We start from the raw sequence: 115,343 nt of genomic DNA on the forward strand, positions 1-115,343 counted from the left end.
CGCCGGGTTGGTTGGGATGGCTTTATCCTGTCGTCGGATGTGGTCGCCGGGCTTTATCGTGAAGAACGGCTGGACGCAACGCCCGGCAGCAAGAAAGCCCTGATCCAGGCGCAGCAGGCCTTTAATGACTGGCATCAGGAAACCGGCTTGCCCTACAGCCATTTGTCCCGGATTCTGTCCTATTCGGTGGGGGACTGATTTTGAGGCAAGGATTGCGTGTTTTCGTTCTGCTTTTGATCACCTCAGCCTGTCCCCTCGCTCAAGCCAACCCATTACTTGAGATGGTGAAAACGGTGGAGCAGCGCCTGGACGCCCGAATGGGAGTCGCCCTCTACGATGCGGCCAGCGGGAAAACCTGGGATTACCACGGTGACGACCGTTTTCCCATGACCAGCACGTTCAAAACCCTGGCCTGCGCGGCGTTGCTCGCAAAGGCGGATAGCGGAGCTGAGGATCTTGACCAGCGAGTCACGTTCGGCAAAGAGGCGCTGGTCACCTACTCTCCGGTGACAGAGACTCACACCGGAGAGCCTGGCATGACCCTGGAGGAGCTCTGTGAGGCGACCATGTCCACCAGTGACAATACGGCGGCCAACCTTGTTTTAAATGCGCTCGGTGGGCCCGGGAGCGTTACCGGGTTTGTTCGCGACCTGGGAGATGCCATTACCCGGCTGGACCGAACGGAAACCACCCTGAACGAGGCCACGCCGGGCGACCCGCGAGATACCACCACGCCCAATGCAATGGTGCACAACCTCCGCAAGCTCGTGCTGGGCAATGCCCTGGCGGCTGATTCCAGATACAAGCTGATCTCCTGGCTCAGGGGCAACCGGGTAAGTGATAACTTACTCCGGGCTGCAATCCCACAGGAATGGACAATCGGAGACCGCTCCGGGGCTGGTGGCCATGGCTCCCGTTCGATTGCTGCTGTTTTGTGGCCTCCTGATCGCCAGCCCCTGGTGATCGCTATCTACATAACAGAAACCGATGCCTCGTTCGACGAGCGCAACCAGGCTATCGCTGACATCGGGAAAGTGGTTGTAACGTGGCTTCTTTGCCAAAGCGCTGTGGCAGTGGCAGGATAATCGCTTTCTCAGGCTGTACCGGAAGGCACTATGAACCCGACCATTGAACTTCTCAAGTCACACCGCTCTATCCGCAAGTTCCAGGATCGCAGGATTCCCCGCGAGCTGTTTGAGGAACTGATCCGTGCCGGTCAGAGTGCAGCCACGTCCAGCCATGTGCAGGCCTATTCCATCATTCATGTGATCAACCCGAAGAACCGCGAGGCCCTGGCAGAGCTGAGCGGTGGCCAGCGTTATGTAGCGGAGTGTTCGGATTTCCTGGTGTTCTGCGCCGACATGAAGCGGGCCACGGATGCCGCTGCGCGGGCCGGTGCCGAGGTGGTTCGCGGTATGACCGAGCAACTGCTGGTGGCCAGCATCGATACCGCGCTGGTTGCCCAGAACGTGGCTATGGCGGCGGAATCCGAAGGGTTGGGCCTGTGTTACATCGGCGGCATCCGCAACAATCCGGCCGATGTGAGCGAATTGCTGCGCCTGCCGGACCATGTCTACCCGGTGTTTGGCATGTGCCTGGGCTATCCGGACCAGACCCCGGAGATCAAGCCGCGCCTGCCGCTGGCATCCGTCCTCAAGGAGGACTACTACCAGGACGAGCGCGACGCGGAACTGGTGGCGGAGTTCGACGCCACCATGCACACCTATTACCACGTGCGCACCGGGGGTAATAAAGACACCAACTGGTCAGAACAGCTCAAGCCGCTGTTCACCTCCAAACTACGCCCCCACATGCGGGACTTCCTGCGCGGCAGGGGCTTCGAGATGAAATAGCGGCAGTCGCCGGGTAATTAACCCGGCGACCCAACCAATGACCGATAGACATCCACCATCGCCAGGGTCACGGCTGTGCGGCTACGCACGGCTGCATCCCGTGTGGCGGTGAACTCCTGTTCCGCCGTCAGTACCTCAAAGTAGCCAATGAAGCCTTCTTCATAGCGGGCCCGGGCCAGTTCCACGGCTTTCTCGGCATTGTTCATAGCCTGTTCAAGCCGCTCTTCCCGCTGTTGCGCGCGCTGGTAGCGCACCAGCCGTGTTTCCGCTTCCTCCAGGGCTTCCAGTACGGTTTGCTGGTAGCTGGCAAGGGCCGCACGGCTGTCGGCCCCTGCGGCTTCGATACGTGCCTTGACCTTGCCGTGGTCCAGAAAAGTCCAGTCGATACCCAGGGCAACACGCCGGGTTTCCGCAGGGCCGGTGAACAGGTCACTGGTGTCGGCGGCAACCGAGCCCAACAGCCCACTCAGTGTAAAGCGTGGAAACAGGTCGGCGGTGGCCACGCCAATGCGCGCAGTGGCGGCCGCCAAACGGCGCTCAGCTGCAGCTATGTCCGGCCGACGGCGCAGTACCTCACCGGGGCTGTCCACGGGAATCACTGGCAGGGCCTCCGGTAGTGCACCCCTGGGTGACAGAGTGTCTACCAGCGCCATTGGCGGCTGGCCAGTCAGTACGGCTATGCGGTGCATCGCGGCCCGGATAGCCGCCTGCAAGGTCGGCAGTTCAGCACGAGTCCTTTCTAACTGGGCACGGGCACGCACTTGGTCAAACTCGGTGCCGCGCCCGGCCTGTACGCGGGCTTCAACAATATCCAGGGACTGCTGCTGCAGTGCCACGCTCTGCCGGGCTACCTGAAACTGCTGCTGCAGCCCACGCAGCTCAAAGTAGCTGCTGGCCAGTTGCCCCGCCAGGGCCACCTGCACGGCACCCAGTTCTGCGCCAGCGGCTTCCAGTTCCGCCCTCTGCGCCTCGGTCGCACGCCGCAGTCGCCCGAACAGGTCCAGTTCCCAGCTGGCGGCCAGGCCGGCCTGATAACGCTGCACCCGCTCCGGCCCCGCCCCAGGGGGCGATTGCTCAATGTCCGCCAGGTACTGCTCGGCGGCGGAGGCATTGGCGGTCAGGCTGGGCCATTGATCCCGCTCGGCCCCGTAAAGCAGTGCTGCCGCGCGCTCGTAGCGGGCCACGGCTTCCTCCAGGGTGTGGTTGGCCACCAGCGTCTGGTCAATCAGTTGCTCCAGCAAGGGGTCGTCAAACCCCTGCCAGAAACGTTGTTGGCCGCTATCACCCGCAACCATCTTTCGCCCTTCGGAGAAGGCGTCCGGTTCCGGTGTCGTCGGGGCCTGGTAATCCGGCCCCACGGCACAACCAGCCAGCAGCACCAGGGCCCCGGTCATCGTGATTACTTTAAGCATGACTACCTCCCGGAAGCGCATCTTCATTCTGGTCGTCTTCGCACGTCAGCGTGGATTCGTGATGGCTCTTCAGGCGATGGCTACCAGAGAGCTTACGCAGGGCCACATAGAACACCGGCGTGAGGAACAGGCCAAACAGGGTGACGCCGATCATGCCGGCAAACACCGCGGTGCCCAGGGCCTCGCGAACCTCGGCGCCCGCGCCGGTAGCTAGCACCAGGGGAACAACCGCTGCGGTGAAGGTGATGGAAGTCATGATGATGGGCCGCAGCCGCAACCGGCAGGCTTCCAGCGCCGCCTCCACAATGCTCCGCCCCTGCAGTTCCAGCTCGCGGGCAAATTCCACGATCAGGATGGCGTTCTTACAGGCCAGGCCAATCAACACCACCAGGCCCACCTGGACGAAGATGTTGTTGTCCCCTTCGCCAAACCACACGCCGATCAGAGCCGAAAGCATGCACATGGGCACGATGAGGATGACCGCCAGCGGCAGCGTCCAGCTCTCATACAACGCCGCCAGCACCAGGAACACCAGCAGGATAGCCAGCGGAAACACCACCAGTGCGGCGTTACCCTGGGTGGCCTGCTGGTAACTCAGGTCGGTCCACTCGAAGTCCATGCCGGCGGGTAGTACTTCGTTCGCCAGAGCCGTCAGGGTATCCATGGCCTGGGCTGAAGACAGCACCCGTGGGTCCGCCTCCCCGGCGATGTCAGCAGCGGGGTAGCCGTTGTAGCGCAATACCGGGTCCGGACCGAAACTCTGGCTTATGTCCACCATGGAGCCGATGGGCACCATCTCACCCTGATCATTGCGGGTACGCAGGCGGGCAATGTCCTCCACGCTATCGCGGTAAGGGGCATCAGCCTGTGCAATCACCTGCCAGGTACGGCCAAAGCGGTTGAAGTCATTGACGTAGGTGGAACCCAGATAGGTCTGCAGGGTATCGAACACCTCCGTCAGCGGCACACCCTGGGCCTTGGCCTTGAGCCGGTCTACTTCCGCATCCAGCTGTGGCACGTTGGCCTGGTAGCTGCTGATGGGGTACCCCATGCCTGGTGTCTGGGCGATGGCGCCCTGGAACTGGTTTACCGCGTCCTGCAGGGCACCGTAGCCCAGATTGCCCCGGTCTTCGATGAACAACTGATAGCCGGAACCATTGCCCAGCCCCAGAATCGGGGGCGGCATGAAGGAAAACGCGAAACCTTCCTTCAGCCCGGCGATTTGCTGGCTAATGCGGGCGTTGATCTCCGCCGCGCTCAGGCTGCGTTCATCAAACGGCTTGAGTGGGAAGAACACCACACCGGTATTGGAGGTGTTGGTGAATTGCAGCGCGTTCAACCCGGGGAAGGCCACGGCGTTGGCCACACCCTCGGTTTCCATGGCGATATCGGTCACCTTCTGCAGCAACTGGTCGGTGCGCTCCAGGGAGGCCCCTTCCGGCAGTTTCACGCCAGCTATCAGGTACAACTTGTCCTGAATGGGGATGAAGCCCGGCGGCACCGTCTTGAACATAAAGCCAGTGCCTGCCAGCAACAACGCATAGACCACAAAGACCGCGCCACGCCGGCGCAGGGAACGGGATACCCCACTTTGGTATTTCTCCGCGCTGGCGTTGAAAAAGCGGTTGAACGGCCGGAACAGCCAACCGAACAGAAAATCGATGATCCTCTGCAGGCGGTCCTTGGGGGCACCATGAGGCTTGAGCAGCATAGCCGCCAACGCCGGTGACAGGGTCAGCGAGTTGATGGTGGAAATCACCGTGGAAATGGCGATGGTCACCGCGAACTGCCGGTAGAACTGACCGGTCACCCCGGACAGGAAGGCCATGGGAATAAACACCGCGCACAGCACCAGGCCGATGGCGATGATAGGGCCAGAGACTTCCTTCATGGCCTGGTGGGCCGCCGCCAGCGGGCTTCGACCTTCCTCGATGTTACGCTCGACGTTTTCCACCACCACAATGGCGTCGTCCACCACGATACCGATGGCCAACACCAACCCGAAGAGCGTCAGCGTGTTGATGGAGAAGCCCAGCAGGTAAAGCGCGCCGAAAGTGCCGATAACCGACACCGGTACCGCCAGCAAGGGGATGATGGATGCCCGCCAGGTCTGCAGGAACAGGGTAACCACCAATACTACCAGCAACACCGCTTCCAGCAGGGTGGCGACAACCGCTTTGATGGAGTCGCTGACAAAGATGGTTGTGTCGTATACCGCTTCATACGCCACATCTTCCGGGAAACGGGTGGCCATCTCGTCCATGGTTGCGATCACTTCATCACGAATGTTCAGGGCGTTGGCTCCCGGGGCCTGGAAGACACCGATCGCTACAGCGTCCTTGCCATCAAGCTGGGACCGCAGGGTGTAATTGCCAGCCCCCATCTCCAGCCGGGCCACGTCTTCCAGCCGCAGGATCTCGCCGTTGTCGCCGCGCTTGAGTACGATGTCGCCGAACTCTTCGACGGTCTCGAGCCTGCCCTGGGCGTTGATCAGGGTCAGGAAGTCGCTGTCCGGTACTGGCTCCGCGCCGATCTGGCCGGCGGAAACCTGCACGTTCTGTTCACGCATGGCACCGACCACGTCGCTGGCGGTCAGGCCGCGGGCGGCAATTCGCTCCGGGTCCAGCCAGGCGCGCATGGCGTAATCACCACCACCGAATATCTGTGCGTCCCCTACCCCCTGGATGCGTGCCAGCCGGTCACGCACGTGCAGCCGGGCGTAGTTGCGCAGGTACAGGGTGTCATAGGTGCCGTTTGGCGAGGTCAGGTGGACCACCATCAGGAAGGTAGGTGACTGTTTTTGGGTGGTCACGCCCTGGCGCCGAACCTCCTCCGGCAGCCGGGCCAGCGCCTGGCTGACGCGGTTCTGCACCCGCACGGTGGCCTGCTCGGCGTCGGTGCCGGGCCGGAACGTGACGGTCATCTGCAGTACGCCATCCGAGCCGGCCACAGACTTGAAGTACATCATGTCCTCAACACCGCTGATGGCTTCCTCCAGCGGTGTGGCCACGGTTTCCGCGATTTCCTTGGGGTTGGCACCGGGATAGACCGTACGCACCACCACCGACGGCGGCACCACTTCCGGGTACTCGCTGACGGGCAGGTTGGGGATGGAAATCAACCCAATGGCAAAAATGATGATGGACAGCACCGCCGCGAATATCGGCCGGTCCACAAAGAAACGGGAGACATTCATTGCGACATCTCCCGGGCTACGGCTACCGCGCCCTCACCCTGAGCGGACTCCCTCATGGCGACCAGTTTCGGATTGACTTCCATGCCTGCACCAAACACCTTCTGCACACCACTGATGATCACCAGGTCACCGCTGTTGAGGCCCTCGCGGATCACCAGCAGGTCGTCCACCTGGCGTCCGGTGGTTACCTGCCGGGGGGCAACCAGGTTGTTTTCATCCACCACGTAGACATAACGCCGGTCCTGGTCGGTCAGTACCGCCTTGCGGTTCACCAGCAGCGCACTGTCCAGCTCGGCCACGGGCATTTCCACACGAGCAAACTGGCCGGGTTTGATTACGCCATCAGGGTTGTCGAGCACCGCACGATACTGCAGGGTGCCGGTTCCGGTGTTCAGGTGGTTGTCGATGAAATCCAGCTCGCCCTGGTACTGGCGGCCATCATCGCCGCCCAGCGAGATGCGCACGGTTGGCGGCTGGCCACTGGCAAGCAATTGCTGGCTGCTGAACGCGGATTTTTCATCGGCTTCGAAATAGACGTGTACCGGGTCCACCGATACCACGGTGGTCAGCAGGCTCTGGTCCGCATTGGCCAGATTGCCACGGGTCACCATCGCACGCCCGGCGCGGCCGCTGACCGGTGCGGTTACCTGGGTGTACTGCAGGTCCAGCTCGGCGGTATCCAGTGCCGCCTGGGCAGCTTGCACGCGGGCCCTGGCACTCATTAACGCGGCGTTACGCTGGTCGTATTCCTCGCGGGAAATAGCCCGGCTGTCCAACAGGGTCTTCGCCCGGCCGGCTTCGCTCCGGGCCAACTCCAACTGGCTATTGGCCAGCGCCAGTTCAGCACGGGCCGCCTGTTCGCGGGCCTTGTAGGGGCGGGGGTCTATCTGGAACAACAGGTCCCCGGCTTGCACCAGCTCGCCTTCCTCAAACGCCACCTTGTCGATGTAGCCACTGACGCGGGGCCGCAAATCCACCGTTTCCGGTGACGCTACCCGTCCGGTAAAGGACTCCCACAGGGTGACCGGCTCCACAATCACTTCCGCGACATCCACTTCCGGCGGGGGAGGCATAACCATTGCCTCGTCGCTCTGCGCCTCGCATCCACTCAGTAACACCGTCAGCGCAATGGCCAGACCCAGTATCCGGCCGGATCCACTGAAATTTTTTGCTGTCAGACTTTCCATGGTTTTCGCTCCAGTATCAGGGTCGCCTTGTGAGCGCTCCCGTTTGCCAAGTAATCGGTTGGATCGCTTGTTAAGTCGGTTGGGTTCACACGAATTCGACATGCAGCCTATTTCCTCAAGTTAACTTGAGGTCAATAAACCGGAATCGAGGTATTGGTTATGGATGAAATAGCGTTGGTCTATCAGATCGGGTAATGTTTTCCCAACTGGCCAGCAAAGATAAAGAATGCAGGGATAAAGACGGTATCGGGTTACTGCGGGAAGCTTGCCTGATTCTGCCGACTCTCTTGAGCCGGGGCTATGCGGTTGCCGATTTCTGCGCGGTCATTGCCTGATCCTGCAGAACAAACATGAATATCCGTACGGTTCAGGGTGCGAAGGATTATACTGCCGCCAAAGGGAGACCCACCGATGACTGCCATCATTCCTGAGATTTCTGGAAATCTCACCCTCAACCTGCAGCAACAACTCGCCCGAGTGGTCGGTCAATGGACGACACAACAGGGTATTCAGGGTTCCGCCATTGACGGGGTGGAACTGATTCGTTGCGACGAGCCTTCCAGCTGTGGTTCAAGTGTCTATGAACCCTCGCTGTGTTTTGTGATCCAGGGCACCAAGACCATCCAACTGGGCGACCGCGAAATCACCTACCAGCCACTTTCCTATCTCGCCAGTTCGGTCCATCTGCCGGTGCTGGGGCGGATTACCAACGCTTCTGCTGAGCGGCCCTACCTGGCGGCAAAACTCAAGGTGGACCCACAGGAAGTGGCGGACCTGGTACTGGAACTGGGGGACAAGGCGCCACCACTGGACCCGCATGGCATCTGTCCGGAGCTGGAATGTGGCCTGTGCATGTCGTCCATGGATGAGCGTATGCAGAGCGCGCTTTACCGGCTGCTGAGCCTGCTGGACTCACCCGGGGACATCCCCATACTCGCGCCCCTGGCCCGCCGGGAAATCATCTACCGGACGCTGATCGGCGAGATGGGGTCACGAATGCGCAAGTTTGCCGCTGCCGATTCCCAGTCGCACCGGATTTCCACGGTCATCTCGGCCTTGAAGGACCACTACTCGGAACCGCTGCGAATCCGCGAGTTGGCGGAAGCGGCCAATATGAGCGAATCCACCCTGTACCACAGCTTCAAGCAAGTGACCCGGATGTCGCCACTGCAGTTCCAGAAAAAGCTGCGCCTGCATGAAGCCCGGCGGCTGATGCTGACCGAAGGGCTGGAGGCGGCCACCGCCAGCTACCGTGTGGGTTATGAAAGCCCCTCCCATTTCAGCCGCGAATACAGCCGCCTGTTCGGTGCACCGCCCAGGGCCGACGTGACGCTGCTGCGTGGTGAACGGAGAGCGCCCGAGCCGGTTTAATCACCCCGGCTCAGGCGTAGAACAGCAGGGGTACAAACGCCACCAACACCAGTGAAATGCCCATGGTTATCAGCGGCATTATGATACGCTCGTGGCGCTGGTAGAAGCTGCCTTCTTCCTGTTGCGCAGCCAGTACTTCCGCCTCTCCGACCACTTGCCGCGTCAACAGGTGGTTCAGGGCAACCGGTGGGCTCAGGTAGCCCAGCTCGAAAGCCACCAGGGTCACCATCCAGAAGTGAATCGGGTGTATACCGCTACTGTAGGCAATGGTCGCCACTGTGGCGGTCACCAGGATAACCGCGCCGAAGGCGTCCATAATCATCCCCAGGATGACCAGTATCACCACCATCAGCAGCATGGCGGACCAGGCACTGTCGAACGCCTGGGGGAAGGTCGCCATGATCTGGGAGCGCTCAATCACACCGCCGATACTGACGGACAGCCCCAGCAGCAATAGCAGCGCGCCAATTTCAGCGGTGGTGTCATTGGTGGCGGAACGCAGACTACGCTCCAGGCCCTGATGATTGACCTCACCACTGGCCCGACCCTTGCGGTTCTTCAGGCTGATGTGCTCATACAGCAGGATGGCCAGCATGATCACCGGCAGCAGCCGGGGGGCCGAGAACTCGTCCATTTTCACATCCAGCGCAAAGCGATACAGCAACACCACTGCTGTGATAACCAACACGTAGGGGATCAGGTGCTTCAACGCCGACATCATCGGCGGGAAGGCTGCGGATACCGGCGCCAGGTCGAACCTGCTCTGACGGTTAACAGTCAGGGCCACGACGGTAAACATGGTCGCTGTCAGCACGAATACCCAGATACCCCAGCCAAACAGCTCGTCAGTGGTGACTTCCCGGTTCAGGTAGGCGATGACCACCACCAGCAGGCAGGGCCGCAAGACCACACCCAGGGAACCAGACATGGCGGTTGCCGCCAGCGCAAGGTGGCGACGGGCACCAGCGGCGCGCAATTCACTGTAGATAACCGCACCGGCGGCTATAACGAAAATACCGGAAGCCCCGGTGTAGGCCGTGGGCACTGCAGCCACCAGCACCGCCACTACGGCCAGCAGTTCCGGCGGCATCCGCCAGGGCCTGAACACGTTGAACACCAGGGTCGCCAGGCGGGTCTGCTTCAGCATCATGCCCACCCACACATACAGGCCCACGTTGAGGAACATATCCGACAGTTCCATCATCTTGCCCAGGTAAATACCAATTCCCGAAGCATGGCCAATCAAGGCAAAGTAAGTGCCCGAAATCAGGCACATCACCGTGTAGAGGGGCACCGCCAGGAACGCCTTGTTCAAGTCCCCGCCCTCCCGCAGATCGTCCGGCACCCGCACCAACCGGTAGAGACTGGTGAGTGTGAGCGCCGCAAAGCCGATGATCCACAGGTTATGGAGCAACAGCTCCTCGGACGACATGGTGGTGTCGGAGCCGAAACTGGACTGGCGGAAAATCACGCTGGAGCCCAGCAACATGGCGTTGGCTACGGTCTGCAGGGTGTGGGAGACGGTGTAGTCCAGGCGGGTTTCCATGGCGCGCATGGCAATATGGTGGCGGGTCAGGGTAGCTGTCACCGCGCACAGCATGACCAGGATCACCAGGATGTAGCGCTGGGATTCAAGGCCAAAGGCAATCAGATCCGCCACGAACAGCTCCACCGTGCGGTAAGCTTTCACCCCCGGGGTAAGTTTGTCCTTGAGGTTTTCGTAACTCTGGTAGCTCTGGCGACAGTCGGCCACTGAGCGCTCGATGGCCAGGCGAACCTCGGCCGGGTCTTTCTCGGCTTCGCCCAGTAACGCCGCCATGGGGTTATCCGCGCCCTCTTTCGCCAACTCTTCCTGGACGGCGGCCTCGATATCCACGTTCGGGTCACAGGTTGGTTGTACCGGATCTGCCCTTAGCTTGTAGTAGCCACTCCACAGTTGCTCGCCCCCGCGCAGCATCTGATTATGGATATCACTGCTGGTGGAGAACAACACCACCGCCAGCAGGAGCAGGCAGGCCGGCAGAGAGGATAACCACTCCAGGCCACTACGGCGAAAACCACCCTGGGACATAACAGTTCACTCTGGGAATGTTGATTTACAGCAGATCGTCCAGATCCATGGTTTCTACCGCTTCCTTCTCGTCATCCCAGAAGGTTCCCAGTTGGCCCATGGGCGTTCGGTGCCCGGTATTTTCCATCCACAGACGATCGGAGATGGCCAGGATCATCTGGGTGGCCATGGCGTCGACAAACTTCCACTCCTCGTTGGCCGGCGTTTCCTCAATGGCTTGCGCATGGCTGCGTATCACTGAACGCAGGCGCTCCTCGTCGCCCTTGTTCTGGGCCGCGATGGCATGGAACACGTGGCTGATCCTTACGCCGGCGTCCTCACCCTGCTCGTCGGCAATCTCCAGGCGCTCGAAGGGGTCTTCGCCGTCCGGCAGGGCGCCGGGAATCATCGCCCATACGGTTGCGCGCAGCGCCATGGGTGCACCCCACCACTTATCGTTCTCCAGGCAACTGGTGGCGCGGGCGACCGTGGAGCCAATGTTCTTGGGAACGCCGATGGAGGAGGTGGACTGGATCTCGGCATTCAGCGCCTGCAGGCCAGACAGCAGGCCGGCCATGTAGATGAACTCACCCAGATCGTCGTCGAAGTCGGGGCACTCACTCTCATCGGGGTTGCCGTAGAAGGCATTGTGGTGCTTCCAGCCCTGGTGATAGCGCTTGGCGGCCAGTGACAACGCGCGTTTCTGACGGATCATGGCATCTTCCGCCTCTTCGGCATCCATGGCACGCAGGGCGCCCAGACCAGCCAGTTCGTGTTCACGAGCCTGCTCCTCGGCACAGCCACCGGCTGACAGGTAAAGCATCACCGCCAGTTGGTCTGGCTCACTGGTTACACGGCCGAAGGACATCAACAGGGGCGCGATAGCCTCGGCCATGGCACAACCCATGGCCAGGTCGTCACTTTCCAGCAGGTAAGGCACGGTGTGATTGCGGGAAAAGCCCTGCATTACATCACCGGTGGTTTTGTAGATCATGTTGTTGACGACACCACAGCCGCTCAACATCACGCTGGCGAACATCGCCGTCATCACACCACGGAGGATCTGACTGGCGGGTTTCTGAATACGCGTCATAACTTCGTACCTTCTGCTTTTCTGCGTTTTTGTTGTTTGGAGCTCTTGTTCAGAACCGGAGCGAAGCCGCACTCACAATTTGTTACGCTTTGTAACCGAAACGGCATTATCGCCGACAACTCCCTGTTTTTATGAGACCCGTCCCGCAAATGGCAACGGCGGGGCAAATGCATTCTGCTTACCGGTTTGCACATTGGCTCGCAAACCGCTATAGATTTGATCAGCCGACGGTGTCGCACCCGCCGGCCACTAACCAAAAACGACAACAAGGAGTACCCGATGCGCAAACCTGAACTTGCTGCCGCTGTTGCAGAAAAAACCGGACTGACCCGGGACAAGGCCGGTGAAGTCATCACCGCTGTCACCGACCAGATCTCTGCAGCCGCCGCCCGGGGTGAAGACACCACCCTGATCGGTTTCGGCACTTTCAACATCCGCAGCCGTGAAGCACGCGATGGCCGCAACCCCCAAACCGGTGCCACCATCCGGATACCCGCCAGCAAGACTGTCGGCTTCAAGGCAGGCAAGGCGCTGAAAGACTCAATCCGCTAAAGCAACAAACGGGGGCCGCCCCGGCCCCCTGATGCCATCGGCTCAGGAAGCGCACTCGGAACGGGAACCATCCACCCGGCAGCGGATCGCCTTCATCAGGCTGATCGCGCGTTCGTCGTACACCCCGTCCTCCAGCAGCGATAACCGCACCTTGCGCAACATTTTGTCGTACTCGGCCACGTCTTCCTGTGGCGGATGCATCCACACATCATCGGGAATACCGGCTTCTGCTTCGGCGATGATGTCGTAGGCCTCATCAATGCGCTTGATGGCCTGGTCACGCACCATTTGGCCGGCATCATCCGGGAAGCGGTCGCGGTGGATAATCACCTGGAAATTCATGTAGGCAAGCGCGTACTTGAACACACCTCCATTGGGAGTGACGCCCTTGTAGAGCTCCAGGGGGGAATAGGCAACTGCAGGGGCGTAGGCCAGGTCGACACTGCCGTTGTTGAATTTGCCAGCGAAGTTGGCGGAATTGGAGCCCACCACGGAAGCGCCCACGTGGCGCACCATGCGTACCGACGCGGTGTCGAAGTCCAGGGTGGCAATGCGCTTGCCCTGCAGTTCTTCCACTGAATCAATGGCCCGGTCCCGGGTATGGAGATACACCGCGCCGCCGGGGAACACGCCGGCCACTTCGTAGTCGCCGTCAATCAGGAACGGGCGCGCCTTCTCCTGGCTGAGGGTGTTGTACAGCAACCGCATTTCCTCTTCACCGGGCACGGCGCCCATGGCTTCCAGGGTACCGGTGAACTTGTTGAACTCGCGGGCACGGGTGCCGGTAAGCAGCACTGCGTCGCATTGGCCGGCTTTGAAGTCTTCGGCCGCGACCTTTTCGTCAGTGTAGGCGCGCAGGTCCAGCTTGATGCCTTCTTTGAGGGCTACCGGCCGGAACGTTTTGGTGATGGCGAACAATGGGCCGTTGGCTCCGACCGGGTCAAACACACAGAAGCTTCGCTCCATGATGTCCGATTCCGCCTGTACGAACGGCGACAACGCAAGACTGGCACACAGGGCAGCAACCGCAGTGGCCTTTCGCGGGAGGTTGAATGATTTCACGGGGATGACTCCTGAATTATTATTGTTGGGCGACGGCACATCCGTATGTGCGCAGGTCACCGCATTCCTTCGCCGAGGTTAGGCCGGCCCTGACAAGAATACGTTGGCACAGGTGCCTGCCTTCAAGGGCTCTGGAGCAAAAAGGTAAGGAACTGTGACGGGCTCGACAGAGGTTCCGCAACCTCTGCCACACTTTGCCGCCACGGAGACGATATGAAGGTTGGCGCTACAGGTTATTGCGGGGCCAGGCTTGTTGCCCGTCGCACAGGGTGAGGCGAATCACTCCCGGGAGGTCCTTACCTGGCAGGGGTATGTGACGCCCGACGGAACAGAGTGTGGTGTCGCCTGGTGTCCAGGTGGATTTTGGGTCGAACACACACAGGTCCGCAACCGCGCCTTCCCGAAGCTCGGCGGAACGACCAATCACGGCGGCCGGGCCACGGGTTAGCGCCTGTATCAGGCTTGCGATATCCAGCTCGCCACGCTCGACCAGAAGCAGCCCCATGGACAGGGTGCACTCAATGGTGGACAGGCCCGGTTCGGTGGCCGCCAGTGGTGCCTGCTTGGCAGCGGAGTCGTGGGGCTGGTGCTGGCTGGTTATGGCGTCGATTATGCCATCGCGCACCCCGGCCAGCAGGGCCTGGCGGTCCTTTTCCGACCGTAGCGGCGGCCTCACATGATAACGGCTGTCGAAACCGGACAGCGCGTCTTCGGTGAACATCAACTGGTGCATGGCCACATCGGCGGTCACCGCAATACCGCGCTTGCGGGCATCGGCCAGCATTTCCACGCTGCGGGCACAGGACAATTGGCCCAGGTGCAGGCGAACGCCGGTTTCTTCCGCCAGCAGCAGAATTTCCATCACTGCGGCGGTTTCCGCCACTTCCGGGATACCCAGAAGCCCCAGCCTGGAGGCCACCAGGCCATCGTGGGCATAACCGTCAGCTGCCAGGGCCTGGTTTTCAGGGCTGAACATCACGGTCAGGCCAAAGGTCTGGGCGTAGGCCATGCAGCGGCGTAATACCCTGGCATTCTTCACCGGGCGGGCACCGTTGCCCAGGGCAATACAGCCCGCACCGGCCAGGCCCGCCATATCACTGAGCAGGTCGCCCTCCAGGCCACGGGTGATGGCGCCCACGGGCAGTACCCGCACGGCCGCGCGATTTTCGGCCACATCCAGGATCAGGTTAGTGACCGCCCCGGAATCGTTCACCGGCGAGGTGTCCGGCGAAGCGCACAGGGTGGTGAATCCGCCATGGGCCGCGGCCAGGCTTTCCGAGGCAATATTGCCTTTCTGGCCGTTACCCGGCTCCCGCAGGTTGCAGCACAGGTCCACAAACCCTGGCGACAGGAGGCAGCCGGTAGCATCAAACTGGTTATCAGCGGACTGTTGCGCGGCAGTTTCACCAAGGGCGGCAATATGGCCGTCCCGGACCAGGATCGTGGTTTCCGTGTCGGTATGAGCCAGGCGGCCACCGGTAATTTTCAGACTGCTCATGCCTGGGCCCTCCCTTCCTGCCTGCGACTTCGCTCCGCCATCTGGCCACCCATGGCCATGGACATCACCGCCATGCGAATGGCAATGCCGTTGGTAACCTGGTTCAGGATCACCGACTGCGGCCCATCAGCCACCGCCGACTCTATTTCCACCCCACGGTTGATGGGGCCGGGGTGCATCACAATACATTCAGGATTGGCCAGGGCCAGCTTCTCCCGGTTCAGCCCGTAGAGCCGGTAGAATTCCCGTTCACTGGGCAGCAACGCCCCTTCCATACGTTCTTTCTGCAGCCGCAGCATGATCACCACGTCCAGATCTTTCATACCCCGTGCCATGTCATATTCCACGGTGCAACCCAGGCTTTCCACGTCCCTTGGCAAAAGGGTAGCGGGGGCAATCACGCGCACTTCGACGGCACCCAGTTCGTTCAGGGCCCGTATCTGGGAACGAGCTACCCGCGAGTGCAGCACATCCCCGACGATCGCCACCTTCAGGCCCTCGAAACGCCCCTTGTGCTGGCGAATGGTAAGCATATCCAACATGGCCTGGGTGGGATGAGCGTGGCGGCCGTCGCCGGCGTTGATAATGGCCACGCCCGGGGTCACGCTTTCGGCAATGAAGTGGGGCGCGCCGCTCTGGGAATGACGCACCACGAACATGTCGCTGGCCATGGCCTCAAGGTTCAGCAGGGTGTCAGACAGGGACTCGCCCTTGGAGGTGGCGGAAGTGTTGATGTCCAGGTTGAGCACGTCCGCCGACAGGCGCTTGGCCGCCAGTTCAAAGGTGCTGCGTGTGCGGGTGCTGGATTCGAAGAACAGGTTAACCACGGTCCGGCCCCGCAGTAACGGTACCTTCTTGATGCTGCGTTCGCCGACTTCAATAAAGGAATCCGCGGTGTCGAGAATTTCGGTCAGCAGCGCCCGGTTCAGACCGTCCAGGGTCAGGAAATGGCGTAGCTGGCCATCGGCGGTCAGCTGCAGGGATGTCGAGGAAGGGTCGTTTGCCGTCATGGGTCGCCTGTTGGTGTTATGCGTTCGCTGATTACTTGCCCGTTTCCTGAAGTTCTATGTGCAGCGGGTCTGGCCCGCGTAATTTCACGCGCTGGTGGGACTGCAGCGCCAGTACCCGGCCGGTGACATCCGGCTGCACCGGCAGTTCCCGCGCGCCCAGGTCCACCAGGGTGGCAAGAATGATACTCGCCGGCCGGCCATAATCGAAAATTTCGTTCATTGCCGCGCGGATGGTGCGGCCACTCATGATCACGTCATCGATCAGGATAATATCCCGGTCTTCGGTGCTGAAGGGCAGGCTGGAGGGTTTCACTTTCGGGTTCAGGCCGATACGGCTGAAATCGTCCCGATAAAACGAGATATCCAGCTCGCCCCAGGGTTCCTGCAGACCCAGGCGCTTGCTCATCACGTCTGCAAGCCAGACACCACCGGTGCGGATGCCAATCAGCGCCGGGGAAGTCACGCCCCGCTCTTCCAGTTTCTTCCGCAGGCCTGCCTCCAGGTCGTCCAGGAGCCGGTCCATATCAAGCAATGCAGTCATTTCAGTCCTCACATACAACAGCCTGAGCCCGGTCAGGCAGAACGGGATTCCTGCTGATGAAACCAGGTTTCCAGAATCAGTACGGCGGCGCGATCATCAACGCCATCGCGGCCAAAGTCACGGCTGCCACCGGCGGCCATTACGTCGCCTTTGGCCTCAAAACTGGTCAGCCGTTCATCCACCATCTCCACCTCTACGTGAAAGCGGCCGTGTAAACGTTTGCCAAATTTGCGAGCCCGGGCACACATGTCGTTCTCGGTGTCATCCATGTTCAGGGGCAAACCCACCAGCACCCGGTCGGGCTTCCATTCCTCCAGCAGGTGGCCGATCTGGCCCCAGTCCGGCACGCCATTCCGGGCCGGCAGCATGGCCAGCGGCTTGCCGGTACCCAGCAGTTCCTGGCCACTGGCAACACCGATTCGCCGGGTGCCGAAATCAAAGGCCATGACCCGGCGGTTCCCGGCCTCAGGCATGGCCAACAAACTCGCTGAGCTGGTTAAGATCGATGCCAATCAGATTCAGTACTGCCTTGTACCTGTCTTCCCAGGGGGTTCGAAACAGGATGTCGGCGCTGGCGGGGCAGGTCAGCCAGGCGTTACTCGCCAGTTCGTCCTCCAGTTGCCCTTCGCTCCAGCCGGCATAGCCCAGGCACACCAGGTAGTTCCCCGGTCCCTTGCCGGCACCTATGTCGGACAGTACATCCCGGGACGTGGTCAACAGGACGTCATCAGACACTTTCGCGGTATTCTGCCAACCCGCATCCGGGGAGTGCAGTACAAAGCCGCGTTCGGGCTGCACCGGGCCACCACCGTATACCGGCACGTCCAGCTCACCGCCCTCCATGTCCAGTTGCTCGAGTATTTCTCCCAGGTGGATATCCAGGGGATGGTTCACTGTCAGTCCCAGGGCACCGTCATCGGAGTGCTCGCACAGGTAAATCACTGCGCCCTGGAAACGCGGATCCTGCAAATAGGGAGACGCCACCAGAAACTGGTGTCGCAAGCTGTGTGGAGAGTACTTTGATGCTGTCATCCTGATGTCAGCCCCCGCCGTTCGAATACCCAGGTGCGAATAATTTCCAGTTCGTCAACGTTCTCGCGCATGTCGTCCGGGAAGGGCGCGAAGGGCGCCGCCATCCTCACGATGCGTATTGCGGCATCATCAAGCACGGTACTCCCGGATGATTCGAGTATAGCCAGTTCCTTGATTGTGCCATCCTTCTGCAGGGAAACCAGCATCCGCAAGGTGCCATAGATTCCCGCGCGCCTGGCTTCGGTCGGGTAGTTGATATTCCCCACGCGGGTTACCCTGCTGACCCAGTTCTGAACATACCAGGCGTTGGTCGATTTCAGGGTCGAGGCCGCGGTAACACGCATCACCCGGGGTTTCTTGGCGTATGCCCGACGCTGCTGGTCGAACCTTGCCTCCAGGCTGGCGATCTCCAGGCTGCGCTCCATCAGGCTTTTCTTTTCCTTCACCGGCAACGGCTCATTGGTTTCCGGTTCAGTGGCATCAGGCTTCGACGCCTGGCGTTCACTTTTAGCCTGTGTCTGCACCACCGGCTGCTCTTGCTGTTGCTTGGGTTCAACCCGCGATGGCGGTTCCGGCTGAACCTCGGCAATCTCCTGCTGGCTGATCTCCGAGGGCTGCGGTGAAGTCATTTCCACCGCTTTCTCTTCGGTGCCGCTCCCTTTCTGGCTGGTCTGGGCGAGAAAGTCCGCTTCTTCCGGATCGGTCTCGTCATCAAACTGGGAGAGCGTGATTTCCATGGTTTGAGCCGAGGAACGCGGGGGCTCCGGCGCGAATGTGATACCCAGCACAACGATGGCGTGGAGCGCCAGCGCCATGAAGAGTGTGAACGAAAACCGATCGAAATCGCTGACCTGAACTGCCATTCCTACTGTATACCTTCGGTTAGACCCAGTTGGGGACCATTATTTCAGACGGCGCTCAATGGCATCCATCAACTGGCTGGAAATATCGATTCCAAAAGCGGCATCAAGTTCCCGGATACAGGTGGGGCTGGTCACGTTGATTTCGGTGAGATAGTCACCAATCACGTCGATACCGACAAAAATGAGCCCCTTTTCCTTGATCACCGGCGCAACGCGATCACAGATCTCGCGGTCGCGTGCCGTCAGTTCACGGCCTTCACCCCTGCCTCCGGCGGCGAGGTTACCCCGATTTTCTCCCTGAGAGGGGATGCGTGCAAGCGCGTACGGAACCGGCTCGCCCTCGATCAGCAGGATACGCTTGTCGCCCTGCTTGATCTCGGGAATGTACTTCTGCGCCATGGCCTGATGGGTGCCATTGTTGGTCAGGGTTTCAATGATTACCCCTAGATTGTCGTCGTTTTCCTTGACCCGGAAGATAGAACGCCCGCCCATTCCGTCCACCGGTTTCATGATGACGTCGCCGTGCTCGGCGTAGAATTCCTTCAGCCGCTGGGCGGAACGGGTGACAATCAATGGCGGTGTGCAGTCCTCGAACTGGGCAGCGAACAGCTTTTCGTTACAGTCGCGCAGGGTCGACGCCGGGTTGACCACCAGGGCCCCCTGTTGTTCCGCGATTTCAAGTATGAATGTCGCCATCAGGAACTCGCGGTCCACCGGCGGGTCCTGGCGCATCAGTATAACGTCCAGATCCCCCAGCGCCCGGTCCTGCGCACCGCCGAAGCTGAACCAGTCTTGCGGGTCCATATGCACTGTCAGATCACGGGTTCGTGCCCTCGCCTGTCCGCCTTTCAGGTACAGGTCCGGCAGCTCCATGTACTCAATTTCCCAGCCCCGCTTCTGAGCAGCCAGCAGCATCGCCAGTGAACTGTCTTTTTTAAAATGGATCTTTTCGATGGGGTCCATCACAATTCCGAGTCGGACTGTCATATTGCCTCGTCAGGTAAAAGGTTGAAAACACGAACCGGTCTGCAGAGCGATGCCGGGAATAAGTGCTATGCTGTGATCACAGATGGTATTGTACCCGAGCCGCGAATGCATCCGGAGAAATCCCGTATCAATTACGTGACTTTCCGGGCAGAAGTACATTTGGTCACAAAGTTATACTTTTTATCCGGCCCCCAATACTCTATAAATGAGCGGGATTTATAGAACAACGTTAACGTTTGTGTTAAAAACCCCGGTTGAAAATAACGACAGTCGCAGAGCGCAAGGCAGTTGGACAATGGATGACAACTTCGAGAATCTGAAGATTATGGTGATCGACGACAGCAAGACCATTCGTCGCACCGCCGAGACCCTTCTTAAGAAAGTCGGTTGCGAAGTAATCACCGCAACGGATGGCTTTGACGCTCTGGCGAAAATTGCCGACTCCCAGCCCAATATCATTTTCGTCGATATCATGATGCCCCGGCTGGACGGCTATCAGACCTGCGCACTGATCAAGAACAATTCCTCTTTCAAAAAGACGCCGGTCATCATGCTCTCCAGCAAAGACGGACTGTTCGACAAGGCCAAAGGCCGGATCGTCGGATCAGACCAGTACCTGACCAAACCGTTCAGCAAGGACGAGCTTCTAAACACGATTCGCCAGTACGTTCCCCAGGCGGAACAATAAACCTGCTGAAGCAAAGAACTATAGAGGACACCATGGCCCGCATTCTGATTGTTGATGATTCTCCGACCGAGGTTAAGAAAATCTCGACCATTCTGGAAAAGCACAAGCACGAAGTGCTGACTGCCGACAACGGTGCCGATGGCGTTGCCAAGGCACGTGCCGAAACTCCGGATCTGGTCCTGATGGACGTGGTCATGCCGGGCCTGAATGGCTTCCAGGCAACCCGCCAACTGACCCGAGCCCCGGAAACCGCCTCCATCCCGGTTGTTATCGTGACTACCAAGGATCAGGAAACGGACCGCGTATGGGGCACCCGTCAGGGTGCAAAGGGTTATCTCGTGAAACCCGTTGTTGAAGATGACCTGATCAAAACAATCAATAGCCTGATTGCCTGATCCCCAACCGTGGAGTAAGCATGTCCGCCCAGGCCGCCCCCTTTGCCGTTCTGACGGATATCGCCCGACGCAGCCGCGCCATGGCTGCCGGTCTGCCGGAACAACAGGAAGCCGTCGAACTCTGGAATGGGATCGGCTTTGTTCTGGCGGGTGAGCGCTATGTGGCGCCGATGGGTGAAGTCACTGAAATCCTCCATGTCCCCCGCTATACCCATATACCGGGGGTTCATCAGTTCATGATGGGTGCCGCCAACGTACGGGGCCGCCTCCTGCCACTGGTTGACCTGGCCGGTTTTTTTGAAGTTCCCCGCTCTTCACGCAGCCCGCGCGAACGCCGGGTACTGGTTGTTGAACAGGGTGACGTGTTCAGCGGCCTGGTGGTGGACAGTGTGTCAGGCATGCAGTATTTCGCAGTGGACAGCTTCGTGGCATCGCCACAGGATGTGCCTGCAAGCGTTCAGCCGTTTGTGAATGGCGGTTACGAGCGTAACGAGGAAGTCTGGAAAGTGTTTTCCGCCGCCGAGTTGCTTGGCGACGAACGCTTCCTGGATGTAGCGCAATGGTAAGGGTGGTGACGTCGGCAGGAACACCTTCCCGCCTGCCCAACGCCCGCAGAAACAAACTTGCCAATATTATGAAGAGGCCGGGAGCCAGAAAATGAAGAATAGAGCCGGAAGACTCGGTATGGGACAGGGAGGCAACAAACTGGTTGCCGGCCTGATCGCCGCACTGATCGCATTGACCGTCCTGCTCGTTGCAGTGCTGTTCATTATCAACAGAGACAGCCAGAACGATCAGGAATACATCGCCCACTCTGCCGAGTTGCGGGTGCTGTCACAGGAAATCGCGAAAAACGCGACGGAAGCCGCTGGTGGCACCGCGTCAGCGTTCGACGCTCTGCGGCGCTCCCGGGACGAGTTCGAACGGCTCTGGGGCTACTTGGTTGATGGTAATCCGGAAACCGGCCTGCCGCCGAGTGAAATTGCCCAGGAAAGCAACGTACAGGAAACCTGGGAATCCGTTCGTGACAATGCCGACAGCATTCTGTCCACACAGGACGCGGTACTCGGCCTCCACGAAGTGGCCCGGACCCTGAACGAAACCATCCCGCAACTGCAGGTGGAATACGACGACATCGTTCAGATCCTGCTGGATAACAACGCTCCGGCGGAGCAGATCGCACTGGCACAGCGCCAGTCGCTGCTGGCGGAGCGGATTGTTCGCTCTGTCAACAACGTACTGTCCGGTGACGAAGACGCGGTTATTGCCGCCGACCGGTTCGGCCGTGACGCCAGCCTGTTCGGCCGGGTTCTCGACGGCCAGGTGAACGGCAATCCGGCCATGGGCATCTCCCAGGTCAACGATGAAGACGCAATCTACGGCCTGGAAGCCGTCGGTGAACTGTTCGAATTCGTCTCCCAGAACGTAGACGCCATCCTTGAAGCCTCTCCCGACCTCTTCAAGGTACGTACTGCAGCCAGTGATATCTTCCAGAACTCACAGGTTCTGCTGGACGAACTTTCGGTTCTTTCCGAGAAATTTACCGGCCAGGCCGGATCCCGCTTTGTAAGCCCCACCCTGGCATTCATCATACTGGCCGCCATGGTCGGTATCGTTGTGATGATCGGTGTGGTGCTCTACCGCGAAGCCCAGGAGCGTCTGGCGACGACCCAGGAGCAGAACGAACAGAACCAGAACGCAATCCTGCGACTGCTGGACGAACTGGCTGACCTGGCGGATGGTGACCTGACAACGGAGGCCACGGTCACCGAGGACTTTACCGGCGCCATCGCCGACTCCATCAACTACGCGATCGACCAGATGCGCGGATTGGTACAGGCGATTCGTGGTACGGCGGTACGGGTAGCGTCAGCTGCCCAGGAAACCCAGGCCACGGCCATGCACCTTGCCGACGCTTCCGAGCACCAGGCCCAGGAAATTGCCGGCGCCTCCGCGGCGGTTAACGAGATGGCGGTATCCATCGACCAGGTATCCTCGAACGCGGCTGAATCCTCTGCGGTTGCGGAGCGGTCGGTTGCGATCGCGAAGAAAGGCGCGGAAGTGGTACAGAACACCATCCGTGGCATGGACAACATCCGTGAACAGATCCAGGAAACGTCCAAGCGGATCAAGCGTCTGGGTGAGTCTTCCCAGGAAATCGGCGACATCGTATCGCTGATCAACGACATTGCTGACCAAACCAACATCCTGTCCCTGAACGCGGCAATCCAGGCCTCCATGGCCGGTGACGCAGGCCGGGGTTTCGCGGTGGTTGCGGACGAGGTTCAGCGCCTGGCGGAACGTTCCTCCGCGGCAACCAAGCAGATTGAAGCGCTGGTTAAGACGATCCAGTCCGACACCAACGAAGCGGTTATCTCCATGGAACACACCACCGCCGAGGTGGTCCGTGGTGCTCGTCTGGCCCAGGACGCGGGTATCGCGCTCGAGGAAATCGAGAACGTATCCATGTCTCTGGCGGAACTGATCCAGAACATCTCCAACGCCGCCCGTCAGCAGTCGTCGTCTGCGGCCCACATTTCCAACACCATGAACGTCATCCAGGAAATCACCTCGCAGACTTCCTCCGGTACCAACGCAACCGCGAAGTCTATCGGTAACCTGGCAGAAATGGCGTCTGAACTGCGGTCCTCCGTGGCAGGCTTCACGCTGCCCGAGGAAGAGTCGACCGATCAGGAAGAAGAGGAAGACAGCGACGTTCCGGTGGTGAGCTAATCATTGCTCCGAGGCTGCTGACAGTTTATGGCTGAAACACATAACCATCTGTCACCTGCCGAAGGCATCTGGTCACTGCGTCGACTTCCCGACATGGATGAGGCGCAGTTCAACCAGTGGCAGACACTGCTTGAGCACCGCACCGGCATTACCCTGTCTTCCGGCCGCAAGTCGTTTCTCGAAACCAACCTCGGGATCCGCATGCGGGAGATCGGTTGCAGCAGCTATCAGGCCTACTACGAGAAAATCGTATCGGGCCCGGACGCGGTGGTTGAATGGTCCACCCTGGTGGACCGGCTGACGGTTCAGGAAACCCGGTTCTTCCGGGATCCGGATGCCTTCCGGCTGGTGTCTGACTATGTGCTTACCCGGCCCCGCGAGACGCTGAAACGGCGCCCCCTGGAGGCCTGGAGTGTGGGTTGCTCAACCGGCGAGGAGCCCTACACGCTGGCCATGTTGCTGAACGAGTGCATGGAGGGATTGTCGCTGCAGCCGCTGTTTGGCGTCACCGGGTCCGACATCAGCAAACCGGCCATCGACAAGGGCCAGTCCGGCCTGTTCAGTGCCCGCAAGCTGATGGGAATGGACGACACCATGAAGGCCAGGTACTTCAGGCCGGCAGAGCGGAACAACGTTGAAATTGTAAAAAGCATCCGGGAGCGGGTGTGTTTCACAAGGCTGAATGTGCTGGACCTGAAACACGCTCCCATGCACGGAATGAACATTATCTTCTGCCAGAATCTGCTGATTTATTTCCGGCGCTGGCGCCGGCGGGAAATCGTAAAAAGGCTTGCAGAGCGGTTGGCGCCCGGGGGGTTGCTGGTCCTGGGCCAGGGAGAACTGACCGATTGGCAGCCCCCTGGCTTACAGAGGGTACCCTCGGAACATGTGCTGGCGTGGATCAAACGCCAGACTGACGAAGAATAACCGGAGTGGTTATGGGCAATCACCATGACAGCATCGCCCTGGACTGGGTTCGGGGCGAAATACAGGACACGCTGACCCAGGGTCAGCAAGCACTGGAAGCGTATGTCGAGAATCGTGACGACACCGCGCGCCTGCGCTTCTGCCTGAACTATCTCCACCAGGTTCACGGTACCCTGCAGATGGTTGAGCTTTACGGCGCAGCCCTGCTGACCGAGGAAATGGAGAAGCTCACCCAGGCCGTCCTGAACGAAACCGTCGCCAGTGTGGACGATGCGGTCGAAGTTCTGATGCAGGCCATTCTGCAGCTGCCTCAATACCTGGAGCATCTGGCCAGCAGCAAGGACGATTTCCCGATGGTGCTGCTGCCATTGCTGAACGATCTCCGGGCCGCGCGGGGCGAATCACTGCTGTCCGATACATCGCTGTTCAAGCCGGACCTGTCGCCCTCAAAGGCAACGGCCGCGCCCAACGTCTCTCAACGCCTGCAGGATCCGAAGGTTCTCGGACATATCCGCAAGCTGCGACAGATGTATCAGTTCGCCCTCGCCGGCGTGGTTCGCGAGGCCGATCTGGACGCCCATTTCGACTACATGCAGAAGGTCATCCAGCGGCTCATCCGTCTGTGCCAGAAAACACCCCGTGGTGAACTCTGGAAAGCCGCCGGTGCCTTTGTGGAGACCCTTCAGCAACACGCGAACCCGGTGAATGCTGCGGTAAAATCCCTGCTGCGGGAACTGGATGCCGAAATCCGTCGCCTGACCGACGAACACGTGGATATTCTGCAACAGGCAGTCCCTGAAGCACTGCTGAAGCACCTGCTCTACTACGTCGCCCGCGCACGGGAGCTGGATACCCCCCGCGTACAGGAACTGCGTGACAGTTACCGGCTCGAACAGGCCCTGCCCTCCGACGATGATGTCGACGCCGCCAAGAGCCGGGTCTCCGGCCCCGGCCGTGACGCCATCCACTCGGTGGTCAACGCCCTGAATGAAGAGCTTGCCAAGCTCAAGGACCAGTTGGACCTCTTTGTACGCTCCGAGCTGCGCCAAAACGACGAACTGGAAGAGCTGCTTCCGGGCCTGCGCCAGGTGGCCAATACCCTGGCGGTGCTGGGCCTGGGCATTCCCCGTAAGGTCATTACCGAACAGATCGAGTTGGTGGAGAAGCTCTCCGCCCAGTCTGATGCGGTAGACGATGGCACCCTGATGGACATCGCCGGTGCCCTGCTCTATGTCGAGGCCAGCCTTGCCGGGCTCGACAGCGACCGACAGTCAGAATCCCACCGCTCCGGTGACGACCAGCAGACGGTCAACCTTGGCTCCCACGAGCTGGGTGAAGCCAGCAGCGCCCTGCTGCGCGAGTCCCGCAATACCCTTGAGCAGGTGAAAACCGCCATCGTCAATTTCATCGCCTCCCAGTGGGAAACCGGTGAAATTGAACATGTGCCCGGCCTGTTACACAGCATCCGCGGCGGCCTCAGCCTGATCCCGCTGGACCGGGTGGCCGACATGCTCGATTCGGCCGAGCGCTACATCACCGATGTGTTACTGGGCGGCAAGCAGGTTCCTGACTGGAAACAGCTGGACACCCTGGCCGATGCCATCACCAGCATCGAGTACTACCTGGAGCGCCTGGCCGAGGGCATCAGTGACAACGACAGCGTGCTTGGCGTTGCCGAGGCCAGCCTCAACTCCCTTGGTTTCCCGGTTGGCCAAGAGCCTACCTGGCAACACCCGTCGGCCGACGAAGTACCGGTTATCGACGCCGAAGTGCCTGTTGAATCAGCGAAAGCCGATTCCAAGGGCTCTGACGAGGAATTACTGGATGACGAAATCCTCGGCATCTTTATCGAGGAAGCCGAAGAAGTCCTGGGAACCATCAACGAATTCTACCCGCGCCTGCGCCAGCATCATGACGACCGCGAAGCGTTGACTGAAGTGCGCCGTGCGTTCCACACCCTTAAAGGCAGTGGCCGGCTGGTGGGCGCCACCAGTATTGGCGAGCTGGCCTGGTCCGTGGAAAACCTGCTGAACCGGGTAATCGACCAGACCCTTCGGCCCACTGATGAGATGTTCAGCCTGATTGACGACGTCAACAGCCGGCTTCCGTCGCTGATCAATGACTTCCGCGACGGCCAGTCCGATGGTGAAGTCGCAGGGTTGATTGAACGTGCAGAAGCGCTTTCCACTACTCGCAAAACCGACAGCGATATCCTGCCAGCGGCTGAGAGTGCGGATGTGGATAGTGGCGAGAGTGAAGAAAGCGGTGAATCTGGTGACAGTCTCGACATGACTGAAGCAGAGGCGCCCGCCGCGGAGTCTACGGCCGAAGACGATCTCATCGACGACGAAATCCTCGAAATCTTTATTGAGGAAGCCGGTGAGGTTCTGGACACAATCCGCGAATACCTCCCCATGCTGCTGCGTCAGCACGATGATCGCACCGCCCTCTCGGAAGTCAGGCGCGCCTTCCATACCCTGAAAGGTAGCGGCCGTATGGTTGGTGCCCTGGTTGTCGGCGAGCTGGCCTGGTCGGTCGAGAATATGCTGAATCGCGTTATCGACGGCAGCATCTTCATGAACGATGACATTGCGGCCTTGCTCGACGATGTCACTGCTGCCCTGCCAGAACTGGTGGAAGATTTCGAGAATCGAAGGCAACCATCCCGTGACACCTCCGTGATGGAGGCGCGGGCCGTCGCCCTGGCGAATGGGGAAATTCCCGACACCAGCACCATGCCACCGTCCGAGCCCCAACTGCACGAAGTCGGCCAGGAAACCCTTGCCGAGTCAGCGGAGATGGAAGACGAAGAAGACGCCGTGGTTGATCCGGTACTGCTGGATATCTTTGAGAGCGAAACCGAAACCCACCTGCAAACCCTGCGGGACTTCCTGGATGCTGCGGGCGACAAGGCAAGTGTTGCCTACACTGACGACTTGTCACGCGCCCTACACACTCTCAAGGGCAGTGCACACACTGCGGGTATCGCACCCATTGCCGCCGTAATCACGCCCCTGGAACGCTTCGTCAAGGAAGCGCGGGGCCAGAACAAACGTGCCGATCGCGACGTTATCGCCCTGATCGGCGATGCCTGTCACTTCCTGACCCAGGGACTCGGCCAGATCCGGGAAAACCCCCAGGGGGACCTTCTGGGTACTGACGCGTTCCTGGCAAGGCTGGAACAGGTTAGCAATGCCACCCTGCGTGGTGATGGCAACCGTACCGACGAACCAAAAGACGACGCCCGTCCACAACTGGTGCAGTTGTTCCTGAACGAAGGTCTGGACATCCTTCTGGATGCAGACCGTATTCTCGACGAGTGGGCGGAAAGTCCCGAACAAACCTCTGCGCTGGACACACTGCGCAAGGAATTGCAGCTTCTCACCGACGGCGCCCAAGAAGCCGGGCTGGCTGACGTTGCCGAACTGTCTGGTGCCCTGAGGCAGGTTTACGAGCGTGCTTCAAACCCGGATTTCACACCCGATACGCCTTTCTTCGATACCATCCGTGCCGGCCATGAGCACCTGATTAACATGATGGATCAGGTTGCCGCCGGGCTCGCCACCGAAGCCAATGATGACCTGATTGCCAGCCTGGACGCATTGGCCCCCGGCCAATCGGCAGACGATGTTCCGGATGCCTTCGAGCAGGAATTCACCGGTGACCTGGAAGAGATTGACCGCAGCCTGGAGGAAGACGCAGAAGAAGCGTCGGATCAGAGTGACGAGCTGCCCCCTCTGGCGGAGACCGACGAGGACATGGATCAGGAACTCGCGGAAATTTTCCTTGAGGAAGCCCGTGACCTGATCGACAGCACCGCCGACGCCCTGCAGAGCTGGAGCGACAACACCGGCAACCTGGACCTGCTGCGCCTGTTGCAGCGGGACCTGCATACCCTCAAGGGGGGTGCACGCCTGGCGGATATAGAGGCGGTTGGTGACCTTTCCCACGAATTGGAAAACCTGTTCGAGGGCCTGACCGAGCAACGGCTTGCCGTTACCGGAGAACTCTCCGACCTCCTGTTCCGTTGCCATGACCGCCTGGCCGGCATGGTTGACGCCCTGGAACAGCAGGAACAACCGCGCCCGGCCCCGGACCTGATCAGCGAAATTCACGCTTACATGGACAGCGCTACAGGCTCCAGACCGGTAACGGACGTCAGCCAGCAGGACGCCGAGCCGGAAGAAGACGACGAGATCCCCCTGGCGGAGCTGAACGAGGACGATGATACCGACGAGCCTGAAACCGCTGAAAACCCCGAAGAGGAACGCGGCACCGATCTGTCCCATATGGACCCTGAGTTGGTCGGCATCTTCCTGGAAGAAGCCTACGACCTGATCAACTCCACCGGCAGCGCCCTGCATACCTGGAGCGAAGATACCTCCAACCGCGAAGTGGCGGCAGAGTTGCAGCGGGACGTGCATACCCTCAAAGGCGGTGCCCGCATGGCTGGCGTCGATGCCATTGGAGACCTGACCCATGTTCTGGAGGATCTGTTCGAGAAAGTGGCCGAAGGCCAGCTCAGTGCCAGCAACGAGATGAACGATCTGCTGTTCGCCTGTCACGACCGGTTGGCGCAAATGGTTGAACAGGTTGCCACCCAGAAGCCTTGCCCGCCGGCAACGGAACTGGTGGAGAAGGTTGAGGCCATTCTTTCCGGCAAGCCGCTGCCCTTCGCAGAACCCGAAGAGCCTGCAGAAGAGCCGGAAGCAACCTCGGAGACTTCCGACGAAACAGATGAACAGCCAGCATCCGTCACTGACGCTATTTCACAGGCATCCGAAGACGATCTGGTCGGTATCTTCCTCGACGAAGGGCTGGAGATTTACGAGGCTATTGGTGAATGCCTGGCCCAGTGGCGTGATGATCCGGAAGAGCTGGCGGGCGTAACCCAGCTTCAGCAGGAGCTGCACACCCTGAAGGGCGGCGCACGCCTGTCCGACGTTGACCCCATCGCCGACCTGGCTGAGGCCTGGTCCGAAGCGCTGGATCCGTTGATTGCCGGTTCCACCAACCAGTCAATCCTGCTGGAACTCAGCGAGAAAGCCCAGGGCACCCTGCGGGGCATGCTCACCAGCCTTGAAGACGGCAACAAGCCAGTCGCGGATCAGGTACTGGTTGAGGCATTCAAGGACGCCCATAAGGCTTCCGGTGACGAACTGGCCAAGCCTGCCGCTGAAGCCGGAGATTCCGCAAGCGGGGAGTCCGTTGATGCTGAGGTTCTGGAAATTTTCCTGGAAGAAGCCGGTGAGATTCTGGACCAGTTGGAACAATTACTGGACGACTGGAGCAAGGACCCGGCCAACCACCACTTCAACCAGGAAGCCCAGCGTGCCCTGCACACTCTCAAGGGCGGTGCGCGGTTGTCGCAGCTTTCCGAGCTTGGAGACAAGGCCCATGCCCTGGAAACACGGCTGATTGACCTGGGTGGCAACACCCCGGGCGACGACTCCTGGCAGGCCATCACCAGCGGCCATGATGCGATTGTGGCGCTCGTGGGTGATATCCGTAAACGGTTCGAAGACACTGGTACGGTTCCCCAACCCGTCAAACCGGAAGCGAAAGCACCGGAAGCTCCAGAGCCTGCAGCGGAGGCACCCGCCAAACCGGAAAAGCCGGTAGCGCCTGCTCCCAAGCCTAACAAGGTACCGTCCAAGACGCCTGCGAAAGCGGCCGCTGCCCAGCGTGCACCCCAGGAAACCATCCGGGTATCCGCGCCACTGCTGGACGAGATGGTCAACCTGGCCGGTGAAACCAGTATTACCCGTGGCCGCCTGGAGCAACAAACCAGCGACTTCAGCCACAACCTGGATGAAATGGCCGCCACCATCGAGCGTCTGCGGGAGCAGTTGCGCCGGATGGAAATCGAGACCGAGACTCAGATCCTGTTCCGCGCCGAGAAAGAACACGGCCCGGATTACGGCGACGACTTCGACCCGCTGGAAATGGACCGCTATTCCGCCATCCAGCAGCTCTCCCGGGCACTGACGGAATCCTCCTCTGACCTTGCGGACCTGCGGGAAACCCTGTCCGACCGGGTAAGGGATACCGAAACCCTGCTGGTACAGCAGTCGCGGATCAACACGGAACTCCAGGAAGGTCTGATGAAGACCCGGATGATTCCGTTTGCCTCCATGGTGCCCAGACTGCGCCGAATTGTTCGCCAGATCAGCGGCGAGCTCGACAAGAAGGTTGAGTTCGATGTCCGTAACCCCGAAGGGGAAATGGACCGCAACATTCTCGAACGCATGGTCGCACCGCTGGAGCACATGCTGCGTAACGCGCTGGACCATGGCATCGAAAAGCCTTCGGACCGCAAGAAGGCCGGCAAGCCGGAAACCGGTGAGGTGACCCTGTCACTGACTCGCGAAGGTGGTGATGTGGTGCTGCGAATGATCGACGATGGTGCAGGTATTCCCGCCCAGGTCATTCGCGACAAGGCCGTCCGCCAGGGCATGATGTCGGCCGACGAGGACCTGAGCGAGCGTGAAATCCTGCAGTTCATCCTGCAGCCGGGCTTCTCCACCGCCCAGCAGGTCACCCAGATTTCCGGCCGTGGCGTGGGCATGGACGTGGTTGCCAGCGAGATCAAACAGCTCGGCGGCAGCCTGGACATCGACTCCACCGTTGGCAAGGGCACGGTCTTTACCGTTCGCCTGCCGTTCACGGTATCCGTCAACCGGGCGCTGATGGTGTCCACCGGCGAGGACTTCTACGCCATCCCGCTGAACACCATCGAGGGTATCGTGCGGGTCAGCACCTACGAGCTTGAGGAATACTACAAGCCCGAGGCACCGATGTACGAATACGCCGGCCAGCAGTACCGCCTGCAGTACCTTGGCAGCCTGCTGAACAGTGACCACCATCCCAAGCTGCAGGGCCAGGCCCTGCCGCTGCCGGTCATCCTGGTGCGTGGTGCCGAACAACCCATGGCCCTGCAGGTGGACAGCCTGATGGGCAGCCGCGAAATTGTGGTCAAGTCACTTGGCCCGCAGTTCAGCACGGTACGGGGTGTATCCGGTGCCACCATCCTGGGTGATGGTAACGTGGTGGTGATCCTCGACCTGCCAGCGATGATCCGTTCCGATATCCTGTCCGAGCGCCAACGCATTGCCAGCCTCGAGAAGGCGAAAGAAGCATCACGGCGCGTGGAGCAGGCCACTGTGGTTATGGTGGTGGACGACTCGGTTACGGTACGCAAGGTGACCTCGCGCCTGCTGGAACGTAATGGCATGGAAGTGATCACCGCGAAGGATGGTCTGGATGCGGTCGCCCAGCTGCAGGACCACAAACCGGACATTATCCTGCTGGACATCGAGATGCCCCGTATGGACGGCTTCGAGGTCGCGAGCTTTGTGCGCCACGATGACAACCTGAGGGACACGCCGATCTGCATGATTACTTCCCGTACCGGTGAGAAACACCGCGAACGGGCGCTGGCCATCGGTGTTAACGAATACCTCGGCAAGCCTTTCCAGGAGACCGAGCTGCTTGACACCATCACGCGGCTGACCAGGAATCAGTGATGACCGGCCAGCCAGGACGGCCAGCGGTCGGTATTGTCTCTGACATCGTCCTGCAGCGTCATCGGCTGCAGGAAGCTACGTCCAGGTTCGGCCTGGACGTTTGCTTTTCAGGCGACCCCGATCGCCTGCAGGGTTACCCGGAATTTCCCGATGCCTGCCTGTGGCTGATTACCCTGGAAGACGAGGCCGACCATCCGGTCCTGTTTGATCACCTGCTTGAGAACACCGAAGCGCCAGTGCTTTTTGGCCTGGACCCTGCCCCGAAACCCGGCACCACCGAGTACTTTCGCTGGGAGCGCCGATTGCTCGACAAGCTGGAGCAATCACTGGGGCACATTGAAAAGCTGGATTCGGCGGCCGCCATTGAGGAACTGGCCAACGAGCAGCCAAGAACGTCGGCATCACCCAGACTGCCCCACTGGATCCCGCCGGCCTCGGCGGATCTGCCGGCTGAAGAAGTCTGGATTCTGGGCGCCTCGCTTGGCGGGCCGGCCGCAGTCAAAACCTTCCTGGACAATCTGCCCCCAGGATTGCCAGTGGGGTTTGTCTATGCCCAGCATATCGACAACAATTTTACCGACGTACTGACCCGGGTACTCGGTCGCCATGCCCACTACAAACTGAAGCGGGCCGAAACCGGGTATCGCGTGCACAATGGCGACGTGATACTGATGCCGGTCGAGCACGAATGGACCCTGGACGACAGTGGCGCACTCAAGGAAAGGGAAACACCCTGGCCAGGCCCCTACGGCCCGTCCATTGACCAGGTGTTGCTGAATATTGGGGACCATTACGGCTCCCGTTGCCATGCCATTATATTTTCCGGCATGGGCAACGACGGCGCCATTGCCGCGCCGCTGTTGAAAGCCTATGGTAGCCGCATATGGGTGCAGGAGAGCGGCAGCTGCGGTAACAGCTCAATGCCCGATTCCGTGGCAGCAACCGGGTGTTCCGTATATCGTGGCACACCGGAACAGCTCGCCAGCGAACTCGTCAAAACGATTGAAGAATCCTGCCTGCTCAAGGGCCGGCAAAAACGGGATTCCGCCTGAGGACCAAGTGATGAACGACAACAGCCAAACCCTGCCCTGCGTAATGATACCGATGAGCGGAAAGCAACTGCTGTTACCCAACGTTTCGATTGCGGAAGTGGTGGACTTCGCCAGTTCCGAGCCCGCCGCCAATACACCGGAATGGCTGGTTGGCGAGCTTGACTGGCGTGGACTGAACCTGCCGGTTATCTCCTACGATGCCGCCAACGGTGGCAAATTGACCGTGCCGGGTGGTAACCGCGGTCGGATCGTGATTCTGAACACCATTGGCGATCACCATAACTCGGTACCCTTTATGGCCCTGATCACACAGGGCATCCCCAGCCAGACCCGCCTGACCGAAGACCAGGTGAAGAAGATTGACGGCGAAACCGGTCCCGCCGACCTGATGGTGGTGGAAGTCGAGGGTGAAACTGCCATTATTCCGGACCTTGGTTACCTGGAATCCCTGGCGCTGGAAGCACTGCGCTAAGCCGTCAATTGATCCTGTCTTGCCATCACCAGTGGCACTGTTTTTTGCTAATGTTATAATGTTGCAAATTTCACAGGACAGTGCCCATGTCACCCAGCGCTCTTCCCTATCGGCCGCACAATCACGATGCTTGCGTCGCCCAGGCGCTGACGGAAGCCAGATCCATCTGTCAGCAGCACAACGCCCGCCTGACACCTACCCGTGAGCGGGTACTGGAGCTTATCTGGCAATCCCATAAACCGCTTGGCGCCTACGACATCCTGGCCGTGTTGGCGGAGGACGGCCACAACGCCGCGCCACCCACCGTCTACCGCGCCCTGGACTTCCTGCAGCAGTATGGGCTGGTGCACCGCATCGCCTCGCTGAATGCGTTTATCGGCTGTACCCACGCGGGGAAAAGCCACAGCGGTATGTTCCTGATCTGCCGCTCCTGCAGCAACGTGCTGGAACTGACAGCGCCCGGCGTTGCCAGTGCCGTCAACACCGCCGCCGCGGAAGAATCGTTCCGGCCAGATGATGTGACCATTGAGGTGTCCGGCTACTGCCCTGGCTGCACATCGGACACCCCCCATGACTGAAGCCCTGGTAGAACTCCACCGGTTAACCGTCAGTTTTGATAACCGGCCCGTGGTGGACCATGTGGACCTGCGGGTGCAGCGGGGGGATATCATCACCATTATCGGCCCGAATGGCGCCGGCAAAACCACGCTGATCAAGGCCGTGCTGGGCATCCAATCGGTTTCAGGCGGCTCCCTGACCATGGCCCCGGGGCTCACCATCGGTTACGTACCCCAGCACCTGACCCTGGAAACCACGCTGCCACTCAGCGTAAAGCGTTTCATGCTGCTCAGTGGCCGCTCGCCCCGGGAATGCCAGGAGGCGCTCGCCAAGACAGGCGTGGAGCACCTGATCAATGCCTCGGTCCATCGCCTATCCGGTGGTGAGAAGCAACGGCTGCTCCTGGCCCGGGCGCTGGCCCGCAAGCCGGACCTGCTGGTGCTGGACGAGCCGGCACAGGGGGTGGACATCAACGGCCAGGCCGCCCTCTATGACCTGATCCGGAGCCTGCGTGACGAGCTGAACTGCGGTGTGATCATGATTTCCCATGACCTGCACCTGGTCATGGCGGCCACCGACAAGGTTATCTGTCTGAACCAGCACGTATGCTGCAGCGGCTACCCGGCGGACATTTCCCACGATCCCGCGTTCATTGAAACCTTCGGCCGCCCGGTGGCGGAAAGCCTGGCGGTGTACCATCACCACCACAACCACAGCCACGACCTGCACGGGGATGTGGTCTCCGGCGAACACGACGATGCCCACGGGGAGTGCACCCATGCCCATCATTGATGCCGTGCTCGGAGATTTCTTCTGGCGCGCACTGATCGGCGGGCTTGGAGTAGCGCTTGTGGCGGGGCCACTGGGTTGCTTCGTGGTATGGCGGCGCATGGCCTATTTTGGCGACACTCTGGCTCACTCGGCGTTGCTCGGCATTGCCCTGAGCTTCCTGATCAGCGTTCCTCTCAACGTCGGGGTGATCGTGACCTGCGTGGTGCTGGCCATTGCATTGGTACTGTTTTCCCGCAGTAAGACCCTGGCCACCGATACCCTGCTGGGAATCCTTGCCCACAGCGCCCTCGCTATTGGCCTGGTCACACTCAGTTTCATGCCGGACATCCGGGTGGACCTGACGGGGCTGCTGTTTGGCGATCTCCTCGCCATGAGCCGCAACGACCTGCTGTGGATCTACGGCGGGGCCTTGCTGATCCTGGCGTTACTGGCCACCCTCTGGCGTGGCCTGCTAATGAGCACCATCCACGAGGAACTGGCGCGGGTTGAGGGCGTGCCTGTCGAACGCCTGCGGCTGGTATTGATGCTGATGTTCTCGATCGTGATCGCGGTGGCCATGAAGATTGTCGGGGTACTGCTGATTACCGCCCTGTTGATCATTCCCGCCGCCACCGCGCGGCGACTGGCCGGCAACCCGGAACATATGGTGGGGCTGGCCATCCTGTTTGGATTTATTGCCGTCAGCGGCGGCCTGACCCTGTCCTGGCACCTGGATACGCCAGCAGGCCCCTCGGTGGTGGTTACGGCATTTTCTGTATTCCTGCTGGTCTACGGTTCGGCTCGGCAGGTCCAGGCCTGAGAGTGGTGATTCAGGGGGCAAAGTTTCCCTGGGCCGGGGCAGTGGTCTAAAGTATAGGAGCAGGAAGTTTCCCATACTTTCGCCAACGGTTGCGGACTAACCTATGGAAAGCCCACGATTAACAGGGACAGGACACGTTCTGGCGCTGCCACACCTTTGGGCGCCACTGCTGGTATTCTTTGCCGGCCTGGTTGTTACCGGCCTGACAGCGCAGGCGCTCGAGGAGCAGTCCCGCTCCCTCACTGAACAGGTTTACCGCAAGCAGCACAACACGCTGGTCGCCCGGTTGCGTGGGTATGACGAGCTTCCGCCGCTGTACACCGACGGAGTTACTCCAACCAGGACCATCAATGACTCTGCCCCTGCTGAGCTGTGGCTGGCGACCGTGTTCAAGGGTACGGTACCCCGAATGCTCAATCTGCGGGTGGATACGCTGGAACGGCATACCAAAACCCCTTTATTTCAGGCTATACGCGCTAACAGCCCGGACCGGTCACAGTCACTGCGATCTGAGGTAACAATCAGCGAACACCGATGGCTGGTGACAACGCTGCCCGACACCGACTTCCTGAATCAACCTGCCCACCGGTCGTTTCGCTTTGTCTGGTTTGCGGGGCTGGTAGTGACCCTGCTGGCAACGGCCGTGGTGATATTCCTTTGCTTGCGGATCCGGCGTTGGCAGGGCCATTACCGTAACGCCGACAAGGTAACACGGGAATACGAGCAGCAACTGAATAACATGCAGGTCGAGAAGTCGATCCTGCGGCAGGCGCTGAACGACAGTGAACAACGCAGCCGGGACCTGGTGGCGCTGTCCGGCGCCACTATCTGTGAGCTGGATGAACAGGCCCGGACGGGATACATCTCACTCCAGGTGGCGGACCTGCTGCAGAAAGCACCGGCCGATCTGGCCGGAATGCCCTTCGAGCAGCTGGTAGACCCGGCCTGCCTCGACAATTTCCGCAGGACACTCGAGGCTGCGCGGCAGGAACGGCAGATACAGCGAATTGACCTGAAACTGCTGGACGCCGACGATCGCCAGGTTCCGGTCACCCTGCGGGTCCTGGCGCTGCGGGATACGCTACACGGTTTCAGCGGCTATCGGCTGAGCCTTCAGCCCGGCATTCAGGCGCCCTGATCCAGGGTTTTGTGGGTACCATCGCACAGGGGCGGGTTACCGGTGTGTTTGCAGCCACAAAACCACACCCATTCTTTCTTTTCGGCGGTGTATTTGACCGGTGTAAACCCTGTACCCTTGTGGGAACCGTCGCAGAATGGCTGGCTGTTGCTGCGGCCACAGGCGCACCAGAAGTAGTTCTTGCCGCCTTCCACCAGCACTGAGCATGGCGTGGTTCTGGGTGTTTTCGGTTTCTCATCAGTCATCGGGGAGCCCCTGCTTTATTTTTCTGAATTCCTTCGCAGTATAGTCAACGCGTTGTCTGCTGCCTCCCCCAAACCCACAGGCTGGAACCCAGTCAAAGGCAACACGAGTTTCAACTGTTCAGCGCTTCCCATCCAATGGCCGCAAAACGTCTTTAATGCGCCCCGAATCCACCAGTTCCATGAACTCGTCGCCCAGGCGGTCACTCTCGGCAATCGCCTTGCGCCACGCCTGCTCGCGGCCGGCATCGTCGCCGATGTAGCGCTCGAAGTCCTTGCGGTCCGGCAGCTTCCGATCCGGCAGGCTTTCCAGGTATTCCGGTGACGGCGACACCAGCAGCACATCCTGCAAGCGGGTGGCGTCACCCCGGCGCCAGGGCAGGGTCTTGTCGAACCAGCCGGGAACCACCTTGTCGGTGAAATGAGGGTACAGAATCACGCCGGGCTGCTCATAGGGAAGGTCCAGATGGTAATCCAACAGGCCGCCGTCGCGGTATAACCCATCAGGGGCGCCCGGGATATTGCGGACCCCGGACATCACCAGGGGAATGGACGCGGAGGCCAGCAGGGCGGGCATCAGGTTGTCGCGGCTCAGGGGCACTTCATGGCTTGGAAAATCCACCAGTTTGGCCAATGGTGCTTTTAGCCGGGCATCGTGGATGATCCCCCGTTCCATGTATCGTCCGAGGTGGCGGCGGCTGACCATGTTGGCGCTGATGGCGTTCATCAGGCCCAGGCTGAGGCGGCCTTTGGTCTCATGCTCCAGCATGCCGCGGCTGCGGACAACCACGATGTTCAGGCGGTACCAGGGGTGGTTGAGGATATGGTCTTCACAACCGGCCAGCAGCTCTTCCAGGAACAGCACGCTCTTGCGGCTGATTTCCGCCATACTGACTCCCTTGGCAAAGCGCTGGGAGGTGTACAGGTCCGCCAGCCGGGACAGTTGGGCCTTGGGATTGTCCGATGAGGCCACCGCGGCAAACCGCCAGCTGCCAATGGAAGAACCAATCAGCGAGCGTTCCTGGGCCACCCGGGGCAGGAAGTCGCCAAAGATGGCCTTGTCCAGGCCGGAAATACCCAGTGCTTTGGGGCCGCCGGCAGCCCCAGGAACGACATGCACATCACCCGCTGTAAAGGGTTGATCCCGCAGCCTTTCCAGGGCGCGACGGCCGGCACGGATGGTCAAGGCGGGAGGACGGGTATGTACGGCGGTCATGACGGCTCCTTGTTCTGGGCCCGCCAGTCTAGCGAACTGGGAGCCAGGCAGCCATAGTCCCGCTGGCGCCCATCACCAGACAGAAAACCAGCTTCCTTCCCCGGAAGGTCGTGCTAGACTTCGGGATAGACCGGATTGGAAGTACGGGCCCACCACAAACAGCGGGAGTATGCTGTGAATCCTCTTGCCACTACTAACAACCTGGCCACCAACCCCACACTTGCGGTACTTGGCTTCAAGCGCCAGATCGTTTACCACCTGCACTTCTGGGCGCTCGTTGCTGTGGCTCCCCTGGTGATGGTGCAGTGGCAACAGGGCAACATTCTGTTGGCTCTGCTTCTTATCCTGTTCTGCCTGAATGCGGTTGCCGTTATTGCATTCCTGCGGTTTCGCAGTATCTATTTCCTGCAGGGGCGGCTGTTCCCCATACTGGCGGTGATTTGCGCCGTCTATTCCACCGTGATTAATGGTCACGCGGGGCTCTACTGGTCCTACCCCGCAGCCGCTGCGGTGTTTTTCCTGCTACCTCTGCGGGAAGCCACTGTCAGCAATATCATATTTGTGGCCAGCATGTCTGTGGTGTCGTTTATCACGTTTCCGGAGGCAGATTTCTGGCGTATTACCTTTTCGCTGGGTCTGACCTGCCTGTTCGTTATGATTTTTGCCTGGCTGGTGGGCCGTTTGCAGGCGGAACTGACGCGCCTTGCCACCACGGACCCGTTGACCGGCTGCCTCAATCGCTCCCAACTGGCAGATATCCTTAACGGACAGATCCAGATGCGTGAGCGTTATGAAAGGGTTTCAAGCCTGATACTACTGGATCTGGATTACTTCAAGACGATCAACGACCGATGGGGGCACATGGCCGGTGATCGCGTGCTGCAGGAACTTTCACACCGCCTCAGCAAACGGTTGAGGGAAAGTGACCGCCTGTTCCGCATCGGCGGAGAGGAATTCATGCTGGTTCTGCCCGAGACCCGCCAGAAAGACGCCGACAAGGTGGCGAGAGAACTGCTGACGAGCATCAGTGCCCGCCCCTTCGTGGAAGGCATACAGATCACCGCCAGCGCCAGTGTGGCGGAAGTGGGCAAAGGTGAGACCTGGTCGGTCTGGCTGAATCGGGCGGACCAGGCGCTCTATGAAGCCAAGGCCAGGGGCCGCAACCAGGCGGTCAGCGCCGCAAGGCAACTGAACGAGGAGCCACCTGAAGACGCTGACGGCACAACTCTGGCCGCCGACCTGTAGCCATGGCTTATTCCGGTTGCTTGCAGAAGTCCCGCCAGGCCCGATAAACCTCACCCGCAGCCTCGAAATGGGGATAGTGGCCGACATTACGGAGACTGACCACATCGGCATTCGGAACAAGCTCCCGATAACGTCTGGCCATGGCTGAACCGGAAACCGGATCAGCAACTCCTGATATCAGTCTCATCGGTTGCCCGGCCTTCTGTAGCGCCCCCACCCAGCGGTTGCGGTGACAGCGACGCTCTTCCATGAAGTGGATCAGGTTGTGGAGAATGCCACGGCCGTTGTTGTAGGTCAGCAGGTGCCAGAAGTCATCCATATCCTTCTGCGAAGGCGGGTTCTCATGGCTGAACAGGCGACGGAAATTGCGTTCGAAGGTCCGCCGGGTAAGGCCGCGGCTGATCAGCCCCCCAAGAGGACTGCCCAACAGTTTCTGGATCAACAGCGGGCTGTGGACTTCCGGGAACAGAGCTCCATTGAGAAAGCCGACCCGGGTAATGGCGAACGGCAGCAGCCCTTCCTGATCACGTGCCAGCAGTTCCTGAGCCACACTGCAGCCGTAATCATGGGCAAAAAGGCTGACGTTTTTCAGGCCCAGGCCCGCGATCCACCCTTCAAACAGGTCGGCCTGATCTTCGATGCTGTAATCGTAAAGGGCCGGCTTATCAGAAAAGCCAAACCCCAGCATGTCCAGGGTGAACAGGGAGTGATGCTGAACCAGCATTGGCCACAGCCGGCTCCAATCCCAGCTTGCGGTTGGGAAGCCATGAAGCAGCACCAGGGGATCACCCTGGCCCGCCATCCTGCTGAAAATGGCGTGGCCGCCATAGGAGAACCACTTGCCTCCCTGTTGCCACCATTCCAGGGTCGCATTCCCTGCGCCGGGGAAGGCGGCACCCCGGACTCCCGGTATTACCTGTTCCATTGCGGTTTCCTGAAACCTGCCTGAAACTGAAACTCTAAATCAAACCAACCGCCCCTGCCAGATCTGGTCTGACAATTTGCGAACCAGAACATTCAGGGTGGTCTTTTCGCCTTCCTTAGTCGTAGATCTGGAGGACGCGAGCAAATTCCCTTAAGCTTTCGCCCCTGAACTGATTCTTAAACCGGAAGCAACCATGACCAACAAGCTTGACGACCTGGCCAGCCATTTTCAGCAGATCATCGCGGGCCTGGGCGAAAATCCTGACCGAGAGGGACTGCAGGACACACCCATACGGGCTGCCAAGGCCATGCAGTTCCTGACGCAGGGTTACAAACAAAGCCTGGACACACTGGTCAACGATGCGGTTTTCGAGTCCGCCATGGACGAAATGGTGGTGGTTCAGGACATCGAGCTTTACAGCATGTGCGAACACCACATGCTGCCGTTTATCGGGAAGTGCCATATTGCCTACCTGCCCCAGGGCAAGGTGCTTGGCCTGTCCAAGTTTGCCCGTATCGTCGACATGTATGCCCGTCGGTTACAGATTCAGGAAAACCTGACTCGCGAGATTGCCGAGGCTATTGAGACCGTGACCGGCGCCAAGGGTGTGGCCGTGGTTATCGAAGCCCAGCATATGTGCATGATGATGAGGGGCGTGGAGAAACAGAATTCCCGTATGAAAACCTCGATGATGCTGGGCCAGTTCCGAAAGTCACAAGCCACGCGGACTGAGTTCCTGACGCTGATTCGGGATCGCTGAATATCCGTTGGTGATCAGGAGGCCAGATGACTGCAGTAACCGGAAATCACCAGGCAACCGTGCGTATAAAGGATTTGCTGCTGCGCGCCTACATAGGTATCAAGGAAGAGGAGATCAATAACCAGCAGGATGTACTGATAAACGTGCGTCTTACCTACGATGCTACAGCAGCCATCAATGAAAACGATATCCGCACCGCCCTGAACTACCGCACAATTACCAAGCATATTATCAGCCACGTGGACGGAAACCGTTTTGCCCTTCTGGAACGGCTGACCCACGAAGTACTCAGCATCGTTATGGAGCACGAGGCGGTCAACTGGGCGACGGTGGAAATCGACAAGCCCCATGCGCTACGCTATGCAGAATCGGTGTCTGTCTGCCTTGAGGCGCACCGGGCCACCTGACAAGCCGGTATTTCATGTCCCGAAACAACCCTGATCAACTGCGCAAAATTCTCGAAACCGTCCGCACCATTGCGTTGGTTGGCGCCAGCGACAAGCCCAATCGCCCCAGCCACGAAGTAATGGCCTACCTGCAGGGGCGCGGCTACCGGATTATTCCGGTGAATCCGCGGCTTGCAGGCCAAACGGTGCTTGGTGAGACCGTATATGCCAATCTCGCGTCCATTCCCGGGCCGGTGGATATGGCCGACCTGTTTCTTGCCCCGAACCACACCGATGCGGTCATAGACGAGGCCATTGAGCAGGGAATACCGATTATCTGGATGCAGATCGGTGTTATCAACGAGGCCGGTGCACTGAGAGCGGAGGATGCAGGTGTGACCGTTGTGATGGACAAATGTCCCAAGCAGGAAATTCCCCGCCTTGGGGTGCCTCCGTTGCCACATCCTGTAAGCTGAGCCAAGCGGCCTTCAGTCCGGCTCTCCTCTCGCCTGTTCTGGAGACGGCAATTCTGCCATAATCGGGTCAGACAATCAGAAGACTGGCAGAGCCATGTGGTTCCGACGTAAAACCAGTACAGCCCCTCCGAAAAAACCAGCAGCCCGCTCCCAGGCAGGGTTGCTTGACCCCGATGCCCAAACCAGGGTAGAGCGCGTACGACTTCCGGTCGATCTGCTTACCACGGGTATGCGCATTGTGAAGCTGGACCGTCCGTGGACCGAAGTGCCGGTTCTGTTCCAGGGCTTCACCCTGGAAGATAACTACCAGGCCCGCACCCTGCGCCAGTATTGCGAGTGGGTGCTGGTCGAAGGCGATGAGCAGGTGCTGTCAGAAGCTCTGGCGAAGGTCGCCATCCACAAGAAACGCACAGCCACCCCGCTTCCTGAAACCCGCCCCCTTGCCGAAGAAATTCCCCGTGCCAGCCGGGTATGGGGTAAGACCCAGACCTTTGTGGAGCAGGTCACCCTTGCCATCGAGCAGGGCAATAACTTCAATCTTCAGGACGCCCGACCGGTGATCCGCGAATGCGTGGAAAGCATCAAGGCCAATGCCAGCGCGATGATCTGGATGAGTCGCATAAAGTCCCGCGACGCCTATACCGCCGAACACTGCCTGCGGGTGGCGATTTTCACGGTGGCTTTTGCACGCTTTCTGGGCTTGCCTGACGAAGACCTGGAAATTGCCGGTATGTGTGGGCTGCTTCACGATCTGGGCAAGCTGAAGGTTCCAGAAGAGATCCTTAATAAACCCGGCGCACTCAACCCGGCGGAATACGCGATCATGCAGGAGCACACCACCTTCGGCTATGAGCTACTGGGCTCGGACCCGAAGTTGGACCCGATCATTCGGGACGTGACCCGTCACCACCATGAGCGCGTGGATGGTCGTGGCTATCCACAACAGCTGGAAGAGTGGCAGATCAGTCGCTTTGCCCGGCTGGTGTCCATTGTTGACGCCTTTGATGCCATGACCAGCGACCGCTGTTACCGGGACGGCATACCAACCTCTGACGCCATCCGCGTGCTGTACCGTAATCGTGGCAGGCAGTTTGATGCCGACATGGTGGAGGCGTTTATTCGTATGGTGGGCATTTATCCACCAGGGACCCTGGTGGAGCTCAACAGTGGGGAAGTGGCGCTGATTGTAGCGGTACACCCGGGTAAAAAACTGAAACCCAGGATTGAGATACTGATGGACGCCAGTAAGAAACCGGTTGCGCCCCGGATTGTCGACCTGGCAAACCCGGCGGCCGGTGAAAAGCTGGAGATCGCTCATCCCCTGCCGGATGGGGCTTTCGGGATTTCATTAAAAGCCAGGGTTCAACAATTGGTAACAGGTCATCGCGTTTTTCCCTCATAATCGGGTGAATTCGGCCGATATGCTGTTCAGTAAATTCATCAACCGGAGCAATTTGTGGACAAACCTGCATCAGCACTAACCCTGTTTGTAAGGGGTCTGCTGAACCCAGCGTTTCCAGCACTGATTTTCCTGGTGTTCCTGGCTATTGCTCTGGGTCTGCAGTACGGCATTGAAAAGCAGGACAGTACTCAGATTCAGGCCAACCTGAACAACGAGGCCAGCTCCATGGCCAACCGCCTTGAGCGCGAGTTCATGGTTCACGCTGAAGCCATCAGCCGCATGGCAAATCGGTTTGAGGCTGCACCGGATACACCCCGGGAAGTCTGGGAACAGGATGCCCGCAACTATCTGTCCGATTTCGGTGTCTACCAGGCGATTGAGTGGGTTGACCGAAATTATGTGATTCGCTGGATGGTACCTTACGAGGGCAACGAAGATGCCATTGGCTACAACGTAGCCTTTTCCCCGGAACGGCTGGCCTCCCTGCAGGAGGCGCAGGCCACAGGACATCTCGATATTTCTGGCGTTATCGACCTGAAGCAGGGCGGCAGGGGCATGGTTATCTACGCCCCCATATTCAGTGGCGACGCCAACAACGGCTTCATTGCCGGTGTATTCCGGATGGAAACCCTGGCCAGGCACCTGCTCTCCAGCCGCACCCTGGAGTCCTTCCGTATCGAAATCAGGGACAGCGGCAAACCGGCCTATGAGCTCAACAGCTCCACCAATACCGATCCCGGCTTTTCCCGCACGCTGGACATCAACCTGCCAACCATCGACTGGACATTGACGGTAACCCCCTCCGTCTCCTGGGTTGAGGAACAACGCAGCAACTGGCCCTTTGTCACCTTCGTGATCATGCTCTTCATGGGACTATTGACCAGTCTCACCACCTTGCTGGTACAGCAGATTCTCAAACGAAACCGGGCACTGCTGAAAACCCGGCGAGAACTGGATGCGGAAATCAGCCAGCGTCAGGCTGTACAGCAAGACCTGGCGCGGCTTGAAACCACCGATACCCTGACCGGCCTGGCCAATCGCCGATTTTTCATGGAGGACCTGGCCCATACCCTGAGCATCGCGGACCGCCAGATGCGCCAGGCCGCCCTCGTAATGATCGACCTGGACCGCTTCCAGATGCTCAATGATTCCCTCGGTCATCAGTTCGGCGACGAACTGCTAATCAAGGTATCCGAGCGCCTGAACGCCCTCAGCGATGAAAGAGTCATGGTGGCCTATGCCGGTGGCGACGAGTTCATGGTCTGTCAGCAGCATGTGGACGACATCGACGATGTCATCAACCTTCTGGGCCAGATAAAACAGTGCTTTGACGAGCCCTTCCATGTCCAGAGCGAAGAACATGGCGTTACCGCTACCATGGGGGTGGCCGTTTATCCCCAGAGCGGCCTGGATGCCGACACCCTGTTGCGCAATGCCGATGTGGCGCTATACCGGGCCAAGGAGCAGGGCCGCAATACCTACCAGTTCTACACCGAGGGCATGCAGGAACGGGAAGTCATGCGCCTGGAACTGGACAAAGACCTGAACCATGCCCTGGCCAACGACGAGTTTGTGCTTTACTTCCAGCCCCAACTGGACCTCAACGACTCCTCCATCAATAGCGTGGAAGCCCTGATCCGCTGGCAGCACCCGCGCCGGGGCCTGTTGCCGCCGGTCGACTTCATCCCGCTGGCGGAGGAAAGTGGCCGGATCACCGATATTGGCCGCTGGGTGGTGATGGCTGCCTGCCGCCAGTTGGCGAAATGGCAGAATGGCCCTTACTCCAATCTGCGTATCGCAGTGAATCTGTCGGGCCGCGAACTGGATGACGAAAGCATTGTTGACCACATTCAGGAGGCGCTGGAAACCAATGGTGTTCCCGCAGACCGGCTGGAAGTGGAGCTGACCGAAGAGATCTTTATCCAGAACATCGAACACAACCTGAACCAGTTGACCAAGCTCCACAAGCTGGGGGTACATCTGGCTATCGATGACTTTGGCGTGGGCTATTCTTCGCTGGGTTATCTGCGGGATTTCCCGGTGGATCTGCTGAAAATCGACCGTTCTTTCATTACCGATGTTACCGAGCGCCACGACGATGCGGTTATTACCCGTGCGGTGATTAACCTGGCCCATAACCTGGGCATTCAGGTGGTGGCGGAGGGTGTGGAGACCCGTGAGCAACTGACCTTCCTCAAGAATCACCGCTGCGACCTGATTCAGGGTTACCTGATCAGCCGTCCGATTCCCGCTGCCGAGCTGGAGAAGGCCCTGAGTTCGGGTCTGCTGGATGTGGTGGATACACCAGTGGGCACCTGATTGAAATGAGCGCTTCGAATCACCACTATTCCGGTATCAGCTTTCAAGGTGCCGACTCATGAGTTCAAACTATCTGACTTCGGAGCAGAACGACCGCCTGCGGCGGTGGGAAACCTGGAATAAAGGTTATTTTATTTTTGCGTTTTTCTCACTGGTCGTAATCCTGGTTTTCAGCAGCCAGCTTGGCCTTTCCAGTGGTGACAGCTGGGGACCTCTGGGTATCATCATTGCGCTGTTGATCACTCCTATCATTATTCTTCAGTTACGTCTGGCTTGCCCCGCCTGTGGGCAAAAAATCGGCTGGCAAGCCAAACTGATGGCCCCGGACCAGTGCAAGGCCTGCGGCACCTTCCTTCGCTCTAAAAGCTCCTCTTCCTGAAAAAAACCTTTGACCTGTGAGTAGCTCACAGGTTTTAGTCTAATCATATGGTTCCAGTTGCACTCATGCTTGGGTGCCAACCGTGGCTGGGTGGAACCGTCTTCCGAAACACGCTGTAAATACATCCATGTACGCTTGGGCTCCGCCCCTCAACGCTTTTCGCTCCTGCGTCGCGTTGAGGGTCCAGGGCAGGCCATCCTTGGCCAGCCCGTGAAGAGCTAACACTCTTCACCCAAGGCTCCGCACAGTTTCGGAAGACGGTTCCACCCAGCCACTCGATCAAACTTATCGGTGGTGATCCTGCTTATGAAAGTCAAAGAACTAGCGATGGGCGCGGAGGTTAACCCGGATACGGTCCGCTTTTATACCCGGGAAGGGTTGCTGAAACCAACACGGAATCCGGATAACAACTACCAGCAATACGATGCTGAAGATCTACGCCGGCTGCGGTTTGCCCGCAAAGCACGTCAGCTGGGGTTCTCGCTACCGGAAATCCGGCAGATCCTTGAGCAGGCGGACGATCATCATTCGCCCTGCCCGATGGTTCGGGATGTGTTTCAGCAGCGTCTAACGGAGGTGGAGCGTGAGATTGCCGAGTTGCAGCAACTGCGCAAGCGTATGACCGCCGCCCTATCTGCCTGGCAGGCTATGCCGGACGGTTCGCCGGACGGACACACGATTTGCAGGTTGATTGAACATTGGGATGAAGCTGCACCAGACAAAGGTAAGAAGGAGTGATGCTCGATGAATGAGAAAACCACGTTACACCCGGCTTTGTCGATATCCGGCGCCTCATGCCAGGGTTGTGTGCGCAAGATTAGCAGTGCTCTTGAGCCACTAACCGGCAGTGCCGACCAGATTGAAGTCAACCTGGATGAGCAGACGGTTGCCCTGCCCGATGGCATCGATACCGAAGAGGCAGCCCGCGTCGTGACCGAAGTGGGTTACCCCGCATCCCCGCTGGAGAAGTCGGCCGATACAGGGTCAGAGCCGGAGGGTGACCATTGCCCCCCGGATAAACATCAGGACCCGGCGCAAACCGCTCAAGGGTCTGAACAGGAAGAAAGTAGGGGATATGCCAACGGTAATGACGACCAGATCCATCTGGCGGTCACCGGCGCTACCTGTTCATCCTGTGTGAGCACTATTGAGAAGGCTCTGATGTCTATCGACGGCATCACCGGTGCCCATATGAACCTGGCGGACAATACGGCCACGGCGACGGGGCATGCTGACCCACAGGCGCTTATCAAAGCGGTGGAGAGCGCCGGTTATGGTGCCAGTGTCATTGATGACCAGGACGCGGAAGATGACCGCAAGCAGGAGGAGGATCGTAAGCAGTACAAAACCCTGCTGGTAAAAATGGCTGTCAGCCTGAGCCTGGGTCTTGGCCTGATGATCTGGGGTATGGGCTTTGGTTCCATGATGGTCACCGGAGACAACCAACTCACCTGGCTTACCCTGGGCGTTATTACACTGGGCGTGATGACAGCGACTGGTGGCCACTTCTTCACCGGCGCGTGGAAAGCCTTCCGCCACCACAATGCCAACATGGATACCCTGATTGCCCTGGGTACGGGCACCGCCTGGGCGTATTCCATGGTGGTCGCCAGTATTCCCGATGCCCTGCCGGAAATGGCGCGGCACGTGTATTTTGAAGCTTCGGCGATGATTATCGGCCTGATCAACCTGGGCCAGGCGCTGGAGCTTCGCGCCAAGGGCAAAACTTCGGAAGCCGTGCGACGCCTGCTGGACCTGCGGGCGAAAACCGCCCGGGTGATCCGTGACGGCGAGGAGCAGGATCTGCCAGTGGAGCAGGTTCAGGTCGATGACCGTATTCGCGTACGCCCCGGGGAAAAGCTCCCGGTGGACGGGGAGATCATCGAAGGCAGCACCCGCATTGATGAGAGCATGCTCACCGGTGAGCCCATGCCCGTCAGCAAAGGTGAAGGCGATGAGGTATCCGCCGGCACGATCAACACCCATGGCTCGATTATTTACAAGGCCACCCGCGTGGGCAGCGAAACCGCCCTCGCCCAGATTATCCGCCTGGTCAAGAAAGCCCAGGGCTCCAAGCCCGCCATCGGGCGCCTGGCGGATAAGATTTCCTCGGTGTTCGTACCCACCGTAATGCTGATTGCGGTGGTGTCCGCCCTGGTGTGGTACAACGTTGGGCCGGAGCCTGCAGTGGTCCATATGATGGTGGCGGCCACCACGGTGCTGATCATTGCCTGCCCCTGTGCCCTGGGACTGGCCACCCCCATGTCGGTGATGGTGGGTGTCGGCAAGGCCGCGGAATACGGCGCCCTGATCCGCCAGGGTGATGCCCTGCAAACCGCCGGCAAGCTGGACCTGGTGATACTGGACAAGACCGGCACCATCACCGAGGGCCACCCGGCGGTCACCCGTCTTCATGCGCCGGACAACGACACGGGTAGATTGCTGGCGCTGGCCGCTGGCCTGGAACAGCACTCGGAACACCCCCTGGCCGAAGCCATTATGGCGAAAGCCAAAGAGGAAGAGGCTAGCCCGGAAAACATCACCGGTTTTGAGGCCCTTAACGGTAAAGGCGTGAAGGGGGAGTTGGATGGCCAACCCGTGCGCCTGGGCAATCGTCGCTGGCTGGAAAGCGAGGGTGTGGATCTGGCCGGGCTACAGAAAGAAGCGGATGCGATCACGTCCGAAGCCGGAACCCCGCTGTTCCTGGCATTGGGTGAAAAAGCCATGGGTGTCATTGGCGTGGCCGATGCCGTCAAACAGGATTCGGAAGCCGCCATCCGACGCCTGCACGATGCTGGCATACGGGTGATGATGGTCACCGGCGACGTGGACGCCACCGCCAAAGCCATCGCCCAGAAAACCGGCATCGACGATTACCGCGCCGAGGTGTTGCCGGAAGACAAGGCCACTATCGTCAGCGAAATGCGTGGCAAGGGCTATACCGTGGCCATGGTGGGCGACGGCATCAACGATGCCCCTGCCCTGGCTGCAGCGGACGTCGGCTTTGCCATCGGCACCGGAACCGACGTGGCCATTGAGAGCGCCGGTATCACACTGATGCGCGGCTCGCTTCATGGTGTTGCCGATGCCATTGAGATCTCACGGGCCACGGTGCGGAATATCCACCAGAACCTGTTCGGCGCCTTTATCTATAACTCCCTGGGTATACCGGTGGCAGCCGGGCTGTTATACCCTCTATGGGGAATGCTGATGAGCCCGATACTGGCCGGCGCCGCCATGTCGCTGTCCTCGGTGACAGTGGTCACCAACGCCAACCGGCTGAGACTGTTCAAGACCCGCAATCACGAAGTCAGGGAGGGGAACCAATGAGCGCACTTATGGTCAATGCCGGAGGACTGATCCTGATGACCGCCATTGTCTGGTGGTTCTGGCTGTCACCCTCCACCGGCGGCGAATCCGGCAACGATCACACCCACCATCACTGAGGTAACATCATGAAAACACACATGCTGGCCCTTGGCCTTGTCACCACCCTTGGCTTGAACGGCCAGTTGCAGGCCGATGACGGACTGGAAGACATTCATGTCTACAAGTCCCCGAACTGCGGCTGCTGCACTGATTGGGTGGACCACCTGAAAGACAACGGTTTCAAGGTGGAAGTCACTGAAACCAACGACCTGAATCCCATAAAGATTGATGCCGGCCTGACGCCCTCACTGGCCAGCTGCCATACCGCGTTTGTTGGTGACTATGTGATCGAAGGCCACGTGCCAGCCAACGATATCCATCGGCTGATCGCAGAAGCGCCGCAAGCGAAAGGCCTGGCGGTGCCTGGCATGCCGGTCGGCTCACCGGGTATGGAAATGGGTGACCGCAAGGATCACTACCAGGTGCTGATGTTCAACGAGAGCGGACAGGCCCGGGTCTTCGCCGAACACAACTAGTTTGTGTCTTGAACTCTGCACCTTGCCCCGCGACTATCCCGGCCAATGAACCGAGCCGGGAAATTAACCCCGCGTAACGGGTCTGACTCATACCGCCATAACCGGTATACTCCGCAGCAACATTCAAATTTTATCCAGCCAGGTTCTGTTCATGCTCAACGCCGACGCCCTCAGCCAGTTGCGCCAGCTGAAATCCGATATCGAAGACAAAAAGGTGGTGTTTCCCGGCACTGTCAAAGCCACCAACGGGCGTTTTGGCTTCGTGGTACTGGATGAAGGGCGGGATGTATTCCTGCCGCCGGAAGAAATGCAGAAAGTCCTGCCCGGCGACCGGGTCAACATCACCGAGCAGGAAGGTGACAAAGGCAAGACCCAGGGCGTGATCGACGAACTGTTGGAAACCAGCCTGGATACCTTCGTGGGGCGCTACCTGGTAAGGGGCAAGGGCCATTTTGTGGTACCGGAAACCCCCGGCATCAACCGCTGGATTTTCATTCCACCGAAAGAGCGCCAGAACGCCGAGCCCGATGACTACATCTACTGCCGCATTCACAAGCACCCCATCAAGGACGGCAAGGGTCAGGCAAAGATCCTGAAAGTTATTGGAAAGGCCGGCGAGACCGGCATCGAGCGCGCCTTCACCGTCGCCACCTTCGACCTGCCGGACACCTGGCCGGACGCGGTCCGGAAGCAAACCGAGGCACTGGACGAATCCGCCGTTGAAGCCAGGGGCGAGGGCCGTGAAGACCGCACCAGTCAGCCCTATGTCACCATCGACAGCCCCGGCACCCAGGACATGGACGACGCCCTGCTGGCCGAACCCAACGCCACCGGTTGGAAACTGTCTATTGCCATCGCCGACCCGACAGCGGTGATTGAACCGGGCAGCCCGGCCGAGCAGGAAGCCTTCCGCCGCGCCACCGCGATCTACTTTCCCGGCGAACCGCTACCCATGCTGCCGGACACCCTCAGTACCCGCCTGTGCTCATTGATGCCCGATGTGAAGCGCCTTGCCCTGGTGTGTGACCTGCAGGTGAACAACGATGGCAGCCTGGGCGAATACAGCTTTCATCAGGCGGTGATTCGCTCCCACGGCAAACTCAGCTACGAACTGGTCTCCAACCTGATCGAAGGGCGGGAGGACGACGATATCAAGGCACTGCCAGACAGTGTGTCCAACAGCCTCGACCAGCTCCACCAGGCCGCCATGTCCCTGCGCAAGTGGCGCGGTGAGCATGCACTGGTAAACGGCGACCGCCCGGAATTTCGCCTGCGCCTGGATGAAAACCGCCGGGTACGGTTGATCGAACCCTCTGTGCAAAATGAGGCCCACCGCCTGGTGGAAGAGTGCATGATTGCCGCTAACCGGTGCGCCGCGGACTTCCTGGGGCAACAGAACAGAGGCCTGTTCATACAGCACCCCGGTTTGCGGGGCGATCGTGCCGATAACATCCGTGCGCTGCTGGAAGGCTATGCTCCACAGCTCGCCGATTTGGACGCCACCAGCGCCGAAGGTTTTCGCGATCTGATGAAGCAGACCGAAGGGCTGGAGGCGGACGTACCGGTCAAGGCCATCCTCTCCCGCCAACTCGCCCGCGCGGAGCTGTCGTTTACCGCGGCGCCCCACCAGGGCATGGGGCTGACAGCCTACACCACTTTTACCTCACCGCTGCGCAAATTCAGCGACTTTCACGTGCACCGGCTCATCAAGTCGATCCTGTGGCAGGAGCCGCTGGCAGAGCTGACCGATGAGCAACTGGCCGAACTGCAACTGACCCAGTTCCGGGCCCGGCAGGCGGCCAATAGCCTCGAAAACTGGCTCAAGAGTGATTTTGCGAAGACTCTGGGCGAGGACAGGATGACTGGCGTGATCAGCCGTACAATTCCCGCAGGCTTCTTTGTCCGGCTCGACGCCAACGGGCTGGAAGGGTTTGTCAGTTGCAAGACGCTGGAAGGCAAGTTCAGCTTTGACCCGGTTACCCTGCGCCTGGTTCATAACAAGAACGGCCGTATCTTCCAGCTTGAACAGCCGGTGACGGTCACCTTTGCGGGTGTGGATGAGGAGCGCAAACAGATTCTCTTCAATCTGGTGGAAGACCAGGCTGCAGACAGCAAGCCTCAAAGCACGGACGATGCTTGAAAATCCGGCTCCGGACCACCATCGTAATCAAGAGAGGGGCACTTACTCGTTATGGGGGTGAATCCGGATGCCTATCAGCCCAACAGAATTCCTGAAGAAGTACGGCTTCGATGAGGAAGAAGAGGAGCGGGACCACAGCCTGCGCCACAATGCCATGGAGCACGCTAAGCACCTGAAGCGGCCCCATGCCGGTACGCCCCATGACTGGGAAGAGTGGGAGCGCTACAAGAAAGAGCACCCCGATGAGATCGAGGACGACGAGGACAACAGCTAGTCCTGTTCGAGCATCCTTGACAAGCGCTCGTCCTTCGCTCGCCACTGCTCCGCCAGCCAGTTCTTCACGTTCTTGCGGTGCTCGGCATCAGTCGCGTAATCCCGGCCCTTGAGGTGTTCGGGAATGGCGACGGTGTCGATTTCCATCTTCACTTCGCTAACCCTGCCACACATGAAATCCCAGAAGGTGGGCGCGCCGCCCGGATAGGCGATGGTCACGTCCACCAGGGTTTCGATGGCATCCCCCATGGCATCCAGTACGAACGCCACACCACCGGCCTTCGGGGTAAGCAGGTGGGTGTATTTTGACTTCTGCTTGTCGTGCTTGGCCTGGGTAAAGCGGGTGCCTTCGACGAAATTCATCACGCTTACCGGGGTGTAACGGAACTTTTCGCAGGCCTGGCGGGTGGCTTTCAGGTCTTCGCCGCGCTTTTCCGGGTGTTTGATCAGGTATTCACGGGTGTAGCGTTTCATGAACGGGAAATCCAGCCCCCACCAGGCCAGGCCGATGACCGGCACCCAGATCAGCTGTTGCTTGAGGAAGAACTTGAGAAACGGCGCCCTGTGGTTGAAGACCCGCTGCATGGCGAAGATGTCGACCCAGCTCTGGTGGTTGCTAAGCACCAGGTACCAGCTTTCCCGTTTGAGTTTTTCCTCGCCGTGCACGGTCCATTTGGTGCCGTGGGTGAGTTTCATCCAGCCGGTGTTGCAGGCGACCCAGGCTTCGGCGATCCAGATGATGACTTTGGTGCACAACACCCGGAAGCCGGTGTGGGGGATGATCAGTTTGAGGATGGCCGGGATGTAGAGGAGCAAACACCAGAACAGGGTGTTGAGTCCGAGCAGGATGGAGCTGAGTACGCCGGTGACCGGGGCTGGCAGGAAGCTGAGCATGGTTGTCCTGTTGTTGGTTTTTTGCGATGGGCGAATGATACCAATGGTTGGCACGTTTGGGCAGTGGGCTGAAGTGACCGGTTTGCCATTGGCGATGGACGTTCTTGCCATAGCCGCGCCCCGGCCTGGCCGGTAACCTTGGCCCCAGCCGGTTGTTTGTGGAGGTATGGTGAGAAGTGGACAGACCTTTGTCAGACACGCCGTGAACCCATCCCTGGGGGCTCGGCATTGCCATCCATGGCAATGCACGGTCTGCCAAAGGTCTGTCCACTTCTCCCCTCGGAACCATCCAGTTACCGCGCCCTAGCCACCACAACGTCATAAACAAAATATGATTCTTGGATAAACTCCGTACCAATGATGGACACTTCCATGCCCGATCCACTGCAGCACGCCTTCCGAAAAGCCTCCGGCCTGACCCGCCAGACGGCGCTATACGCCGGTAACGCCTTCGACCGGGTATTCCGGGCCGCCAGCCTGGTTCAGGCTGGGCAGACTCCGTTCGAGACGTTGCACACCGATGGCTTGGTAAGCCTGCGTTACTACCCGCCCTTGGCCGAGGACTTTATCGAGCTGGACGGCGAGATGATTGATGTAGAGCGTAAGCCCCACAAAACGCCGATTGTGATTGTACCGCCGCTAGCGGTGAACATGCTGATCTACGACCTGTTCCCCCAACGCAGCCTGGTGCGGTTCCTGCGGGCCAAGGGATTTGAGGTGTACCTGATCGACTGGGGCGTGCCCACACGGCAGCACAGTCACTACAATCTTCACACCTACGTGGCGGAATTGCTGCCTGCGTACCTGAACCGGGTAAGGGAACACAGCGGGGAGCAGGAGCTGTCGCTGCACGGCTGGAGTCTGGGGGGCATGTTCACGCTGTTCTATTCCGCCCTCAGCCGTGACCAGCACATCCGCAACGCCATCGTATTGGGCTCCCCCATCGACAGCCACGCATCCGGGCTGATGGGTTTGATGTACCAACGGGTCTCCGACGTTGCCGACTTCGTCCGCAAACGCACCGGCTTTCGCCTGCACGACGTCAAACCCCACTGGTTCCACACCCCGGGCTGGGCCAACACCATCGGCTTCAAACTCACCAACCCCATCGGCAGCGTGATGGGCTACTGGGAACTCATCGTCCGCCTGGGCGACCGCGAATTCGTCTCCAGCCACGCCACCACCTCCGCCTTCCTCGACCGCATGGTCGCCTACCCCGGCGGCATTGTTCAGGACGCAGTGGTGCGCCTGTGGATCGACAATGAACTGTCGAAAGGCCAGATCCAGATCGGCGAAGACGTGGCCAGACTGGAAAATGTAAACGCCAACTTACTTGCCATCGCCGGCGACAGCGACACCCTGGCAACTCCGGGTGCGGTCAAACGAATAGAAGACCATGTCAGTTCGAAGGACGTCACCTTCCGGGTCACGCCTGGCGGACACATGGGGATTCTAGCCGGCAGCAAAGCGCCGCAGGAAAGCTGGCTGGAAATGGCGGAATGGCTGGCAGAAAGATCGGATTGAGCTAAAGCTCTCTAACCCTCTAACTATCGGAGATCTGGCACGAAAGCCGGAAGCACGGCTCGGGAAGGGTTGTCCAAAACTGTGCGGAGCCATGGATGGCGGAGCCCAAGCGTCACATGGATGTGCCGCAAGGAGCGTGTTTTGGACAACCCTTCCCGAGCCGCGCCCCCACCAGGTTCAGAGGTCAGCCAAAATCGCGGGCAACTCAGAAAGACTACGAATCACTGCATTAGGCTCAATCCCCCAGTCCTCAAACACTTTCCCAGAGTCCCTCTGAACCCAAATGGCCATCAACCCCGCCGCCCGGGCCCCGATCACATCCCAGGCATTACTCGACACCAGACACAACGGCTTATTCATCGCCCCCGTCGCCCTTCGCGCATAGGCATACACCGCCGGGTCTGGCTTGAAACTCCTGATATCATCCACCGACACCAACCCCTCGAACAGATCCAGCAAATTGTTATGCCCCAACACCTTCTCCAACGCCGGATAGGTGCCATTGGAAAAAGCAAACATGCGATAGTCCCCTTTCAGGGATTGCAGCGCAGGCAACGAGTCATCAAAGGCAGGCAGGGAAAGATAGGCCCCCATCAGCTCATCCTCCCGCTCCTTGCTCAGGTCCAGCCCATGGCTGGCCATCGCGTACCTCAACGCCTGCCGGGTACAGACCCCGAAATCCTCATACATTCGCATCAGGCCCTTGCGAAAGGAAAACTCTAGCTGCTTCTCACGCCAATGCGCACTGACAGACTCCGCCTCTTCGCCCGCATCCGGGGCCAGCAGCTCGGCCATACCCATCGGGTCCACCAGGGTTCCGTATACATCGAACGCCAGGATCGGCTTCATCGGGTTCTCCTTTGTCATCCAGTCAGGTTTACTACATCGTAAACCATGCAGCATCACAATTTGAGCACTCACTCAAACCGTTGGATACAGGAAACCCATGCCCAAAGCTCTGTTCAGGATTTTCCCGGTAATGGCGCTGGCACTGATAGCCGCCTGCACAACATCTCCCGTTATGTATGAGCCTGCAACCACCCAGTTGATGCCGGGAGGTGCAGACGATTTCGGGCAATACCTGGCAGACACCCGCCAGCATCTGACAGAAAACCTGGTGGCCGTACCAGACTTCCCGCGACAACAACAAATTGAATGGAATATGCCTTTTCGGGTGATGCCCGCCGACCACTGCAAACGGGAGCAGACCCGTGGCATCTTGCTGGTGCACGGGCTCAGCGACTCGCCTTTCGTATTCCGGGACTTTGCCAGGGTACTCGCTGAACAGTGCATTGAGGTCCGCACGGTTCTCCTTCAAGGCCATGGCACCCGGCCCGGAGATATGGTGAGTGCCAGCGCCGACGTCTGGCGACAGCAGGTTCGCGAACATTTCAACGCCCTCGCCGATGATGTGGATATCCCTTTCATCGGAGGCTTTTCTCTCGGCGGAGCCCTTGCCACCGAGCGGGCCCTGTCGAAGAACACCCCCAGACCCGCTGGTTTGGTGGTGCTGGCCCCCGCCTGGGAGCTCAACGGTCTGAAGGACTATCTCTGGCTGGCCAGTGCCGCAAGGTTGTTCACGGATTTTGTGGAAGAGGAAGCAGAGCTTAACCCGGTAAAGTACGAGTCGTTCGCCACCAACTCGGCGGTCCAGCTTTCCACCGTGCTCGACAAAGTACAGGCCCTGCTGTCCCAATACCGGCAAATTGACCTACCGGTGCTAATCGCAGCTACCGAAGCGGACTCGGTGATTAACCTGGAGTTTCTGGTCAACGAGTTCCGCACCCGTTTCACCAACCCGGATAACCGCATGCTGGTATTCCGCGATCTGCGTGAGCCCTGGCCGGAGAATTGGCGAAACGATCGCATCGTCAGCTTCAACAGCTACCTGCCTGACGACAACATTCTGGAGTTTTCCCACCAGTCCCTGGCTATTGCCCCCAATAATGAACTCTACGGTATCGGCAATCCTTTAAACCGCTGCCTGGAGCCCAACCTCATCAGCCTGGACGACTGCCGCCAACTTGAGGAACAGAATCTGTGGTTCAGCGCCTGGCACGACACCGAAAGGCCGGTGCTCACCAGCCGGCTGACCTATAACCCCTGGTTCAAGGAGACGGTCCAGGCGTTGGTGGAGTTTGTACGGATGCAGGAAAAGCCCTGATGACTGGGGTACACTGCCATTCATGAAGCCCATTGATACATTCAACCTCGACATTCGCGCCCTCAGCACGTTCATTGCCGTGCTGGACGAGGGTAGCGTCTCGAGGGCGGCCTTGCGACTGGGTGTGAGTCAATCCGCGGTCAGCCACACCCTGGACCGCCTGCGCCAGGCCCTGGGCGACGCCCTGTTCGTCAAATCCGGTCGGGGCATCGTGCCTACCCGTTACGCGATGCAGGCTGGCCCGCACATTCGCCAGATACTGGACGACTTGCATTCCCTGTCTTCCGGCCCGCCGTTCACGCCGGCCACGGCCGAGTTCACCTTCACCATCGCCGCCAACGACTACCAGCGCGACCTGCTGTTGCCCGGCCTCCTGTCAGTGATCCGGCAGGAAGCACCCGGCATCCGTCTGCAGGTGATCCCCTCGGGCATCCCGACGGCCGATATGTTGCGCAAGGACCTGTGCGACCTGATTATTTCACCCCACGCGCCGGAAGCCACCGACATCATGCAGAGGGGCCTGATGGCGGATCAGATGGTGGTTTTCTATGATCCCGCGATCCGACAAGCCCCGGAATCCCTGGCGGATTACCTGAAGGCCGACCACATCGCCATCCTGTTCGGCACGGGTGAAAAAACAGCTTTCGAAGGCTCGTTATCCGCCCAGGGCCTGAGCCGCCGCACGGTTGTAACGGTTTCCAACTTCTCCGGCCTGCCAGGCTTCCTGCACGGCACCGATATGCTCGCCACAGCGCCCAAGCGCATGAGTGAGGACTTACTGAAAGCGTTTGCCTGGACCCCCCTGCCCTTTGACTACAAGCCCTTCACGCTGCTGATGCTGTGGCACAAGCGCAACCAGAACGACCCCGCCCACCGATGGATTCGCAATCACGTTAACGGCGTGGCGGCAGCGATGAATGACTTCAACACTTAACCTATCTGATTTATTCATACGTTGTATGAAATAGCCGGCCGTTATCCCAGGACTGTACAAGCGTAAACTCCCCAGATCAGATCAAGCGCTGGGTGTGAACCGGCCTTCTGAAACCGTGCGGAGCCATGGATGGCGGAGCCGAGCGTACAGGGACGTATTCACAGCGTGTTTCAGAAGGCCGGTTCACACCCAGTGCGATACTCCAAAGATCCCAGGATAAGTAATGCTCGCACTGACCAGTGTATGGACAACGATACTATTGGCAGCCGCTGTCGCCCTCGGGCCGCTGGCGATTGATATGTATCTGCCTGCATTGCCGGCCATGGGGGATGCACTCTCAGCCGATACTGGGCAAGTACAGCTTACGCTGAGCATTTACATGGCCGGGTTTGCCCTTGCCCAGTTGATCTGCGGCCCACTGGCAGACCGTTTTGGGCGTAAACCCATCATGATTGGCGGCTTCCTGCTGTTTGCAGTTGCCAGTGTGGTCTGTGCCCTTGCCACCAATATTGAAACACTGATCCTGTGCCGCTTCCTGCAAGCGCTGGGGGGGTCCGCCGGGCCAGTGCTGGGTCGGGCGGCAGTGCGGGATATCTATTCGCCAAGAGATGCCGCAAAAATCATGGCGATCCTCGCCAGCATCATGGCCCTGGCACCGGCTATTGCGCCCACCTTGGGCGGGTTTATGGTGGTCGGGTTAGGGTGGCCGTCGATTTTCCTTGCGCTGGGTGGTTACGCGCTGGTGATGGCGATTGTGGTGGCAGTCGGTATTCCCGAACCGATGCGCCCGGAAAACCGGCAATCGCTGCGCATTGCCAGCCTTTGGAAGAACTACCAGGCCATTGCCTCGGATATCAGTTTCCTGGGATACACCCTGACCAATTCGCTCACTTTCGCCGGCCTGTTCGCGTTCCTGTCCGGATCGTCGTTTGTGCTGATCGATTTCCTCGGAGTCGCGCCCCAGCACTTTGGCCTGTTCTTCGCCTGCATTGTGGCCGGTTATATCGTCGGTAACCTGACCGCTATCCGCCTTGGTAGCCGGTTGGTGCCAGACCAGATTCTGGTCCGGGGCCTGGTTGTTTCCGTTGCCGGTGGTGGGCTGATGGCTGCGCTGGCGGCCGCCCAGGCCTACAGCGTCTGGGCCGTGATCCTGCCCCAGACTCTGTTCATGATAGGCGTGGGCATGGTTCTGCCCCAGACCATGGCCGGCGCCCTGGCCAACTTCCCCCGCATGGCCGGTTCCGCCTCAGCACTGTTTGGCTTCACCCAGATGGTGGTCGCGGCAACCGTGGGCGCGCTGGTGGGATATTTCCACGACGGCACCTCCCTGGTGATGGCCGCTGTCATCGCTACCTGCGCCATAGCAGCCCTGGCCAGCTACCTGCTGCTGGTCCAGCGCCACCCGGCTCCGGGATTTGAGCCAGCCTGAAACGGACTTAACTCGACTCCCGGATGAAAAAGCATCCAAAATGAGCTACACAGAGTAAGTTGTTAAACACAAACCCATTGAGTCAGTATCAGGGAGTTCCAAATGAGCAACGTAACACTCGGCGGCAACCCGATTACCGTCAGCGGCACCTTACCGCAACCGGGTGACACCGCCCCCGACTTCACCCTCACCACCCAGGGCCTGGAAGACGTCACCCTCGACAACTGGGCTGGCAAGCGCAAAGTCCTGAACATCGTTCCCAGTGTAGACACCCCAACCTGCGCCACATCGACCCGCAAATTCAACGAAAAAGCCAGCGGGGTGGACAACACCGTAGTGCTCATAATCTCGGCTGACCTGCCCCCGGCCGCCGCACGTTTCTGCGGCGCCGAAGGCCTGGAAAATGTCCTCACCCTTTCCACCTTCCGCAATTACAGCTTCCAGCAGGATTACGGCGTTGCCATCCAGGATGGGCCCCTTGCCGGGCTTTGTTCCCGTGCGGTGGTGGTTCTAGACGAGAACAACAAGGTTTTGCACAGCGAGTTGGTGGGTGAAATCAAGGAAGAGCCGAATTACGAGGCGGCATTGGCGGTTCTTTGAGTATGTTGTCGGATTACGGCTTCGCCTAATCCGACCTACGGGGAGATAACTGCTGAGTTGCAGTGCGCCGGGCGGGCGGCGTTTCACAGACTGTCTTCGGCCATGGATGGCCGAAGTCAAGCGCACAGGGATGTGCTCGTAGCGTGTCTGGGAAACGCCGCCCGCCCGGCGCACCCACTCCCAAGACCGCAAACCTGCTAACATCGCCCTCCAAGCAAAACACCAGGAACCGAAGCCCCCAACGTGACCAACGCCGACCCTAGAACCAGCCTGCCGCGCCAGTTGTTTACCATGACCTGGCCCATGCTCTTCGGCATATTCTCACTGATGACCTTCCAATTGGTCGACAGCGCCTTCATTGGCCAGCTTGGCCGTGACCCGCTGGCAGCATTGGGCTTCACGCTACCCATGCAACAGCTCATCATCGGCCTGCAGGTTGGCCTTGGTATTGCCACCACCGCCATCATCTCCAGAACACTGGGCGCCGGCGACCAACTCCGGGCCGAACGCCTGGGCGGCCTTGTGGTCACCGTAGGTGCCGTTCTGGTACTCATCCTGTGCCTTGGGCTCTGGCTGTTGCAGACCCAAATCATGGATATGCTGGGTGCCGAACAGAGCCTGCTCCCCTTGATCCGCAGCTACTGGATACCCTGGCTACTCTCCGCCTGGACCGGCGCCATGCTCTATTTTGGCTACAGCGTGTGCCGCTCCCATGGCGACACCAAGCTTCCCGGCTACATGATGGTTGCCACCAGCCTTGCAAATATCGCGTTGGACCCTTTGTATATCTTCATTTTTGGATGGGGCCTGCAGGGTGCTGCCCTGGCCACCATCACCGCTTTCGGCATCGGCTGCCTGTTTATCTACCCCAAACTTCTGCGATCCGGCTGGATACGCTTCGACCTGAAGCAACTGGCCCTCGGCCAGGCACTCAAACAATTGAATGGCATCATGGCCCCGGCGATGATCAGCCAGTTAATGCCGCCAGCCTCGGCCATGTTTGCCACCGCAATGGTTGCGGGTTTTGGCTCCGCCGCCGTTGCCGCCTGGGGCCTGGGCACTCGCCTGGAATTCTTCTCTATCGTGGTGGTACTGGCACTGACCATGTCGATGCCGCCGATGATCGGTCGCATGCTCGGTGCCGGCGAGCTTGCACGGATTCGCATCCTCGTGCGGCTGGCGGTCCGCTTTGTGTTGGTGTGGCAACTGGCCATCGGGCTGATCTGGCTGTTGGCGTCGGGGCTGGTGTCGGAGCTGTTCACCAGCGACCGCGCCGTCAGCGACGTGCTGAGCAGCTATCTGGTCCGGGTACCGCTAAGCTACACCGGCCTGGGCATCTGCATGCTGATGGTGTCCGTGTGCAACGCGCTGGGGCTTGCCATGAGGGCGCTGCTGGTGTCGGTACTGCGGCTGTTCCTGTGTTTTCTCCCTCTGCTCTGGATCGGCTCCCAGCTTGGCGGTATTAACGGCCTGATGAGTGGTGCCCTCGTTGGCAACCTGATGGCAGGTGCCATGGCTTACCTGTTCTACCGACAAGGCATCCGAAAGCTGGCGACCCAGGGCTGAGCATTTCCGGAAAGAACGACTCCGATTGATATATGTTGCCTGCATGCCTTCATCCCGAGACATCAAGTTCAACATTGGTTATCTTGGTTGTTGCCCCCGGCGCGTCTGAATTGGGAGCAACGGCAATCCCAATCGCCGCCTCAAGCTTTGATGCGCACCAATACTTGAGTACAACGGACACCTTATGGATATTCGCGCTGCTGCAACACTGGTTCTGGTCAAAGATACCGCCGAGGGTTTGAAACTGTTGCTACTGCAACGGACCTGGGAAGCGGTATTTATGCCGGGCTACTTTGTATTTCCCGGTGGCTCAGTCGATGAGCGGGAGTCCTCAGGGAGAGAACATGCCATAGGGCTGCGAGATGCCGATATCGGTAAAACGATGAGCCTGGATGAAGGCGGTGCGGAATATATGCTGGCGGCGGTTCGGGAGTGTTTTGAGGAAGCCGGTGTCCTGTTGGCATTGGATCAGAACGGTGCAGACATAACGAATGACCACCCGGCCCATGGAGACCGCGGGGCACTGTTTCGGGGTGACGTTACGCTCGCGGAATTATGTCGGCACCATAAACTGACGATTCCATTGGACCGGTTGGCTTACCTGGGGCACTGGGTTACGCCGCCGGGGCCGCCCCGGCGCTTCGATACGCGGTTTTTCATAGCGGTGGCACCTGAGGGCCAACTGGCAAGCCATGACGGGATGGAGACCATCGATCACATCTGGCTGAGCCCGAAACAAGCGCTGGAAGATCACCGCAGTGGGCGCCGTTTGCTGGGATTACCCACGATTGGGACGCTGCGGATACTGACTGATTTTGACACCACCGAGGCGCTGATGCGTTATGCTCACGCCAATCCGCCGGAACCCTATCCCAGCAAACCCTGGCCGGCGGTAAAAAAGGGCAAGCCGGTGATGCTGGAGCCGGGGGCTCCAGCCTATGACGAAGCCGTGAAGCTGGACCCGGAGGGGGAGGGCGCCACCCACGCGGAGATTGTTCCCGGCGAACCGGTGGAAGTGGCCGCCGGTGTGGTGCGGCTGACGGCACCGAATCCGGGGATGATGACCGGGCCAGGCACCAATACCTATGTACTGGGCCACAAACGCTTCACGGTGCTGGATCCGGGCCCGGACGATGCAACACACATCGAGCGGATTCTGGAAATCACTGGCGGGGCAATCGAGCAAGTGGTGGTCACCCATACCCACCTGGATCACTCCCCGGCAACAACGGCACTGAAGGCCAGGACGGGATGTCGTGTCTACGGCCAGCCAGCGCCTTCAGGGGCATCCCAGGACCAGGCGTTCGCCCCGGACGAGGAACCGGTGAACGGCAGCCTGATAGAGACCGATGCAGGAACCCTGAAGGCCCTCCACACACCTGGACACGCCTCTAACCACCTGTGTTACCTGCTAATGGAGCAGGAACTGCTGTTTTCCGGCGACCACATCATGCAGGGCTCCACTGTGGTCATCAATCCGCCGGACGGTGACATGAAGGCATACCTCGAGTCACTGTACGACCTGCTGTCCGAGCCGGTGCGCTGCATTGCTCCGGCCCATGGTTTTCTGATGGGGCGCCCCGAGGCGGTGATTGATTACCTCATCACCCACCGGCTGGCCCGCGAGCACAAAATCGCCAGGGCTCTGAAACACCTTTCCCCAGCCACCCTTAAGGCACTGACCGCGGAAGCCTATGACGACGTTCCGACCGCCCTGCACGGTGTTGCGGCCCGCTCGGCCCTGGCTCATCTGCTGAAGCTGGAATCCGATGGCAGGGCAAGCAGGGAGGATGAAACCTGGAATGCCACCGCTCACACCTGAGCCCGGGGCTTGCAGTGCCATCGGCCCCTCTGAAGGGGCCAGGTTACTTCTTCGCGATGATCCAGACCGCGTGAACGATACCCGGGATGTAGCCAAGGATTGTTAACAGGATGTTGATCCAGAAGTGTTTACCAATCCCTACCTGTAAAAAAACGCCCAACGGCGGTAACAAAATCGCAACCAGAACTCGCAAAAGATCCATACAGTTCACTCCCTTTCAGACGTATAACGGATACAGAACCGCAATATGCATCCTGTAACCTCATTGAATAGGTCATTTTGCGGAAATACACAAAGACTTCATGAAAGTGGCATTAAACCTTTGTCACAGCCGTATTCATGGACCTGCGGGGCCTCTATCCTTGTACCGCTTCCAATTTCCGGACAACAGGCCCCCGACTGGCTGACGACCCGAGAGGAATTATGCTGTACCGCTGGCTGACACACCTGTTTCGCGCTGGCCTGATTTTCACCCTGACCGGCGGCCTGGCATCAATCCCGGCCGCCTTTGCAGACAAGTCCGGTGATTCCAACAACAACGAGATACTCGTCGCCGAGCTTGCCGAGGATGAGAGTGTCGAGGATGTGGAACACTCGGAACCTTTGCGCTCATCCGAGCCGGAAAGCGAAGACCGGCAACCGGAGGCCGAGGCTCCCGAAGTGGAGCCCTCCGCAGTGCCTGAGACGCCAGCTTCAAGCGACGATATCGCTGTCGAGGAGGTGGCGCCCAACGTCGATCTGAAAGAAGTTGCCCCCACTCCGGAGACTGAAACAACCACAAAGCAGGACGAGGCTTCGTCGGGAGAGGAGCAAAGTGAGGATCGAGAACAACCCCAGCAACTGGAAGAAGCCAGCAGCCTGAAAATGCTGGGCTCGGAAGTGCTACCCGGAACCTCAACCCGCCTTGCCTGGTCCCCCGCCATCCAGATTGCCGGCCTGTCGCAACCTACGCCTGTATTGGTGGTCAACGGCTCCAAACCCGGCCCTAACCTGTGCCTGACCGGTGCCGTCCATGGTGATGAGCTCAACGGTATCGAGATCATTCGTCGCACCATGTATGATCTTGAGCCGGACAAGCTCTCAGGCCGGGTTATTGGCGTTCCCATTGTCAACCTGCCGGGCTTCCAGCAAGGCAGCCGCTACCTGCCCGACCGCCGCGACCTCAACCGCCACTTTCCCGGTAGCACTGACGGTAGCCTGGCGGACCGGATTGCCCACTCGTTGTTCGAGAGCGTGATCCGTCATTGCGACATGCTGGTGGACATCCACACCGGTTCCCTCAAGCGTACCAACCTGCCCCAGTTGCGTGCCGACATGAATAATCCCGATGTGGCTGAACTTACCCGTGGGTTTGACCGCATGGCGGTGGTTCACAGCACCGGGACGACTGGCATGCTCCGATTTGCCGCTGTTGAAGCCGGTATCCGCGCAGTCACCATGGAGGCCGGCGAGTCATTGAGAATCCAGGAGCACCAGATCAAGGCCGGTGTTAACAGCCTGACCAGCCTGATGGACAAGGAAGGCATGATCTCAAGAATGTTTGTCTGGGGAGACCCGGAGCCAGTCTATTACGACTCCGAATGGATACGGGCCGAACATGGCGGCATTCTGTTCAGTGAGATCAACCTTGGCGCCAAAGTCTCCGAAGGAGAGATACTCGGCTACGTTTCCGACCCTATCACTAACGCCCAGCATCCTATTCGCGCCAGTAGCAACGGCCGGATTATCGGAATGGCTGTGGATCAGGTGGTTATGGCCGGCTTTGCGGCCTACCACGTTGGTACAGAGGCAGAAGTTCCTGGAGAGTAGTATCCTGTCGGGTCCCTGAAATTCATCAGGGCCCAGGAATACTGACAGGAGCCGGCGTGTCTTCAGAAACCGCGAAACCCTTGTGGCTGGCCTATACCGGTCTGGTCCTGACACCCCTTTTCTGGGCCGGGAACGCCGTTGTCGCCAAGGGTGTGGTTGGCGAGATTCCACCGCTATCCATGTCCTTCTGGCGCTGGGTTATTGCGCTGACAATCCTGCTGCCGTTTGGCCTGCCCGGCGTGTGGCGCCAGCGCCATGTGATCCGTGAGCACTGGCTTTCGATTCTGGCGCTGTCGACGTTCAGCGTGGCGGCTTTCAATTCACTGCTCTACTTTGCCGCGGTAACCACCACCGCCACCAACATTGCCCTGATCAATGCCACTATCCCCATCATGGTGGCGTTGCTGGCGTGGGTACTGCTGGGGGATCGCACGCGCCCGGTGCAGGCACTGGGCATCGGGCTGGCGGTACTGGGCATCCTGGCGGTTGTCGCACGGGGGGATCTGTCAGTGCTTACCGGCCTGCGTGCACAGCCCGGCGACCTGATCATGGTGCTGGCGGTCTTCAGTTGGGGCCTGTTTTCGGTACTGCTTCGCCGCCAGGCGGTGCCGCTGCCACCAATAACCTTTCTGACAGTGCAGATCACGTTCGGCACGGTGGTAATACTGCCGTTTTTCCTGGTGGACCTGTTGTTCTTCTCGGGCGGGTTCGAGCTGAACCGGTCAACCGCCATACCGATGATGTACTTTGCGATCTTCCCGGGTATTCTGGCCTACGCGTTCTGGAACCACGGGGTACACCGTATTGGTCCGGCGAAGGCGGCCATCTTCATGTACCTCACACCGGTGTTCGCGTCTGTGTTGGCGGGGATTTTCCTGGGAGAACGGCTTGGCCAACCCCATATTGTCGGCGGCCTGCTGATTCTCGCAGGCCTGTTCCTGGCGACCCGAACAACCGAGCTTCGCCGCAAATACCGTTAAACCTGATAGTCAATAGAATCGACAGGGCAGGCAGTTATGGTCAACCGTATCGCAATACCCCTCAAATGGGCCGGCATAATGGTAGCCGCGGCTTTCAGTACTACAGCACTTTCCGCCCCCTGTGATCCGGAGGAGAACAGCTGGATCCCGAGCCGCTATTACCCACCGGGGCAGACCGTCTTCCACAGGGGGGACTGGTACGAATCCCGCGAGCTCCATGAGGGAAAAACACCCGGTGCGGACTTTGAATGGAAAAAGCTGGGGTCAGCACCAGACTGCGGCGCCGGGAACGAAAAAGCCGTCACCCAAAGCAGGCAGGGAACCCCGGAAGAGGGCCCGGGGCTACCCCAGAGTCAGAAGCCCGCAACGGCTTCAGAAGACGAACCCGCGCAGCACTGCAACGAGCCCGGGCGCTGGAGCTTCGGTGGCAGCTATACGGTGGGCCAGATGGCCATCCACGAGGGGCAAACCTATCGCGCTATCCGCCCCAGTAATGGCCAGATGCCCGGCATGAGCCAGCCGCCCCACTGGCAGCCGGTGGAGCACCCCTGCCAGGACCGGGCGAACAACGGCAACTGAACGGGTTATTTATCCAGAGCCCGACGGAGCTGTTCCAGGGCGGTTTCGAGCACCGACCTCGGGCAGCCGATATTCATTCGCATGAATCCACTGCCCGGCTCGCCAAATGTGATACCCGGGTTCATGCCGATACCCGCCTGGTGCACAAAGAACTTCTTCAGTTCCGAATCATCAATCTCGAGGGCACGGCAATCCAGCCATAACAGGTAGGTACCCTCCGGTTCCGTCACCTTTATTGCCGGCAACTGCTGCCTTATGGTGTCGATCACGTAATCCCGGTTGCCCTGCAGGTAAACCATGAGCTGGCCCAGCCACGACTCGCCGTGGCGGTACCCGGCCTCGAATGCCGCAATACTGAACGGGTTGCACTGGTTCATGTGCATGGTTTCAAAAACCTCTTTCAAGGCCCTTCGGTGCTCCTCATCCCGCACCACCAGCGCTGACAGCCCCAGCCCCGGCATGTTGAAGGTTTTGCTCGGCGCCACGGCGGTAACCAACGCATCCTCCTCACCCGCCAAACGTGCAAGTACATGATGGGCAGGCTTGTCCGGGTAAGTCAGGTCGCAGTGAATCTCATCCGACAGCACCAACAGCTTGTGTCGCCGGGCAATCGCCAGTACCTCCCTGAGCTCGCTTTCGCTCCATACCCGGCCGACCGGGTTGTGGGGCGAGCACAGCAGCAACACTCTGGCGTCGTCCCTGGCTGCGCAGGCCTCCAGGTGTTCCAGGTTCATCTGGTAACGACCACCCGCCAGCTCCAGCGGGTTCTCAATCACCGCACGGCCGGTTTTCCGGATCGAACTGAAAAATGGCGGATACACCGGTGGCTGGATAATCACGCCTTCACCTTCCCCCGCGAACGCCAGGGCTGCCGCGTGGAGGGATGGCACCACACCCGGTGCCATCAACAACCAGTCCCGCTCGATAGTCCAGCCATGCCGGTGTTCAAACCATTCAATCACAGCCTGGTACAGGCTCTCGGGGAAGAGCGTATAGCCGTAAACCGGATGCCGGGCCCGCTCCTCCAGGGCACGCGTGACCGCTTCCGGTGCCGGGAAGTCCATGTCCGCCACCCACAGGGGGATCACGTCTTCCCTGCCGAACACCGTCTTGCGGGCATCGAACTTCACGGAACAGGTATTTTCCCGCTGGACTGGCTGGTCAAAGATGTCGGGCACGAGGGGTCTCCGCTGTGTGATGGATTGTGCCGGTTCATTTTGTGGCAGGAGCGACAATGGCTGCAAGCCGGCTGCTGCTCCGGTGGTCTTGAAACGGAATCCGTCTTTGGTCGCAGCGGCGCAGGTTTTACTTGCCCGGAACCCGGTATACTTGCGAACCTAACGGATTATTTGGTTACCCCAGCGCTTACCCCAGTTAATCCCCGGAGCCATTGAATGCTTGCCCAGATCCTGTCCACGATGTTGCCGGTGTTCCTGATCGCCGGCTGTGGCGCCCTTTACGGCCGTTATCGCACGCCCGACATCAAGGGGTTGAACACTCTGAACATGGAACTCTTTGTGCCCATGTTGGTGTTCGCGGTTCTGGCGGATCAGCAGGCACCACTGCAGGAGTATACCAGCCTGGCCCTCGCCGCAACGGTGGTGGTGCTGGGTTCCGGCATTGTGCTCTATCCCCTGGCCAGGGTTCTGGACCTGAACCTGAAAACCTTCCTGCCGCCAATGATGTTCAACAACTGCGGCAACATGGGGATTCCCGTGCTGGTGTTCGCCTTTGGCGAGGCAGCATTGCCGGCAGCCGTTGTACTGTTTGTCGTGGGGATGCTGTTGCACTTTACCGTAGGCATTTACATGCTGGACCCACACACCTCCATCATCAAACGGCTACGCCTGCCCGTTGTTTTTGCCAGCATTGCCGGCCTGGCGGTCAATTTCGGTGGCGTGCCCATGCCACAATGGCTGCTGGAAACCCTGAATATGCTTGGCGGGGTGTGTATTCCTCTGATGCTGTTTACTCTGGGTGTGCGCATGCTGGATGTGGATTTCGGTGACTGGAAACTCGGTGTTCTGGGCGCTATTGCCGGCCCTGCTTCCGGGCTGATCCTGGCCTGGCCGATGATCGCGATCCTGGACCTGCCGGGCATGCAGGTGGCCGCCTTGTGGGTCTTTGCCGCCATGCCACCTGCTGTACTGAACTACATGCTGGCGGAGCAGTACCAGCAGGAGCCCCACAAGGTGGCTTCACTGGTACTGATCAGCAACCTCGGAAGCCTGGTGGTCATGCCCATCGTGCTGGGGATGGTGTTTGCGGCGGGCTACGTATGAACATCCACGGATAAGAGCCAGGGCGATAAGCCAGGATAGCCGCTCCAGGTGCTTGCATCAGTTCTGGCTTTGGCCGAAGGTAAGAACTATTCAGGTTGAATTTCATTCCGATACGGAGATCCGCCCATGAGTGTTCTGCTTCTCCTCCTCAGTGCTCTGGTACTGGTTTACCTTGGCATTGGCGGCACTACAGCCGCAGCCGTGCTGGTTATCGCCACGGTTATTGGCCTGTTTCAGGATGGCTGGCACATACTCAGCATCCTGTTCGGCGGCGGCCTTCTTGCCCTTGGCCTGGTGTTGGTGCTACCGGGCGACCTGCGCCGCGAAAAGTTCAGTGCTCCTCTGCTCGGATGGGTGCGGGGCCGGCTCCCCAAACTCTCGGATACCGAAGCCGAGGCATTGCGCTCGGGTACCGTTGACTGGGACGGAGAGCTGTTCTCCGGCCAGCCCAAGTGGTCGAAGCTGCTGGATGCCAAGCCTGCTCACCTGTCAAGCGAGGAGCAGGCGTTCCTGGACGGGCCGGTGGAAAAGCTCTGCGGCATGCTGGATGACTGGAAAATCACCCACGAAGACTATGACCTACCCAACAAGGTCTGGAAATTCATTCGCGAGAATGGTTTCTTCGGGCTGCTGATTCCCAAGGAGCAGGGTGGCAAGGGCTTCTCCCACACCGCCCATTCCGAAATCGTAATGAAGATTTCCACCCGCAGCGTGTCCGCTGCCGTTACCGTTATGGTGCCCAACTCCCTCGGCCCGGGCGAACTGCTGATGGAGTACGGCACCGACGCCCAGCAGGAATACTACCTGCCCCGGTTGGCGGGCGGCGAGGAAATCCCGTGCTTTGCCCTGACCTCTCCAGTCGCCGGTTCCGATGCCGGTGCCATTCCGGACAAGGGCATCGTCTGCAAGGGCCAGTGGGACGGCAAGGAAGTGTTGGGCCTGAAGGTAACCTGGAACAAGCGCTACATCACACTGGCACCGGTCGCCACGCTGATCGGCCTGGCCATCAAGGTATACGACCCTGACAAGCTGCTGGGCGACTCCGATGAGATCGGCGTAACCTGCGTGATGGTGCCCCATGACCTTGAGGGCGTGCATTCCGGCGCCCGCCATCTGCCCATGAACACCGTGTTCATGAACGGTCCGACCTGGGGCAATGATGTCTTTATTCCCATGGACCAGGTCATCGGTGGCCAGGAAATGCTGGGCAAAGGCTGGAAAATGCTGCTGGAGTGCCTGTCCATCGGCCGTTCCATCTCCCTGCCCGCATTGGGCACCGGCGCCGGCAAGGTCGCCAGCCTGGCGACCGGCTCCTATGCCTTGACGAGGGAACAGTTCGGCCGCTCCATCAGTCAGTTTGAAGGGGTGCAGGAAGCCCTCGAGCCCATCGCCGGCTACACCTATATGATGGACGCCGCGCGGTTGCTGACATCGGGCATGCTGGACCGCGGTGTACGCCCGTCCGTGCCCTCCGCGGTGCTCAAGTATCGCAATACCGACCTGATGCGCACGGTGATCAACCACGCCATGGACGTGGTGGCCGGTCGCGGTGTGATTACCGGGCCGCGCAACTTCCTGGCCCGTGCTTACCAGGCGGTGCCGATCGGCATCACGGTGGAGGGCGCCAATATCCTCACCCGAAGCCTGATGGTGTTCGGCCAGGGAGCCATCCGTTGTCACCCGTTCATCGTCGAGGAAATCGAAGCAGCGGGCATGGAAGACAAGAAGGCCGCTGTCGACAAATTCGACGGTATCTTCTACCGCCATATCGCCCACACCACCCGCAATGCGTTGCGCTCATTCCTGCTGGCACTCACTGGCGGCTGGCTGGAACCGGTTCCACGCCAGGGCAACATCCAGTCCAGCTATCGCCAGCTTGCCCGCTTCTCGGCGGCCTTTGCGCTGATGACCGACGTCACCCTGCTCACCATCGGTGGCGGCTTGAAGGCCCGCCAGCGTCTGTCCGGCCGCATGGCGGACTGCTTGGTGCACCTGTATTACGCCACAGCGGTAATCAAGCAATGGCACGAAGAAGGCTACCCGGAAGACCAGCGCCCGCTGGTGGACTGGTGCCTGCAAACCAGCCTGCGGGACCTCAAGACATCCATGCGCAAGCTGATCATCAACTTCCCGGTACCCCTGCTGCGCTGGCCGTTGCGGGTACTGGTGTTCCCGCTGGGCGCCACCGGCCTGAATGGACCGGACGACACCCTCGGCACCGAAGTTGCGGCCAGTATCGTCAAGGACACGCCCTTACGCCAGCGCATCAGCCGTGGTAGCTATATCAACACGGATCCGGACGACCCCCTGGGCCGCGTGCTGAATGCTTACCGGCTGGCCAATGAAACCCGCGAAATGCGCGAACGCCTGCATGAAGCCCTGCGTAATCGCGATGAAGATGAGTTGGGCGGCATTGATCTGCTGATGGGCCACGAGCGCAAGGAACTGGTGGACTGGGCCTGTGAGCAGGGCGTGGTGCAGAAAGAGGAGTGTGACAAGCTGTTGGAAGCACTGGAAGCGCTCTACGATGTGATCCGTGTGGATGCGTTTGACGCGGATGGCCTGAAGGCGCTGTCACGATGCGCCAAGGGTAAGCGTAAAGTCGTGGAACGCCCACCCAAAGAAGAAGAGTGATCTCCTTCAGCCGCACCCCAGACCGGGTGCGGCTGAAGGCTCGCTACAATCTGCCTCCCCCCAACTGCACGTCCTTATTACCTCAGCCTTTCACTATGATTAACACATCCTATGAAAGTAGATTCAGAAAGCGCTTTTTCTGATGAACTTTTAGTTATAAAATATTCAGTATATATTTCATTTTAGAATATATTGATATTCCGGCAGGCTATATGAAACTTCAGTTCAGTCAGGTAACCAAATCTTTTGGCGACCTGAGCGTTATCAAGCAATTCGACACCACCATCGAAACTGGAGAAATAGTGGCACTCGTTGGCCCCTCCGGTTGTGGTAAATCCACGCTGCTGCATATGGTCGCGGGTTTGCAGAGTGCCTCTTCCGGCACATTGACAGCCGGTGGTAAAAGCGTCTCGAAGCCATCACCGGAGCGAACCCTGGTGTTCCAGGAGCATGCCCTCTACCCCTGGATGACGCTGATCGAGAACGTGGCCCTGGCCCTGGAGTTCCAGAACCAACCCAAGCAGGCCGCCCGTGCAGAAGCCCGTAAATGGCTGGACCGGGTAAAGCTTACCGGGTTCGAGGAATATTACCCGCACCAGGTGTCGGGTGGCATGCGCCAGCGTTGTGCCCTGGCGCGGGCCTTTATTGCCCGGCCTCAGGTTCTTTTGCTGGACGAGCCGTTTGGTGCTCTCGATGCACTCACACGAATGACACTGCAAAGCGTTCTGAAAGACCTGATCGAGGAAGAGCGCCCAACGGTGGTTCTGGTCACCCACGATGTGGACGAAGCCCTTTACCTGGCAGACAGGGTGCTGGTGTTCAGCAACCGCCCCGCCGTTGTGCTCAAGGAACTTACCCTGGGCCATATTCCCAAAACCCACGACTTGTCAGCGTTCGCCGATATTCGTCGCGACGTTCTGAACCTGCTCGGTATCGACACCGACACAACCTCAACCCCTGTTGAGCAAGGAGAAACTGTATGATTCGCTGGTTACTTACGGCTGTTCTGGCACTGATGATTGCCAGTCCTGTGACTGCGGCAGAAGAATTCCGGGTCGGTTACGTCCGGGTTATGGACGACGCCCAGGCTATGCTGGCCTATGAGGCGGGGCTGTATGAAAAGTACGGTCTGGACGCAAAACTGATCGAATTCAGCTCCGGTACCGACCTTATAAAGGGTATCGTTGGCGGCCAGCTTGATATTGGTGTGCTTGGGTTCTCCAACGCCTTCACCTGGGTGTCTCGCGGAGCGGACCTGAAAATCGTCGGCGGCGCCCAGCGCGGTTATCACTCCCTGCTGGTGCGTGAAGATTCCGGCATCGAGTCGGTAGCGGACCTGAAGGGCAAAAACCTGGCTTCCCAGAAGCAGGGTAGCACTGCCGATATCGTGCTCAAGGGCGTGATGCTGGACAATGCCGGCCTTCAGCCCGACGACCTGAACATCATGGGCGTGGCACCGGCAGTGGCCGTTCAGTCGCTGGTCGGTGGTCGTGTTGACGCTGCTTTCCTGTTCGAACCCTACGACCGCATCGCCCAGCTGGTGGCCCCCGTTAAACAGATCTATGAGATCGGCGAAGTCTGGCCGTTCCCCTGCATGGTGGTGATCACCTCGGCCGAGACCCTGAAGAATCGTAAAGACGTTCTCTGGGCCGCTCTGGATGCCCAGCGTGAGGCCATCGAGATGCTGGAAAGCGAACCCGCCAAGGCGGCCCCGCTGATCACCGACTACTTCATTAAGGATGAGTTTGTCGAGTCGCGCAATCAGGGCAAGATTCCCGCCGAGAAGGTCATTACCCAGGCCATCCAGACCAACGACTTCAGCGCCAAGCTGAGCGAGAACGACATCAGTCGCATGAAGGAACTGGCCGGCATCATGAAGGCCCAGGGCATTCTGCCAGCGGAAGGCGACTTCAACGTTGACGCGCTGCTTGATCTGTCCTGGCAGAAGGCCCGTGAGCTTTAAGCATGAGCACTAATCAAACCACCGGCGTCGCCAGCAAACGGGCCTATGTGGTCGCCATCGCCGTCATCCTGTTCTTCTGGCAGGTGGCGGCCTGGTTCCTGCCGGACTTTCTGATGCCGGACGTGCCCGCCGCCTTTGTCCGCCTGTGGGAAGAGTTCAATAGCCCAACCTTTTGGGAAGGGTTGGGCAACAGCATGACCCGCCTGGGTGCGGGCTATGGCTCCGCGATTGTACTTGGCATCCTGATCGGGCTGGTGGGCGGCACCCTGAATGCGGTTCGCAGCCCACTCAAAGCCGCCATCATCATTCTACAATCGATCCCTTCCATTGCCTGGGTGCCGCTATTCCTGATCCTGATGGGCTTCGGCAACCTTCCAATCATTGTGGTGGTGGCCATTGGTGCTTTTTTCCCCACCGCATTGAGCGTAATGAATGCCACTGAAAGTGTGGAGAAAGTGCATATTTCGGCAGCCAGAGTGATGGGCGCCTCAAAATTCCAGATGCTCAAGCGGGTATATTTCCCGGCCGTCACTCCAGAACTGATCACTGGTGCCCAGCTGGCCTTCGGCAACGCCTGGCGCGCGCTGATTTCCGCCGAGATGATCGTCGGTTTCAGTGCCGGCCTTGGCAAATCCCTGGCCTATTCCGGTGAAATCGCCGACATGACCGGGGTGATGACCAACATCCTGGTGATCGCCATCCTGGCCGCGGTGATTGATCAGGTCATCCTTGAACGCATCAAGCACCGGCTGCTGCGTTACCAGTATCTGTAAATTCTGTTTCCGCTTTCCGGGAGGCGCCCTGCCTCCCCACTTTTCTTGACAGACTCCACACCCTCCGACTATTACTGAATGTCAGTTCAATTGGCAGTATCTGCAACCTTTTCAGAAAAAAGTTTGAATAACAAAGAATAACGAACTTCCGGCACACCAGTCGCCGACTTGAACCGAAAGGGGTGTATTTCCGTGAACAACCAGGCTGCGGACGAGCAGGCAACACCTTCCCCGATCATCCTTGAAACCCGGAATCTACAGAAAGATTTCAAGGGCTTTACCGCCATCAACAACGTCAACGTGAAAGTGGAGACAGGCAGCATCCATGCCCTGATTGGCCCCAACGGTGCCGGCAAAACCACTTTTTTCAACCTGCTGACCCGGTTTATCAAAGCCAGTGCAGGCCAGATTATCTACGACGGCAAAGACATCACCCACTCCCGGCCCGCCGGCATTGCCCAGCAAGGCATGATCCGCTCGTTCCAGATCTCGGCGGTGTTTCCCCACCTGTCCGCCCGTGAAAATGTGCGCATTGCCCTGCAGCGCACATTAGGGGTGTCCTACCAGTTCTGGCGCTCCAAACGGGTTCTGGATCAGCTGAATGAGGAAGCCCAGACGACCCTGGAACTGGTGGAACTCGGCTCCTTTGCCGACACCAAGGCAGGTGAATTACCCTACGGCCAGAAGCGGGCCCTGGAAATTGCCACCACCATCGCCCTGAAGCCCCGGCTGATGCTGCTGGACGAGCCCACCCAGGGCATGAGTTCCGAGGATGTGGGCACAGTCACCGATCTGATCAGACGGGTGGTCGAAGGCCGGACCATCGTGATGGTGGAACACAACCTGAATGTGGTTTCCAGCCTGGCCGATACCATCACCGTGCTCAACCGGGGGGAAGTACTGGCGGAAGGCGATTACGAGACCGTATCCACCAACCCTGCCGTGATGGAAGCCTACATGGGAACCACCGATGTCGCCTGATCAACGCCCGGAATTGCTCCGAATTGAAAACCTGCACGCCTGGTACGGCGAGTCTCACATTCTCCACGGTATGAACCTGATCCTGCGAGAGGGCGAAGTGATCACGCTGCTGGGCCGCAACGGGTCCGGGCGCACGACCACGTTGAAAGCCATTCTTGGCCTGGTGGGCCGGCGCACCGGCTCGATCAAGATCCACGGCACGGAAATCATCAACATGCCCACGCACCGGATTGCCCATGTCGGCAAACTCGGCTACTGCCCGGAGGAGCGTGGCATTTTTGCCTCCCTCAATGTCGACGAAAATCTGGAACTTCCACCGGTGGTCGCCGAGGGCGGCCTGTCGGTAGACGACATCTACACCATGTTCCCTAACCTCAAGGAACGGCGGAAAAGCCAGGGCTCGAAACTCTCCGGCGGTGAACAGCAGATGCTGGCCATTGCTCGTATCCTGCGCACGGGTGCCACCCTGCTGTTGCTGGACGAGATTACCGAAGGACTGGCGCCGGTGATCCTGAAATCCCTGGGGCAGGTGATTCGTAAACTCCGAGAGAAGGGGTTCACCATCATCCTTGTGGAACAGAACTTTCGCTTTGCCGCACCTCTGGCGGACCGTCACTATGTCATTGAGCACGGTCAGGTGGTGGAACAGATTGAAGCCGCTGATCTTGAGGCCAAAAAAGAGCAGTTGAACAGGCACCTGAGTGTCTGAGCCCGAGGGCCTGGGGCACCACAGGCGCACCGACCCTGAATCTAACAAGAAAAGGAATACCACTATGTTCAAGCACTGGAAACAAGGTCTGGCAAGCACCGTCGTAATAGCCACATTGGTGATGCCGCTCACCGCAACCGCCGAACTGACAGACGGTAAACTCAAAATTGGTGTACTCAGTGACATGTCCGGGGTTTACAAGGCTCTCGAAGGCCCCGGCGCTGTGGTTGCTGCCAAAATGGCCATCGAAGACTTTGGTGGTTCCGTCCTCGATCAACCGGTGGAAGTCATCTCCGCCGATCACCAGAACAAGCCGGATATCGGCGCCAGCACCGCCCGGGAATGGATCGATGCCGAGGAAGTCGACATGATCACTGCCCTGGACAACTCCTCGGTGGCCCTGTCGGTGCAGGGACTGGCCAATGACAAGAAGATCATCACCATGAACACCGGCGCCGGCACCACTGCCCTTACCGAGGACCAGTGCACGCCTTATGGCATTCACTATGTCTACGACACCCACGCGTTGCCTGTGGGCACGGCCACGGCCATGGTCAAGAACGGCGGCGAGAGCTGGTTCTTTATCACCGCCGACTATGCCTTTGGCCACTCCCTGCGGGACAATACCGGCGCGGTAGTGGAGAGCCTCGGTGGTGAAGTGGTTGGCAACGTTAACGCGCCGCTGTCCACCAACGATTTCTCGTCCTATTTGCTACAGGCTCAGTCCTCCGGTGCCGACGTTATCTGCCTGGCCAACGCCGGGCAAGACACGGTGAACGCCATCAAGCAGGCCAACCAGTTCCAGATCGTGCAAAGCGGGCAAAAACTGGCGGGCATGCTGGTGTTCATCACCGACGTTCATAGCATGGGCCTGGACATTGCCCAGGGGCTGCAGTTCACCACCGCTTTCGTATGGAACCAGAACGACGAAGCCCGGGCCTGGTCAGAGCGCTTCTTTGAACGCCACGGCGCCATGCCCACCATGGTGCACGCCGGGGTTTACTCCGCCGTCACCAACTACCTGAAAGCGGTCGAGGAGACCGGTACCGACGACAGCGATACCGTTCGCGCCAAGCTGGGCGAGATGACCCTGAACGATATGTTTGTGAAGAATGGCTCCATCCTGCCCAATGGCACCATGCTGCACGACATGTACCTGGTGGAAGTGAAGAAGCCCTCCGAGTCCGAAAGCGAATGGGACCTGCTGAGGGTGGTATCGAAGATTCCAGCGGAGCAGGCGTTTATTCCGCTGTCCGAATCCAAGTGTCCGCTGGTTAACTAACGGCAGGATCAACCACTGCTTCCGGGGAGAAAACCGACGTGTCAATGCAGGTCATACTGGCCCAGGCGCTGCTTGGGCTGAACGTGGGTGTGTTTTACGCCATGTTGAGCCTGGGGCTGGCAGTGATATTCGGCTTGCTGAATATCATCAACTTTGCCCATGGCGCCATGTACATGCTGGGGGCGTTCATCGCCCTCATCGGCTACTCTCTGCTGGAGCAATGGTTCGGAATCAGCCTTCAGATAGGATTCTGGGCGTCGCTGCTGGTGGCGCCCGTTATCGTCGGCATTCTTGGGGTACTGATTGAGCGCCTGATGCTCAAGCGACTGTATGAGCTCGATCATATTTACGGGCTGCTGCTCACCTTCGGCATCACGCTCATCCTTCAGGGCCTGTTCGCCAACTATTTCAATGTGTCCGGCACGCCTTACCCGGGCCAGCCGGAAGCACTCAGCGGTGTGGTAAATCTCGGGTTCATGTACTTCCCCACATACCGCCTGTTTGCCATCGTGTTTTCGCTGGTGGTCTGTTTCGCCACCTGGTGGGTCATCGAACACACCAAACTCGGTTCCAGGCTGCGGGCCGGCGTGGAAAACCCCGACCTGACCCAGGCTTTCGGCCTGAATGTCCCCCTGATGGTCACCCTGACCTTTGCCTTTGGCGCTGGCCTGGCCGGCCTGGCTGGCGTGCTGGCGGCGCCGATCTATTCTGTCAGCCCACTGATGGGGGCCGACCTGATCATCGTGGTGTTTGCCGTGGTGGTCATCGGCGGCATGGGCTCGATCATGGGAGCCATTCTCTCCGGCCTCGCCCTGGGACTGGTGGAAGGCCTTACCAAGGTTTTCTACCCACCCGCCGCCAGTACCGTGATTTTCTTCCTTATGGTGCTGGTGCTGCTGTTCCGCCCCGCCGGCCTGTTTGGTAAGGAGAAGTAAGCGCCATGACCAACCGCATCCTCTTTGTCCTCATGCTGGTGGCAGGCCTGACCGCGCCCCTGTTCGCCTATCCGGTGTTCGTCATGGACCTGCTGTGTTTTGCACTGTTCGCCTGTGCCTTCAACCTGTTGCTGGGCTATGCCGGCCTGCTCTCGTTCGGCCATGCCGCGTTCTTCGGCGGCGCCGCCTACATTACCGGTTACGTCACCAAGGAATGGGGCTTTACCCCGCTGCTTGGCATACTCGCCGGCGCGGGGTTTGCCATGGTGCTCGGCGCGGCCTTCGGCTTCCTGGCCATACGCCGCCAGGGCATATACTTCGCCATGGTGACCCTGGCACTGGCCCAGATCATTTACTTCCTGGCCCTGCAGATGCCCTTCACCGGCGGCGAGAACGGCCTGCAAGGCATTCCCCGGGGGCACCTGTTCGGCCTGATTGACCTGAACAACTCCCTTACCATGTACTATTTTGTGTTTGCCATCTTCGTTATCGGCTTCGGCATTATTTACCGCACTATCAATTCGCCGTTCGGTGAAGTACTGCAGGCGATCCGGGAAAACGAATCCCGCGCCCTCTCCCTGGGCTACGATGTGGATCACTTCAAACTGCTCGCCTTCGTGATATCCGCCACCCTGGCCGGTCTGGCCGGTGCCACCAAGGCAATCATATTTCAGTTTGCCGCGCTCACCAGCGCTCACTGGCAAACCTCCGGCGAAGTCATTCTGATGACCCTGGTCGGCGGACTGGGCACGGTATTCGGCCCGGTGGTTGGCGCCATCCTCGTGGGCGCACTCAGCCACGAGCTGTCCGCTTTTGGTTCCTGGGTACAGGTGATACTCGGTACTATTTTCGTGGTCTGCGTCATGGTATTCCGTCGCGGCATCATCGGTGAACTCCAGCGACTGGTCAGTCGAAAGCAGGGTTAATGTATATGCGTTTCATTTCTGCACAGGAGGTGGCCGGCGCACTGGCATGGCCGGCACTGATCGAGCGTCTCGCGACCACCTTCCGCGAGGGCGTGGAAGCGCCACCAAGACATCATCACACCATGCATCGCCCGGATGGCGAGGCCACCATGCTTCTGATGCCGGCCTGGGAAGAGGCTGGTTACATCGGCATGAAGATGGTCAACGTATTTCCGCAGAATGCCAGCGCCGGCCTGCCCGCTATCTCGGGTCTGTACATCCTGTGTGAGGACCAGCATGGTTATCCGCTCGCCTGTATCGACGGCAGCGCCCTGACCAGCCGTCGAACCGCAGCAGCCTCAGCGCTCGCGGCCCGGGAGCTTGCACGGAACGATGCTGAATCGTTGCTGGTGGTCGGTACCGGCAAGCTGGCACCGATGCTGATTGAGGCTCACGCGGCCGTTCGACCAATCCGCACCGTGCGGGTGTGGGGCCGAAATCCGGACAAGGCAGAAGCCCTGGCCGACAAATTCCGCAACCGGTTCTACTGCGAGGCAGTGACCGATCTGGAAACCGCGGTACCGGAGGCAGACATCATCAGCTGCGCAACCCTGTCGACCGAACCGCTGATCCGGGGCGAATGGCTACAACCTGGCAGCCATCTGGATCTGGTGGGTGCATTCCGGCCATCCATGCGGGAAACCGACGGCCAGTGCCTTGCCCGCAGCGAGGTATTTGTGGACACCTACGCCGGTGCCCTGGGCGAGGCTGGTGACATCCTGCAGGCCATCGACGAGGGCGTGTTCAGCGAGGCCGGCCTGAGGGCCGAGCTGGCAGAGTTACTGCGAGGCGACAAGCAGGGACGCACGAACGACAAGGCCATCACCCTGTTCAAATCAGTCGGTGCCTCGCTGGAAGACCTGGCCGCCGCCATTGAAGTCTGGGAAACCCTCGAAGGCGGCTAGCTCGGTCAGTCCCTCTCACCCCGAAGCCCGCCTTCAATGGCCTGACTCACCAACCAGCGCCGTAGCAGTTGAATTCCCTTTTCACGGCGGCGGCTGGTTTTCCAGGCGAAATAGAACTTGTCACCGGTCATCACCGGGTGACAGGGCACGCGGACGAAATCACCTGAATCCTTCCGCGTACTCAACATGTAGTCATTGGTCAACGCGATACCCTGATGAAAACGGGCCGCTTCCAATGCCAACAGCATGTGACTGAAGTGCTGTATACGCGCCGTGCCCGGAATTTTCTGGTCCACCGCCCGATACCATACTTCCCAGTCACCGGCGGCCTTGTCGAAAATGCTGTGGGTTGAAAGCAACGGAAACCGCGACACTTCCCCGGGCGACAACTCCGGCTCATCCAGCCCCTCAACCTCCGTGTCCCGCCCCAACTCACGACGGATGCGCTGCCAGTAATCTTGACTGCACACCGGAAACAGCCGCTCGGTATACAGCAACTCATAACTGAACGCCGCCGACGAAGGCTTGATGGTAATAAAACAATCCGCCACCCGGTCCGACAACACCGGATTCTCACTGCTCATCTCCAGCGACAGCTCCAACTGCGGATGCTCCCGCTGCAAATCCGGCAAACGAGGCACCAGCCAACGCACCGCAAACGAGCTGAACACCGATAGCCGCAATCGCGACTCCTCGTGGCCCAGTAGCTGCTCACTCACCCGCTCAATCTGCAATAGGGCCGACCCCACCCCATCCAGATACTGCCGCCCCTCATCGGTCAGCGTCAGAGTGCGGCCACTGCGCCAAAACAGCTTCTCACCGAGATAGGTCTCCAACTGCTTGATCTGGTGACTGATCGCGCTCTGGCTTACGGCCAGTTCCTCCGCCGCCAACGAAAAGCTGTTCAACCGGGCAACGGCCTCAAATACAGGGAGGGATTTCAGGGGTGGAAGCTTCATTATCTAAATTTCTAATGATAAGTGACTAAAGATCATTTTATCGGATAGTAATACACCAGTAGACTCACCACCACAAGTTCAGGGAGCCCTGCGCATCACCCTTTCCAAAACTGTACGGAGCCATGGATGGCGGAGTCCAAGCGTCACATGGATGTGCCGAAGGAGCGTGTTTTGGAAAGGGTGATGCGCAGGGCGACGACTCCAATGCCGGAGGACAACCAAGAGGAACCGGACTCATGTCAGGCAAAACCGTAAACAGTGCAATCCTTCTGCTGGTGATCGGCAACGCCATGGCATTGATCAGTGACGTCTTCATCAAACTGATGGAACCCGGCACCTCCGTCTTCCAGTTTGCCTTCGTGCGCTGCGTCATTACCCTGCTGCTGTTACTGCCTCTGGCAGGACAGCTCAACCGCAAACACCTGTTCTCCGGCATCAAAGTCCACGCCGTGCGCGCCCACGTGCACCTGGCCGGCCTCCTGTGCATGGTCGTTGCCCTTGGCAACCTCCCGCTGGCCACCGCCAACGCCGTGTTCTATGCCGCCCCTATACTGGTCATGGTGCTGTCCGTCTTCCTGTTCCGGGAAAAGCTCACCCCGCTGAGCGTCTTCGCCGTGTTCAGCGGATTCGGCGGCATCATCGTCATTCTGCGCCCGGTGGAATTCAACTGGGCCGCCATCGCTGCGCTAGCCTCCGCCTTTACACTGGCCATCAACGCCGTCATGGTGCGCAAGCTGCCCAAAGAGCAAACCACGGTACACAAGCTATTGCTGAATTACGCACTGATCATCCCCGCAGCCGGGGCCCTCGCATGGTGGGAAGGCGCCGCCTGGGACAGCTCCATACTGATCAGCGCCCTGGGCTCTGCCCTCTTCATCCTGGGCTACAACATCACCGTACTGCTGGCGTACCAACAAGTGGATGCCAACCAGGTCACCAGTGCCGAGTACACCGGACTTATCTGGGCAGTCAGCATTGGCTGGATCTGGTTCAACGAAGTGCCGGACCTGTGGTTCCTGGCCGGCAGCACCATGATCGTGGTGCCCCTGATATTGATCGGCCTGCAACACCGGCGCCGTTCAGGGGCGCCGGCAAGAGGCTTTAATCCGGATACTCAGCGGGTAACATCAATCAACAACTGAGCGCCCTGCAATACCTGGTGTTCCAGGGGGTAAGAGCCACTGTTGTAATGAAACTGGAAACGAGTGCCGTGGTCACGCCTGTAATGGTGCCGGCTCTTGTTCCAGTGGTGTTTGTGGCCGTGATAGCCATGTTTACGCTGGAGGTATTTCTTGTGCTTCCAGCCGTGCTGCCGCTTGCTGTACTTTTTGTGCTTCCAGCCATGTTTGCGGTCCCGGTAGCCATGGTCGGCATACCTGTCACGATGCTGCGACGACAGAAACTTCTTGTGGTGAGGGGCTCCCCCGCCATGGTCTACTTTCTGGTAGAACCCCGCCTTGCGGTCCTCACGCTCGTACGAGTCCGCCATGGCCGGGGCTGTGGCCATCATCAGGCCGGCGAGGCAACTGCCAATAAGAAATCGTTTCATCGTTCTTCTCCCGATCCTTTCAGATCCCGGATATCAGCACTCACGAACAGGTTCGCGGGTGCTCCCTGACTTCAGGGTACGGAATTGCCGGGGAATGTCAGGTGATCGGGAAGTGCTTTGCACTTCTTTTACATGGGTGCGGGCGGTCTTTACAGTTGCCCTCTCCGCTTGATCCCTACGCCAGTCTCAAAGCAGGTGGGATTCCAGCTCAAACACGTGGGGATCATGATCACCCAACGCCCTGAGTGCCTCCGCCAGTTTCAGCAGATATTCACTGTTAGGGCCGCTGGGGCCTGAAGAGCATGCGATCTGGCGGGCAATATCAAGAGAAGAGGCTGGCCCCAGAAAGGCTGCATTATCCTCGGTGGCAATATAAACAAGGCCTTCCGCGCTGTCACCATCATCAAACACCATGGCGGTGCTGAAGCGCAGGTAGCCGTTTTTCTCCCGCACATCCAGGTGCCCGAACACCTCCGGTGACACACGATAGGCCATACCCTTACACAGTGCGCCCGGCTGCCTGATCAGCGTGACGACGCGACCCGGGGCTTCCGGGGTGCCACGGTGATCATGGGAGCCCTGCCAGAAACGACGGGCCCAGCCCTCAATCGTGGCGGGGCGCTGTTCGAGGAAGGGGAAATCCACCTTATAGATAAGGGAGCCATAGCCAAACAGCCACACGGAGGAGATTCCATCGAACTGCTGGCGGCTGCGGTTGTGTTCTACGGTATCAAACGACATTATCTGCCTCTCTCACGAACGCTGGCTGAGACCATCAGGTGGCCGTTGTCGAAGCGATAAAACCGGCGATACCCGTCAGCACGATTTCCGCTGCCATGGCGGACAGGATCAGGCCGCTGATCTTGGAGAGTATATTCAGTCCGGTTTTGCCCAGGACCTTTTCAAGGTAACCGGACAGGTGCAACAACACCGCCAGGATGGCCAGTCCCGATATCAGCCCCAGCAGACCACCTGCCACTTCCGGCAGGCGGTTCAGTTCAGCACCGTAGACCAGGATGGCACCAATGGTGGCGGGGCCGATCATTACCGGGATGGCCAGGGGCACCACCGCAATATCATCGCGGTCTTCATCCGGCAGCCCGGTGGCGTGGTTGCGGGTACCGCTGGTAACCAGGCTGATGGCGGTCAGGAACAGCAGGCTGCCGGCACCGATCCGGAACGAGTTCAGGGTGATGCCGATGGCACTGAACAGCAACGGGCCGACGAAGAATAGAACCAGCCCCAGGATCAGTGCCGACACGGTTGAACGCCGGATAATCGAGCTCTTTTCCGCCGCCGGCAGCCCCCTGGTCAGGGCCAGGAACATGGTCACCACAAAGAACGGCGCCAGCAGGAACAGGAAACGAATCGTGCTGCTGATGTAGGTACTGACAAACGCTTCAAACATTCGGAATATCCGGCCAAGGGTAAAAACGGTATAGCATAGCGGCAGCATTGCCTGCTTGCCGTAAGGAAGTGAACGTATCCCGGGCTAGCGTTTTTTGACGCTGGGCTTCCTGGGTTTGCGTGGCTTTGGGGGTCTGGCAGGTCTTCCCGGCCCCGGGGGTTTACCGCGCTTTCCAGCCGGTTTTCCTGGCATTCCCCCTTTTGCATTCTTGCCACGCGCGCCCTGGGTCGGTTTGCCGGCCTTTTTACCTGTTCTTTTGCCCGTTGGCTTCCTGGTTTCGCTGCGGGTGTCCGGGCTGACCTCCGATGAAGAATCCCGGATCATGTCGAAAAGCCCCTTCAACTCCTTTTCACCCAGATCGCGCCACTCGCCAACCGGCAGTCCCTTCAGGCTGATGTTCATGATGCGCATGCGCTCAAGCTTGGTGACTTCGTAATCGAAAAACTCGCACATGCGGCGGATCTGGCGGTTCAGGCCCTGCACCAGGGTGATGCGGAACACGAAACGGGATACCTTCTCGACCTTACACCGCTTGGTGACCGTGCCCAGTATCGGAACGCCGGCGCTCATGCCCTGGACAAACTCCGCGGTCACTGGTCTGTTGACGGTCACCAGGTATTCTTTCTCATGGTTGTTGCCGGCCCGCAGGATCTTGTTCACCAGGTCGCCGTTGCTGGTAAGAAAGATCAGCCCCTGGGAGTCCTTGTCCAGGCGGCCAATGGGGAATATTCGCTCGCCATGGCTAACATGGTTGACGATGTTCCGGGGTTCCGCCGGGTCGGTGGTGCTGACCACGCCCACGGGTTTGTTCAGGGCGATAAAGATCAGGTCCTCCTCGTCCCGGGGTTCGATCAGCTCGCCGTTGACCGTGACCCTGTCCCCGGGAAGGACCTGATCACCGACCTGGGCGGCCTTGCCGTTGATGGCGACGTTGCCGTTCTCGATGTAGCGGTCTGCCTCCCGCCGGGAACACATGCCACTCTCGCTGATGTATTTGTTGAGGCGGGTCGAGTTTTTGCCGGGCATGGGGTTCCTGTTCAAGGTCGATTACTAGGCCACTTTCGGGGATACATAGCTGAAACGCTTGCGATACTGCTCCATGGTACAACCTACCGTGCGTTTGAACAGCCTTCGGAACGAACTGGCATCTTCGTAGCCCACGCTCCAGATGATACGCGCGGTCTGTTCGCGGCTGGATTCCAGCAGGTGTTTGGCCGCCTCGATCCTCAGGTGTTGCAGGTAGCCGATAGGCGTCTCCCCGGTGGCTTCCTTGAAGCGGCGCTTGAAGGTTCGGGTGCCAAGGCCAGCCACAGCGGCCACCTCATCAATGGTCAGCGCATCGGAGTAATGTTGCTCAAGCCAGGTTTGCGCCTTGCGGATGGCGTCATCCTGATGGGCCTTCTGGCTATAGAACGCCATATAAGGTGTCTGCTCCATTCGTCGGCCATCCAGCACCAGCATCTTGCTGCAGGCCAGGGCAACGGCGGGCGAGGCGAAACGCTCCACCAGGTAAATGCACAGGTCCACAAACGCGGTGGCGCCGCCGGCGCAGATGATCTGGCCGTTATCCACCAGCAGTTGGTCTTCTTCCAGCCGCAGGTGCGGGTATCGGCTACGAAACAGTGGCGCGGCCCGCCAGTGGGTAGTGGCCACCTGGTCATCCAACAGCCCTGCTTCCGCCAGCACAAAGCTGCCGGTGCAGACACTGGCCAGCACCGCCCCTCTCTCCAGCGAGTCCTGCAACCACCCGTACAACGGTCGTGAAGGTGCCAGGGTCCGCTCCAGGCGCTCAGCGCCCACGGCGGCTTCCACCGAGGATCCCACCACAATCAGGTCCGCCTCAAAGTCCCCTCGTTGGCAGGTGGGCGTCACCACAGCGCCGCTGTAACCACGCACCGGCTGGTCATCCACCGTGACCACCTGGCAGTTGAACAGAGGTTCACTCCGACCAACCGGGTTGCGACCACAGAAATTCGCCACCGTGAAGAAGTCCATGATGCCGTGAACACCCGAGGCATGGCAGTTGGGGAAGGCGATGATGGCAACGTTGAACATGATAATGGCCCTTTCAGCACTTTATATGTCAAATATGACACTCCTGCTGGCAACCCGCAAGCCCTAACCTGAACCTGTCATCAACCAACACAGGAAGAAGGACTTTCATCATGACCTCACAACTGAACGTCCAATCAGAGATCTTTCAACGCTCAACATCCCGAAGCACTTCGGACAGTGCCGGATTTTCAGCCACCCGGCTGGCCCTGCAGTTGTACGGAAGGGTTTCACCGCAGAAAGCCGGCCGGCTGGTGAACCGCATGGCTTTCAGGCCCTCCCGCCTTCCCATGCCGGTTCGCTACGAGTATTTGCTGGACAATGCCGACAGCTACACCCAGCTCCAGCACGGCGCCCGCACCATCCCGGTGTACTCCTGGGGCCAGGGCCCGGTCATCCTCGGCGTCCACGGCTGGGCCGGGGCCGGCATCCAGTTTGGCGCCTGGGTAAATCCGCTGGTGGAGGCCGGTTATCGCGTGGTGCTGTTCGATGCCCCGGCCCACGGCCGCGCCCAGGGCGAGACTACGAACCTGTTTGAAATGGCCGAAGTCACTGCAAAGGTGGCGGCCAGCGTTGGTCGGGTTCACGGAGTTCTGGCCCATTCCATTGGCTGCATCGCCGTGGCCAGGGCGATCGCCGATGGTCTTCAGCCCAACTACCTGCTCATGCTGGCACCGCCCATTAGTCTTACAGCTGTGATGGACAACCTGGGCCGGCAACTGGGGCTGAGCCGGGAGGTTCTGGCGGTACACCTGCAATTGATGGAAGAGCAATTCGGCGAATCGGTCTGGGAGCAACTGGACCTGGAAGTCCTGTCCCGGTCACTCACCCAACGTGGCCTCATCGTGATCGATGACGACGACACCTCCATCGCGCCGGACGAAAGCGAACGAGTCTACAACAACTGGGAAAACGCCAATGTATTACGCACCCGGGGGCTGGGCCACCACCGCTTGCTGTGGAGCCCCATGGTTGTGGAAACAGTGCTTCGGGATCTGGGCCGGCCGGTGGACACCGTCTGATTCAACCCGCCTGACCGTTGTGGATCCCAAGGGACCGAAGTCAACGGGACGGGCTGACGTAGACCCAGTTGGTGCCCACGTTGTCGCACACAATGATGTCCCGGTTAATTACTGAACACAGGGAAAGGTTGCCTGGCAGTTCGTCGTGATAACGGGCTTTTACCGCCAGGGTTTTCTTGTCCTGTTTGAGCAGGGTGAAGGTCTGCTCCATGCGACGGGCAAAGTCGACGCCACCGCCCTCGATGGTGTGAAAGGCATTATGGAATGCGGTGAAGCTCATGGTGTTGGCGCCCAGGCCAATATCCACCATTTTGGGAATGTATCGATCATAGGCGTCTGACAGGTAGCGCCGGACCGCTTCTTCGTCATTCCGGTTACCTTTGAACGGGCTCAGATCCAGACTGTTGTCGGGCTCCAGAACACCTTCAGCCAGTTTGCTGTTGGGCTGATTTTCAACGAGCTTATAACGGCGTTGCGGGCAGGTAATACGTTGACCTTGCAGGCGACAATCCGCCAGCCGGCCGGCGGGCTCCGAACCGTTCTCAGGCTGGGAAGATTTTTCAGGTTCTGGCTGCGGCACTTCCAGCCCCAAACGCCCGGCGGGGCGGCGCAAAAGCAACGCCTGTACCTGTGGGTCGTTGCGCTTGAAATCGGTCGGTGAGGGCAATCCCGCACCCTGCCCTTCGCTAACGACTTTGCAATAGAGCTTTTCCAGTTCGGTTTTCGCGCCTTCCATGCAGGCGTCAGCAGCAGGGGCCGCCTGGGCAGAGCCAACGTAGACGCCAAGCACGACCAGGGCCAGCCACCTAGTTGTCATCACGCTGTCCCAGTGCCAGGCGCGCCATCAGATCTTCAACCCGGCGGATGGTTTCTGCGTCCCCCTTTTTGCCGGTAAGCACCACCTGGGACCCGATGGTGGCCACATACATCAGCAGTGACAGGTCCTGTATGCGCTGGGGATCACTGCTCAGGCGCTCATACAGCTCGCAGTTCTGGTTGATTCGGGCTTCGTCCACCTCGGTCACCAGATCCGCCGCATAGTCATTACGGCGGGCATAATCCCGCACTGCCAGCTCCACCTGCAGGCGGCGGATATTACGGGAGGCGTCGGTGAGCAGCAGCTCCAGAATCTGCCGCAGCTCAGTTTCCACGTCGCCGCCTTTGGGTTTCCAGTATTGCAGTTCGTGGAGGCGGCGATCCCGCCAGCGGTCGAGAAAGCTGACCACCAGATCTTCATGGTCCTTGAAGTGCCAGTAGAAACTGCCGCGGGTAACACCGAGTTTTTTGGAGAGCGTCAGCACCCGCAAATGGCTGAAACCACCTGCGGCCACTTCCCCTGCGGCGGCATCGAGCCAGTCGTCGCGGGTCAGTTGCGCTTTTCCCGGGTTCTTTCGGCTGGGGCGGGTTGGTCGGGCGTCAGTCATTCGGGGGTCAGATCCTGCTGCTGGCTGTTTTGGAAACCTGCGGATGCATTCTACATGAACAGGGCCCGCACTTTTGAAACCGTTGACCCTGCACAAAACATACAGTAGTGTACGGACACACAATACACCAGTGTATGGAGATTTCAATAAACATCTTCATGCCGACGATCAACCCGATTCCAGTATCAAGGAGCCGCCCCATGAGTACCGCCCATTACGACCTCAACGGCGCCATTGCCGTTATCCGACTCGATAATCCGCCCGTCAATGGCCTTGGTCTTGAGCTACGACAGGGCATTGTTAACGGCATCCGCCGGGCAGAAGCTGATGATGCAGTGAAGGCCGTTGTGCTGATCGGCTCCGACCGTGCCTTCTCCGGTGGCGCCGACATCAGTGAGTTCGGCTCCTCCAAAGCCACCGCCGAGCCCAATCTGAATACCGTGATCAACTATGTGGAAAGCAGCCGCAAGCCAGTGATTGCCGCCATCAGCGGTGCCTGCATGGGCGGCGGGCTGGAACTGGCCCTGGGTTGTCATTACCGCATTGCCAAACCCGATGCCCAGATCGCCCTGCCAGAAGTGAAGCTGGGCCTGCTGCCGGGCGCCGGGGGCACACAACGCCTGCCCCGGGTGATCGGTGCTGAGCACGCCCTGAACATGATTGTGTCCGGCAGCGTGGTGCCTGCCAAACAGTTCAAAGGCAGCTCTCTGTTTGACGAGATTGTCGACGGCGAGCTGCTGGACGCCGCCATCGCCTACGCCACCAAGGTCGCCAATGAAAACCTGCCACTCAAGAAAGTACGGGATCTGAAAGCCAAGCATCCCAACCCGGAAGGCTTCTTCATGTTCACCCGCAACACCGTGGGTGCCATGGCGAAGAACTACCCGGCTCCGCTGAAGTGCGTGGAGGCGGTCAAAGCGGCGGTGACCATGCCCTTCGACAAGGGCATGGAAGTGGAGCGCGAAGCCTTCGTGACCCTGATGCAGACGCCGGAATCCCGCGCCCTGCGCCACGCGTTCTTCTCCGAGCGGCTGACCAGCAAGATTGCCGATGTGCCGTCAGACACCCCGGTTCGTGACATTCAGTCTGTCGGTGTGATTGGCGGTGGCACCATGGGCACCGGTATCAGCATCAACTTCCTCAATGCCGGCATTCCGGTCACCCTGGTAGAGATGAAACAGGAAGGTCTGGACCGTGGCGTTGAAGCCATCCGCAAAGTCTACGAAGGCCGGGTCAAGAAAGGCCGCATGAGCGAAGACGACGCCAAGGCCAAGATGGAGCTGCTCACACCATCGCTGAGCTACGACGACCTGAGTAACGTCGACCTGGTGATCGAAGCCGTGTTCGAGGAAATGGGCGTGAAGCAGTCTGTGTTCGAGAAGCTGGACGAAGTGTGCAAGCCCGGCGCTATCCTTGCCTCCAACACCTCCACCCTGGACCTCAACAAAATCGCCGGCTTCACCAAGCGCCCGGAAGACGTCATCGGCCTGCACTTCTTCAGCCCCGCCAACATCATGAAACTGCTGGAAGTGGTGCGCGGCGACAAGACCGCCAAGGACGTGCTGGCCACCGCCATGAAACTGGCCAAGGTCATCAAGAAAACTGCCGTGGTGTCCGGTGTGTGCGACGGCTTTATCGGCAACCGCATGATCAACCAGTACCAGCGCGAAGCCCTGCTGATGCTGGAAGAAGGCGCCAGCGTGCAGCAGATCGACAAGGCCATTGAGAAGTTCGGCTTTGCCATGGGCCCGCTGCGCATGGCGGACCTGGCCGGCGGTGACATCGGCTGGGCCATCCGCAAGCGTCAGTACGAAGAGAACCCGGACATGGTGAAGATGGTTGTAGCGGACCGCCTGTGCGAAATGGGCCGCTACGGCCAGAAGACCGGCGCCGGTTTCTACCGCTACGAGCCAGGCAACCGCAACGCCCTGCATGATCCGGAAGTGGACAAGGTGGTGGACGAGGTTCGCGCCGAACTGGGCATTACCCCGCGCAAGATCAGCAACCAGGAAATCGTCGAGCGCTGCGTGTATGCGCTGGTGAATGAAGGCGCGCAAATTCTGGACGAAGGCATTGCCCAGCGCGCTTCCGACATCGACATGGTGTACCTGACCGGTTACGGCTTCCCCGTCTTCCGCGGCGGCCCCATGCATTACGCCGAAGAAGTCGGGCTGCCGAACGTGGTTCGCGCCATGCAGGCCTTTACCGAAGACCGTCATACCCAACCCGGCTTCTGGAAGCCGGCAGCCTTGCTGGCCAGGCGCGCCGAGGAAGGCAAGGGTTTCGACGCTAAATAACCGGTCCACGAATTTATTCGGAGAATTATTATGTCCAATGATGTTGTCATCGTATCCACCGCCCGCACGCCCCTGGCCAAATCCTGGCGCGGCGGCCTGAACATGACCCACGGCGCCACCCTGGCCGGCCATGCCATCCAGCACGCGGTCGAGCGCTCGAAAGTCGACCCTAACGAAATCGAAGACGTACTGATGGGCTGCGCCCTGCCCGAAGGCTCCACCGGTAACGACGTCGCCCGCATGGGCGCGATCCGCGCCGGCCTGCCGGTCTCCGTGGCTGGCGCCACCATCAACCGCTTCTGCTCGTCCGGCCTACAGGCCATCGCCATGGCCGCCCACCACATTGCCGTGGACCGGGTGCCGGTGATGGTCGCTGGCGGCGTGGAATCCATCTCCACCGTGCAGGCGAACCTCAACCAGAACTACCTGATGGAGCCCTGGCTGGCCAAGAACAAGCCGGAGCTGTACTGGTCCATGCTGGATACCGCCGAAACCGTGGCCAAGCGCTACGACATCAAGAAAGAAGACATGGACGAATACGGCGTGCGCAGCCAGCAACTGGCCGCCCAGGCCCGTGAAGATGGCAAATTCGACGACGAAATCGTGCCCATTACCACCACCATGGGCGTCGCCGACAAGGCCACCGGCCAGCTCAGCAGCCAGGAAGTCACCGTCAGCCAGGACGAGGGCATCCGCCCGGACACCAATCTGGAAGGCGTCAGCAAGATCCGATCCGCGATGGAAGGCGGCGTGGTCACCGCCGGCAACGCCAGCCAGTTCTCCGACGGCGCCTCGGCCTGTGTCCTGATGGACAGCAAAATCGCCGAGCAACGCGGCGCCACTCCGCTGGGTATCTTCCGTGGCTTCGCCGTCGCTGGTTGCGAGCCCGATGAAATGGGCATTGGCCCGGTATTCGCGGTTCCCAAGCTGCTTAAACGTGCCGGTTTGACAGTAGATGACATCGGCCTGTGGGAACTCAACGAGGCCTTCGCCGTTCAGGTTCTCTACTGCCAGCGCAAACTCGGCATCCCAATGGACCGCCTGAACGTCAACGGCGGCGCCATTGCCGTCGGCCACCCCTACGGCACCACCGGCTCCCGCCTGGTCGGCCACGCCCTGATCGAGGGCAAACGCCGTGGTGTTAAGTACGTCGTCGTAACTATGTGCGTCGGTACAGGCATGGGCGCTGCCGGCTTGTTCGAAGTTGCCTAAGGCTTTGGTTGCCTGAAGCTTTGGGGGGAGCGCCTGTTGGGTAGGGTGTTCCGAAACACGCTGTGAACACGTCCGTGTGCGCTTGGGCTCCGCCATCCCTGGCTCCGCACAGTTTCGGAACACCCTACCCAACAGCCGCCCATAGCTTTGTGCAGTGGTCAGCAGTTGCAACTTTTGAATGCCGTGCCGCGACCGCTTCTTGCAATTCGCAACGGCAGGCACGCACAGACTCGAAGTGCCGGGCGGGGAGACCCTTTCAAAACTGTACGGAGCCATGGATGGCGGAGTCCAAGCGCCCCAGTGATGGGCCGAAGGAGCGTGTTTTGAAAGGGTCTCACCGCCCGGCACAACCACCAAGGCCCGCAGGCCCGGCATTAAAAACCAACAGGCAACTCAGAAGTCAAAACCGTCAACCTCAGCCACCAGACAAGAGGTGAAAAATGGACCTGAATTACACCCCAGAACAAGAGGCGTTCCGCGCTGAAGTTCGCCAGTTTCTTGATGAAAACCTGCCGGACGACATTCGCGAACGGGTACAGAAACGCCTGCGCCCGGACAAGGCGATGACCGAACGCTGGCAGAAGATTCTGTTTGATAAAGGCTGGGGTGCTTCCACCTGGCCAAAAGAATTTGGTGGAACCGGATGGGATCCGATTCAGCAGATCATCTTCGAGGAAGAATGTGCCCTTGCCGGGGCGCCCCGCCAGCTGGATTTCGGATTGCGTATGGTTGCACCCGTGATCATGACATTTGGAAGCGATGAACAGAAACAACGCTTCCTGCCGGGCATTCTCAGCGGTGAAGACTGGTGGTGCCAGGGTTATTCAGAGCCGGGCGCCGGTTCCGATCTGGCCTCGCTGCGCACATCCGCCAAGCGCGAAGGTGACCACTACATCGTCAATGGCCAGAAAACCTGGACCACCCTCGGCCAGCACGCAGACTGGATTTTCTGTCTGGTGCGCACCAGCACCGAAGGCAAACCGCAGCAAGGCATTTCGTTCCTGCTGATCGATATGAACACCTCGGGCATCGAGGTGCGCCCCATCATCATGTTGGACGGTGAGCATGAGATTAACGAGGTCTACTTCGATAACGTGCAGGTACCGGCTGAAAACCTGATCGGCGAAGAGAATCAGGGCTGGACCTACGCCAAGTTCCTGCTGGGCCATGAACGCACCGGCCTGGCCAATGTGGGGCAGTGGAAGGCGTTGATGAAGCGGCTGAAAACGGTAGCGCGGGAAGAGCAGGATGGTCAGCGACCTCTGATTGAGAATACCCGTTTCCGGGACCGGCTTGCACAGCTGGACGCAGAACTGCGTGCCCTTGAATTGACTGTCCTGCGAGTACTGACCGACAAGCGCGGGCCAGGCCCCCAGGCTTCCATCCTGAAAATCCGTGGTACCGAAATCGGCCAGCAGCTGTTTGAGATGCTGATGGAAGCCACCGGCCAGGATGCTATTGCCCATATCCCGGAAGCGCTGGAGTTGGATTATAGCGGCCCCAGGGTCGGGTCTGTGGATGCCACACCCGCCGCCGGAGACTACTTCAACATGCGCAAGCTGTCGATATTCGGCGGGTCCAACGAGATCCAGCGCAACATCATTGCCCAACTCGTGCTTGGTCTGTAACCCATTCGGCAGACTGGAAGTTTGGAGAGAAACGTTATGAATTTTGATCTGACCGAAGAACAGCAAATGCTGAACGATTCCCTGCGCCGCTTCGTGACCAACGAGTACAGTTTCGAAAAACGCGAGGCCATTATCAGCTCCGGAGCCGGCATCGACCGGGCTACCTGGGCGAATTTTGCCAGCATGGGCCTGCTTGGGTTTACCTTCCCGGAGGACTATGACGGGCTGGGTGGCAACGCCATCGACACCATGGTGGTGATGGAAAACTTCGGCCGAGGCCTGGTGGTGGAACCCTATCTGGCCACGGTAGTGCTGGCCGGAGGGCTGATCCGGGATGCCGGTAACGACGCCCAGAAGGCTGACGTACTACCGGGCATTGCCAGCGGTGAACGGCTGCTGGCCCTCGCCCACAGCGAGCCGGGCGCACGTTACAACCTCAGCCAGGTGCAAACCACCGCCCGCAAGGACGGCGATCATTTCATGATCAGTGGCCAGAAAACCGCCGTTCTGCACGGCGGCCAGGCCGACCAGCTCATTGTTTCTGCCCGCACCAGTGGTGGTATCGCTGACGAAAGCGGTCTCTCGTTGTTCCTGGTGGATGCCAAGGCCAAAGGCGTCAGAGTGGACGACTTTGCCACCCACGATGGCCACCGCACTGCCGAAATCAGCCTCAGCAACGTTGCAGTCAGTGCTGACAACCTGATTGGCACCATTGACGAGGCCTTCCCGGTCATCGAAAAAGCCATGGATCTCGGCATCGCCGCCCTATGTGCCGAGGCAGTCGGTGCCATGGAAGCGATGAACGCCACCACGCTGGAGTACATCAAGACCCGCAAGCAGTTCGGGGTGCCTATCGGCAAGTTCCAGGTGTTGCAGCACCGCATGGCGGATATGTTCATCCAAACCGAACAGGCAAAAACCATGGCCATACTCGCCGCGAGCGAGGCAGACTCTGGTGATCGGGCCTGCCGCCGGGAGGCCATTTCCATGGCCAAGACCCTGGTTGGCCAGGCCGCCCGTTATGTGGGTCAGGAAGGCGTGCAACTGCATGGCGGTATGGGGGTGACGGATGAGATGTTCGCCGCCCACCTGTTCAAGCGCCTGACCCTGATCAACCTGCTGTTCGGTGATGCTGATCACCACCTGGCACAGGTCAGCGATAACCTGCTGGCCGCCAGCGCGTAACACCTGACAAGGAGACTCCCATGAGTGTGATTCAACTCCTGAATCTGAAAGACAAAGTGGCCTTCATCACCGGTGGTTCCCGTGGCCTGGGCCTGCAGATGGCCGAAGCCCTGGGCGAGCTGGGGGCCAGAATCGCCATCAGCGCCCGCAAGCAGCACGAGCTAGATGATGCCAAGGCGCATCTGGAAACTCAGGGCGTTGAAGTGGTGACCATTGCTGCTGACCTGTCCGATCTGGAGGGCATTCCCGCCGTGGTGGATCAGGTGGTCAGCCAGCTCGGCGATATCGACATCCTGGTCAACAACGCCGGTGCCACCTGGGGTGCGCCCGCGGAAGACTACCCAGCGGAAGGCTGGATGAAGGTGATGAACCTGAACGTGAACGCCGCCTTCTTCCTGACCCAGACCGTGGGCAAGCGCTGCATGATTCCCCGCAACACCGGCAAGGTCATCAACATCGCCTCCATTGCGGGCCTGTCCGGCAACCCGGAAGGTATGAAGACCATCGCCTACAACACCAGCAAGGGCGCCATGGTGAACTTCACCCGCGCGCTGGCGTCCGAATGGGGCCATCACAACATCAACGTAAATGCCCTTTGCCCGGGCTTCTTCCCGTCGAAGATGTCCCAGGGGTTGCTGGATGCCCAGGGTGAGAAAATGCTGGAGCGCATTCCGCTGAATCGCTTCGGTGGCGAGGAAGACCTCAAGGGTGCCGCCGTGCTGCTGGCCTCCGAGGCGGGGCGGCACATTACCGGGCAATGCCTGGCAGTCGATGGCGGTACGCTGGTCAGTTAAGCGCGTTCGTTTAACCCGTTAAAGGCACTGACTGACCTGTTCCGGGTCCAGGTTGCCACCGGTAATGATCAGAACCGTGGCCCTGTCCGGAGCAGGCGGAATCTGTTTTTCCAGTAGCGCCGCCAGGCCAACACTGGCACCCGGCTCCACATAAAGCCTGGCTTCGGTCAGCAGCCGGCGTGTGGCTTCCCGTATGCCCGCTTCGGTAACCGTCACAATCCGGTCCACCACCTGGCGGGAAGCGGCGTAAGTGCAATCCCCCACCACCGCTGGTGCCAGGCTGGCGGCCCAGGTATCCACCGAGTCAAGGCTGGCACCCGCATCCTGCTTTTGCCAGGCATTGAACATGGTGGCCGCGCCTTCCGGCTCCACACCGATCAGTTCCACCTCCGGCCGCTGCGCCTTGATGGCCAGCCCGAGCCCGGAAATCAACCCGCCACCGCCAATAGGACACAGCACCCGATCCACATCCGGCTGCTGACGCAGCAATTCTAGGCCAACCGTGCCCTGCCCGGCCATGATGCGGACATCGTTGTAAGGGTGGACCAGGGTCAGCTCTTTCTCATCCCGCAATTCGTGACACAGGGCCACCGCTTGCTGGATAGTGCCCTGAACAATGACCTCGGCACCCAGCGCCCGGGTACGGCGAATCTTCAGCGGGCTGGAACCCTCGGGCATCACCACCGTGAGCGGCACATCCCGCATGGCCGCCGCCCAGGCCAGGGCGATGGCGTGATTGCCTGCTGACACCGTCACCAGTCCGGCCTTGAGTTCGTCAGCACTGGCGGTCAGCAGCCAGTTCAGCGCGCCACGGGCCTTGAAGCTTCCGGTGCGCTGAAGGCTCTCGCACTTCAGGCCAAGGGGCTGGCCCATGGTGGCGTCCAGGTCAGGCGCATTCAACAGTGGTGTTTCGCCCAATTGTGGTCGAATGCGCTGTTCCGCTGCCAGAATTCCGGATTGGTCAGGAAGGGTTGGTTTGGTCATGGCGCGCGCTCCTGTTGTTCCCGTATGCAAACCATGGTGCAGGAACGACTGGTTATCAAGAAACATCGACCAACCGGAATCGGATCCACGAACACACATTTTGCTTAATGCCCAAATTGGGTATAAAGTTACCCAAATTAGGTATTAACCTGAATAAGCTCGATAAACACAGGTGGCCCTCAATGTCGTCAAACTTCAGCCTTGCGAATGCCTTGTTTTCAGGCACCCGACAAAAAGTGCTTGGCCTCCTATTCATGCAGCCCGATCACGACTTCTCACTAGCCGAATTGATCGAACGGGCAAGGGCCGGCTCCGGGGCAGTTCAACGGGAAATAGGTCGATTCGTGGACAGCGGGTTGGTCACTGTCGAGGTCAAGGGGCGACAGAAGCGCTATAGAGCCAATCAGGACGCGCCTATCTTTCCGGAATTGTGCTCTCTGGTTACAAAAACCCTTGGGCCGGCTCAAGTGATTAAGGATGCCCTGAGTGCCATCGACAATAAAATCGACGTGGCACTGGTCTATGGTTCGGTTGCCAAGAATACTGATCGGGCGGATAGTGACATCGACCTTATGCTGGTGTCTGACACATTAACCCTCGAAGATGTGTTTACAGCAGTGGAGCCCGTGGAGCACGAGCTATCGCGACCCGTGAACCCCACACTTTACACTCGGCAAGAATTTAATAAGCGCCGAGCCAACGATAATCCGTTTATCAGAAAGGTACTGAATGGACCGTACCTGCTATTGAAGGGAGTCATTGATGAACAAGGAAGCTCTAGAGAATCTGGTCAACATTCGCAAACTTCATCACGAAGTAGCTGATGCCCGCGAGGTAACTGGCCTAATCCAATCCGGTAGCATCCGATTGCAAGACGCACAACTGGAATCACTCAGCCTGGAAAGCCGCTTTGATCTGACTTATAACGCCGCTCATGCGCTGTCACTCGCTGCACTGCGCCATCTCGGATATCGCTCTGACAACCGATACCTTGTTTTTCAATGTCTGCAGCACACACTGGACCTTCCATCCGCGAAATGGCGCATTCTTGATCAGGCCCATCGCAAACGAAATCTGGCGGAATACGAGGGCTTCATTGACGTAGACGAAAGCCTTGTTGCCAGCCTTGTCCGGGTCTGTGAGGACGTCAAGGTGGCAGTTAAAGAGCTGACGGAGAATGGCAGATAGCCTATCTCTACCCAATATGGGTCGATAAATGCCCATATTGGGTAGCTTTCAGTAAACGACTTATAGTGCCGGCGCTGCCTCGCCTACCCCTTCGCCCTCCGGCTCACATACATACTGCCCCGCATCAAACCGCTTTGTCTGCTGGCGGAACTGCCAGGTGAAGCCCGGCCACAGCGTGGTGTTCTTGCCATTCTCGTTCACGTACCAGCTCTTGCACCCGGTCTGCCAGACGGAGTCGCCGAGTTTGGCGTGGATGGAAGCGTTGTATTGGCTTAGGGCGTCTTCCCTCACTTCCACGCTCTTCCAGCCGTGTTTTTCCATCTTCTTTAAGGCATCCACCATGTACTGGATCTGGCTTTCGATCATGTACACCATGGAGCTGTGGCCCAGACCGGTGTTGGGTCCCATCAGCATGAAGAAGTTGGGGAAGCCGGCGATAGCGCTGCCCTTGTAGGCTTCGGCGCCGTCTTTCCAGGCCTCCAGCAAGTCCTGGCTGTTGCGGCCGTGCACCATGCCTGCGGGGATCGGGTCCTGGGCCTTGAAGCCGGTGCCGTAGATGATGCAGTCCACTTCCCGCTCGTTGCCGTTGTTGTCCACGATGACGTTACCGCGCACTTCGCGAATGCCGTCGGTGAGCACGTCCACGTTGTCCTGTGCCAGGGCCGGGTAATAGTTGTTGGAGATCAGTACCCGCTTGCAGCCGAAATGGAAATCCGGGGTGACTTTCCGGCGCAGTTCCTTGTCCTTGATCTGGTTGCGGATGTGGCGACGGGCCTGCAGCTCACCGAGCTTGAGGATACGTGGGTTGCCTACAAAGCCCAGCACCCGGGCTTCCAGCATCCAGTAGATGCTCTGGCGGAAGGCATTCAGGGTCTGTGGGAATTTGCGGAACAGCATCCTTTCCAGCGGGCGGATCTCGCGGTCCGGTTTGGGGACAATCCATGGCGGGGTGCGCTGGTACAGGTCCAGGTGAGCTGCGTCTTTGGCCACTTCCGGGACGAACTGGATGGCTGAGGCGCCGGTACCGATCACAGCAACCCGCTTACCTTTGAAGTCGTAGCTGTGGTCCCAGTCCTGGGAGTGAAAGCTTTTGCCGGTGAAGGTGTCAATGCCTTTGATGTTGGGGTACGCCGGTGTGCTGAGGCCGCCCATGCCAGAGACGACAATATCGGCCTTGAAGGAGCTGAATTCGGGCAGGTCCCTGTCTTTACGGTTAAGTTTGTCGCCCGGGTTCAGGCCTTTGTGTCGCATGTAGGCCCAGAGCTTGGGGCTGTCGCAGGTTTCGACGGTCCAGCTTTGGGTCTTTTCGTCGAATCGGGCGCCGGCCACGTGGGTGTTCAGGCGCACGTGTTTCATCAGGTCGTATTTTTCGGCGCAGCCTCGCAGGTAGGCCTGGATTTCTTTCTGCTGGGCGAACATTCTGCTCCAGTTTGGGTTCTGTTCGAACGAGAAGGAGTAGAGGGCAGACTGTACGTCACAGGCACAGCCTGGGTAGTGGTTTTCGTGCCAGGTGCCGCCGACGTCGTCGCTCTGTTCCAGGATGACGAAGTTGTCGTATCCGGCTTCTTTGAGTTTGATGCCCATGCCGAGGCCGGAGAATCCGGTGCCGATTATGGCGATTTGTGCGTTCTGACTCATGCTGCTACCTCGTTGTTCGCTAGCCATTCGGCCTTGCCTGTTATTGTGTGTTTCGCCATGATGTCTGGCAGTATACACATGTATACATTGCGAAGTAGACATCTGTATACTTCCATCCAGACTAATCTGGCTGATTGGCCTCGTTTGATAAGCAACTGTCCTCCAGATCAAACTTGGGGGCGGGGGCAATTGGGAAGGCTTTTCCGAAACACGCTCAAGCACATCCATGTGGCGCTTGAGCTCCGCCATCCATGGCTCCGCACAGTTTCGGAAAAGCCTCCCCAATTACCCTTCTAACCAAGGTGATACTTCATGAAAGTTTTGACGGGTGGAAAGCTGAAGCTGGTACAAGCAGCGCTACGCTTGATCACCGAGAGTCGAAGTCTCACTTCTCTCGGCCTACGGGAACTGGCCCGCGAGGCCGGGCTGAACCCGAATACTTTTTACCGTCACTTCAGGAATCTGGACGAATTCGGGTTACAGGTTCTGGGCTATATCGCAGAAGACATGAAGTCAGGGGTGCGTGAATTGCGGCGGATGGCGGAGTCGTCGGAGCAGGCGTCCCATGACACGGTGACGTTTGTGTACCACTATTTTCTGGCCAATCCGGCGGCGACTACGGTGGCGGTAAGGGAGCTCCATGGGCCGTCGCCATTGTTGAGAAGAGCCCTTGAAGCCCAGCTGGACGCCAGCGCCAGGGAGATGGCGGAGGATATTATTGACCGGCAGTTGGTCAGTGCCGTGCCGCCGGAGACGATTCACGAAATTTCACGTATGACCATTCGCTATATTCTGTTCCGGGCCATGGATTACATCGAGAAACCGGCACAGCGGGAAACCATTCAGCAGGAAACCGAGCGTTTTATTAATCGGCAATTCCGGGGTGCGATGCTGGACCGTCTTTCCCAGTCCGAGATTGAGGGTTTATTGAGCTGACCGTTCTGGGCCAATTGAGAAATCCCGGAAAGCGCGGTTCAACTCAATTGACCAGGAGCACCTGGCATAAACACGCCAGGAGCTTCAGCAATACTGCGTCGTTTCCAGGCCACACCGGGCAAATCTGTTAACTTACACTAGTATGTAGGTATCCAGACAACTGGTTCATCGGGCAATCCGGAGGACGTAACAACAATGAAGATCGGTATTCCCAGGGAAATTTTCAAGGATGAGCGGCGGGTGGCAGCCACGCCACCTTCTGTTCACAAACTCATTGGTCTTGGTTACGAGGTAGTGGTTGAAGGCGGTGCTGGCGAAGCCGCTAATTACTCGGACGAAGCCTACGAAAAAGTGGGCGCGGCCATAGCGTCCGACACCACATCACTGTGGCAGGACGCGGATTTTATCCTCAAAGTCCGCGCGCCGATGAAGAACCCTTCCCTTAAAAAGCACGAAGTGGATCTGATGAAGGAGGGGGCGTTCCTGGTCAGTTATATCTGGCCGGCGCAGAATCCGGAGCTGCTGGAGAAGCTGGCAGCGAAGAAGATTACCTCGTTCGCCATCGACGCCCTTCCCCGTATCAGCCGTGCCCAGAAGATGGACGCTCTCAGCGCCATGGCGAATATTGCCGGCTACCGGGCGGTAATTGAGGCGGCCAACAATTTCGGGCGTTTCTTTACCGGGCAGGTAACGGCGGCCGGCAAGGTCCCCCCGGCGAAGATCATGGTGATCGGTGCCGGTGTGGCTGGCCTGGCGGCGATTGGCGCCGCCAACAGCATGGGCGCCATCGTGCGGGCGTTTGATACCCGCCTGGAGGTGAAGGAGCAGGTCGAGAGCATGGGCGCCGAGTTCCTGGTGCTGGATTTCGACGACGAGGATGGCAGCGGCAGCGGCGGCTACGCCAAGCAGATGAGCGACGAGTTTATCAAGGCGGAAATGGCGCTGTTTGCGGAGCAGGCGGAGGAGGTGGATATCATCATCACCACCGCGCTGATTCCCGGCAAGCCCGCGCCGAAACTGATTACCGCCGACATGGTGAAATCCATGAAACCCGGCAGCGTGATTGTCGACCTGGCGTCCGAGCGCGGCGGTAACTGTGAGCTGACGGAGCCAGGCAAGGTGGCCCATCACCATGGCGTGACGCTGATCGGCTACACCGACCTGCCCAGCCGCATGGCCAAGGTAGCCAGCGACCTCTACGCCACCAACCTGGTTCACCTGCTCACGGAGCTGACTCCGGAGAAGGACGGCCAGCCCCAGGTCAACATGGAGGACGACGTCATCCGTGGCCTGACGGTTGTGCGAGAGGCCGAGGTTACCTGGCCGCCACCCCAGCCGGAAGCGCCGGTCAGTCCCAAACCGGCGCCAGGCACGGAAGAGCCCTCGGCTGAAGACAAAGCCGCAGCAAAGAAAGAAGCCGAGCGCCGCAGCCTGATTGGCAAGGGCGCCCTGCTGGTGGTAACGGCACTGGCGCTCTACGGCGTTGGCGCCCACGCGCCGGAAAGCTTCCTGCAACACTTTACGGTGTTTGTACTGGCCTGCTTTATCGGCTGGCAGGTGATCTGGAACGTGACACCGTCCCTGCATACGCCCTTAATGAGCGTGACCAACGCCATCAGTGGCATCATTGTGATCGGTGCCATTCTGCATCTGGCCCAGGCGGAGAACCTTGCCGTCGGTATCATGGCCTTTGTCGCGGTGCTGATTGCCAGCATCAACGTGGGAGGTGGCTTTCGGGTCACCCATCGCATGCTCAAAATGTTTCGCAGGTAGGAGGCGCCCGACATGAGTACAGGACTGGTGAGCGTGGCCTACGTGGTCGCAAGTATCTGCTTTATCCTCAGCCTGGGTGGCCTTAGCCACCAGGAATCGGCACGGCGCGGTAACCTCTACGGCGTGGCTGGCATCATCATCGCGGTGGGGGCCACCCTCGCCAGCGTGGGTGATGGCGGCATCATCGCCATTGTGATTGCAGTGCTGCTCGGTGCCGGTATTGGTATCCCCATCGCCAACAAGGTGGAAATGACCCAGATGCCGCAGCTTGTAGCCCTGCTGCACAGTTTCGTGGGTCTGGCAGCGGTGCTGGTGGGCTTTTCCGGCTATATAGAGCCGCTGGTCGCAACGACCGGAGCCGAGCACACCATCAAGCTGGTGGAGGTGTTTGTGGGTATCTTCATCGGTGCGGTGACCTTCACCGGGTCGCTGGTGGCCTGCGGTAAACTGGATGGCCGCATCGACAGCAAGGCTCTGACCCTACCCGGCCGACACCTGATGAACCTGGTGGCGATTATCGCCTGTGTGTTGCTGGGGGCCTGGTTCCTGGGTACCGACAACATGGCACTCGGGCTGATCTCCCTTGTCATCATGACAGCCATTGCCTCGGTGCTTGGTATCCACCTGATCATGGCTATCGGCGGTGCCGACATGCCGGTGGTGGTCTCCATGCTCAACAGCTACTCAGGATGGGCAGCGGCCTCCATCGGTTTCATGCTGGGCAACGACCTGCTCATTGTTACCGGCGCACTGGTCGGCAGCAGCGGTGCTATCCTCAGCTACATCATGTGCAAGGCCATGAACCGCTCGTTCATTAGCGTGATTCTCGGCGGCTTTGGCCAGACGACCAGCAGTTCAAGCACTACGGACTCTGACCAGACCGTCTACGAATCCAGCGCGGATGATGTGTGCGAGGAACTGCGCAACGCCGATTCAGTGATCATCGTGCCAGGTTACGGCATGGCGGTAGCCCAAGCCCAGAACGGCGTCAGCGAGATGACCAAAATACTGCGGGAACGGGGAGTGAACGTACGCTTTGGCATCCACCCCGTGGCCGGTCGTTTGCCCGGGCACATGAACGTTCTGCTGGCGGAAGCCCACGTACCCTACGACATCGTGCTGGAAATGGACGAGATCAACGCCGATTTCCCGGAAACCGACGTGGTTCTGGTCATCGGTGCCAATGATACCGTGAACCCGGCCGCCGCGGAGGATCCGGGCAGCCCCATCGCTGGCATGCCGGTGCTGGAAGTGTGGAAAGCCCGCCAGGTGGTTGTTCTCAAACGGGGCATGGCCACCGGTTATTCCGGTGTGGAGAACCCGCTGTTCTTCAAGGACAACACCCGCATGCTATTCGGTGACGCCAAGGAAAGCATCGACAAACTGGTAGGGGGACTACGGGGCTGATCGATCAGGCCTCAGCCTCTTTTGCAAAGAACCGTTCGATTTGCCGGGACTGGCTCTGGCCGTCCCGGTAGCCCAGTGCGATCAATTCGCGGCAGAAGCGCTTGTCAAACAGCAGGAAGCTGGCGAGGTTAGCATTGGAGAACGGCGCCGAGTCCGATGCGCCGGTAAGCCGGCGCAGTACCAGCGGCATGCCATCAATGTACTTCATGGCCAGTTCGTTGATGGGTTCGGAGGGAGAGATTTCCAGGATATCCACCGGGTTCAGGTCAAGCCCGGACTCCTTCAGCCGTTTTTCCGGGATCAATTCCAGCAGTTGATTGATCAGCCGCGAGCGGTCGATGTCATAATCCAGCGTGTCCAGGAACATGCCGTTAAATACGTGCGCCAATACCTGGGTCAGTGTCGGCATGCCAGGCTTGTCAGGGCGTTTTGGCGGGCACATGGCATTGGCGCTGACGCCAATCACCAATACCTTGCGGGCCCCCAGCCGCAACGCCGGGCTGATATGAGCCATTTGCCGGGTAACGCCGTCACCGAAATACTCTCGATTGATTTTCACCGGCCTGAACAGTGTGGGAATCGCAGCGGACGCCATGATGTGATCCACTGACAGTTCCGTGCGGGTGCCACTGCGCTGGCCCACCGACCAGCCTTCCAGCCCCTCGGCGCCCTCAAAGAAACAGATATTCTGGCCCGTGGCATAACCACAGGCGTTCAGACCCACTGCGTCGATGTGGCCCTCGCGGATTGTCTGCCGAATACTCTGAAGGTCAATTTCCTGTTCCAACAGGTCACGCAGCGGTGAATTGTCCAGAAAGGACACCGGTCCGCTCTCGATGGGCCGGCTGATCATCTTGCGGGCGATGGCGCTGAAACCGCGCATCAGGCTGAACGTATCGGCCCGGAACACCCGCTCCATGCTCAGTTCCGACCAGACCTTCTCCAGATGATCAATGTTATGCCGGAAAAGCCCGCGATTACCGGCCACTGCCATGGCATTAATAGCACCAGAGGAGGTACCGACAATGACATTGAAGGGGTGGCTCCAGTCTGGATACATATCGGCAATGGCACGTAGCACTCCTACCTGATAGGCCGCCCGCGCGCCTCCACCGGTGAGAATCACACCTTTCTTTGTCATGACGGGCTTCCGTGGTAGACCAGTACTCGCTATCAAGCCTGCTTGATCTTACGCCGGCGTTTTCCGGCAAACGGGTTGTTAAAGCTGGAATCCTGCCCCTGCAATTTGGCCTCGGGATGGTTCTTGGCCATCAGTTCCTTGACCTTGGGAATATGATCCTTCGGCGCATCCACCATGATCAGGTACTTACCTGCCTCGATGTCCTGATGGAACGGCTCAAGGCGATAGTTTTCACTCTGGATACCACCAAAGCCACCTACCCAGGCCCCGGCGACAACGACAAAGATAAACAGGGCAATCCAGGCGGCTGCGGGCATTGCCAACACCTCCAGTAATGCCATGGGAACGATAAAGGCCAGCGCCAGCACAAAACCGGTTATGGCACCACGTTCGACGTATCTGGGCAGATCCGTACGATCCAGAATGGAAGCGGTGTGTAGCTGATGGGTGTACAGGCCGGCCTCGTCCTTGCTGACGATGTGAAAACGCCAGTCAGTGACTTCATGCTCGTGAAGGTCGTCGGAGATCTCTTTTGCGCTGTCAATCGAAGATACCAGATAGAATAACCGTATCATGGTGCTTCTCCTCTTCCGCCAATAAATGAGGCGTTCTTCCTATAACAATCTAGTTCAAAATCTCCAATTTTACGTAGTTTGGCCGCAATCCACTCCGGGCCTCAGCCCCCGAGGTTGCGAATAAGCATGATCGGGCCAATTAATGAAATCCCCCAGGCAAACAGGGCAAGCAGGCCATCCTTGGAAATCATCGCCAGGCCAAAGGCCATAAGGGCCACGCCGGCAATGCTCGCGCTGAACGGCACAATCTCTGTTGCAGGCATCACTCCGGCAATCACCATGCAACCCAGGGCCATCACATACAGCCCGGGCCCTTTCACGAGCAGGGTGAGCCGAGGGCGTATCAGGCGGTCGATCACCCGGGCAGGCCGGCGCAACCACTTTAACCCCTGCAAAAGCCTTTGCCGGGGTATCTCACGCTTCACAATCCATCCCGGCAACCAGAAGTGATTCCTGCCCAGCAGTACCTGCCCCAGCGTTAACAGCGTAAGCAGCCCCATGAGGGTTGGCATTCCGGGCAGTCCACTCAGGGGAGTAACCAGGATAATCCCGACAAGAAGCACCATGGGGCCGAACGTCCGCCGGCCTACGGAATCCATCATTTCCCCGATGGAAACGAAAGCACGATTTTCAGCCCCGGCTTCAATCCGGTCCAGCAACTGCTCAATGTTGGCTGGATCGCCCTGGTCTTCCATTGGTTCCTGGCTCTGGATAGATGGCACCTATTCGGTGGTGTTATAGACGTAGGATGATACCGTTCCATCCTGGTTGAATCGTACCACCAGATCCGTTGTTTCCGCCTCACCAAAGGCGGACCAGCGATACTTGCCGTATGTCCAGGTACGCTCGCCGTCTTCGATACCGGTGCGCCAGGGTTCCCCGAACATGTCCTGGATGTCGGCCCGGGTGGTTTCACCGATTTCAATCTGATCAACGTTGTGGGTGGCGAAGTCCTTGCCGACGGTGGCGCAGCCGGCAAAGGTCAACACCAGGGCGAGCAGAACAAAGGTGGAAAAGGACTTAGCAGACTTCATGATGTATCCCTTCTGTTGAGAACAAGTACATCAATCATACGGGTTTTGAAACAAGGTTAAATTACATCACGGACAGACACAAAAAAGCCCCGGTGCAAGCCGGGGCTATCGTCAACGCCTCACTGCCTCAATAGAGTTTCGCCAGCGATTTCTTCGCAAAGGGCTCTACCTCACCAATACGGCCTTCCTTCACTTTTACCAGCCATTCCGGGTCCTGCAGCAGGGCACGGCCTACGGCGATAAGCTCGAACTCGTTGTTGTTCATACGCTCAACCAGTTCGTCGATACCGGACTGCTCTACTGCTTCCTTCTTGCTGGCAAAGGTGCCACTGATGAAGTCTTCAGTCAGGCCCACACTGCCTACAGACATGGTCGGTTTGCCGGACAGCTTCTGGGTCCAGCCCGCCAGGTTGAGGTCGGAACCCTCGAATTCCGGCTCCCAGAAGCGACGGGTGGAGGCGTGGAAAATATCAACACCGGCTTCCACCAGGGGCTTGAGGAACTGATCCAGCTCCTCCGGGGTATTCACCAGCTTCGCTTCGTAATCCTGCTGCTTCCACTGCGAGAACCGCAGCATGATCGGGAAATCCGGGCCCACGCGGTGGCGCACTGCCTCCACGATCTCCACCACAAAGCGCAGGCGGTTTTTCATGCTGCCGCCGTATTCGTCGTCACGCTGGTTGGTGCCTTCCCACAGGAACTGGTCCAGCAGATAACCGTGGGCACCGTGAATCTCGACACCATCGAATCCCAGGGCCTTGGCATCCTGCGCGGCATCGGCAAAAGCCGTGATCACATCTTCAATGTCTTCCTTACTCATGGCCTTGCCGTTGGGCCTACCCGGAGCAAACAGGCCAGAGGGGCTGTAACCGGGCACTTTGGGATCTGGTTCCGTGCCTTCCTTGCGCACCGCACCTACGTGCCACAGCTGGGGAAAGATGGCGCCTCCAGCTTCATGAACCGCATCGACAACGTCTTTCCAGCCGGAAAGCGCCTGGTCGCCATGGAAAAAGGGCACGTTCGGGTAACCGTTGGCGCCGGGGTGGTTTACCGTGGTGCCTTCGGTAATCAATAGCCCTACGCCACCTTCAGCGCGGCGGCAATAATAGTCCACCACTTCCCGGCCCGGGGCATTACCCGGGGAGAAATTACGGGTCATCGGGGCCATCGCCACGCGATTGCGCAGGGTCAGGTTATGGATTTCAAAAGGCTCAAACAGGGGGCCAAGGTTCATGCTCATGGTAGATCGCAACCTCACTAATCTGGTTTCTTTAAGCAACCTTATTAAATCTGGTTTTAAAATGCAACCCTATTAGGTACACTGGCAACCATGGCCAGAAAACGTTTTGATGATTCCAGTTGCTCCGTCGCCCGTGCCCTGAATGAAGTGGGGGACTGGTGGTCCCTGCTTGTGGTGTTGCATGCCATGTATGGCACCCGCCGCTTTGTGGACTTCCAGCAGGAACTGGGCATTGCCCGCAACATCCTCTGCGACCGATTGTCGCGGTTGGTGGACAACGAGGTACTGAAAAAAGTGGAAGTGGGCGAGCATGGCTCACGGTTCGAATACCGCCTGACCGAGAAAGGCCGTGACCTTTTCCCCATCGTGATTGCCCTGCGCCAGTGGGGCGATAAGTGGAACCCGGCACCGAACCAGGAACCCCTGGATCTGCGGGACCGCGAAACCGGGCGAACCATTCGCCAGGTGGAGGTTCAGGATGCCAACGGCAATCCGCTTACGGTTCGTGATGTGTTTGTGCCAGAGGGCGATGGCATCAGCCGGCGTAAAACCACTGACAGCAAAAAGACGGTTGGTTGAGTCCAATCCTTACTAAAAGCGGGGCCCAAGAAGGGCCCCGCTTTTTGCAGGATTATGCCTGATTACGCGCTTTCGCGCTGGGGCGAGCGCCTTGCCTGACCACCGTTGCCATTCTGGCTACGGCCGCCACTGCGACCACCCGGCTTGCCACCAAAGCTGCGGCCATTACCGGTCGGCTTGCCATTGCCACCACCGTTACCGTTGCGATTGCGGGCACGGCTTGGGTCCGGCTTGCCCTTGGGCTTCAGCGGCAGGTTGTTGGTCGGTTCGAAGCCTTCCACCGATTTACGCGGCAGCTGCTTCTTAAGCAGTCTTTCGATACCCGCCAGCATCGAACCCTCATCGGCACTGACCAGCGACAATGCATGGCCGCTCTCACCAGCACGACCGGTACGGCCGATACGGTGAACGTAGTCTTCCGGCACATTCGGCAGCTCGAAGTTCACCACCTGGGGCAGCTGTTTGATGTCCAGGCCACGGGCCGCGATATCGGTAGCCACCAGCACGCGGACTTCACCCTGTTTGAAATCGGCCAGGGCACGGGTACGGGCACCCTGTGACTTGTTGCCATGGATTGCTGCAGCAGTAATACCGTCACGCTCCAGCTTCTGGGTCAGGCGGTTGGCGCCATGTTTGGTACGGGTAAACACCAGCACCTGCTCCCAGGCGTTATCACGCACCAGCTTGCTCAGCAGGGCGGTTTTCTGGCTCTGGTCTACCGGGTAGACAGACTGAACGATGCTCTCGGCAGCCGTATTACGGGCCGCGACTTCCACCTGAACCGGGTTATCCAGCAAGCCCTCTGCCAGCGTACGGATTTCTTTGGAGAAGGTAGCTGAGAACAGCAGGTTCTGACGCTTGGCCGGCAACAGCGCAAGAATCTTGCGGATGTCGCGAATGAAGCCCATGTCCAGCATGCGGTCAGCTTCGTCCAGCACCAGGATTTCCACTTCGTTGAAGCGCACTGCGTTCTGCTGGTACAGGTCCATCAAACGGCCGGGTGTGGCCACCAGCACGTCCAGGCCCTTGCGCAGCTTCATCATCTGCGGATTGATTTTTACGCCACCAAACACCACGGCGGACTTGGTAGGCATGTACTTGCTGTACAGCGCCACACTGTCGTGAACCTGGGCCGCCAGCTCGCGGGTGGGCGCCAGGATCAGAACACGCGGGCCCTTGCCGGTGCGGGGGTTCTCCGCCAGGCGCTGCAGCAATGGCAGGGTGAACCCTGCGGTCTTACCGGTGCCCGTCTGGGCAGCCGCCATCACGTCCCTGCCTGAAAGTACGGCGGGAATGGCCTTGGCCTGGATGGGTGATGGGGTTTCGTAACCCTGGTCGGTAGTGGCACGGACCAGTTGCTCGGACAAACCGAGTGAAGAAAAACTCATATTGGATCAACTCTTGATTATTCTGCCTCCACGAACACCGTTCTCGGCGAATGCGGGCAGATGCCATGAAAATTCATGGAATAAAAGACGACTACAGTCACTCACCGTTAACGGGGTGACGTCCTCTGACAGGTCGTATGGAGGTTCGCACGGGGCTTGATGCCTTAAACTGCGGAAATCCCTAGAGGCAGGATGCTGGGCACACTAACAGAGTGATCCGGGAATAGCTATAAGGAACTTTCCCGGGTAGGCATCTTTGACGCGGTCCCCGGTCGGGGATAACCCTGCCAATTCAGGCAGGGTTATCAGACCGTCATTAACGCACACCATCCCGGCGTAACGCAGCCGGCGTGTACTCGCGGGAGCGACGTTCGGTGCCGTACAGGTATGGCTCGTCTTCCTCGTTGGTCAGCCCCATAATCAGATAGCGCCCTGACAACAGGTCATACAGGGTTTCAAAGGCATAGGCCGGAATGTTGGCATCATAAATTTGCATCGCGTGCGCTTCCGCAACACGCCACAGGTTGCCACGTCCATCGTAGTGATCCACCGCTGCAATCTGCCAGGTATCCTCATCAATGTAGAAGTCCCGCTTGCCGTAGACATGCCGCTCACCATCCTTGAGTGTTGCTGTTACATGCCAGACCCGGTGCAGCTCATAACGTGTGAGGCTCTGGTCAATATGGCCCGGCTTTATGATGTCCTCATAGCTCAGGCTCTCATTGGTCAAGCGATAGGAATTATACGGAATGTATAGTTCTTTCTTGCCTTTGAGTTCCCAGTTGTAACGGTCTGGCGCGCCATTGTAGAGATCCAGATTATCGGACGTTCGCTGACCATCCGCTGCGGTACCCGGCCCGTCGTACGCCACATTGGGTGCACGGCGAACACGACGCTGCCCCGAGTTATACAACCATGCGCGACGCGGCTCCTTAACCTGGTTGATGGTCTCGTGCACCAGCAGTACGTTACCGGCGAGGCGTGACGGTGCGGTGATGGCCTGCTTGAAATAGAACATCACGTTGGGATCTTCGCTCGGATCGAAATCCTCCAGCGCCACCCGCTCAGTAAACGATTCGGTGAACCTGACCGGGCTGAAATCGCCGTTTGGCTGCGGGGTCACTTGTGCCACATTACGGGTAAAGGAACCACCGCGGTAGCGGGTAATATGGTTGAAGATTACCTCAAGACCATTTTGGGGGATCGGAAACGGGGTCGCTGTCTTATAGTTCTTCAGACCGTTCCCGCTTTCCACCAGCCCTACTTCGGTCGCGTTGGCCCTGGTCTTCTCCAGCACCTCGGCAGGATAGGTCGCCGTTCTCCGGGTCTGGTAGACCGGCATAAAATAATCGTCGTACGTCTTGATCATCGCAATCTGGCCAGGCGTCAGATTATCCGCATACTGGTCAACGTTGCTCTGATCGATACGGAACAGCTCTTTGTCATTGGGAAACGGGTCCACATATCGCCCATCACCCTTATAACCGGCCGGCGCCTTGCTTAGCCCTCCGTCCCACGCAGGGATTTCATCGCCATTACCAGCCATTTCCGCACCCACCGGCGTCAGTGTGTCACCCAGCTTGGCGGCCTCCTGGGCCGACACTGCCGCACTCGCTGACGCGGAATACAACATCGAAACGGCTAATGCGCTGTAAAGCAGGTTTTTTCGGTTAATCATTGATTACTCCTCGATTTTCAGACAATGGTTCAGAAGGAATAGGACACTGAGGCCGACACAAAATCCCGGTCATTGATGACGTTATAATCACCACCGAAATAATTGGTGTAACTCAGGTTGGCTTTGTAAGCATTTTGATAAGTGGCTTCGACGGCGACACCAACAGATTTGTTGCCTTCGTTGAAGTTGCCACCTGGATCCGGCGCGTAGCCCTTTACGTCGTGAGAGAGGAAAAGCCGCGGCCGCAGGTTCACACCGGCCACAGCGTCGGGGTAATCCCAGACAAACAGTGTGCGGTAGCCCCAGGAGAAGGACGTGGTAAAACCATCTCCACCGCAATTGCTGGCATTGATATTCAACCGCGGATCACTGTCGGTGCCCTGACTGCAAAAATCACCGGTGAAGCTATCGCCTTCCAGCGGCACCGGTCCCACGCCATAAATACCAGAGCGGCCGTAGCGGGCTTCCGACGTGCTGGGCAAATCGTGAACATAGGTGGCACCTACTTCACCAACGATGATGAAGCGAGCAGCCCCCATCACACGGTCAATAAAGTGAATAAAGGTCGCCTGTGCCTGGGAGACGTTGTAACGGTCATAGCCATCAATGGCCTTGCCGGCATAATTGAAGTCCGGGTTATTTTCACGCTGGCGTTGCTCCAGCTTACTGATCACCTGGCCATCCGGGCCCCGTTGTTGCAGACCCCCATAGATCAGCTCAAAGGTATTCCACTGGATCGGCATGTTTGGCCGGAAGCTATACTCTGCTCCCAGAGACGTGCCCGTTGGTAGAGTGGTGTTGATACTGATGCCATAAAGGTCGATATCGCCCGGATATTCGATAAAGTAACTCGGAAACCTGGAGTTGGGCAGGTCAGGGTCACTTTTCTGATTTGCAGACGGATCAGACGGGTTGTTGACCACCCCACTGATGTAGGGGAGACGACTGTGGTAACGGGTATAAAAAAACCCTAACTCAGCACCAAGATCAGTCAGGTACCATCTTATGGCAGCACCGAACTGATCTTTATCTCCGGGCTCCCTGTCGCCCAGGCGTGGCGAAATAAAACCTTCTTCAAACGCCTGAGAGTCCGGTACCTGGCCGGCCAGAAGCACTGGGCCACAGCCATCCGCCGCCACATCCGCAGAAGAAAAGTAGGTGCCACAGTCATCAATCCTGAAGCTTTCCCAGTCAGTCTGAACGAACGCTTCCATCGTGATTTCCGGCGTCAGACCAACCGAGGTGTAGAGCATTTCAACCGGCAACAATACGTCTTTCAGTTCCGCACCCGGTGCGCGAAACGCTGGAACATCGATTGGGTTGACGGCATTGATACCACCCAGGATGAAAGTACTCTCACCCCAGTTCACCACCTGACGACCGTAGCGGATCGACACCGGCGTATCGCCGAAGTACCAGTCCGTAAACACATACGCATCCAGAAGCTCTACCCCGGAGGCGTTGTCCTTGGCCTCCTCGTTCAGTTCGCGGCGCTGGCCGACCGGGTCCTTGGCGCGACGGTTGTCCTTCAGTTCATGGTCGTAATAATAGGTGCCTCGCACCAGCGCCCCAACCCGCGTCAAGGTGTCACTGTCAGGGGTATAGTCCAGAAACAGCTCGCTGCGGCCACGCAGGATCTGGGAATACGGCTCGTTCTTTTCGAAGTTCAAGTTGCCATCGTCGAAGTTATTGGACGACGCGCCGGTGTTACTGAATGCGAATTCCGGCCCCAGGTTGCCCTGGGAAATCAGGTCTTTGTCCTGGTCCTGAAGGCGGTAAGCGATACCCGCGGTCAGGGTGGTGGAAAAAGAAGCATCGATTTCATAGATCTCGAAATCAAAGGCCAGTGCCGGCGTGGAACTCAGCAAGGCGCCGATCGCCAGTGCCAGACGCTTTCGATATAGGCTTGTTGTTGTCATTTGTATTTACTCCACATGTTCTTCAGGCAGAGCCATCCCGGGGGATGGTCATCAACGCCATCAATAATTGAGAGTTGATCGGGAGGGTGCCGCCGCTCTGTGGCGACACCAGGCTCTATAAATTCAATTCGGAATGCCGTTCGCCAGACCTCGGTTACATGCCGGCATCGGTATTGCCTCCCGTGTCAGAGCAGTTAAAGCCCGTGGTGTCTGCATCCTGGACAACACATGGGTTGGTGACCGAAACCGTGCCATCGGTGAACAACTGAAGCATCTGGGTAAACATCTCCTCGAATACCGCTCTGGATGAGAACGGGTCCGCCGCTTTCTGGCCGGCAGAAATCGGGTTACCGTGCGATCCCTCCAGATAACGGGTAATGGCCGGGAGTCCTGAGGCGAGCGGGGTCGACACCGCCCCCATCTCCGTTGCGATAGGCTCCGTACCGGCAAGCGGTGCGTTTTCGCTGGTGATCTGGAAGCCGGTCTCAGGAACCGTGGTTTCCAGCGGGCCAAGCGGATAAAGCTGAGTATCGGCGGAATTTGGAATGGTGCTATCGGTTGGACGATCCGGATCGCCATCCACACCGACAATCTCGGTCAGCAAGGTGCTGGAGCCGCTATAAAAAGATGCATAGGCCGTCGGGTCCGCCGAATCCAACAGCCCCTGGAACACATTGAAGTAGATATTCAGCTCGGTACGGCCCTGGGCCAGCAATCCGTCAGACGCCGCCTCAAGTCCCGGCAGCAGTTGTGGCGCCAGGGACGCCGAGTTCTCCAGCAGGCGGGTGAACTGACCGCCCGTGTTGAACAGGTTGGACGCCTGGATTGGGCTCAGGTTGGCGTTCTCTGCAACCGCCGCGTTGTTGACTGGCGGGAACGCCGCACCACCCATACCGCTGATGGAATGGCTGAGGAAGTACACGCGGTTGGGGTCGATATTGAGCGTCTGAGCACAGTTGCCAGACGCCTGACAGGCCGCAATCGCGTCCTCAATCGCCTGCAACGACGCGTTGATGTTCAACAGATCCAGCGTGCCCTGGCGCATGTTGTCGCGGGTGTTGGCATAGTTGGAGAAGTTCAGGAACAGGCCACCGGATTCGGGTGCGGCCAGTTCCGTCGCCGGGACAGCCTGCAGATTGTCATTCGCTGCAAAACCGAAATGGCGTTCCGTGGCGTCTTGCGACGCACCCGCCTGCCCGGAGATGGGGCTGAGTCCGACGGCGCCGCCCTGATCAAAAATACCGTGCAGTGGCTGATCGACACCGATGGTCACGAAACAATTGAAGGTGTTGTCTGGATCGGCGCAGGACAGGCCTGCCGCCGTAGCCAGCGGCAGAATGGCCGACCGATCCTGGGTGACGGCGTGCTGATAGATAATCACAGGCCATCCAGCCCCCGGTTCCTGCCCACCAACCAATGCCTGATTGGTATCAGGTGCCGCTACCACTACGGGCACTTTGGTATCACCGGTCTTGGCGGCAAACGGGAAGCGGTAGGTGATACGGTCTGACGGTGCGTTGGTCAGCACATCATCCACACTGAAATCCGATGGCATCCAACTGGCCGACTGAATGGCAGAGCCGTCCATCATGCTCTCGGGAATACCCTGAAAATACGGCAGAGTAATCTCACCCTCGTACACATGGATATTCAGGGTCACTGTTGTTCCGGTGATAGGGTCAGTCTCAACGTTCTGCTCAAGCGCCGGATTAACTTCGCCGCCGTCCCGCTGGCTGAAAATGCTCACCGTGCGGGGTTTGGGCGTATCGACAATGGCGTCCGCCGCGCTTGCCAGCGCCTGCGCGTCGGTTTCAACATCCACCACCGTGTCGACTGCGACAGACGTGGCTGTCTGAAGAGCAAAGGCGACCCGACGATCCGTCTCGGCATTCGCCACCAGGTCGCCGTATTTGATGACCATGCCCTGGCTCTGCGCATCCATCAGCAATGCCGCAAGGTCAGCGTCATAAAGACGGAAGTTAGTGTCGGTCAACTTGGTATAGATCTGGTCATTAATCGACTGCTGCTCCGCAGTCGCTGAACCGTCCAACGGCTGCTGCGTCAGGTTGTAAAAACCATCAATCAGCTGTGAGAGACCATCCTGCCGAGCCTGGATGGCAACACTTGAGCGAAAAAACGTCACCGGCG

102 protein-coding genes (2 of these 102 cut by a window edge) are annotated in these 115,343 nt (G+C 59.1%); 63 read left to right on the forward strand and 39 right to left on the reverse strand.

Translation table 11 applies throughout. From position 1 onward, the window contains the following. The 3 genes in view from NLU14_RS16035 to nfsA are tightly spaced (at most 30 nt apart) and all read left to right on the forward strand, a layout consistent with a single transcriptional unit that may run on beyond the window. Nucleotides 1-198, forward strand: partial view of a DNA-3-methyladenine glycosylase I gene (locus NLU14_RS16035; protein ID WP_275708342.1) — the 3' end only. Its footprint begins 471 nt before the window's first position; only the last 198 of its 669 coding nucleotides appear in the window; its start codon lies off the left edge, out of view; it ends in the stop codon at nt 196-198. Continuing rightward, nucleotides 195-1,085, forward strand: a complete 891-nt coding sequence (gene bla, locus NLU14_RS16040; protein ID WP_420845073.1) for a class A beta-lactamase — start codon at nt 195-197, stop codon at nt 1,083-1,085. The genes NLU14_RS16035 and bla overlap by 4 nt, the downstream gene beginning before the upstream one ends. 30 nt (nt 1,086-1,115) lie before the next feature. Then, complete coding sequence (gene nfsA / locus NLU14_RS16045; RefSeq protein WP_275708346.1) at nt 1,116-1,853, forward strand: oxygen-insensitive NADPH nitroreductase; 738 nt, start codon at nt 1,116-1,118, stop codon at nt 1,851-1,853. A 17-nt stretch (nt 1,854-1,870) separates the two neighbouring features. On the opposite strand, the gene NLU14_RS16050 is transcribed toward nfsA, so the two are convergent. Genes NLU14_RS16050 through NLU14_RS16060 form a run of 3 tightly spaced genes read right to left on the reverse strand, consistent with a single transcriptional unit; the run spans nt 1,871 to nt 7,648 of the window. Continuing rightward, nucleotides 1,871-3,265: an efflux transporter outer membrane subunit gene (locus NLU14_RS16050; protein WP_275708348.1), complete on the reverse strand. Its 1,395-nt coding sequence runs from the start codon at nt 3,263-3,265 to the stop codon at nt 1,871-1,873. After that, entirely contained in the window at nt 3,258-6,461 is a 3,204-nt protein-coding gene (locus tag NLU14_RS16055; RefSeq protein WP_275708350.1) for an efflux RND transporter permease subunit, read from the reverse strand. Before NLU14_RS16055 ends, NLU14_RS16050 begins: the two co-directional genes overlap by 8 nt. Further along, nucleotides 6,458-7,648, reverse strand: coding sequence for an efflux RND transporter periplasmic adaptor subunit (locus tag NLU14_RS16060; RefSeq protein WP_275708353.1), 1,191 nt, complete (start codon nt 7,646-7,648; stop codon nt 6,458-6,460). Before NLU14_RS16060 ends, NLU14_RS16055 begins: the two co-directional genes overlap by 4 nt. 411 nt (nt 7,649-8,059) lie before the next feature. On the opposite strand from NLU14_RS16060, the gene NLU14_RS16065 reads away from it, so the two are divergent. Next, a complete protein-coding gene (locus NLU14_RS16065) occupies nt 8,060-9,019 on the forward strand; it encodes an AraC family transcriptional regulator (protein ID WP_275708355.1) in 960 nt (319 codons plus the stop codon). Between the two features lie 10 nt (nt 9,020-9,029). Here NLU14_RS16065 and NLU14_RS16070 read toward each other — a convergent pair whose 3' ends face one another. Next, nucleotides 9,030-11,090, reverse strand: a complete 2,061-nt coding sequence (locus NLU14_RS16070) for a TRAP transporter large permease subunit (RefSeq protein ID WP_275708357.1) — start codon at nt 11,088-11,090, stop codon at nt 9,030-9,032. 25 nt (nt 11,091-11,115) lie between these two features. After that, nucleotides 11,116-12,162 (reverse strand): hypothetical protein, encoded by a 1,047-nt coding sequence (locus NLU14_RS16075; protein WP_275708359.1) that lies wholly within the window; start codon nt 12,160-12,162, stop codon nt 11,116-11,118. A 279-nt stretch (nt 12,163-12,441) separates the two neighbouring features. Between NLU14_RS16075 and NLU14_RS16080 the strand changes: the two genes are divergently transcribed. Continuing rightward, nucleotides 12,442-12,714 carry an HU family DNA-binding protein gene (locus NLU14_RS16080; protein ID WP_275708360.1) on the forward strand — a complete coding sequence of 91 codons (273 nt, stop codon included), beginning with the start codon at nt 12,442-12,444 and terminating at the stop codon, nt 12,712-12,714. A gap of 42 nt (nt 12,715-12,756) precedes the next feature. Here NLU14_RS16080 and NLU14_RS16085 read toward each other — a convergent pair whose 3' ends face one another. The 8 genes from NLU14_RS16085 to gshB all read right to left on the reverse strand — a co-directional run bounded on the left by NLU14_RS16085 (nt 12,757) and on the right by gshB (nt 19,707). Further along, nucleotides 12,757-13,680 (reverse strand): putative solute-binding protein, encoded by a 924-nt coding sequence (locus NLU14_RS16085; RefSeq protein WP_275708567.1) that lies wholly within the window; start codon nt 13,678-13,680, stop codon nt 12,757-12,759. 322 nt (nt 13,681-14,002) lie between these two features. Then, nucleotides 14,003-15,274 carry a dihydroorotase gene (locus NLU14_RS16090; protein WP_275708362.1) on the reverse strand — a complete coding sequence of 424 codons (1,272 nt, stop codon included), beginning with the start codon at nt 15,272-15,274 and terminating at the stop codon, nt 14,003-14,005. After that, nucleotides 15,271-16,284 carry an aspartate carbamoyltransferase catalytic subunit gene (locus NLU14_RS16095; RefSeq protein WP_275708364.1) on the reverse strand — a complete coding sequence of 338 codons (1,014 nt, stop codon included), beginning with the start codon at nt 16,282-16,284 and terminating at the stop codon, nt 15,271-15,273. Before NLU14_RS16095 ends, NLU14_RS16090 begins: the two co-directional genes overlap by 4 nt. 31 nt (nt 16,285-16,315) lie before the next feature. After that, nucleotides 16,316-16,825 carry a bifunctional pyr operon transcriptional regulator/uracil phosphoribosyltransferase PyrR gene (pyrR, locus tag NLU14_RS16100; protein WP_275708366.1) on the reverse strand — a complete coding sequence of 170 codons (510 nt, stop codon included), beginning with the start codon at nt 16,823-16,825 and terminating at the stop codon, nt 16,316-16,318. A 32-nt stretch (nt 16,826-16,857) separates the two neighbouring features. Further along, the gene (gene ruvX / locus NLU14_RS16105; protein ID WP_275708368.1) at nt 16,858-17,298 is read right to left on the reverse strand and encodes a Holliday junction resolvase RuvX; all 441 of its coding nucleotides are present in this window, start codon (nt 17,296-17,298) and stop codon (nt 16,858-16,860) included. After that, nucleotides 17,291-17,857 carry a YqgE/AlgH family protein gene (locus NLU14_RS16110; RefSeq protein ID WP_275708370.1) on the reverse strand — a complete coding sequence of 189 codons (567 nt, stop codon included), beginning with the start codon at nt 17,855-17,857 and terminating at the stop codon, nt 17,291-17,293. The genes ruvX and NLU14_RS16110 overlap by 8 nt, the downstream gene beginning before the upstream one ends. Continuing rightward, nucleotides 17,854-18,720 carry an energy transducer TonB gene (locus NLU14_RS16115; protein WP_275708372.1) on the reverse strand — a complete coding sequence of 289 codons (867 nt, stop codon included), beginning with the start codon at nt 18,718-18,720 and terminating at the stop codon, nt 17,854-17,856. Before NLU14_RS16115 ends, NLU14_RS16110 begins: the two co-directional genes overlap by 4 nt. 39 nt (nt 18,721-18,759) lie before the next feature. Then, nucleotides 18,760-19,707 carry a glutathione synthase gene (gshB, locus tag NLU14_RS16120; RefSeq protein WP_275708375.1) on the reverse strand — a complete coding sequence of 316 codons (948 nt, stop codon included), beginning with the start codon at nt 19,705-19,707 and terminating at the stop codon, nt 18,760-18,762. Nucleotides 19,708-20,002: 295 nt separating this feature from the next. Here gshB and pilG point away from each other — a divergent pair, with 295 nt between their 5' ends. From pilG to NLU14_RS16180, 12 genes are all read left to right on the forward strand, one after another. Then, nucleotides 20,003-20,395 (forward strand): twitching motility response regulator PilG, encoded by a 393-nt coding sequence (gene pilG / locus NLU14_RS16125; RefSeq protein WP_007154228.1) that lies wholly within the window; start codon nt 20,003-20,005, stop codon nt 20,393-20,395. 32 nt (nt 20,396-20,427) lie between these two features. Next, on the forward strand, nt 20,428-20,790 hold the full coding sequence (gene pilH / locus NLU14_RS16130; protein WP_007154227.1) for a twitching motility response regulator PilH: 363 nt from the start codon (nt 20,428-20,430) through the stop codon (nt 20,788-20,790). A gap of 20 nt (nt 20,791-20,810) precedes the next feature. Then, on the forward strand, nt 20,811-21,356 hold the full coding sequence (locus NLU14_RS16135) for a chemotaxis protein CheW (RefSeq protein ID WP_275708378.1): 546 nt from the start codon (nt 20,811-20,813) through the stop codon (nt 21,354-21,356). 91 nt (nt 21,357-21,447) lie between these two features. Continuing rightward, entirely contained in the window at nt 21,448-23,523 is a 2,076-nt protein-coding gene (locus NLU14_RS16140) for a methyl-accepting chemotaxis protein (protein ID WP_275708381.1), read from the forward strand. A gap of 27 nt (nt 23,524-23,550) precedes the next feature. Then, nucleotides 23,551-24,450 (forward strand): CheR family methyltransferase, encoded by a 900-nt coding sequence (locus NLU14_RS16145; RefSeq protein WP_275708384.1) that lies wholly within the window; start codon nt 23,551-23,553, stop codon nt 24,448-24,450. A gap of 11 nt (nt 24,451-24,461) precedes the next feature. Then, entirely contained in the window at nt 24,462-31,976 is a 7,515-nt protein-coding gene (locus NLU14_RS16150) for an Hpt domain-containing protein (protein WP_275708387.1), read from the forward strand. Continuing rightward, entirely contained in the window at nt 31,976-33,028 is a 1,053-nt protein-coding gene (locus NLU14_RS16155; protein WP_275708389.1) for a chemotaxis protein CheB, read from the forward strand. Before NLU14_RS16150 ends, NLU14_RS16155 begins: the two co-directional genes overlap by 1 nt. Before the next feature lie 10 nt (nt 33,029-33,038). After that, a complete protein-coding gene (locus NLU14_RS16160; protein ID WP_275708391.1) occupies nt 33,039-33,500 on the forward strand; it encodes a chemotaxis protein CheW in 462 nt (153 codons plus the stop codon). Between the two features lie 86 nt (nt 33,501-33,586). Next, on the forward strand, nt 33,587-34,078 hold the full coding sequence (locus tag NLU14_RS16165) for a Fur family transcriptional regulator (protein WP_275708392.1): 492 nt from the start codon (nt 33,587-33,589) through the stop codon (nt 34,076-34,078). Continuing rightward, nucleotides 34,071-34,850, forward strand: coding sequence for a zinc ABC transporter ATP-binding protein ZnuC (gene znuC, locus NLU14_RS16170; protein WP_275708394.1), 780 nt, complete (start codon nt 34,071-34,073; stop codon nt 34,848-34,850). Before NLU14_RS16165 ends, znuC begins: the two co-directional genes overlap by 8 nt. Then, nucleotides 34,837-35,649, forward strand: coding sequence for a zinc ABC transporter permease subunit ZnuB (gene znuB / locus NLU14_RS16175; RefSeq protein ID WP_275708396.1), 813 nt, complete (start codon nt 34,837-34,839; stop codon nt 35,647-35,649). Before znuC ends, znuB begins: the two co-directional genes overlap by 14 nt. Nucleotides 35,650-35,752: 103 nt before the next feature. Then, a complete protein-coding gene (locus tag NLU14_RS16180; protein WP_275708399.1) occupies nt 35,753-36,787 on the forward strand; it encodes a PAS domain-containing protein in 1,035 nt (344 codons plus the stop codon). Here NLU14_RS16180 and NLU14_RS16185 read toward each other — a convergent pair. Next, a complete protein-coding gene (locus NLU14_RS16185; RefSeq protein ID WP_275708401.1) occupies nt 36,775-37,032 on the reverse strand; it encodes a CDGSH iron-sulfur domain-containing protein in 258 nt (85 codons plus the stop codon). The two genes, NLU14_RS16180 and NLU14_RS16185, sit on opposite strands and share 13 nt — an antisense overlap. A gap of 118 nt (nt 37,033-37,150) precedes the next feature. After that, entirely contained in the window at nt 37,151-38,245 is a 1,095-nt protein-coding gene (locus NLU14_RS16190; RefSeq protein ID WP_275708403.1) for a patatin-like phospholipase family protein, read from the reverse strand. Nucleotides 38,246-38,419: 174 nt separating this feature from the next. On the opposite strand from NLU14_RS16190, the gene NLU14_RS16195 reads away from it, so the two are divergent. After that, nucleotides 38,420-39,490: a GGDEF domain-containing protein gene (locus NLU14_RS16195; protein WP_275708405.1), complete on the forward strand. Its 1,071-nt coding sequence runs from the start codon at nt 38,420-38,422 to the stop codon at nt 39,488-39,490. 7 nt (nt 39,491-39,497) lie between these two features. Here NLU14_RS16195 and NLU14_RS16200 read toward each other — a convergent pair whose 3' ends face one another. Beyond that, nucleotides 39,498-40,415, reverse strand: a complete 918-nt coding sequence (locus NLU14_RS16200) for an alpha/beta fold hydrolase (protein ID WP_275708407.1) — start codon at nt 40,413-40,415, stop codon at nt 39,498-39,500. Between the two features lie 193 nt (nt 40,416-40,608). Here NLU14_RS16200 and folE point away from each other — a divergent pair, with 193 nt between their 5' ends. The 11 genes from folE (at nt 40,609) to NLU14_RS16255 (ending at nt 52,456) form a co-directional block, all read left to right on the forward strand. Beyond that, nucleotides 40,609-41,175 carry a GTP cyclohydrolase I FolE gene (gene folE / locus NLU14_RS16205; protein ID WP_275708409.1) on the forward strand — a complete coding sequence of 189 codons (567 nt, stop codon included), beginning with the start codon at nt 40,609-40,611 and terminating at the stop codon, nt 41,173-41,175. A 26-nt stretch (nt 41,176-41,201) separates the two neighbouring features. Further along, nucleotides 41,202-41,582 carry a dihydroneopterin triphosphate 2'-epimerase gene (folX, locus tag NLU14_RS16210; RefSeq protein WP_275708411.1) on the forward strand — a complete coding sequence of 127 codons (381 nt, stop codon included), beginning with the start codon at nt 41,202-41,204 and terminating at the stop codon, nt 41,580-41,582. A 14-nt stretch (nt 41,583-41,596) separates the two neighbouring features. Beyond that, on the forward strand, nt 41,597-42,037 hold the full coding sequence (locus NLU14_RS16215) for a CoA-binding protein (RefSeq protein ID WP_275708413.1): 441 nt from the start codon (nt 41,597-41,599) through the stop codon (nt 42,035-42,037). Between the two features lie 94 nt (nt 42,038-42,131). Continuing rightward, a complete protein-coding gene (locus NLU14_RS16220; protein WP_275708415.1) occupies nt 42,132-43,439 on the forward strand; it encodes a cyclic di-GMP phosphodiesterase in 1,308 nt (435 codons plus the stop codon). A 54-nt stretch (nt 43,440-43,493) separates the two neighbouring features. After that, nucleotides 43,494-45,758: a bifunctional diguanylate cyclase/phosphodiesterase gene (locus NLU14_RS16225; RefSeq protein WP_275708417.1), complete on the forward strand. Its 2,265-nt coding sequence runs from the start codon at nt 43,494-43,496 to the stop codon at nt 45,756-45,758. A gap of 58 nt (nt 45,759-45,816) precedes the next feature. Further along, nucleotides 45,817-46,137: a hypothetical protein gene (locus NLU14_RS16230; protein WP_275708419.1), complete on the forward strand. Its 321-nt coding sequence runs from the start codon at nt 45,817-45,819 to the stop codon at nt 46,135-46,137. Nucleotides 46,138-46,443: 306 nt separating this feature from the next. After that, complete coding sequence (locus NLU14_RS16235; RefSeq protein ID WP_275708422.1) at nt 46,444-46,875, forward strand: MerR family transcriptional regulator; 432 nt, start codon at nt 46,444-46,446, stop codon at nt 46,873-46,875. Between the two features lie 6 nt (nt 46,876-46,881). Further along, a complete protein-coding gene (locus NLU14_RS16240; protein ID WP_275708424.1) occupies nt 46,882-49,467 on the forward strand; it encodes a heavy metal translocating P-type ATPase in 2,586 nt (861 codons plus the stop codon). 125 nt (nt 49,468-49,592) lie between these two features. Beyond that, nucleotides 49,593-50,042, forward strand: coding sequence for a DUF411 domain-containing protein (locus tag NLU14_RS16245; protein ID WP_275708426.1), 450 nt, complete (start codon nt 49,593-49,595; stop codon nt 50,040-50,042). A 151-nt stretch (nt 50,043-50,193) separates the two neighbouring features. Then, complete coding sequence (locus NLU14_RS16250) at nt 50,194-52,182, forward strand: ribonuclease R family protein (RefSeq protein ID WP_275708429.1); 1,989 nt, start codon at nt 50,194-50,196, stop codon at nt 52,180-52,182. A 67-nt stretch (nt 52,183-52,249) separates the two neighbouring features. Then, nucleotides 52,250-52,456, forward strand: coding sequence for a hypothetical protein (locus NLU14_RS16255; protein ID WP_275708431.1), 207 nt, complete (start codon nt 52,250-52,252; stop codon nt 52,454-52,456). On the opposite strand, the gene NLU14_RS16260 is transcribed toward NLU14_RS16255, so the two are convergent. Next, nucleotides 52,453-53,349, reverse strand: coding sequence for an acyltransferase (locus NLU14_RS16260; protein WP_275708569.1), 897 nt, complete (start codon nt 53,347-53,349; stop codon nt 52,453-52,455). The two genes, NLU14_RS16255 and NLU14_RS16260, sit on opposite strands and share 4 nt — an antisense overlap. 372 nt (nt 53,350-53,721) lie before the next feature. On the opposite strand from NLU14_RS16260, the gene NLU14_RS16265 reads away from it, so the two are divergent. Next, nucleotides 53,722-54,873: an alpha/beta fold hydrolase gene (locus tag NLU14_RS16265; RefSeq protein ID WP_275708433.1), complete on the forward strand. Its 1,152-nt coding sequence runs from the start codon at nt 53,722-53,724 to the stop codon at nt 54,871-54,873. A gap of 177 nt (nt 54,874-55,050) precedes the next feature. On the opposite strand, the gene NLU14_RS16270 is transcribed toward NLU14_RS16265, so the two are convergent. Beyond that, a complete protein-coding gene (locus NLU14_RS16270; protein WP_275708435.1) occupies nt 55,051-55,722 on the reverse strand; it encodes a haloacid dehalogenase type II in 672 nt (223 codons plus the stop codon). A gap of 97 nt (nt 55,723-55,819) precedes the next feature. On the opposite strand from NLU14_RS16270, the gene NLU14_RS16275 reads away from it, so the two are divergent. The 6 genes from NLU14_RS16275 to NLU14_RS16300 all read left to right on the forward strand — a co-directional run bounded on the left by NLU14_RS16275 (nt 55,820) and on the right by NLU14_RS16300 (nt 63,388). Beyond that, on the forward strand, nt 55,820-57,037 hold the full coding sequence (locus NLU14_RS16275; protein ID WP_275708438.1) for an alpha/beta hydrolase: 1,218 nt from the start codon (nt 55,820-55,822) through the stop codon (nt 57,035-57,037). 22 nt (nt 57,038-57,059) lie between these two features. Continuing rightward, nucleotides 57,060-57,971, forward strand: a complete 912-nt coding sequence (locus tag NLU14_RS16280) for a LysR family transcriptional regulator (RefSeq protein WP_275708441.1) — start codon at nt 57,060-57,062, stop codon at nt 57,969-57,971. A gap of 223 nt (nt 57,972-58,194) precedes the next feature. Further along, the gene (locus NLU14_RS16285; protein ID WP_275708444.1) at nt 58,195-59,400 is read left to right on the forward strand and encodes a Bcr/CflA family multidrug efflux MFS transporter; all 1,206 of its coding nucleotides are present in this window, start codon (nt 58,195-58,197) and stop codon (nt 59,398-59,400) included. 102 nt (nt 59,401-59,502) lie between these two features. Beyond that, nucleotides 59,503-60,000: a thiol peroxidase gene (gene tpx, locus NLU14_RS16290; RefSeq protein WP_275708447.1), complete on the forward strand. Its 498-nt coding sequence runs from the start codon at nt 59,503-59,505 to the stop codon at nt 59,998-60,000. Between the two features lie 243 nt (nt 60,001-60,243). Continuing rightward, nucleotides 60,244-61,566: an MATE family efflux transporter gene (locus NLU14_RS16295; RefSeq protein ID WP_420845072.1), complete on the forward strand. Its 1,323-nt coding sequence runs from the start codon at nt 60,244-60,246 to the stop codon at nt 61,564-61,566. A gap of 184 nt (nt 61,567-61,750) precedes the next feature. Next, complete coding sequence (locus NLU14_RS16300) at nt 61,751-63,388, forward strand: MBL fold metallo-hydrolase (RefSeq protein WP_275708449.1); 1,638 nt, start codon at nt 61,751-61,753, stop codon at nt 63,386-63,388. 43 nt (nt 63,389-63,431) lie between these two features. Here the strand turns inward: NLU14_RS16300 and NLU14_RS16305 are convergent, their stop codons facing one another. Next, complete coding sequence (locus tag NLU14_RS16305; protein WP_007155136.1) at nt 63,432-63,590, reverse strand: YqaE/Pmp3 family membrane protein; 159 nt, start codon at nt 63,588-63,590, stop codon at nt 63,432-63,434. Nucleotides 63,591-63,811: 221 nt separating this feature from the next. Here NLU14_RS16305 and NLU14_RS16310 point away from each other — a divergent pair, with 221 nt between their 5' ends. The 3 genes from NLU14_RS16310 to NLU14_RS16320 are packed head-to-tail and all read left to right on the forward strand — an operon-like array spanning nt 63,812 to nt 66,756. Beyond that, the gene (locus NLU14_RS16310) at nt 63,812-65,197 is read left to right on the forward strand and encodes a succinylglutamate desuccinylase/aspartoacylase family protein (RefSeq protein WP_275708451.1); all 1,386 of its coding nucleotides are present in this window, start codon (nt 63,812-63,814) and stop codon (nt 65,195-65,197) included. A gap of 56 nt (nt 65,198-65,253) precedes the next feature. Beyond that, entirely contained in the window at nt 65,254-66,177 is a 924-nt protein-coding gene (locus NLU14_RS16315; protein ID WP_275708453.1) for a DMT family transporter, read from the forward strand. 36 nt (nt 66,178-66,213) lie between these two features. Further along, entirely contained in the window at nt 66,214-66,756 is a 543-nt protein-coding gene (locus NLU14_RS16320; RefSeq protein ID WP_275708455.1) for a carbohydrate-binding protein, read from the forward strand. A gap of 5 nt (nt 66,757-66,761) precedes the next feature. Here the strand turns inward: NLU14_RS16320 and NLU14_RS16325 are convergent, their stop codons facing one another. After that, the gene (locus NLU14_RS16325; RefSeq protein ID WP_275708457.1) at nt 66,762-67,934 is read right to left on the reverse strand and encodes a MalY/PatB family protein; all 1,173 of its coding nucleotides are present in this window, start codon (nt 67,932-67,934) and stop codon (nt 66,762-66,764) included. Between the two features lie 216 nt (nt 67,935-68,150). Here NLU14_RS16325 and NLU14_RS16330 point away from each other — a divergent pair, with 216 nt between their 5' ends. The 11 genes from NLU14_RS16330 to lhpI all read left to right on the forward strand — a co-directional run bounded on the left by NLU14_RS16330 (nt 68,151) and on the right by lhpI (nt 80,185). Beyond that, entirely contained in the window at nt 68,151-69,038 is an 888-nt protein-coding gene (locus NLU14_RS16330; RefSeq protein ID WP_275708459.1) for an AEC family transporter, read from the forward strand. Nucleotides 69,039-69,164: 126 nt separating this feature from the next. Next, the gene (locus tag NLU14_RS16335; RefSeq protein ID WP_275708461.1) at nt 69,165-71,672 is read left to right on the forward strand and encodes an acyl-CoA dehydrogenase; all 2,508 of its coding nucleotides are present in this window, start codon (nt 69,165-69,167) and stop codon (nt 71,670-71,672) included. A 212-nt stretch (nt 71,673-71,884) separates the two neighbouring features. Then, a complete protein-coding gene (locus NLU14_RS16340; RefSeq protein ID WP_275708463.1) occupies nt 71,885-72,655 on the forward strand; it encodes an ABC transporter ATP-binding protein in 771 nt (256 codons plus the stop codon). After that, nucleotides 72,652-73,635, forward strand: coding sequence for an ABC transporter substrate-binding protein (locus NLU14_RS16345; protein ID WP_275708465.1), 984 nt, complete (start codon nt 72,652-72,654; stop codon nt 73,633-73,635). Before NLU14_RS16340 ends, NLU14_RS16345 begins: the two co-directional genes overlap by 4 nt. Nucleotides 73,636-73,637: 2 nt before the next feature. Next, nucleotides 73,638-74,408, forward strand: a complete 771-nt coding sequence (locus tag NLU14_RS16350) for an ABC transporter permease (protein WP_275708467.1) — start codon at nt 73,638-73,640, stop codon at nt 74,406-74,408. 192 nt (nt 74,409-74,600) lie between these two features. Beyond that, nucleotides 74,601-75,389: an ABC transporter ATP-binding protein gene (locus NLU14_RS16355; protein ID WP_275708469.1), complete on the forward strand. Its 789-nt coding sequence runs from the start codon at nt 74,601-74,603 to the stop codon at nt 75,387-75,389. Beyond that, the gene (locus NLU14_RS16360) at nt 75,379-76,098 is read left to right on the forward strand and encodes an ABC transporter ATP-binding protein (RefSeq protein ID WP_275708471.1); all 720 of its coding nucleotides are present in this window, start codon (nt 75,379-75,381) and stop codon (nt 76,096-76,098) included. The genes NLU14_RS16355 and NLU14_RS16360 overlap by 11 nt, the downstream gene beginning before the upstream one ends. Nucleotides 76,099-76,162: 64 nt before the next feature. Then, nucleotides 76,163-77,380 carry an ABC transporter substrate-binding protein gene (locus NLU14_RS16365; RefSeq protein ID WP_275708473.1) on the forward strand — a complete coding sequence of 406 codons (1,218 nt, stop codon included), beginning with the start codon at nt 76,163-76,165 and terminating at the stop codon, nt 77,378-77,380. Nucleotides 77,381-77,424: 44 nt separating this feature from the next. Then, entirely contained in the window at nt 77,425-78,315 is an 891-nt protein-coding gene (locus NLU14_RS16370; protein WP_275708572.1) for a branched-chain amino acid ABC transporter permease, read from the forward strand. Between the two features lie 5 nt (nt 78,316-78,320). Next, the gene (locus tag NLU14_RS16375; RefSeq protein ID WP_275708475.1) at nt 78,321-79,241 is read left to right on the forward strand and encodes a branched-chain amino acid ABC transporter permease; all 921 of its coding nucleotides are present in this window, start codon (nt 78,321-78,323) and stop codon (nt 79,239-79,241) included. A 5-nt stretch (nt 79,242-79,246) separates the two neighbouring features. Further along, a complete protein-coding gene (gene lhpI, locus NLU14_RS16380; protein ID WP_275708476.1) occupies nt 79,247-80,185 on the forward strand; it encodes a bifunctional Delta(1)-pyrroline-2-carboxylate/Delta(1)-piperideine-2-carboxylate reductase in 939 nt (312 codons plus the stop codon). 5 nt (nt 80,186-80,190) lie between these two features. Here lhpI and NLU14_RS16385 read toward each other — a convergent pair whose 3' ends face one another. Beyond that, nucleotides 80,191-81,144: a LysR family transcriptional regulator gene (locus NLU14_RS16385; RefSeq protein ID WP_275708479.1), complete on the reverse strand. Its 954-nt coding sequence runs from the start codon at nt 81,142-81,144 to the stop codon at nt 80,191-80,193. Nucleotides 81,145-81,380: 236 nt separating this feature from the next. Here NLU14_RS16385 and NLU14_RS16390 point away from each other — a divergent pair, with 236 nt between their 5' ends. Further along, complete coding sequence (locus NLU14_RS16390; protein ID WP_275708481.1) at nt 81,381-82,286, forward strand: DMT family transporter; 906 nt, start codon at nt 81,381-81,383, stop codon at nt 82,284-82,286. On the opposite strand, the gene NLU14_RS16395 is transcribed toward NLU14_RS16390, so the two are convergent. The 5 genes from NLU14_RS16395 to NLU14_RS16415 form a co-directional block, all read right to left on the reverse strand. Next, nucleotides 82,259-82,693, reverse strand: a complete 435-nt coding sequence (locus NLU14_RS16395) for a hypothetical protein (RefSeq protein ID WP_275708483.1) — start codon at nt 82,691-82,693, stop codon at nt 82,259-82,261. The genes NLU14_RS16390 and NLU14_RS16395 overlap by 28 nt on opposite strands. A gap of 186 nt (nt 82,694-82,879) precedes the next feature. After that, nucleotides 82,880-83,434, reverse strand: a complete 555-nt coding sequence (locus NLU14_RS16400; RefSeq protein ID WP_275708485.1) for a gamma-glutamylcyclotransferase — start codon at nt 83,432-83,434, stop codon at nt 82,880-82,882. A 34-nt stretch (nt 83,435-83,468) separates the two neighbouring features. Then, nucleotides 83,469-84,101 carry a MarC family protein gene (locus NLU14_RS16405; RefSeq protein ID WP_275708487.1) on the reverse strand — a complete coding sequence of 211 codons (633 nt, stop codon included), beginning with the start codon at nt 84,099-84,101 and terminating at the stop codon, nt 83,469-83,471. Nucleotides 84,102-84,185: 84 nt separating this feature from the next. Then, the gene (rluF, locus tag NLU14_RS16410) at nt 84,186-85,127 is read right to left on the reverse strand and encodes a 23S rRNA pseudouridine(2604) synthase RluF (protein ID WP_275708489.1); all 942 of its coding nucleotides are present in this window, start codon (nt 85,125-85,127) and stop codon (nt 84,186-84,188) included. Between the two features lie 24 nt (nt 85,128-85,151). Further along, nucleotides 85,152-86,156, reverse strand: coding sequence for a GlxA family transcriptional regulator (locus tag NLU14_RS16415; RefSeq protein WP_275708491.1), 1,005 nt, complete (start codon nt 86,154-86,156; stop codon nt 85,152-85,154). Nucleotides 86,157-86,266: 110 nt separating this feature from the next. Here NLU14_RS16415 and NLU14_RS16420 point away from each other — a divergent pair, with 110 nt between their 5' ends. Further along, the gene (locus NLU14_RS16420) at nt 86,267-87,175 is read left to right on the forward strand and encodes an alpha/beta hydrolase (RefSeq protein ID WP_275708493.1); all 909 of its coding nucleotides are present in this window, start codon (nt 86,267-86,269) and stop codon (nt 87,173-87,175) included. A 40-nt stretch (nt 87,176-87,215) separates the two neighbouring features. Here NLU14_RS16420 and NLU14_RS16425 read toward each other — a convergent pair whose 3' ends face one another. After that, entirely contained in the window at nt 87,216-87,992 is a 777-nt protein-coding gene (locus NLU14_RS16425; RefSeq protein WP_275708495.1) for a hypothetical protein, read from the reverse strand. Beyond that, a complete protein-coding gene (locus NLU14_RS16430; protein ID WP_275708496.1) occupies nt 87,982-88,599 on the reverse strand; it encodes a TetR/AcrR family transcriptional regulator in 618 nt (205 codons plus the stop codon). The genes NLU14_RS16425 and NLU14_RS16430 overlap by 11 nt, the downstream gene beginning before the upstream one ends. A 200-nt stretch (nt 88,600-88,799) precedes the next feature. Here NLU14_RS16430 and NLU14_RS16435 point away from each other — a divergent pair, with 200 nt between their 5' ends. The 5 genes from NLU14_RS16435 to NLU14_RS16455 all read left to right on the forward strand — a co-directional run bounded on the left by NLU14_RS16435 (nt 88,800) and on the right by NLU14_RS16455 (nt 95,715). Further along, the gene (locus tag NLU14_RS16435; protein WP_275708498.1) at nt 88,800-90,896 is read left to right on the forward strand and encodes a 3-hydroxyacyl-CoA dehydrogenase NAD-binding domain-containing protein; all 2,097 of its coding nucleotides are present in this window, start codon (nt 88,800-88,802) and stop codon (nt 90,894-90,896) included. A 30-nt stretch (nt 90,897-90,926) separates the two neighbouring features. Further along, entirely contained in the window at nt 90,927-92,108 is a 1,182-nt protein-coding gene (locus tag NLU14_RS16440; protein ID WP_275708500.1) for an acetyl-CoA C-acyltransferase, read from the forward strand. A gap of 440 nt (nt 92,109-92,548) precedes the next feature. Next, nucleotides 92,549-93,736, forward strand: coding sequence for an acyl-CoA dehydrogenase family protein (locus tag NLU14_RS16445; RefSeq protein ID WP_275708502.1), 1,188 nt, complete (start codon nt 92,549-92,551; stop codon nt 93,734-93,736). A gap of 36 nt (nt 93,737-93,772) precedes the next feature. Then, nucleotides 93,773-94,921: an acyl-CoA dehydrogenase family protein gene (locus tag NLU14_RS16450; protein WP_275708504.1), complete on the forward strand. Its 1,149-nt coding sequence runs from the start codon at nt 93,773-93,775 to the stop codon at nt 94,919-94,921. Nucleotides 94,922-94,941: 20 nt separating this feature from the next. Further along, complete coding sequence (locus NLU14_RS16455; protein ID WP_275708506.1) at nt 94,942-95,715, forward strand: SDR family oxidoreductase; 774 nt, start codon at nt 94,942-94,944, stop codon at nt 95,713-95,715. A gap of 18 nt (nt 95,716-95,733) precedes the next feature. Here the strand turns inward: NLU14_RS16455 and NLU14_RS16460 are convergent, their stop codons facing one another. Continuing rightward, nucleotides 95,734-96,699, reverse strand: a complete 966-nt coding sequence (locus NLU14_RS16460) for a threonine/serine dehydratase family protein (RefSeq protein WP_275708508.1) — start codon at nt 96,697-96,699, stop codon at nt 95,734-95,736. 182 nt (nt 96,700-96,881) lie between these two features. Here NLU14_RS16460 and NLU14_RS16465 point away from each other — a divergent pair, with 182 nt between their 5' ends. Further along, the gene (locus tag NLU14_RS16465; RefSeq protein ID WP_275708510.1) at nt 96,882-97,523 is read left to right on the forward strand and encodes a nucleotidyltransferase domain-containing protein; all 642 of its coding nucleotides are present in this window, start codon (nt 96,882-96,884) and stop codon (nt 97,521-97,523) included. A 43-nt stretch (nt 97,524-97,566) separates the two neighbouring features. After that, nucleotides 97,567-97,887, forward strand: coding sequence for a hypothetical protein (locus NLU14_RS16470; RefSeq protein WP_275708512.1), 321 nt, complete (start codon nt 97,567-97,569; stop codon nt 97,885-97,887). A gap of 60 nt (nt 97,888-97,947) precedes the next feature. Here NLU14_RS16470 and NLU14_RS16475 read toward each other — a convergent pair whose 3' ends face one another. Further along, entirely contained in the window at nt 97,948-99,525 is a 1,578-nt protein-coding gene (locus tag NLU14_RS16475) for a flavin-containing monooxygenase (protein WP_275708514.1), read from the reverse strand. Between the two features lie 312 nt (nt 99,526-99,837). Here NLU14_RS16475 and NLU14_RS16480 point away from each other — a divergent pair, with 312 nt between their 5' ends. From NLU14_RS16480 to pntB, 3 genes are all read left to right on the forward strand, one after another. Further along, nucleotides 99,838-100,461 (forward strand): TetR family transcriptional regulator, encoded by a 624-nt coding sequence (locus tag NLU14_RS16480; RefSeq protein ID WP_275708515.1) that lies wholly within the window; start codon nt 99,838-99,840, stop codon nt 100,459-100,461. A 195-nt stretch (nt 100,462-100,656) separates the two neighbouring features. Further along, nucleotides 100,657-102,234: a Re/Si-specific NAD(P)(+) transhydrogenase subunit alpha gene (locus NLU14_RS16485; protein WP_275708517.1), complete on the forward strand. Its 1,578-nt coding sequence runs from the start codon at nt 100,657-100,659 to the stop codon at nt 102,232-102,234. Nucleotides 102,235-102,246: 12 nt separating this feature from the next. Continuing rightward, complete coding sequence (pntB, locus tag NLU14_RS16490) at nt 102,247-103,641, forward strand: Re/Si-specific NAD(P)(+) transhydrogenase subunit beta (RefSeq protein ID WP_275708519.1); 1,395 nt, start codon at nt 102,247-102,249, stop codon at nt 103,639-103,641. 4 nt (nt 103,642-103,645) lie between these two features. Here pntB and NLU14_RS16495 read toward each other — a convergent pair whose 3' ends face one another. From NLU14_RS16495 to NLU14_RS16515, 5 genes are all read right to left on the reverse strand, one after another. Then, nucleotides 103,646-104,782: a patatin-like phospholipase family protein gene (locus tag NLU14_RS16495; protein WP_275708521.1), complete on the reverse strand. Its 1,137-nt coding sequence runs from the start codon at nt 104,780-104,782 to the stop codon at nt 103,646-103,648. 32 nt (nt 104,783-104,814) lie between these two features. After that, entirely contained in the window at nt 104,815-105,357 is a 543-nt protein-coding gene (locus tag NLU14_RS16500; RefSeq protein WP_275708522.1) for a hypothetical protein, read from the reverse strand. A 101-nt stretch (nt 105,358-105,458) separates the two neighbouring features. Next, on the reverse strand, nt 105,459-106,052 hold the full coding sequence (locus NLU14_RS16505; protein ID WP_275708524.1) for an exopolysaccharide biosynthesis protein: 594 nt from the start codon (nt 106,050-106,052) through the stop codon (nt 105,459-105,461). Between the two features lie 27 nt (nt 106,053-106,079). Next, the gene (gene bamE / locus NLU14_RS16510) at nt 106,080-106,391 is read right to left on the reverse strand and encodes an outer membrane protein assembly factor BamE domain-containing protein (RefSeq protein WP_275708526.1); all 312 of its coding nucleotides are present in this window, start codon (nt 106,389-106,391) and stop codon (nt 106,080-106,082) included. A gap of 127 nt (nt 106,392-106,518) precedes the next feature. After that, on the reverse strand, nt 106,519-107,631 hold the full coding sequence (locus tag NLU14_RS16515; protein ID WP_275708528.1) for an NADH:flavin oxidoreductase: 1,113 nt from the start codon (nt 107,629-107,631) through the stop codon (nt 106,519-106,521). A gap of 90 nt (nt 107,632-107,721) precedes the next feature. Between NLU14_RS16515 and NLU14_RS16520 the strand changes: the two genes are divergently transcribed. Next, on the forward strand, nt 107,722-108,210 hold the full coding sequence (locus NLU14_RS16520) for a winged helix-turn-helix transcriptional regulator (RefSeq protein WP_275708530.1): 489 nt from the start codon (nt 107,722-107,724) through the stop codon (nt 108,208-108,210). 62 nt (nt 108,211-108,272) lie between these two features. Here NLU14_RS16520 and NLU14_RS16525 read toward each other — a convergent pair whose 3' ends face one another. The 4 genes from NLU14_RS16525 to NLU14_RS16540 all read right to left on the reverse strand — a co-directional run. Further along, nucleotides 108,273-109,598 carry a DEAD/DEAH box helicase gene (locus NLU14_RS16525; protein WP_275708532.1) on the reverse strand — a complete coding sequence of 442 codons (1,326 nt, stop codon included), beginning with the start codon at nt 109,596-109,598 and terminating at the stop codon, nt 108,273-108,275. A 316-nt stretch (nt 109,599-109,914) separates the two neighbouring features. Then, a complete protein-coding gene (locus NLU14_RS16530) occupies nt 109,915-111,276 on the reverse strand; it encodes a DUF1329 domain-containing protein (protein ID WP_275708534.1) in 1,362 nt (453 codons plus the stop codon). A gap of 29 nt (nt 111,277-111,305) precedes the next feature. Beyond that, nucleotides 111,306-113,195 carry a DUF1302 domain-containing protein gene (locus NLU14_RS16535; RefSeq protein ID WP_275708536.1) on the reverse strand — a complete coding sequence of 630 codons (1,890 nt, stop codon included), beginning with the start codon at nt 113,193-113,195 and terminating at the stop codon, nt 111,306-111,308. 154 nt (nt 113,196-113,349) lie between these two features. Next, nucleotides 113,350-115,343, reverse strand: partial view of a hypothetical protein gene (locus NLU14_RS16540; RefSeq protein WP_275708538.1) — the 3' portion only. Its footprint extends 943 nt past the window's final position; only the last 1,994 of its 2,937 coding nucleotides appear in the window; the start codon falls outside the window, past its right edge — the gene reads right to left on this strand; it ends in the stop codon at nt 113,350-113,352.

It is taken from the genome of Marinobacter iranensis (genome assembly GCF_029207565.1).
Taxonomy (GTDB): domain Bacteria; phylum Pseudomonadota; class Gammaproteobacteria; order Pseudomonadales; family Oleiphilaceae; genus Marinobacter; species Marinobacter iranensis.

Coding starts and splice junctions, on each gene's coding strand:
- nfsA (WP_275708346.1), top strand. CDS start 1,116: ATGAACCCGACCATTGAACTTCTCAAGTCACACCGCTCTATCCGCAAG.
- NLU14_RS16050 (WP_275708348.1), bottom strand. CDS start 3,265: ATGCTTAAAGTAATCACGATGACCGGGGCCCTGGTGCTGCTGGCTGGT.
- NLU14_RS16055 (WP_275708350.1), bottom strand. CDS start 6,461: ATGAATGTCTCCCGTTTCTTTGTGGACCGGCCGATATTCGCGGCGGTG.
- NLU14_RS16060 (WP_275708353.1), bottom strand. CDS start 7,648: ATGGAAAGTCTGACAGCAAAAAATTTCAGTGGATCCGGCCGGATACTG.
- NLU14_RS16065 (WP_275708355.1), top strand. CDS start 8,060: ATGACTGCCATCATTCCTGAGATTTCTGGAAATCTCACCCTCAACCTG.
- NLU14_RS16070 (WP_275708357.1), bottom strand. CDS start 11,090: ATGTCCCAGGGTGGTTTTCGCCGTAGTGGCCTGGAGTGGTTATCCTCT.
- NLU14_RS16075 (WP_275708359.1), bottom strand. CDS start 12,162: ATGACGCGTATTCAGAAACCCGCCAGTCAGATCCTCCGTGGTGTGATG.
- NLU14_RS16080 (WP_275708360.1), top strand. CDS start 12,442: ATGCGCAAACCTGAACTTGCTGCCGCTGTTGCAGAAAAAACCGGACTG.
- NLU14_RS16085 (WP_275708567.1), bottom strand. CDS start 13,680: ATGGAGCGAAGCTTCTGTGTGTTTGACCCGGTCGGAGCCAACGGCCCA.
- NLU14_RS16090 (WP_275708362.1), bottom strand. CDS start 15,274: ATGAGCAGTCTGAAAATTACCGGTGGCCGCCTGGCTCATACCGACACG.
- NLU14_RS16095 (WP_275708364.1), bottom strand. CDS start 16,284: ATGACGGCAAACGACCCTTCCTCGACATCCCTGCAGCTGACCGCCGAT.
- pyrR (WP_275708366.1), bottom strand. CDS start 16,825: ATGACTGCATTGCTTGATATGGACCGGCTCCTGGACGACCTGGAGGCA.
- ruvX (WP_275708368.1), bottom strand. CDS start 17,298: ATGCCTGAGGCCGGGAACCGCCGGGTCATGGCCTTTGATTTCGGCACC.
- NLU14_RS16110 (WP_275708370.1), bottom strand. CDS start 17,857: ATGACAGCATCAAAGTACTCTCCACACAGCTTGCGACACCAGTTTCTG.
- NLU14_RS16115 (WP_275708372.1), bottom strand. CDS start 18,720: ATGGCAGTTCAGGTCAGCGATTTCGATCGGTTTTCGTTCACACTCTTC.
- gshB (WP_275708375.1), bottom strand. CDS start 19,707: ATGACAGTCCGACTCGGAATTGTGATGGACCCCATCGAAAAGATCCAT.
- pilG (WP_007154228.1), top strand. CDS start 20,003: ATGGATGACAACTTCGAGAATCTGAAGATTATGGTGATCGACGACAGC.
- pilH (WP_007154227.1), top strand. CDS start 20,428: ATGGCCCGCATTCTGATTGTTGATGATTCTCCGACCGAGGTTAAGAAA.
- NLU14_RS16135 (WP_275708378.1), top strand. CDS start 20,811: ATGTCCGCCCAGGCCGCCCCCTTTGCCGTTCTGACGGATATCGCCCGA.
- NLU14_RS16140 (WP_275708381.1), top strand. CDS start 21,448: ATGAAGAATAGAGCCGGAAGACTCGGTATGGGACAGGGAGGCAACAAA.
- NLU14_RS16145 (WP_275708384.1), top strand. CDS start 23,551: ATGGCTGAAACACATAACCATCTGTCACCTGCCGAAGGCATCTGGTCA.
- NLU14_RS16150 (WP_275708387.1), top strand. CDS start 24,462: ATGGGCAATCACCATGACAGCATCGCCCTGGACTGGGTTCGGGGCGAA.
- NLU14_RS16155 (WP_275708389.1), top strand. CDS start 31,976: ATGACCGGCCAGCCAGGACGGCCAGCGGTCGGTATTGTCTCTGACATC.
- NLU14_RS16160 (WP_275708391.1), top strand. CDS start 33,039: ATGAACGACAACAGCCAAACCCTGCCCTGCGTAATGATACCGATGAGC.
- NLU14_RS16165 (WP_275708392.1), top strand. CDS start 33,587: ATGTCACCCAGCGCTCTTCCCTATCGGCCGCACAATCACGATGCTTGC.
- znuC (WP_275708394.1), top strand. CDS start 34,071: ATGACTGAAGCCCTGGTAGAACTCCACCGGTTAACCGTCAGTTTTGAT.
- znuB (WP_275708396.1), top strand. CDS start 34,837: ATGCCCATCATTGATGCCGTGCTCGGAGATTTCTTCTGGCGCGCACTG.
- NLU14_RS16180 (WP_275708399.1), top strand. CDS start 35,753: ATGGAAAGCCCACGATTAACAGGGACAGGACACGTTCTGGCGCTGCCA.
- NLU14_RS16185 (WP_275708401.1), bottom strand. CDS start 37,032: ATGACTGATGAGAAACCGAAAACACCCAGAACCACGCCATGCTCAGTG.
- NLU14_RS16190 (WP_275708403.1), bottom strand. CDS start 38,245: ATGACCGCCGTACATACCCGTCCTCCCGCCTTGACCATCCGTGCCGGC.
- NLU14_RS16200 (WP_275708407.1), bottom strand. CDS start 40,415: ATGGAACAGGTAATACCGGGAGTCCGGGGTGCCGCCTTCCCCGGCGCA.
- folE (WP_275708409.1), top strand. CDS start 40,609: ATGACCAACAAGCTTGACGACCTGGCCAGCCATTTTCAGCAGATCATC.
- folX (WP_275708411.1), top strand. CDS start 41,202: ATGACTGCAGTAACCGGAAATCACCAGGCAACCGTGCGTATAAAGGAT.
- NLU14_RS16215 (WP_275708413.1), top strand. CDS start 41,597: ATGTCCCGAAACAACCCTGATCAACTGCGCAAAATTCTCGAAACCGTC.
- NLU14_RS16220 (WP_275708415.1), top strand. CDS start 42,132: ATGTGGTTCCGACGTAAAACCAGTACAGCCCCTCCGAAAAAACCAGCA.
- NLU14_RS16230 (WP_275708419.1), top strand. CDS start 45,817: ATGAGTTCAAACTATCTGACTTCGGAGCAGAACGACCGCCTGCGGCGG.
- NLU14_RS16235 (WP_275708422.1), top strand. CDS start 46,444: ATGAAAGTCAAAGAACTAGCGATGGGCGCGGAGGTTAACCCGGATACG.
- NLU14_RS16240 (WP_275708424.1), top strand. CDS start 46,882: ATGAATGAGAAAACCACGTTACACCCGGCTTTGTCGATATCCGGCGCC.
- NLU14_RS16245 (WP_275708426.1), top strand. CDS start 49,593: ATGAAAACACACATGCTGGCCCTTGGCCTTGTCACCACCCTTGGCTTG.
- NLU14_RS16250 (WP_275708429.1), top strand. CDS start 50,194: ATGCTCAACGCCGACGCCCTCAGCCAGTTGCGCCAGCTGAAATCCGAT.
- NLU14_RS16255 (WP_275708431.1), top strand. CDS start 52,250: ATGCCTATCAGCCCAACAGAATTCCTGAAGAAGTACGGCTTCGATGAG.
- NLU14_RS16260 (WP_275708569.1), bottom strand. CDS start 53,349: ATGCTCAGCTTCCTGCCAGCCCCGGTCACCGGCGTACTCAGCTCCATC.
- NLU14_RS16265 (WP_275708433.1), top strand. CDS start 53,722: ATGCCCGATCCACTGCAGCACGCCTTCCGAAAAGCCTCCGGCCTGACC.
- NLU14_RS16270 (WP_275708435.1), bottom strand. CDS start 55,722: ATGAAGCCGATCCTGGCGTTCGATGTATACGGAACCCTGGTGGACCCG.
- NLU14_RS16275 (WP_275708438.1), top strand. CDS start 55,820: ATGCCCAAAGCTCTGTTCAGGATTTTCCCGGTAATGGCGCTGGCACTG.
- NLU14_RS16280 (WP_275708441.1), top strand. CDS start 57,060: ATGAAGCCCATTGATACATTCAACCTCGACATTCGCGCCCTCAGCACG.
- NLU14_RS16285 (WP_275708444.1), top strand. CDS start 58,195: ATGCTCGCACTGACCAGTGTATGGACAACGATACTATTGGCAGCCGCT.
- tpx (WP_275708447.1), top strand. CDS start 59,503: ATGAGCAACGTAACACTCGGCGGCAACCCGATTACCGTCAGCGGCACC.
- NLU14_RS16300 (WP_275708449.1), top strand. CDS start 61,751: ATGGATATTCGCGCTGCTGCAACACTGGTTCTGGTCAAAGATACCGCC.
- NLU14_RS16305 (WP_007155136.1), bottom strand. CDS start 63,590: ATGGATCTTTTGCGAGTTCTGGTTGCGATTTTGTTACCGCCGTTGGGC.
- NLU14_RS16310 (WP_275708451.1), top strand. CDS start 63,812: ATGCTGTACCGCTGGCTGACACACCTGTTTCGCGCTGGCCTGATTTTC.
- NLU14_RS16320 (WP_275708455.1), top strand. CDS start 66,214: ATGGTCAACCGTATCGCAATACCCCTCAAATGGGCCGGCATAATGGTA.
- NLU14_RS16330 (WP_275708459.1), top strand. CDS start 68,151: ATGCTTGCCCAGATCCTGTCCACGATGTTGCCGGTGTTCCTGATCGCC.
- NLU14_RS16335 (WP_275708461.1), top strand. CDS start 69,165: ATGAGTGTTCTGCTTCTCCTCCTCAGTGCTCTGGTACTGGTTTACCTT.
- NLU14_RS16340 (WP_275708463.1), top strand. CDS start 71,885: ATGAAACTTCAGTTCAGTCAGGTAACCAAATCTTTTGGCGACCTGAGC.
- NLU14_RS16345 (WP_275708465.1), top strand. CDS start 72,652: ATGATTCGCTGGTTACTTACGGCTGTTCTGGCACTGATGATTGCCAGT.
- NLU14_RS16350 (WP_275708467.1), top strand. CDS start 73,638: ATGAGCACTAATCAAACCACCGGCGTCGCCAGCAAACGGGCCTATGTG.
- NLU14_RS16360 (WP_275708471.1), top strand. CDS start 75,379: ATGTCGCCTGATCAACGCCCGGAATTGCTCCGAATTGAAAACCTGCAC.
- NLU14_RS16365 (WP_275708473.1), top strand. CDS start 76,163: ATGTTCAAGCACTGGAAACAAGGTCTGGCAAGCACCGTCGTAATAGCC.
- NLU14_RS16370 (WP_275708572.1), top strand. CDS start 77,425: ATGCAGGTCATACTGGCCCAGGCGCTGCTTGGGCTGAACGTGGGTGTG.
- NLU14_RS16375 (WP_275708475.1), top strand. CDS start 78,321: ATGACCAACCGCATCCTCTTTGTCCTCATGCTGGTGGCAGGCCTGACC.
- lhpI (WP_275708476.1), top strand. CDS start 79,247: ATGCGTTTCATTTCTGCACAGGAGGTGGCCGGCGCACTGGCATGGCCG.
- NLU14_RS16385 (WP_275708479.1), bottom strand. CDS start 81,144: ATGAAGCTTCCACCCCTGAAATCCCTCCCTGTATTTGAGGCCGTTGCC.
- NLU14_RS16390 (WP_275708481.1), top strand. CDS start 81,381: ATGTCAGGCAAAACCGTAAACAGTGCAATCCTTCTGCTGGTGATCGGC.
- NLU14_RS16395 (WP_275708483.1), bottom strand. CDS start 82,693: ATGAAACGATTTCTTATTGGCAGTTGCCTCGCCGGCCTGATGATGGCC.
- NLU14_RS16400 (WP_275708485.1), bottom strand. CDS start 83,434: ATGTCGTTTGATACCGTAGAACACAACCGCAGCCGCCAGCAGTTCGAT.
- NLU14_RS16405 (WP_275708487.1), bottom strand. CDS start 84,101: ATGTTTGAAGCGTTTGTCAGTACCTACATCAGCAGCACGATTCGTTTC.
- rluF (WP_275708489.1), bottom strand. CDS start 85,127: ATGCCCGGCAAAAACTCGACCCGCCTCAACAAATACATCAGCGAGAGT.
- NLU14_RS16415 (WP_275708491.1), bottom strand. CDS start 86,156: ATGTTCAACGTTGCCATCATCGCCTTCCCCAACTGCCATGCCTCGGGT.
- NLU14_RS16420 (WP_275708493.1), top strand. CDS start 86,267: ATGACCTCACAACTGAACGTCCAATCAGAGATCTTTCAACGCTCAACA.
- NLU14_RS16425 (WP_275708495.1), bottom strand. CDS start 87,992: ATGACAACTAGGTGGCTGGCCCTGGTCGTGCTTGGCGTCTACGTTGGC.
- NLU14_RS16430 (WP_275708496.1), bottom strand. CDS start 88,599: ATGACTGACGCCCGACCAACCCGCCCCAGCCGAAAGAACCCGGGAAAA.
- NLU14_RS16435 (WP_275708498.1), top strand. CDS start 88,800: ATGAGTACCGCCCATTACGACCTCAACGGCGCCATTGCCGTTATCCGA.
- NLU14_RS16440 (WP_275708500.1), top strand. CDS start 90,927: ATGTCCAATGATGTTGTCATCGTATCCACCGCCCGCACGCCCCTGGCC.
- NLU14_RS16445 (WP_275708502.1), top strand. CDS start 92,549: ATGGACCTGAATTACACCCCAGAACAAGAGGCGTTCCGCGCTGAAGTT.
- NLU14_RS16450 (WP_275708504.1), top strand. CDS start 93,773: ATGAATTTTGATCTGACCGAAGAACAGCAAATGCTGAACGATTCCCTG.
- NLU14_RS16455 (WP_275708506.1), top strand. CDS start 94,942: ATGAGTGTGATTCAACTCCTGAATCTGAAAGACAAAGTGGCCTTCATC.
- NLU14_RS16460 (WP_275708508.1), bottom strand. CDS start 96,699: ATGACCAAACCAACCCTTCCTGACCAATCCGGAATTCTGGCAGCGGAA.
- NLU14_RS16465 (WP_275708510.1), top strand. CDS start 96,882: ATGTCGTCAAACTTCAGCCTTGCGAATGCCTTGTTTTCAGGCACCCGA.
- NLU14_RS16475 (WP_275708514.1), bottom strand. CDS start 99,525: ATGAGTCAGAACGCACAAATCGCCATAATCGGCACCGGATTCTCCGGC.
- NLU14_RS16480 (WP_275708515.1), top strand. CDS start 99,838: ATGAAAGTTTTGACGGGTGGAAAGCTGAAGCTGGTACAAGCAGCGCTA.
- NLU14_RS16485 (WP_275708517.1), top strand. CDS start 100,657: ATGAAGATCGGTATTCCCAGGGAAATTTTCAAGGATGAGCGGCGGGTG.
- pntB (WP_275708519.1), top strand. CDS start 102,247: ATGAGTACAGGACTGGTGAGCGTGGCCTACGTGGTCGCAAGTATCTGC.
- NLU14_RS16495 (WP_275708521.1), bottom strand. CDS start 104,782: ATGACAAAGAAAGGTGTGATTCTCACCGGTGGAGGCGCGCGGGCGGCC.
- NLU14_RS16500 (WP_275708522.1), bottom strand. CDS start 105,357: ATGATACGGTTATTCTATCTGGTATCTTCGATTGACAGCGCAAAAGAG.
- NLU14_RS16505 (WP_275708524.1), bottom strand. CDS start 106,052: ATGGAAGACCAGGGCGATCCAGCCAACATTGAGCAGTTGCTGGACCGG.
- bamE (WP_275708526.1), bottom strand. CDS start 106,391: ATGAAGTCTGCTAAGTCCTTTTCCACCTTTGTTCTGCTCGCCCTGGTG.
- NLU14_RS16515 (WP_275708528.1), bottom strand. CDS start 107,631: ATGAGCATGAACCTTGGCCCCCTGTTTGAGCCTTTTGAAATCCATAAC.
- NLU14_RS16520 (WP_275708530.1), top strand. CDS start 107,722: ATGGCCAGAAAACGTTTTGATGATTCCAGTTGCTCCGTCGCCCGTGCC.
- NLU14_RS16525 (WP_275708532.1), bottom strand. CDS start 109,598: ATGAGTTTTTCTTCACTCGGTTTGTCCGAGCAACTGGTCCGTGCCACT.
- NLU14_RS16530 (WP_275708534.1), bottom strand. CDS start 111,276: ATGATTAACCGAAAAAACCTGCTTTACAGCGCATTAGCCGTTTCGATG.
- NLU14_RS16535 (WP_275708536.1), bottom strand. CDS start 113,195: ATGACAACAACAAGCCTATATCGAAAGCGTCTGGCACTGGCGATCGGC.